This is a genomic window from Actinoplanes philippinensis, from assembly GCF_900113015.1.
Lineage (GTDB): Bacteria > Actinomycetota > Actinomycetes > Mycobacteriales > Micromonosporaceae > Actinoplanes > Actinoplanes philippinensis.
Map to the genome: position 1 here is coordinate 224969 of NZ_FONV01000006.1, position 114195 is coordinate 339163.

Here is a 114195-nt window from a genome sequence, read left to right on the forward strand (position 1 = left end):
CCAGCGGGCCCGCGACTACCGGCCGGCCGGCGGCACACCCCTCTACCAGGCCGTGGACCACGGCGTCGGCAGGCTGCGCGACGACCGGACAGCCGGCGACCGGCACCGGATCCTGCTGGTGCTCACCGACGGCCAGAACACCACCGGGCACCGGCTGCCCCGCCTCGACGACGACTCCATCCAGGTCGTCGTGGTCAACGTCGGCGTGCCCGGCTGCCCCGACCCCCGGCTGGCCGCCCTCACCAGCCGGCACGGCGACTGCGTCGGGGTGCCGTCCGGAACTGTCGACGTCGACGTCGCCGAACAGATCGAACGACTGTGGCAGAAGGAAACGACGTGATCAGTGAGGTGACCCGGCGACCGTGGGTGGTCCTCGTCATCGGGCTCGCGACCGGCCTGGCACTCGGCCTCACCGTGCCGATCCTGGTGCGCCCGTCCGGCGGCACGCCCGGCGAGCTGGTGATCGTCAGCGGTGACGAGGACGGCCGGGCCGGCTCCCGGCAGATCCTCATCGACCTGTGGAACCAGCAGCACCCCGACAAGCGGGCCCGGATCGAACCGGTCTCCGGCGGCGCCGACGAGGAGCACAGCGCCATGGAGCGCTACGCCAAGGGCGAGGAGGAGGTGAAAGCCGACATCCTCAACCTCGACATGACCTCGATCGCCGAGTTCGCGGCATTCGGATACATCGCCGAGTGGCCGGCCGACCGGACGCCCGGCCAGTTGCTCGGCGAACTGCTGGAGAAACCCCGCGCCAGCTGCTACTACCAGAACCGGCTGTGGGCGCTGCCGTTCAACACCGACGTCGGGGTGATGTTCGCCCGGCGGAGCCAGCTCAAGTCGGCGCCACCGACCCCACCCCTCGCCTTCACCTGGAACGACGTGCTCGACCACGAGCCCCCCGACAAATCGACCACCCCCGAGTGGGCGTACGCCGGACAGCTCGACGCCTACGAGGGACTCACCGTCAACGCGGTCGAGGCGCTCTGGGCGGTGCAGAAGGAGATCGGCGGGCCGGCCGCGTCCGCACCGTCCCCGCTGGGAGTGCCGACCGACCCGGCGATCTGGACCGCGGCGGTGAACCGTCTCTACGGGCCGCCCGGCAAGCCCCGCGTCGTCGACACCGACTCGACCTCCTACCGGGAGGAGACGACCACCGCACAGTTCCTCAACAGCCGCATCGTGTTCATGCGCAACTGGCCGACCGCGTTCCGGACCCTCGTCGAGGCCAGCGACCAGCAGGTCACCGTCGCCGCCGCCGACATCGTGATGACTCCGCTGCCCGGCCCGGCCGTCCTCGGCGGGCAGAACCTGGCCGTGGTGGCCGGCTCCCCGCGCGGCGACGACGCCCGCGAACTGATCGCGTTCCTGGCGAGCGAGGCGTCCCAGCGGCTGCTGATGCAGGTCGGCGGGTTCGCCGCGGCCACCGCCGCCACCTACGACCGGCCGGAGATCAAAGCCGCCCATCCGTACGCGCCGACGATCCGCTCCGCCCTCGAGGACAGCCGGCAGCGGCTGCAGACCCCCTACTACCCGCTGTTCAGCCAGGAGATCCGGACCGTCATCGGCGAGATCCGCGCCGGCGCCGTCCCGTCCGCCGCCGACCTGCAACAGCGGCTCACCGACGCGGCGGCCGGCAAACTGCGACGCCGATGACCCACCACGGAGGCCGGGATGGGACGTAGCTGCCGGCAGTGCGTGGCCCGGTACGCCGGATCACCCGGCACCGGCGGATGCCTCGGTCACGTCGACGGGATGCGCCTGTTCGACGCCCGTTGCGGGGTGCGGGGCGTCACCTACGGGCCGCCCGCCCACGAGACGGCACACCGGCTCGTGCTGCCCCGATCCGGCGCCTACCTGGTACGGATCAACGGGCGGGAGGTGTTCGTCGACAGCGCGACCGCGATCCTGACCCGGCCCGGTGACGAACTGCGCGTGGCGCACCCGCTGGGCTGCGGCGACACGTTCACCGCAGTGCACCTCGACGACGGCGACGGCGACCGGTGGCCGCGAGCCGCCTGCCACTTCCGGATCGACGACACCACCGACCTACACCACCGGATCCTGGTGTCGGCCTGCCGGCGTGGCACCGACGCGCTCACCGCCGGCGAATGGCTCGGCACACTCCTGCAACGGCTCAACCCCGACACCGGCGGGTACGGCCCACGCCGCCCGGCCACCGCGGTCGCCCACCGGCGGCTGGTCGCCGACACCCGCGAACTCCTCGCCGACGGCCGCCACACGGCCGGCCTGACCGCCCTGGCCGCGCAGGTCAACGCCTCCCCGCACCACCTGAGCCGGATCTTCCGGGCGGTCACCGGGCAGACGCTCACCGAATACCGCAACCGGATGCGGGTCCGCGCGGTCCTCGCCGACCTGCAGGACGGCGAGGACTGCCTGCGCACCCTGGCCGCCCGTTACGGCTTCGCCGACCAGTCCCATCTGACCCGGGTGGTGCGCCGCCATCTGGGCCGGCCGCCGAGCACCGTCCGGAGCCTGCTGCGCTGACCGGATCGAGCACGGATGTCCAACGCCGCGGCGGCCGGGCTGGTGTGCCATCGAGGGAGTCGTTCGCCCCATCTTCCGACGCCGTCGTTCGCTTTTGGAGTCGCCATGCGCGCGTTTGCCCGTACCACCCTTGTTGCGGCTTTGACGTTGACCTTGACCTTGAACGCCGCTGCCGCGCCGGGAGCCGCCGCCCGTGCGCCCCGGCTGACCGACGCCGCGCCATGCGCGGAGATCACCACCTTCACCTGCTCCTATCTGACCGTGCCGCTGGACCGCAACGGCGGGCGGCCGGGGAAACTGCGGTTGCGGGTCGCGGTCGCCGGCAACAGCGACGCGCCCCGGGGTGTGCTGCTGGTGCTCTCCGGCGGGCCGGGCCAACCCGGGCCGTCGCTGGTGCCGCGGATCTCCCAGCGGCTGTCCTACCTGCTCACCGACTACCGCATGGTCATGATCGACCAGCGGGGCACCGGCGAAGGCGCGATCGACTGCCCGCGGCTGCAGTCGGAGACCGGATCGTCCGATGTCACCCCGCCCACGGCGGACGCGGTCCGCGAGTGCGCCCAGGTGCTCGGCCGCGACCGTGACGACTACACCACCGCCGACACCGTCGCCGACCTCGACGACCTGCGCCGGGCGCTCGGCGTGAGCCGGTGGACGCTCGACGGTGTCTCCTACGGCAGTTTCGTGGCCGCCCACTACGGGCTGACCCACCCGCAGCGGGTGCACCGGATGGTCCTGGACTCGGTCGTACCGCAGAACGACCTCGACCCGCTGTACCGCAGCGGGCTGCGCCGCGCCGGTGACGTGCTGCGCAAGGCGTGCGAGGAGCAGCGGTGCGGCTACGATCCGGCCGCCGAACTCGCCGAGGTGGTACGCCGCCACGGCAACGCGGTCGGGGTGTTCGACCTGCTGGTGACGGCCAGCATCGTCGACCCGCGACTGACCGGCGCCGGGTTCTATCCGGTGCTGCCGCTGCTGCACCTGGCCGCCCAGGGTGATCCGGGCCCGCTCGACGCCGCCGTCAAAGACCTCCAGGACAGTGCCCCGCCGCCGGCCGACTACAGCTCCGGGCTGCACGTGGCGACCCTCTGCGCCGATGTGCGATCGATGCCGTGGGGTGACGCGAGCGCGCCGACGCGGGTCCGGGACGCGGCCGTCGCACGGGCCCTGGCCGGGATCACCGACGACGAGGTGTGGCCCTTCGAACCCCGGACAGCTGTCGAGCAGGGCATCGTCCAGGGTTGCCGGCACTGGCCGGTGACCAGGCCCAACCCGCGCCCGCCGTACGCCCGGCTGACGATGCCGGTCCTGATGATCAACGGCGACCGTGACCTGTCCACCCCGGTCGAGTGGGCCCGGCAGCAGGCGGCGATCACCCCACACGGGCGGCTGGTCGTGATCGAGGGCATGGGCCACTCCATCCAGGGCCGCAACCCCGAGGGCGACCGGGTTGTGGCGGAGTTCCTCATCGGTCCTTCGGCGGTCCCTTCCCGCTGATCGCCGCCGAACTGATCCCGCCGGCCGCCGACGCCCCCTCCTCGGACGGCGACAGCGGCCGGCCGGTGGCAGCGCGGCTCCAGCGGAAACGGCCTGGTCAGTCGGTTCTCTTCCCTGGAACTGAGTCGATACCGCCTCGGAGTTGGCCGGGGCGGCTGGCGAACTCGACAACGGTTCCTGCATGATTTCGGCCGGGACGGCCCTTCGCCCCATGTCTCACCGGGTCGCACGATCGGTTTCTCTCTGCGAAGTTGAGTGCGTCGTGCATCGGCGTCTAAATCACCGGCTCGGGATCGGAACTGCCCGCCTCGGACCGAAGCCGCCGGAGTCTCCACCGGGCGTGAACGTCGGTTACGGAGTACTCCGTCAGCTGCTGTAGGCGGCCAGATCTCGCAAGCAGATCGATGTGCCACAGGTGCGCGTTGTGCCGGTGAGGATCCTGGCTGTAGCACTCCGCATAAGCGCCCACCAGGGCAATCGCGGTAGACCATTCGCCGGCAGCCTCTGCCGCCTCAGCTGCCGCCTGGTCAAACAGGTCATTCACAGTCCCGAGTATGACTTGCAGTAGACCAACAGCACCCGACCGCCTGGTCGCAAGACGGCCGCCTCCGGCAGAGGACCTGCGATCGGCGACCCGTCGAACCGCCGAGATGGGTGCATCTGATTGTCTTCAGAATGCGTAGGATCGGGCAGACACGACCGAACGCAATAAAGAACCCCGAGTGGCGACCAATGCTCCATCTCAGCCCGACGCATCCCTTGAATCTACTTACCCGTCTCAGCTGAGTTGACCCTCGGCCCCTCCAGGGAAATCTTCTCTGCCAGTTCCACGGCAGGTTCGATGACAGCCTCGGGAGGGTTCTCCACAACTCGCTGAAATGTCAGCATCACCCAAGATGACATAATGAAGGTTGGCACTATCGCCACATAGGCCGGCCAGATCGGGACGGTTGCATTCTGTGCCAAAGCCGCGAGGATGCAAACCGCGAGAGATGGTGCGGAAGAAAAAGCAAGGCCGACAAGCGAGAGTGTCGAGTGCGACCATATTGAACTGGACTTCAAGCTATCACCAGACGCCTTCAGGTGAGGCGCAATTGATGCCACCGCAAGGGTGACCAAAACTACACAGAGGCCGAATACAGCGGCACCGTATCCATCAACCAGATAAAGCCCAAGAACTTGGTAACCCGTTATCAGAACCGGCACAAGGCTTCCGGCGACGATCCCGATCTCTCGCTCAATTCGCAAGCCGGAACACAGGACCAACTGATGGATGCCCAGTAGCCCCATAAGACCCGCAACGCCAAATCCCGTACCAGCAACAACATGACCCACATTCAGGGCAAGCGCAAAATCTTTCATCCCCGAAAGGACCGAGTAAGCCAAGGATGAGGTCGTCATCCCTATGAAGCAAGAAAAGAATAGCAGCAATGCACTCTGCATTCTTCGATCAAGGAGGGCACCTTTACTTGATGCGCCGAAACGATAAGCAAGAAGGCCCACAAGGCAGCTGAATGAGAATCCTGCAATGACGGCGGTTAGCTGGGAATAAGCGTCGGCCACCTGCGCATTATCAAATGCGGCCATGTCAGGAATCGAATCGCAACTGGAAAGGTTTTTCGAACCTCGCCGTCGGCCCTGACTCAATCAATTGAGACACAGGGGCCATCGTAGCTAATTGAAGCCTGCCAGTTAAGTCTGTAAAAATCGTGGAGAACAGTGCCGCAAGCCACGGCGAGGCGTCTATCGCCGAATTGCAGATGGTCGTCCAGACACCGGCTTCATAAAGATACCCTTTGAGATGGTCCGCCATGGAACAACCTTTCGCCGCAGTGGCTGCGAATACATGCCAGAGCGAGATCTTAGCAAGCAGTAATATCAACTCGCCGCAATCGATCTTTCGCCTGGAGTCGGAAATCTTACAGGTACGTATTTGAACTTTTAGAGTAAGCCTTCGGCCTGATCCCCTGAGGCTTTGCCTACCTGCCGCGGTCCGCTCGCAGTCCCGCGTCAGGCCCGGCGACGGCGGGCGGTGCCCGCTCAAGCCGAGAACAGTACGTCCAGCCGTCGGCCCATCGCCTTACCCCACGTTCATCACACAAGTGCGGCCAGGAGCGTCGTTCGATTTCGCCTGATAAGGGCGCCGTCATTCTCGGCCCAGGCGACGGCCTCGTCGGCGCTCCGTCCACGGACAGGATCCAACGCGAGATTCCGTGCGTTGGCAGCCTCGTTCGCGGCAATCCCGGCCTGCCTCGGCAGCATCATGTCGATCAGCAGCTCGGTCTCCCCCGAACCGTAGCCATCTCGCAGCTCCCGCAAGTGCTTCGCCTGGTGCTCGATGGGAACATTGCCCATTCGAGGTGCATACGCAAATTCCATCGATTCCAGAAACGTCAGCACGCATGCTCAAGGCCGCGCCACCGCGTCGCCAGCCGCGTCTGGCAGGCTGGTGCGGTGCAGCTTTGCGTCTGGATGGCCGCCTGGCAGATGGAGTGCTGCGGTACTTCGTTCCGAGAGGGCGACAAGGTGTCGTGGCGGTTGCGGCATCCTCACTCCGCCGAGTTGGCGTGGCTCGACACCGTACTCCACGACGGCGCCGCCGCGACCGTCAACGCGATTGAAGACCATCACGGGGATCCGGACGCTCCGCTGACTGAGGGAACCGTGATCTCGATCGCCACGTTGCATTGCCGCTTCGAGCCCGAGCCGGTTGCCGGATCCGGGCTCGTGACGGCCGTCGTCACGGCTGAGAAGTGGAACGACGACCTGGACGAGCGACACCTCGCCGGCTTCCTCATTCGCATCCTCGCCCTGGACTCGGCCGGGAGTCAGGACGGGTTCTCCATCAACGCGTTGTCCAGTGCCAGGGTGAGGTCGGCGATCCGCCATCCGCTGTCGGTCCGGCGCAGTCCGAACGTGTAGACGCCGGTCGAGATCACCTGGGCGTTCTCGCCGGTGTTCTTCGTCTGCGACAGATAGGCCCGCACCTCAGCACTGTTGGCATCCGCCGTCGTGACCACGATGTTGCTCAGGTGGTGCCGCACCGTTCCGGTCTGGGCCGCGTGCCCGTCACGGATGAAGGCGAGAACCGCCGGGCGTCCGGCGACGGGGCCGAGGACTCCCTGTCCCGGCACCGTGAAGGTCCATGTGGTGTCCTGGGCCAGGATCGCTTCCAGCGCGGGTACGTTCAGCTCGTCCAGAGCGTGAGCGAAGTTCGCCACCACCTGCTGCGGTTCGGTGGTCACGAGACCACCGTCAGCACGATCTTGCCCTGGATGTGGCCCTGCGCGGCCCGCGTGTGTGCGGTACGGGCCTCGGACAGCGGATACGTGCTGTCCACCCCGACCTGAAGTTTGCCCTCGTCGAACAGGCGCCCGATCTCGGCGAGCTGGGAGCCGCTGGACCGTACCTGGATGTTGGAGACCGAGATGCCCAGACGCGCCGTCTCGTCCGGGTCGTAGTGGGCGAAGAACACCGGAAGCATGGTGCCGCCATGCTTGAGCACGGTCAGGAAACGCGAGCTGTCCGGGCCGCCGACCGTGTCGATCACGAGGTCGACATCGCCGGCCACGTCCGCGGCCCGCGTTGTCGTGTAGTCGATGAACTCGTCGGCGCCGAGCTTGCGCAGGAACTGTTCGTGGCGGCCGGAGGCCACCGCGATCACGCGGGCGCCTTTCCATTTCGCCAGCTGCACCGCGAAGTGGCCCACTCCGCCGGCGGCCCCGTTGACCAGCAGCGTCATCCCCGGTGTGATCGGCACCGACTGATGCACCTGACCGGTGAACGGAGACGGCACGTCGTGGCCGAGATCAACCAGGTACTGCCAGGCCGTGAGTACGGCCATCGGCGCTCCGGCGGCCTGTACGTGGTCGATACCGGCGGGCTTGCGGGCCAGGTCCGACGCCGGCGCGGCCACATACTCGGCGTACGTCCGGCCGTCGAACCCGGGGAACCGCAGCATGCCGAAGACCTCGTCACCGGCGGCGAACTCCGTCACGTCCGCAGCGACCGCCTCGACCACGCCGGACATGTCCGTTCCGGGAGTCAGCGGGTACTCCAGCGCCGGCCGCATCTCGGCCGGCATGACCTTCAGCCCCTCCCGCAGGTACCAGTCCGGCGGGTTGATGCCCGCCGCGTACACCCGGACGAGGACCTCGCCCGGTCCGATCTCGGGCACCGGCACCTCGTCGTACCGCAAAACTTCCGGGCCACCGGCCTGGTGGAACTGGATCGCCTTCATCACGCCTGTGCTTTCTCCGGGGATCGTTGCTCCCTCAGTCAAGGCCGGGACGCGGCAGGCTGTCCAAGACCGGTTCGGCAACCCGGCCATTCCGAAAAGGCATGACGGGTACGCTTGGCCGGGTGAACGATCCCGGTCAGGACCTGGAACTGCGGCTGGTGCGCTACTTCACGGTGGTCGCGGCGCACCAGAACTTCGGGCGGGCCGCCGCCGACCTGCATGTCGCCCAGCCGGCGCTGAGCCGGCAGATCCAACGGCTGGAGAAACACCTCGGGGTACGGCTGCTGGACCGGGGACCTCACGGCACCCGGCTCACCGCGGCCGGCGAGGCGTTCCTGCCCCGGGCACACACCCTGCTGCACGCCGCCAGGCAGGCCGAACTGGCCGTACGCGCTCAGGCGGAGACCGAACGAATCACCCTCGGCTATGTCGAAGACCTGGTGATCACCGCAGCGGTCCGGGAACTGCGCCGCCGCCACCCGCACGCCGAGATCACCACCCGGCACCTGAGCTGCCGCGACGTGGGGGCGCTGGCCGACAAGCGCGTCGATGCCCTGATCGGGCGAGCCCCGCTGCCGCTGGCCGCCGACGAGGTCCTCATCACCCCGCTGTACGAGGAACCCCGGATGGTGGTGGTCCCGCGCGGTCATCCGTGGGCCGGCCGCGCGTCGGTGACCTCCCGGGAACTGGCCGGCGAAAGGGCGGCACCCTGCGCTTTCGAGACCGAGGGCTGGACCTCGTACCAGCTCCTCGGCTCCGGTGTGCCACCGATGGAGAGCTACGAGGACAAGCTGGAACTGGTCGCGAGCCGCCGGGCGATCGCCGTGCTGCCAGCCGGCGACCTGCGCAGCTCACTGCATCCCGACCTGGTCACCGTCCCGATCACCGATGCTCCTCCCAGCCGTGTCGTCGTGGTCAGCCGCAAGGGCGACCCGAATCCGATGATCAGAGGTTTCCGGCTGGCGGCCGAGGCCGTCGTGACCGCCCCGGCAGCCTGACCAGCTCGGCCCTCGACTGATTCGGGGGCCGCGTCAACGTACGTCCCGCAGTCTCGTCGCGGCATTCGGCGCCTTCTCGATGTGGCAGCCGATTTCGTAACGCCGGTGGAAATCATCTTTCACCGACAGACGGCCGGCGCCAGCCCATCGGAGAAGCCGCAATGATGATCAACATTCCCACCGGGCCCCATAGGCTGGGGACGAACCACGGCCGGTGATCAAGGCCTTTACGCCGAACGAGCCGCTGGTTGAGCGGGTAGAAGACCGCGACCGCCGCCAACCACATCAGCCAGGCGGTCGCGCGGTTGATCGCGCGGTCGACGACCGAACGTCCGCGGTTGCCGCGATCACGTCTGCCGGGAGCGGTGCGCGAGGGTTCAGCGGCGAGCCGGCGACGCATGACGGATGATCACCCCTCGCCAAGGTGCGACGTCCGATCAGGGAATCCATCCGCTACATGACGTCACGGCCGACGACGGGACACCCTCTCGTGCCTCGCGGACACGTGGCCGGATGGGGCAGGATCGGCCGGTGACCTTCGATGCCCAGCGGCCTCATCAAGCCTTCGACGCTGCGGAGTTGCACGGCGACATCGACGCCCTGCAGACCTTGCTGGCTGACGATTTCAAGTCCATCGGCGAGCAGGGGTACGTCCTCGACAAAACGCAGTGGATCGGCAAGTTCGCCGAGTTCTCGTATTCCGTCCTGGACAGCAGCGATGTCCAGGTGTCCTGTTACGACCGTGCCGCGATCGTCCGATGCGTTCAGAACACCCGCTCGACCTGGCGGGGGCAGGACATGGCCTTGACGGTACGTGTCAGCCAGACGTGGATCGAACAGGACGAGCGCTGGCAGCTCGCCGGGATCCAGTTCAGTTCGCTCCCCCAGACGTGACCGCACCCTCCCAGGCCGGCGGGGTTGGCCCCGCCCGGAACCGCGACGTCTCACCGGTCCGTGAGCAGCCGCCGCAATCCGTGTCCGGTGACCGTCGCCGTGGTGGCGGCCATCAGCAGCCCGCCGGCCATGCCGATCAGGGCGATCACCGGGGTGGACTGGCCGGGCTGCCACAGGGGTGTCGCGAACGCGAGGAAGACGCCGAGCCCGGCGATCCAGGCCAGCGCGGTGATCGGGATCCAGGCCGCCGCCCGGTCGATGAACGGTCTCAGCACCAGCCACTGCGCCACCCCGATCGACGACACCAGCGCCACCCCGCCGGCGATCACCAGCAGCGGCGGCAGCGGCCCGCCGACGCGGCTGGGTGTCAGCCCGATCAGGTACGCGATCGTCGCGGCGACGGCAGTGGCCACGATCCACCGCCACGGCCGTAGACCTGGGATCGCCCGGCGCAGCACGAGCGCCTGCGACGCGCCCAGCAGCGTGCCCTCGATCGCCCCGGCGGCCAGCAGCGCGGCGGCGTTGGCGGTCAGGGCGCCGGTCAGCGCAGGCACGCAGAAACCGGCGAACTCGCCCAGTGTCACCGCTGCTGTCCAGCGGCGCCGTAATCGCGTACCCCGCAGCAGGACCGGTCCCCGCGGCAGACCGCACCCGCGGATCGCGACCAGGACCTCGGTGCCGTCGAGGCGGTGGAACCGCCGGCGGTACGCCTGGGCGGCCGGTTCTGCGGTGGTCACCTCGGCGATCGCGGCGTGCCAGGAGCCGGCCCGCCACACCTGGACCGGGGCCGGGCGCCGGAAGTGGCGCCACCAGCGTTTGCGGCCGGGCTGGGCGGCGGCGACGACCAGGCCGTCGGCGGTGCGGGCCGCCTGGACCGGCAGGGTGATCTCGTGTCCGGCCGACGAGCGGTAGCGCAGCAGCACAAGACTGTCCGGCAGCAGGTCGCCGGCCGGGGACTGCAGCAGCCGGGCCAGCACACCCGGCGAGTGGACCACTGTGGTCATGTCCCGAGCTTCGCTCTCGCGAGCCGGGCCGTGCAGTGCCGTTGGACCTATGTCCCGGTGAACAGCAGGATGACCGCTACCACGACGGCGAACGCGACGATGGTCCAGCGCAGGATCGGTGCGGGCAGCCGGCGGGCGAGGCGGGCGCCGAGGAAACCGCCGGCTATCGTGCCCGGGGCCAGCACCGCGACGACCGCCCAGTTCACCGGCCCGAACACGCTGTAGACGAGCACCGTGGTCACGCCGACGACCGCGGAGAACACGTTCTTCAGAGCGTTGAGCCGTTGCAGGGTCTCGTCGAGGACCAGGGCCAGGGCGGCGACCAGCAGGACACCCATGGCGGCGTTGAAGTAGCCGCCGTAGACACCGCAGGCGAACACCGCCACCTGCACCAGCAGCGCGGTCTTACGTGGCGAGTTCACCTTCAGGCCGTCCGGCGACCGTTGGGGCATCTCGTTCCCGTGCGCGGCGGGGTTTCCGGTGAGGGCGCGCAGCCGGTCCTGGAAGGCCAGCATGCCGCCGGCGGCGAGCAGCAGGAACGGCACGACGAAGTCGAACACCGACCGTGGGGTGAGCAGCAGGATGGCGCTGCCGCACAGCGAGCCGACGATGATCGTCGGGATGATGGCGCGGATGCGGTGGCCCTGGCCGGCCAGTTCGGGGCGGCTGCCCAGCGCTCCGGCGGCGTAGCCCGGCGCCACCGACAGCGCGTTGCTGACGTTGGCGGCGACGCCGGGCAGGCCCAGCCACACCAGCAGTGGGAAGGTGATCAGTGAGCCGCCGCCCGCGATGGCGTTGATGGCGCCCGCCACCAGGCCGCCGCCCAGCAGGATCAGGCCCTCCCCGGGGGTCACCGAGCGTCCTGGTAGCGCTCCACCTTCTCGGCCGTCCAGCCGATGAACCCGGCGATCTCCTCGGTGTCCCCGGACAGCGCCCAGTCCTCGACCACGGCGGCGAGCCCGTCGGGCAGGTCGGTGTCGACCTCGGTCAGTTCGACGTCCTCGACGACCCGGTCGTAGTGGATCCACTTGTCGTCGGGGTCGAGCTCCTGCCCGGCGGCCACGAACCCGTCGAGACCGTCGTCGCCGGCCGCGAGGATCTCGTTGGTCCGCCAGTCGACGATGTCCCAGGCGGTCTCACCGATCTGGCCGCCGTCGACGATCCGGTGGCCCTCGCTCTCGAGCTGCTCGATCCGCTCGTCGATCCGCTCGTTGTCGGCGTGGTTGGCTTCCAGCACGTTCTGGATGTAGGTCTTGAGGTCGCTCACGACAGTCCCCTGATGATCACTCGGTCGGCGCCGTGGAGCATACGGTGAACCACCCGCCCGCACGGGAACGGGCGGCGGCCACCAGATGGCAGGATCGACAACGCGGTACGGCTCCTGGCCAGGTTACCCAGCCGCCGGCCGGTCTCCACCGGGGCCTGGCCGGGACTGCGGTCCGGCCGGTGCCCGGACCGTTCGGGCCGGTTCGGCGGGAGGTGGGGGTATGCGGTCGCGGATCGAACGGCTCAAGGCGTGTCTCAACGGCGGCCGGCGCAGCGACGAGCATCCGGCGGTGCCGATCACTGCCGGTGAGCTGGCCGCTGAGGCGGTCGCCGCCGTGGCCGCCGGGGCGGAGGCGTTGCACGTGCATCCACGGGACCGTGCCGGCGCCGAGTCGCTGGCAGCCGTGGAGGTGGCGGCGGCCGTCGGCGCCGTACGCCGAGCTTGCCGGGGTGTGCCGGTGGGGGTGACCACCGGTCTGTGGATCGCCGGCGGTGACCCGGGGCGGCGTCTCGCGGCGGTGGCCGCGTGGGCCGGGCTGCCCGCGACGGCGCGCCCCGACTTCGCCTCGGTCAACGTCGGCGAACCGGGTTTCGCCGCCCTCGCCGAGGTTCTGCAGGGGGTCGGCGTCGAGGTGGAGGCCGGGGTGTGGTCGGTCGCCGATGCCCGGGCCCTGGCCGCCGCCGGTCTTCCCGGCGGCGCGGCGACGCCGACCGGCCGTCCGGCGTGGGCACGCGTGCTGGTCGAGGTCATCGGTGCGCCCGCCGGTGCCGCCGTCGCGGTGGCCGACGCGATTCTCGCCGAGCTCGACGCGCTGGGCGTGGCCGGTCCGCGGCTGCTGCACGGTGAGGACGCGGGTTGCTGGCCGCTGGTGGCTCACGCGGCCCGGCGGGGGCTGCCGACGCGCATCGGTCTGGAGGACACGCTGACCGGCCCTCGCGGCGAGCCGGTCACCGGCAACGCCGACCTGGTCCGGCATGCCCTGACCGTCCGGGCCGCCGGGTGACCGCTCGACACCGGTGGTAAGCCTCGGCGTATCCCCGTACGCCGAGCACCTTGTCGACCAGCACATGCGGGCCGCCGGGCGATGGTTCGTCGGCGGTGCCGGTCATCTCGTCGGTGCGCCGGATCTCGATCCCGGCGCGGAAAAGGATCGCCGGGCGATGGTTCGTCGGCGGTGCCGGTCATCTCGTCGGTGCGCCGGATCTCGATCCCGGCGCGGAAAGGGGTCGCCGGGCGGCTGAGCGGCTTCGCGAGTCAGCGGCAGAGTCGTCATCGAGGCGCCGGCGGCGCGGGCCACGTGCTGTCGAGGCTAGGGGGACGGCAGGGGCCGCGTCTGCGCGCCGGCGACGTGGGCGCGCAGTTCGCGGACGACGGTGGGCCAGATCTCGCGGGGCAGGTCGTGGCCGACGCCGGGCAGGGCGAGGTATCGGGCGCCGGGCACGGCGGCGGCGATGCGGCGGCCGGCGGCGGGGCGCAGCAGCGGGTCGGCTTCGCCGTGCAGGACCAGGGTGGGTACGCGCAGGGTGCGCAGCCGTGGCCCGTGCCAGGTGGCGCCGGTCTGGCGGGCCTGGGCGCGGCTGTCGCGGACGCCGCTGGGCAGGCCGGCGTCGAGTTCGCGGGTCACGCGCCGGCGGGCGTCGTCCTCGTCGAAGGGGTAGGCGGGTGAGGCGACGGCACGGGCCAGGTCGAGGCCGGCCGCCACGTCGCCGGCGCGCCCGGCCGGGTGGCGCTTGCGGGCGAGCCGGGCCACGAACGGCAGCCGCACGTAGCGCAGGACGGCGGCGCCGCGGGCATCGCTGGGCACGGCGGCGTACGAGGTGAGGGTGTGCACCCGGCCGGGGTGGCGCAGGGCGGTGCGCTGGGCGACCAGGCCGCCCTGGGAGACGCCGAACAGGTGGGCACGTTGCCAGCCGAGGGCGTCGAGGACGGCGACGGTGTCGTCGGCCATGTCCTCGGCGGTGTAGGCGGGCGGCCGCCGGCGCAGCAGCCCGGTGAGGGCATTGCCGGGGGTGTCGTCGTCGAAGCGGGTGGAGCCGCCGGCGTCGCGGCCGTCGAAGCGGGCGACGCTGAAGCCGGCCTCGAGGAGGGCGGCGACGAAGCCGTCGGGCCACCAGAAGCGGGACACGCCGAGGCCCATGAGCAGCAGCAGCGGGTCGCCGCCGGCGCCGCCGAGGTCGTCGACGGCCAGGTGCACGTCGCCGTGGTGTGCGGTGTACGCCGTGGGGGTCATCGCCGCTCCCTCATTCGAGAACACTGTTCGCGAACACCGTATCGGGCGGTTAGGGTGGGCGCAACGAGAAAGGGGTGGCATGGACGCGGTGCCGGTGTGGCTGCGGGAGCGGCGTACGGGGGTGGGCCGTCCCGCCGAGCGGTCGCGGGCGGAGGTGACGGCGGCGGCGATCGCGCTGGCCGACCGGGAGGGCCTGGCCGCGGTCTCGATGCGCCGGGTCGCCGCCGAGCTGGGCACCGGCGCGGCGTCGCTGTACCGCTATGTCGACAGCCGCGACGATCTGCTCGATCTGATGACCGACGAGGTGGCGGCCGGGTATCGGCTGCCGGAGCCGGGCGGGCCGTGGCTGGCCGGGCTGCTGGAGGTGTGCCGGCAGGGCCGCGAGCTGATGCGCCGGCACGGCTGGCTGCCGGAGTTGGTGCTCACCCGGCCGGCCCTGGGACCGCACGGCGCGGACCTGCTGGAGCACGTGCTGGCGGTGCTGGCCGGGCATCCGGCGGGCGCGGGCCGCAAGCTGGAGGCGTTCGGGGTGATGACCACGCTCACCGCGGCGCTGGCTCTGCACGAGCGCGGGCCGGGCGCCGGGCAACGGCAGGGCGCCTACCTGGGGCATGTGGTCGCGGCGGGCCGGCACCCGCACCTGACGGCGGCGCTGGCCGGCGGCCCGCTCGCGCCGGCGCCGGATTTCGAGGACACCGTGGCGCGGGTGCTCACCGGCCTGCTGGGCAGCCGATGAGCGGGCCATGCGGCCGCGCGCCGTGGGGCCGGGGACGAGTGCGCCAGCCGGTGTCCGCCACTCAGGTCCGGTTCACCAGCCGGCCGTGCCCGGTCCGCCCTTGAACGGCCCGGCGATGTCCGCGGTGATCCAGCCGCCGTAGAAGTCGCCCTCCTGCGCCCGGACCAGTTCGCCGTCGACCCGGCACTCACCGGCCCGGCTCGGGTAGAAGGCGACCGCCCCGGCGAGATCGGTGTAGCCGGGGGCGGGCCGCTCGTAGGACCAGCCCGCCCGCGGCACCCGGACGTCGCCGACGACCAGGTCCCAATAGGTGGCGACGCCCTTGAACTCGCAGTACGACCGGCCGTCGCCGGGCTGCAGGACGCCGTCGGCGATGTCGTCGCGGGGCACGTAGTAGACCGGTGGGTGCGAGGTCTCCAGCACCCGCAGGCAGCGGTCGCTGTCGACGATCACCCGGCCGGCGTGCACGATGGTCACCCTTGCCGCGGCGCGCTCCACCCGAGGCGGGCGCGGGTAGTCCCAGACGGATTCCATCACCCCAGCTTGCCAGCATCCGTGCGGTTTCAGGCCTCACCCGCGTCGTCGCTGTCGCCGTCACCGTGGCCGCCGCCGAGAGCCAGGCCGATGACGACCACGACGATCACGGCCAGCACGAACACGCCGGCGACGATGATCCAGAACATCGGCGCACCTCATTGACCAGACAATGTGTACATCGATGCTGGCAGCTGCCCGGCACACCGTCAACGGGCAATGCTTAGATTGACCAGACATTGGCAGCGAGACGGCGGAGGCGGCCTGTGGAAGCTCACCCCCACCCCAGCACTCCCGCCTACCAGCGGATCGCCGCGACGTTCCGGGCCCTGATCACCTCCGGCGAGCTGCGCGCCGGCGACCAGCTGCCCACCGAGCACACGATCGCGGAGCAGTTCGGGGTGGCGCGCCAGACCGTGCGTACGGGGCTGAGCCTGCTGGTCACCGAGGGGCTGATCGTCGCGCGGCGTCCGCACGGCCATTTCGTGCGCCGGCGTGAGCACATGATCTACCGGCCGCAGGAGAGGTCACGGCCGCGGCCGGTGACCCCGGAGATGATGGATCGGTTCTCGCAGCAGATCGCCGCCGAGGGCCGGGTGCCCAGCCAGCGCATCGAGGTGGCGCTCGTGCAGGCCGGCGCCGATCTGGCCGACCGGCTGCGGGTCGAGCCGGGCGTCACGGTCGTGGCCCGGCGGCGGGTGCGGTTCATCAACGGCGAGCCGATCAACATCAACGACTCGCACTTCCCGCTGGAGCTGGTCAAGGAATCGGCGATCATGTCGCCGGCCTACATCCCGCGCGGCACCGATCAGGTGCTGGCCGACCTCGGTCACCGGCAGGACCGGGCGATCGACGAGATCCTGATCCGGATGCCCACCCCCGAGGAGATCCACCGGCTCAGCCTGGGCCCGGGCACACCGGTCGCGGTGCACTACGACACCGGCTACACCGCCGGCGGCCGCCCGGTGCGCTGCACGGTCAACATCCTGCCCGGCGACCGCCACAAGATCGTCTTCGAGCGCAGCTGGCTCAGTTGACCTGCCGGTCGCGGTCGCGCCAGAACGGCTCGCGCAGCTTGAACTTCTGGACCTTGCCGGTGGCGGTACGCGGCAGCGCGTCCAGGAACTCCACCCGCTTGGGGCACTTGTATCCGGCGAGATGCGCACGGCAGTGGGTGATCAGCTGCTCGGCGGTCACCGGGGTGCCGTCGGTGACGACCAGCGCGGTCACCAGCTCGCCCCATTTCTCGTCGGGGATGCCGATCACCGCCGCTTCCCGGACCGCGGGGTACGAGCTGAGCGCGTCCTCGACCTCGATGGAGGAGATGTTCTCGCCCCCGCTGATGATGACGTCCTTCTTCCGGTCGGAGATCGTCAGGTAGCCGTCGGTGAGGGTTCCGCCGTCTCCGGTGTGGAACCAGCCGCCCTCCTGTACGCGGGCCGTCTCGGCCGGGTTGTCCCAGTAGCCGTCGAGGTTGTGGTTGGAGCGGGCCAGCACCTCGCCACTGTCGTCGACCGACAGCCGTACCCCCAGCGCCGCGGTCCCGGCACGGCCCAGCAGCCGGGCCTGTTCGCGGGCGGGCGCGCCGGCCCATTCGGTGCGCATCCGGTTGACCGTGAGCAGTGGTGACGTCTCGGTGAGCCCGTAGATCTGGATGAACTCCCAGCCCAGTTCGGCGCGGACACGTTCGATGGTGCGCGTCGGCGGCGGCGCGCCGGCCACCACGATGCGCACCCGGTCGCGGCCGGGGATCTCGCCGTCCCACGTGCGGGCCGCGTCGAGGGCCGCGTTGACCACCGCCGGCGCCGCGCACAGCAGCGTCACGTGGTGCTGTGCGATGCGCCGCAGGATCTGCGTGCCGTCGATCTTGCGCAGCACGACGTGCCGGCCGCCGAGGCCGGTGACGATGTACGGCATGCCCCACCCGTTGGCATGGAACATCGGCAGCGTGTGCAGCAGCACGTCGTTGTCGGTAACCGTGGTGTGCAGCCCGAACACGGCCGCGTTCAGCCACAGGTTGCGGTGGGTGAGCTGCACCCCTTTGGGCCGGGCGGTGGTGCCCGACGTGTAGTTCAGCGTCGCGGTCGCCGCCTCGTCGCCGTCCCACGGCCGCGGTTGCTCACGGTTGCCGAAAACCGCCTGATCGTCTTCCCCGAGGACGAACACATGCTTGGTACGGACGGTGTCGAGCAGTCCCCGAAGCTCCGGGTCGACCAGCAGCACGTCGGCGCCGGAGTGCTCCACGATGTAGCCGACCTCGGCGGCGGCCAGCCGGAAGTTGACCGGCACCAGGATCCGCCCCCACCCGGACACCCCGAAGAACGAGGTCAGCATCCGCGCCGAGTTGTGCGACACGATCGCCACCCGCCCGCCGACCGGCACCCCGAGCGCGTCCAGGCCGGCGGCCTGTCCCCGGGCCTGCTGCGCGACCTGCCGGTAGGTGAGCTCGCCCCACGACGCGGCGGGCTGCTCCGGCTCGTCGACGACCGCGACCCGGTCGCCGTAGACGAGCTCCGCGCGGTCTAGGAAGTCACGAACACCGAGGTTGAAGAACATCCACAGCTCCTTCCGTCGCGGCCCGGCCCGTCACGGTCGGGTCCGGTTCACGCCACGGGCGTCGATCCGCTCGCGGCGCGGTCGATGACGAGTGGGAATCGCACGCTCATTGCGCCGACCCTAACCCGGTCATCGCCGCGAGCGGGTGCCCGGCCACAGCAGCCGGCCGCCCGTGAGCGTGCCGGCGACCTCCGGCACCCGGAGGTGGGCGCGCCCGGCTCTCGAGGTGCCCGGGCTCGTGGAACGACAGGGACGGATCTTGACATCCGTGATCCGAATGATCATTTGCGATCGTTTCTGCTCGTTCGAGCATTGACGTGTCTTGTTGTGAGCGGTTTACTCCCGTAACAGGTTCGTCACTGATCACCTCGGGAGTGGCAGCGTGGGCGCACAGCGCAGGAGACGGTGGATGGCAGGCTGCGCCGCGGTGGCGGTGGCCCTCGCCCCGGGATTCGCGGTGTCCCCGGCGGCGGCCGCCGCGGACACCGTCGACGTGCTCGTCGACGGCGACGACGTCCGGGCCGGCAACGTGCACGGCCTGCCCTACAAGGGCCTCGGCCTGATCAGCGCCAACAGCACCAGCAACCTGCTGATGGACTACAAGGCCGAGCAGCCCGCCCGCTACTGGCAGCTCATCGACGTGCTCTTCGGCGGCGGCCACCCGCTGATCAACCACGTCAAGATCGAGATGGGGTCGGACACCAACAACTCCACCGGCGCCGACGCCGCGACCATGCGCACCGCCACCGAGCTCGCCGACGCCTCCCGCTCCCCCGGCTTCCAGCTCGCCGCCGACGCCAAAACGGTCAATCCCGATCTGAAAGTGTCGATCCTGCGCTGGACCATGCCCTCCTGGGTCCAGACCGCCTGGAACGCCGGCACCGGCCGCGACGAGATGTACCGGTGGTACAAGGAGACGATCCTCGACGCGTACGAGAAGTACGGCTACCTCGTCGACTACGTCAACCCGGACACCAACGAGACGACCAGCCCGGACATCGCGTTCCTCAAGTACTACAAGAACGCCCTGGTCACCGACACCGACTTCGCCGATCCGCGGTACGCGATCCCCGCGTCGGAGCAGGCGGCGGTCGGTACGGCGTACCGCAGGATCAAGATTGTCGCCTCGGACGAGAACCAGACCAAGAACATCGGACCGGCGCTGCTCGACGACCAGTCGCTGTTCGAGATCGTCGACGCGGTCGGGTACCACTACAACACCGACGACCGTTACGACGGCGCTGCCACCAGCAACACCTACGAGCCCTACACCAAGCTGGCGACCGTCCGCGACAAGGAGGTCTGGTACAGCGAGGGCGTCGGCTCGTTCGGGTTCACCGACTACCGGGTCAACAACACCGAGGGCCCGGGCGGCGCGAGCACCGGCATCGGCGGCCTGCAGAGCGCTCTGGATCTCGCCAACCGCAGCGTCAAGGGCTACTACCGGTCCAAACGCACCCACTACCTGTTCCAGCCGGCGATCGGCTCGTTCTACGAGGGTGCCCAGTACAGCCACAAGGAGCTGCTCAGCGCCCGCGACCCCTGGTCGGGCAGCATCCACTACGACGCGGCGATCTACGTGATGCAGCACTTCACCCGGTTCGCCACCACCGGCTGGGAGAACGACACCAACACCGCCGGCATCTGGCGCACCGTGCCGGAGGCCAGCTACAGCGGGGTCAGCGGCACCGAGAACCTGGACGGCTCCAACGGCGCGCCCAGCTATCTGACCCTCGCCGATCCACAGCGACGGGACTTCTCCACGATCGCCGTCAACGACAGCGATCAGATCAAGATGTACAGAATCAATGTTGACAACATGGATCTCGGTGACGATCCGGTCGTCAACGTGTGGGAGACGCGGGCCGCTCACTACATGCGCCGCACCGCCACCCTGCGGCCCGACGGCGATGGTTACTACACCTACCCGGTGCAGCCGCGCTCGATCGTCACCTTCACCACCGTCGACACCAGCGCCGGCGAGCCGCTGCCGCCGCCGCTGCCGCGCACGGTCCTGGACACCGACGCGACCGGCAAGAACCACGACACCGGCGACACGATCCTGTACGCCGACGACTTCGCCTACGCCGAGGAAGGTGACGTCCGCGTCGGCGACACCACCCGGCCGTACCTGGCCTCACGCGGCGGTGAACCCCGCTACCTGGTCGACCAGACCGGCGCCTGGCAGGTCGGCGACCACATGCTGTACCAGCTGATGGACCAGTCGATGAAGGACACCGCCGCCTGGAACCGCACCACCCCCAACACGCTGGTCGGCGACTTCCGCTGGCACAACTACACCGCGAGCGTCGACGTGTCGTTCCCCGACCCGGCGGGCGGCTCCGCCGGGATCGGCGTGCGCCAGCAGACCGGCATGACCGCCGACAGCGCCGCCTACCAGCTGCGCATCACCCGCGCCGGCGCCTGGACCTTCGCCCGGCACGGCGCCACCATCGCCACCGGCGCCCGCCCCGCCGCCGGCGGCTACACCCTCGCGCTGCAGGCCAAGGGCGCCACCGTCACCGCCTTCGTCGACGGCGCCGCGGTCCACACCTTCACCGACCCCACCCCGGAACTGGCCGGGCGGGTCAACCTGTCCAGCGACTTCTACCGCACCGGCTTCGACAACCTCAAGATCGAGAAGATCAAGGGCTTCGCGCCGTACGCCGTATCGCTGGTCGACAACATGGACAGCGCCGTCGGCTACACGGGCACGTGGAGTCACCGGGCGGCCTCCGGTGACGCGATGGACTGGCACCGCACGACCTCAACCAGCAGCACCGCCGGGTCCACGGTCACCGTCGGGTTCAACGGCACCGGCCTCGACCTGATCGGCGGCAACACCGGCGCCGCCACCCTCGACGTCACCGTCGACGGGCTGCCTCTCGCCGCCGGCGCCCCCACCGGCAGCACCGGCAAACGCCAGTCGACGTACACCCTGCGCGGTCTCGCCGACGGCCCGCACACCGCAACCGTCACGCTCAGGTCGGGCACGCTGGTCCTCGACGCGGTCACCGCGATCTCCGGCGACGTCGACGGGCCGGTCGACACCACCCCGATCCGGCAGGCCCTGACGGCGGCCGGCAGCCCGGCGCCCGGCGACTGGTCACCAGCGACGTGGGCGGTGTTCGCCGCCACCCGCGACCAGGCCGACGCCGCCCTGGCCGGCCTGCCCGGCCTGGACACCATCGGTGTCGCGCAGATCGCGGCCCGCCTCACCGCCGCAGCGGACGGCCTGCGGCCGGCCGACGTCACCGACACCCGCCGCGACCTGGGCCTGGCCGGGGCCGTACGGACCAGCGGCGACCTGCCGGCCACAGTGGTCATCGACGGCCGCCCGCACGAGGTCACCTGGACCGCCGCCAGCCGCGCCACCGCCCGCACCGCCTACACCACGCTCACCGTCGAAGGGTGGACCAACGACGCCTACGCCGACGGCAAGCGGCAGGCGTTCACCGCCGCCTACGAGACCGTCCCGCCGTCGCTGATCTACTACATCGACGCGGGCCTCGCCGCCGGGCAGAGCTCCCCGCAGTACCAGGCCGTCGCCGGGCTCGTGGTCAACACCACCGCCGACCAGGTGTCGGCCGCCGCCGACCAGTGGGGCTACGTCAACGACGGGATCACCGTCAAGGGCGGCACCGACCCGGCCGACAAGTTCTCCACCGGGAACTGGGCCGGCAGCAACAAGACCATCCGCTACCGGCTGCCGCTGGATCCCGGACAGTACGTGCTGACCGCCGGGTTCACCGAGTGGTGGGGCCAGACCCGGCCGATGTCGCAGACCGTCACGGTCGGCGCGGCCACGGTCACCGGCACCCCGATCAGCCTCAACGCCACCACCACCCGCGCCACCGGCGCCGTGGCCTTCACCGTCACCACCCCCACGGTGATCACCTACACCGTCGCCAGGACCGGCTCGCAGGACCCGGTGATCAGCTGGCTCGCCGTGCACCGCACCACCCCCGACGCCCCGGCCCGGGTCACCGCGGTCGCCGGCGACACCACCGCCCAGGTGAGCTGGGACGCCCCGGGCTCCGACGGCGGCTCGCCGATCACCGGTTACACCGTGACCGCCACGCCGGACGGGCGCGGATGCACGGCCACGGGCGCCGGTGGTTGCCGCGTCACCGGACTCGACAACGGCACGGCGTACACCTTCACCGTCGTCGCCCACACCGCCGCCGGCACGTCGCCGGCCTCCGCACCGTCCGCACCGGTCACACCGTTCTGGCTGCCCACCGCCGCCACCGTTACCGGGCCCGCCGAGGTCACCCCCGGCCGGCAGGTCACCCTGAACGCCGCGATCACCCCCGGGCAGGCCGTCCAGGACGTCACCTGGCAGTCCTCCGACCCGTCGGTCGCCACCGTCTCGGCCGGCGGTGTCGTGACCGGCGCCGGTTACGGCACGGCGCTGATCACGGCCACGTCGGTCGCGGCGCCGCGAATCACGGCCACCCACCGGGTCACCGTCGTCCCGGCGGACTGGTCGGCGGCCACCGTCTACCCCACCGGCGCCCTCGTCCGCCACGACGGCCACACCTACCAGGCACAGTGGTGGTCTCTCGGGCAGACGCCCGGCGCCTCGACGTGGGGCGCGTGGGCACAGGCCGGCACACCGGTCAGCTGCGGCGACACCACCGCCCTCACGTGGACCCCGTCGTGGATCTACACCGGCGGCGAGGTCGCGCACCACGACGGCCACCGGTGGCGGGCCGCGTGGTGGACCCGCAACCAGGAGCCCGGCGACCCGTACGGCCCGTGGCGCGACCAGGGCGCCTGTTGAGACGGCTCCACCGGATCACCTGACAGCCGGTGATCGTACGACGACGGGTGCGTCACCACGACGGTGACGCACACCACCTCGCAGCGCCCCTTCACCGCGGCTTCACATCACACCCACCAGGATCGCGCGGTGCGTTACGCGAAGATTGTTCAGGTGATGACGGCCGCGGCGACGGTCGTGGCGCTGGCCGCCTGCACCGCGAACCCGGCCCCCGTGACCAGCGCGTCACCCGCGGCGCCGTCCGGGACGCCCGCGGCCTCACCGGCGCCGGCCGGCCCCGACCCCGCCGCCGCACTGTCCGCCCGGCGCGCCCGCTACGGCATCCCCGACTTCGCGCCCGCCCCGCCCCCGCAGCCGATCGCCCTGCCCGGCGGCGACGCTGTCGAATACCTGCACCGCATCCCCACCGACCAGAAGGTCGCGTTCCTCACCATCGACGACGGCTACCTCAAACTCCCCGAAGGCCAGGAGCTGGTCGCCGCCGCCGGCGTGCCGGTCACCCTGTTCCTCACCACCGACGCCGTCCGCGACGACCCCGGCTACTTCCGGCCGATGATCGACGCCGGCGCGGTCGTCGAGGCACACACCGTCACCCACACCGGCTTGCGCGGCAAGTCCTACGAATTCCAGAAACGCGAGATCTGCGACTCCGCCGACGAACTCGCCACCTGGTTCGTACGCCGCCCCACCCTGTTCCGGCCGCCCTACGGCGAGAAGGACGCCACCACCCTGCGCGCCGCCAAGGACTGCGGCATGACCGCCGCGTTCATGTGGACCGAGACCGTGCACAAGGGCAAGGTCCGCTACCAGGTCGGCAAGCCGGTCAAACCAGGCGACATCCTCCTGATGCACTTCCGTGAGGCGTTCCGCGACGACTTCGTCGGCGCCCTCAAGGCCATCCACAAAGCCGGCCTCACCCCCGCCCTGCTGGAGGACTACATGCCCGCGGCCGGGCAGCCGCCCGCCTCGGCCGGCCCGCCCAGCGCCGGCCCACGGCCGTAGCACGCCGGCCACCACCGCAAGCCGGACGACCCGGATGAGCAACTACGATGGAACCGTGTTCCGCGAAGACCACCGCACCGAACGCGAGCAGGAACTCGACGCCCGCGAGCAGGCGCTCGATGCCCGCGAGCAGGCACTCGACGACCGGGAGCGCCGACTCACCCGCCTCGAAGAGGAACTCACCATCCTGCGCGAAGCCGTGGAACAACGGGCCCGGCTGTTCGCCGAACGAGAGGTCGCCGCCGAACACCGCGAACGCCTCGCCGACGAACGCGACACCATCGCCAACATCCGCGAGGCCCACGCCACCGCACGCGAACACGACCTCGACGAACGCCACACCCGCAGCACCAACGGCACCGACCCGCGCCCGGACCCGATGAGACAGGTCCAAGGCGCCTTCGCCCGCGAGGTGTCGCGCCTCGACCGCAGCGACGCGTTCCTCGAACGCTCCCGGGCCGCCGTCCAGCGCGCCCAGGCACGCCTCGACGAACTGCGCGCCGGCCGCGAATCCCACAACGGCCCCGACACGCAATAACCCCGTCGACCTGGTTTCAGCCTCCCGCCCTCAGGGGGAAAGAGGGCACGGCACCCGGTGGAAGCGCTCCCACGAGCGTTCACCACCGCACCCCGGACCAGGAACCGACCGCAAGGAGCACCCCCATGACCGTCATCGCCGAGACCACCACCAGCGCGACCACCGACCAGGCCGGCGAGCTGATCACCACGATGGCGGCACTCCCCGCCGGCCACCCCTCACGCCCCGCCCTCCGCGACCGGACCATCGAAGCCTGGCTGCCACTGGCACGACACCTGTCGAACCGCTACGCCAACCGCGGCGAACCCCGCGACGACCTCTACCAGGTCGCCGTCATCGGCCTGATCAAAGCCATCGATCGCTACGACGCCAGCCGCGGCATCGACTTCCCCGGATTCGCCGTCCCCACCATCGTCGGCGAACTCAAACGACACTTCCGCGACCGGACCTGGTCGGTACGCGTACCCCGCCGCCTGCAAGAACTGCGACTCGCCATCACCGACGCCAACAGCACCCTCAGCCACCGCCTCGGCCGCTCCCCCACCGTCACCGACATCGCCGCCCACCTCGACATCACCGAGGACGAGGTGATCGAAGGCCTCGAAGGCGCCCGCGCCTACACCTCCACCAGCCTGTCCACCCCGGTCAGCGACACCGGCACCGAACTCGCCGAAACCCTCGGCAGCCCCGACGACGGCTACGAATTCGCCGAACTCCGCGCCGCCTTAGGCCCCGCCCTCGCCACCCTCGACGACCGCGAACGCACCATCGTCACCCTGCGCTTCCACGGCAACCTCACCCAGCAGCAGATCGCCGAACGCATCGGCGTCTCCCAGATGCACATCTCCCGGCTGCTCACCCGGGCCCTCACCAAACTGCGCCGCCACCTCGGCGCCCCCGACCTCTGAACGCCTCCGCACGAGTCAGACGCCGCCGGACGCGGAGGAGACTCCCAGCCTCACCCGCGCCGGACCATCCGCAACCGGATGATCGTGAAACCCCCATCGGTGAGCGACGTGACCTCATCACACAACCGCTCCACGATCGCCAGCCCACGCCCCCGCTCAGCGGTCGGCTCCGGCATGACCGCACCCAGCCGCCGCTGCGGACCACCGTCGATCACATCGCAATACAGCGACGACCCGTCCCCCCAGATACGCAACCGGCCACCCGCACGAGTGTGCTGCAGAGTATTGGTGACCAGCTCACTGACCGCGATGGTCAGCCCGTCCACCTGATCCGCGGCCAACCCATACGCCCTCGCCCTCGCCCGCGCCAGCGCCCGAACCCCCGGCAGATCCCCCGCATCGCCGTAGGCGACCGTCGCGACACCATCCGTCGCCTGCTCAGAAGGCCCGCTCATACCGCATCCGAGCACGGCGCCACAACCGAACCGACCGAAGCGGGCGGCTGCAACAACCGCAGAATGCCGGTCATCCGCAACACCGACGCCACCGAGCCCACCGCACCGACCACATACACGTTCCCCGACCGCCGCCGCGCCGCCCGATGAGCCGTCACCAGCGCGTGCAACCCACTGGAATCAAGAAACTCCACCGCCGCCAGATCCACCACCACCAGCGGCGACGCATCCGCCGCCCCGGTCAGCGCAACCGTCAGCTCCTCACGATGACGCAGATCGCAGACACCGGCCACATGAACCACCACCCGGCCCGGCTCCGGCGCGACACGTACCTGAAAGTCCGACATGACAGGCCGCGGAACCCTCCAGGAGACAGAGACCGGCACGACACAGCCCGATCCACGTGAGGCCCGCCGAGCGTACTACGGCCCCGGCCGAACCGCCGGACCCGGGACCGGCCCCACCCCACCGGCGGCATCCACCGGCACGAACCGGATACACATCACCGCCGTGTCATCGGTGAGCGCCCCCGCACCGACCATGTGCCCCATCAGACGATCACACAACCCCTGCGCGTCCGCCGGACCACACCGCCCCGCCTCCTCGGCCAGCCGCCGCATCGCATCACCGACAGCCTCACCCCGACGCTCCACCAGACCGTCGGTGTACCACACCAGAACAGCCGGCTCCGCCACCACCACCTCACCCTGACACCACCGGCTCTCACCCACCCCCAACGGCATCGACCGCCCCTCCCACAGGAAGCGGGCACCACCGGCGGTGACCAGCAACGGCGGCGGATGACCCGCACACGCATACCGCAACACACCCGTGGCCGGCTGATAGTCACCGAACCCGACAGTCGTCATCATCGAATCGGCGATCAACGCGCTCGCCCCGTCCAACCGCTCCAACACCCGCGCCGGCCCGTCGGCGTCCTGCGCCACGATCCGCAACGCCGACTGCAACCGTGCCATCGCCGCCGCGGCCGTCACCTGATGACCCACCACATCACCCACCGCGAACCCCGCACGACCACCCGGCAGCGCGAACATGTCATACCAGTCACCGCCCACCTGATGCCCCACATCAGCGGGCCGATAACCGGCGCCGAAACTCACCCCCGGCAACCCGTCCGCAACCGGCGGCAACAGCGCCCGCTGCAACTGCTGAGCCGCATCCCGCTCCTGCTCGTACGCCCGCGCCCGCCGCAACGCCTGCCCACACAACGTCGCCAGCGCCGCAGCCGTCGCCAGCACGTCATCCTCGACCCGGCCCGGCGACTCGAAACTGAACGCCAACGACCCCAGCGTCTCCCCACCGTCCCGGATCGGCATGCACACACTGCTGGAAATACCCGACAACCGATAATGCTCAGCCAACGCCGGGTATGCCCCCACCAGCTCCTCCTGCGACTGGAACACCACCGGCCGCCCCGACCGCACCGCATCCGTGTGCGGCGTCGCCGCCCCCAACGGCACCCGCCGATACCGCCGCACCAGATCCACCGGCAGATCCGACGACGCCCACACCAGAATCTCCGCACCGTCCGGCGACACCACAGCGGCACTGCCGTGATCGGCCAGCAACCCGATCCCGTCCCGCACCACCGCCTCGGCGATCGCCTCCGACGTCACCGCCCTCGACAGATCCCGCGTCAACACCTGCAACGCATGCAGCCGCAACCGCGCCCGCCGCTCCACCGTCGTGTCCGACCGCGCCCGATCCCGCTCGGCCACCCCCAGCGACAACCCCCACGCACCGAGGACCATCGTCGCCAGAAACGCCTGCAACGTCAGCGCCCGCCACTGATCCTGCGTGTCCAGCGCCGCCCACGGCCCATGCCCGGTATTGGTCATCAGGTTCGCCACCACGGTCGTCACCGCACCGGCGGTCAGCGTCACCGCGAACGGCTGCGTGAACGCCAACCCGAACAACACCACCAGCGGCAGATAGAACACCGGCCGCTCCTGAGGCCAGAACCCGGCCCCCGTCACGGCGACCGCCAGACCCACGACCGCCACCGACCGCCGCACCGGCGGGCGACCGTCACCCAGCCACCACGCCAGCACACACCCGCCGACCACCAGCACACCGGTCGCGTCCCCGGTCCAGAACGACACGAACGACGGCCACCACGACCTGCCCATGTTCACCGCGATCGAGGTGGCACCGACCACCGCGCCGGCCAGCGGGCCACCCACGACACAGCACAGCAGGAAAGCCAGCACATGACGACGCCGCAGCAGATCCACCCGGCCCGGCACGACCCGCCGCAACAACACCGCGCCCACCACCGGCTCCACCGTGTTGGCCAGCGCAAACCCGCACGCCCATCGCACCGGCATCCCGTGCGACACGTCCACCGCGAGCTCGGCCCCGGCCACCACCAGCAGAATCCACGGCCACCGCCGCAACGGATTGAGCACCAGAGCCGCCAGCGTGACACCCGCCGGCAGGAACAACACCACCATCGACGGCGCACCGAAACCCACGAAAGCCAGCGACGCGCCTGCCACATACGCGACCGCCACCGCGACAAGCACCGGCACCAACCGCCAGGACCGCACCGCAGCGGACACCGATACCCCACCTCGCCGACGCCGCCGGTAGACGAACACCCACGCTACACCCGGGTGAACCCCGCTTCGCGATCACCTCCGCGGGGTACGACAGCCGTACCCACCACCGCCAACGAGGAGAACACGTGCCCCGGACCGTCGTGCTGCTGACCGTCTACCGCCCCCAGCCCGAACTGATCGACCTGGCCGCACACCTACGCTCCGACATGCCCGCCGGCACCCGCCTCGTCGTGGTCGACGACGGCAACGACACCACCGGCCAGAAGACCTTCACCGCCGTACGCGACCTCGGCGCCACCGTCCTGCGGCACCCCGCCAACCTCGGCAAGGGCGCCGCCCTGAAAACCGGATTCGCCCACATCCGCGCCACCCACCCGGACGCCGACGTGGTCTGCGCCGACGCCGACGGCCAGCACCACACCACCGACATCCGCCGCGTCGCCGACCGCATCCGGCCCGGCCACATCGTCCTCGGCGTCCGAAAGCTCGACCGGATGCCCGCCGCCAGCCGCCTCGGCAACACCGTCACCGGCGCACTCTTCCGCGCCGCCACCGGCTACCCGGTCGACGACACCCAGACCGGACTGCGCGGCTTCTCCGCCGGACTGCTCGACTGGCTGTGCACCGTGCCCGGCGACGGCTTCGACTACGAGATGAACACCCTGCTCGACGCCGCCTCGACCGGCCGCCCCATCACCACCGTCGACATCGCCACCCGCTACCTCGACGGCAACAGCGCCTCCAACTTCAGCGGCGTCACCGACTCGATGCGCGTGTACCGCCCACTGCTGCGATACACCGCCGCGTCACTGACCGGCCAGATCCGCCGGCGGCGCACCCCCACGGCCGGGCCGGCCCCGCACTGACCCGGGCCGGTCAGCCGGCGAGCAGGACGTCGATCTGGCCGATCGCCGCCGACGCGCCCTCCACCACACCCATGTCCAGCACCTGCTGCAACGCCTCCGCCGACGCGTACGCGCTCACATACGTCGCCCGCGTGCCACCGTCGTGCTCGGCGAACGTGTAGACACAGCGCGACACCGGCAGACCCGGCAGCGGATTGAAGTCGGCATCGGCGAACCCGTCCTCGAACGTGAACGACCGCGGCTCGTCCACCTCGCCGACCACCCAGTAACCGGCGTGCTTCTCCCCCGTCGGGCTGGTCATGTAATACGTCATCCGCCCACCGGGCGTCAGGTCGTGATCGACGACGGTGGCGGGGTAGGTCGGCGGACCCCACACCTTCTCCAGCTGGCGCGGGTCCGCATACACCTGCCAGACCCGCTCCACCGGCGCCGCGAAGTCCGCGGTGATCGTCAAGGTCAGAGCGTCGAGGTCGTGCTGGACATCGGTCACAGGCATGGGTCAGTCCTCCTGGTCGGAGTCGGAGTCGGGATCGGAGGAGAGCAGCAGATCGATGCGGGCGATCCGGCCGCGCCAGATCTGTTCGAGCTCGGTGAGCATGGACGCCACCGACCGCACCGCCGCCACGTCGCCGCTGGCCAGCTGCTCGCGGCCACTGCGCCGCTTGATCAGCAGACCGGCCCTCTCCAGCACGGCGACGTGTTTCTGCACCGCCGCGAAGGACATGTCGTACTTCGCGGCGAGCGCCGAGACCGAGTGCTCCCCGGCCAGCACACGGCGCAGGATGTCGCGTCGGGTGCGGTCGGCGAGCGCGTGGAACAGGGCGTCCGCCCGGTCGGCATCCTCGGTCACCACCTCATCGTACAACCAATCGGTTGTAGGTTGTCAAGGAGGCGCGGACGGCGCGTGAAATCATGATCGGCATGACACCCGAGGAACACGCCGCCCGCGCTGCCGAACTCGTCGCCGAAGCCGAGCGCCTCTACCAGATCTGCCTGGTCGACTACGAGACCAACGTCAACGAGGACGACCACTCCGAGGAGCCGTACGTGCCGGCCGCCGACCTCGCGATGCTGACCGCGACCGCCCAGCTCGCCCAGGCCCACGCCGCGCTCGCTCAGCTGAAGCCGTAGCAGTCGTCTGCTGCTGGTGCAGCCGTCACACGCTCTATGGCATCCTAGGAGGCTGGGCTGACTTCCTCCCGCCGGATGTGGAATCATCCGAAGTCGATACGCCAAACGGGGAGATTTCATGACCAAGCTCAGCCGACGCAGCATGCTGGCCGCCGTGAGCGCAGCCGCGATTCCGCCGGTCGTCGCCGCCGGGGCCCGCCCGGCGCTCGCCGCCGACGACGTCTATCCGTCGAACACGGCGCTCTACGCCGACCCGGCCCGTACCGAGGGCGTCCACTACGCGCGTCGTTTCCGCCGGCACGCCGCGTTCGACGACAGTGATGCCCCCGGCGACAGCTTCCCCGACACCGCCGTCATCGCGCTGCACGGCGGCGGCATCGAGCCCGGCACGTCCGAGCTGTGCCTGGCCGTGGCGGGCTATCACCCGGCCGGCGGCGCCACCGGCGGCCCGGTCCACGACTACTGGATGTTCGAGGGCCTGCTGTCGGCGGGCAACGGCGACCTGCACGTCACCTCCTCGCACTGCGACGACCCGGTGGCGCTGGCGACGGTCGCGGGAAGCCGCCGTGCGGTGTCGCTGCACGGCTGCTCCACCGACGCCGCGGGGCTGCCCAGCGGCACGGCGGCAGTGCTGGTCGGCGGGCGCGACACCACCCTCAAGACGGCGCTGCTGCGGGCCTACGCGGCCGCCGGCGTCCCGGCGATCGACGCGGCCGGGGTGCCCGACCTCAACGGCGACGACCCGGCCAACATCGTCAACCGCACCCTGCGGGGCGCCGGCGCGCAGCTGGAGCTGACCACCCCGCTACGCACCCAGATGTTCGGGGTGAACACGCGGGCCGGCCGCAAGTCCTCGACACTGCCGCCGTTCTGGACGTTCACCGACGCCACCCGCCAGGCGCTGGCCGCCTGACCGCAGCCGCCGGGCCGGCCACCCGAGCCCTCTCAACGGGCGGCCGGCAAACACCGATGCAACCATCGGGCCGGTCGTCAGAGCCCTCCCACCGGGCGGCCGGCAAACACCGATGCGACCGTCGGGCCGGTCGTCAGGGCTGTCCCGGCGGGCGCGCGACAGCCCTGACGATCAGCCGGGCAGTGACCGCCGCCCCGGGCGCCGACTCCGCTTTCCGGAGATGGTTGTCGGCTGTTCGGCCAGCGAAAACGCGCCGTGTGCCTACCGGTGGCGGTGGCCGCACGAGAGGATGCTGAGCTGGTCCGCCCCGAATCCCCGTGCGGGGCGGACACCCCCTCCCCCGCCAGGCAGTGTCAGTTCCCGCCGTCCTGTGGTCGGGCGGTGAGCGTCAGAGACGAGAGTCACGCCGGGTCCGGACCTCCCCCGCGTACGTCGGGAACACCCGGCTCGACGTGCTCGCCGCCAACCCGCTGGGCCGGGCCCTGTTCGCGCAGCTCTTCGACGGCCCGCACCAGCCGGTCGACCAGGCCCGGTTCCGCGCCCCGGCGGCCCGCGAGTTCTTTCCCGAGTGGACGCGGACGGCGCACGACGCGGTCGCACCGACAAGGGCCACGAGCCCGGCGATGAGAATCTGTCCGCCCTGGCCGGTGAGCTTCTCACGGCGAGTGGGACGTTCCGCTCGCTCCGGCAGGCGTACGACCTACGCCATCGCGGGCCGTACCGCCATGTTGGTCATGGACGTCCAGCCCGCCGTCGTCGCCCGCTATCCGGACCCCGGCCATCAGTCGCGTCTGGCCGCCGTCGACGCCGCCCGCACCGCCGCGCTGCCGATGATCTTCGTCGGGTGGGGTTCCGCGCAGGCGCCCCCGAGGTCAACCCCGGCAACCGCATGTTCGGCGGCCTGGCCGGCGACCCGGCACCGAGTTGCGTCCCGCGGTGTCGCCGCTGCCCGGCGAGCCGGTCGTCGTCAAGCGCCGGGTGTCCGTGTTCGCCGGCAGCGACCTGGACATGCTGCTGCGCGCCCAGCGCATCGGCCACCCGGTCCTGACCGGCATCGCCACCGGCGGCGTGGTGCTGTCCACCGAGCGCCGGGCCGCCGACCTCGACCACCGCCTGACCGTCCTGTCCGCCGGCTGTCCGGACGACGATCCGGCGGTGCACGAGGTGCTCACCACCAAGGTCTTCCCCGCCCAGGCCGAGATCCGCACCGTCGCCGGCCGGCTCGCGGGGTGGCAGCGGGTCACGCGATGCTCGACACCCGCCGCGGCTGGCGGTCGGTGAGCGGCCAGGAGCGACGCGACGCCGGGGGCACGCCGAGCGTGTCGAGCCGGTGCAGGATCACCCCCTCCCGCAGCGCCCACGGGCAGATCTGCAGCTCACCGATCTCCAGAGCCCGCATCGCGGCCCCGGCCACCAGCGCGCCCGCCACCAGCTGATGGGCGCGGCCGGGGCTCACCCCGTCCAGCGCGGCCAGACCGGCCGACGGCATCCGGCTGATGAAGGCGAACACCTGGCGCAGCCCGGGCTCGGTGAGCACCCGCCGGACGCGCGGCCCGTCACCGGACGGGGCCGCGCCGGCGAGCCGGGCCAGGGAACGGAAGGTCTTGGAGGTGCCGACGGCGAGGTCGGACGGCCCCGCCTGCCGCAGCCGCGCGGCGATCGGGGCGAGCGTCGCGTCCAGGTCGGCGGCCAGGGCCTCGACGTCACGCCGGGCGGGCGGGTCGCCGGTCAGCCGCTGCCGGGTGAGCCGGCCGGCGCCCAGCGGCACCGACAGCGCCACGTCGGGGTCCTCGTCGCGGCCGGTCGCCAGCTCCAGCGATCCGCCGCCGATGTCGAGGACCAGCAGCCGGCCGGCGGACCAGCCGTACCAGCGGCGCACCGCGAGGAAGGTGTAGCGGGCCTCGTCCTGGCCGGACAACAGTTGCAGGTCCACACCGGTCTCGGCCCGCACCCGGGCCAGCACGGCCGGCGCGTTCTCCGCGTCGCGCAGCGCCGAGGTCGCGAAGGCGAGCAGCTCGTCACAGCCGGCGAGGGCCGCGGTCGCCTTCGCCCGGGCCACGGCACGCACCAGGCGGCTCGTCCCCGTATCGGTCAGCCGGCCCGCTTCGATCTGCTCGGCCAGTCGCAGCTGTGTCTTCTCCGAGCGCATCGGATCGGGGTGGCCTCCCCGGTGCGCGTCGACCACGAGGAGGTGCACGGTGTTCGATCCGACATCCAGCACGCCGAGCCGCATTACCAAACGGTAACTCAGGGAAAACGCGGGCGACCCGGTCGGCGGAGGGGTTCACCGAAAGTTCAACAGGGCGGAAAATCGGGTGCGCGGAGTCCACCGACGCGGAAAAGATTCACCGGTGACGGTGCTTGAGGACGGGTTGATCGCGCTCCGCCGGGAGATCCACCGGCATCCGGAGCTGGCCGGCGAGGAGCGGCGGACGGCCGGGCTGGTCGCCGAGCAGCTACGGGCGGCGGGTCTGGAGGTCACCACCGGGGTCGGCGGCCACGGGGTCCTCGCGGTGCTCGACGGCTCCGCGGACGGCCCGACGGTGATGTACCGGGCCGACATGGACGCCGTCGACGTGCGCTACAACTCGCTGGACTTCCCCCGGACGTCGCCGGTCTTCGACGAGGGGTTCGCCTCGCTCGTCCCCGACGTCGCGCACCTGTGCGGCCACGACCTGCACACCGCGATCGGGGTCGGCGTCGCCCGCGCCCTGGCACGCGACTCCGGGCGGGTACGAGGCCGGCTGGCGTTCGTCTTCCAGCCGGCCGAGGAGCCGCTGCAGGGCGCGCGGGCGATGCTGGCGACCGGGCTGGTGCAGAAGCTCGCGCCGCGGGAGAGCTATGCGCTGCACTGTGCGCCGTTCCCGGCCGGGACCGTCACGGTGTCGCCGGGCCACGGCCTGCCCGGCGTCGACAACATCCGGATCATGCTGCCCGGCGGCGACGCGGCGGCCGGCGCCGTCGTGTCCGAGGTGGCGCGGCTCGGCACCGTCGCCTTCCCGCAGAGCGTCGCCGATTACCACGCCCGCTTCCGCGCCGTGCTGGACCCGCGGGCCGCCGCCACGATCCAGGAGTCGGTGAGCGTCGCCCAGTGGACCGAGCAGACACCCGAAGGGCGCCCGGTCGTCAGCGTCATGCTGAAGGTCTGGCCGCAGGAGCGGTTCCCCGAGCTGCGCGCGCGAATCGAGGCGATCGCGGCGCGGGCGGGCGGCCACGTCGAGTACCCGTACGGTGACGCGTTCCCCGCCATGGTGAACTCGGTGGACCTCAGCACCGCGGCCGGGCGGCATCTGAGCGCGGAGTTCGGGCCGGAGTCCGTGCTCTGGGGCCGGGCGTCCTGGCCGCACAACTGCGAGGACTTCGCCCTGTTCCTCAGGGAGGCGCCGGGCGCGATGTTCTATCTGGGCGTCGCCGACGCGGAGACGGGGATGAACGGCGCACCGCACACTCGCGACTTCGCCGCCGACGAACGGGCGATCGGTCACGGCGTACGCGCCATGGCCGCCCTGCTGACCCACCGGCTCCACCAGGCCGGCGCGTCGCCCGCGACCTCGCCGTGAGCGACAGTGGCCGCCCGCCCGGGAGAGCGACACCCGCGTGTCGAAAAACGGACTAAAACTGACAGTAGCGCATCCTTCGGTACGTGTTGACAACGCAAGAGAATCCGGATCCGCCCACCAACGCGATCCAGAGGAACCAGCTGCGCGTCGCCCGATGGGCCACGCTCCTGGCCGTGCCCGGGGTGCTGATCGCCGGCATCACCTACTACGAGCAGCACTCCAAGGACCTCGAGCAGGACGCCGACCGGGTCGTCTACTGGGAGGACGGCCCCTATGTGGACAAGGCCGACCCGAACAAGCACGTGACCCGGATCACGGTACGCAACACGTCGTCGCAGCCGGTGACCGATGTGGTCCTGCAGGCGATCGGGGACGACACCGCGTACCGGCCGCAGGTCGTCGTCGCGACCGTCCCGCCGTGCCGGGAGATGGTTATCTGGGTGCAACGCGACACCCTCCAGGAGGCCTGGCGGCGGATGGGCAAGCCGATCGCCCTCGCCGACGTGCCGCTCTGGCGTACCGCCCGGATGGACTTCACCGTCGGCGGGGAGAGCTGGGAGCGCACCAGGGCCGGCCTGGCCCCGCGCCCGGCCCGCCCGTACGACACGTGGCCCCCGCAGGGACTCACCGCCGCCCGGATCGTCAAAAACCCGGAGGCGACGGCGATCCCGTGCGGCAACGCCTGACCCCGGGCGCCCGGCTACGATCTGCGCCGTGAGCAACCCGATCGGACCCCTGCGCTGGTACGCCGTCCTCGCCGTCCTGTTCTTCGGCATCCTGCCGGCCGTGCTGGTGGCCCTGCTGGTGGCCGGCGGCAACACGCCGTGGCAGGTCGGGCTGCTGCTGGTCGGCGGGGTCCCGCTGGTGCTGTGCGCGATCATCCTGGTGGTCCGCGGCTTCCGCGCCGCCGAGCCGGAGCTCGCCGAGGCCCTGCTCAAGCGGGGCATGGCGTTCGTCGCCGGCGCCGACGTGCTGATGCTCGGCGGCAACGCGCTGATCCGGATGGCCACCGGGGCCTGACCACCGAATAGCAACGCCACTGCCCTCACCAACCACTGCCGTCGGCGTGACGTACGCCGATCAGTAGGCCATTCCACTTTCGTGAGAAGGGCCTACACCGACAATGCGCAGCACTCGTTTGCGCGCTGCCGTCCTGGCGTGCGCGCTCTCCCTCGGCGTGGCCGTCCCGACGGCTCCGGCCACCGCCGACCAGGTGACCGGGGTGTCCTCCGCCGCCCTGCCGACCCTGGCCGCCCGGATGGCGTCGGTGCGCGCGGCGAAGAGCCTCAACTACTACCCGTCGAACGCCGCCTGGTCGTCGATGTGGACCGCCTTCGACGCCCCGCGCATCGAGGCGGATCTCGCCAAGGCCGCCGCGCTGGGCGCGGACAACGTGCGGGTCATCGTCTTCCCGCAGGCTTTCGGCTACCCCAAACCCCTCAGTGGGTACGCCGAGCGCCTGAGCACCTTCATCGGCATCGCCGCGAAGAACCGGATGACCGTCAAGCTCACCCTGTTCGACTGGTGGGACGGCTACACCGAGACCGGCCGCAGCATCAACTGGGCCAAGGGCATCCTCGCGCCGTACGCCAACGATCCCCGCGTGATCGCCGTCGAGCTGAAGAACGAGTTCCAGCCGGACAACGCCGCCGCCGTGGCCTGGGTGCGCAAGGTGATCCCGGCGGTCCGCGCGGTCGCCCCGGCGATGCCGCTGACCCTCTCGGTCGACGGCCAGACCGGCGCCCCCGGCCTCGCGAAGATCAAGAAGGCGCTGGCCGGCACCCCGCTCGACTACTACGACTTCCACTTCTACGGCAGCTCGGAACGGTCGCTCGCGGAGATCCGCAAGGCGCAGGCCGCGGTGGCGCCGTCCCCGATCGTCATCGGCGAGACCGGGCTGAGCAGCGTCTCCGACAGCGAGGGCGAGCAGGCCGCGTTCCTGGCCCGGGTGTTCCGGGCGGCCCGGGAGGCCGGGGTCGGCTCGGTGTCGCCGTGGACGTTCACCGACTTCCTGCCCGGCGCGATCCCCAACCACTCGGCGGTGTCGGAGAAGCCCGCCCAGTACCGGTTCGGCCTGCACCACACCGACGGCAGCCCGAAGGCGGCGGCCGCCGTGGTCAAGGACGCCTGGACCACCGGCGCCACCCCGAACAGCGTGCTCAACCTGAGCTTCGAGGCGACCGCGGAGGACTCGCCCTGGCGGTCCAACCTGCCGAAGGCCGGCATCGCCAAGGTCGCCACCGGCACCGCCCGCACCGGCCGGGCCGCGGCCCGGTTCAGCGGCACCACCCGCACCTCGGCGGGCCTGCCGTCGCTGGTCACCTCGCCGATCACCCCGGTGCAGCCGGGCCACCGCTGGCGGGCCGAGGCGTACGCCAAGGGCGCCGCCGCCACCGGCATCACCGAGATCACCCTCAGCTGGTTCGACGGCAACGGCCGATGGCTCAGCCAGCACAACTCCAACCGGCTGCCGCACGGCACCACGAACTGGACGAAACTGGCCGTCGAGGCGACCGCCCCGCCCGGCGCCGCCGGTGTCCAGCTGCACCTGAAGTCCGGCGACAACAGCGGCACCGTCTGGTTCGACGACGTCGCGATGTCCTGACTCACCACCCGGAAGGTCCGCAGGGCCGGATCGGCGGCCGGGCCGCGCCGGCGGCCGCGGGACCTGGCCGTCAGGTGGCGAGCGTCCGCAGCAGCGCGATCAGCGCCGGCACCGCCGGATGGGTCGGTGGCTCCCGCCACGCCACGTACAGGCGCAGCGGCGGGGCATCGGTCAGCGGGACGTAGGCGACGGCCGGATGCGGATACATGGCGGCGGTCGCGACGCTCGTCACCCCGACGGCCCGGCCCGCGCTGATCGCGGCCAGCCAGTCGTCGGTGTTCGCCACCTCGACCGTCACCGCCGGGGCGGCGTCGGACGGCCACAGATCCAGAGTGGTCGTGCCGGTCACCGTGTTGATCGCGATCGGACGGCCGGCCAGGTCGGCGAGGCTCAGCCGCGGACGGCGGGCCAGTTCACCGTCCGCCGGAACCGCCGCCAGCCTCGCCTCGGTCAGAAGACATTCCGTGCGTACCCTCGGAATCTCTCCCGGATCCCGCAACACGGCCGCATCGGTCCGGTCATCGGTGAGCCCCGCCGTGCGATCGTCGATGCGCAGCAGCCGCAACGGAACGTCCGGATACGCCTCGTCCCACGCCCGCAGCAGCGGGCCGGTGTGCTCGCCCAGCGCCGACCAGGCGTGGCCGAGCCGCAGCGGCCAGGTGCCCGCCCGCGCCGGATCCAGCACGTCGTCGACGGCGGCCACCGCGGCCGCCGCCCGCTCCCGCAACGCCGTCCCCGCCGCGGTCAGCTCCAGATGATGGGTGGACCGGTCGGCGAGGGTGACCCCGAGATGCGCCTCCAACTGTTGCAGGGTGCGCGACAGCGCGGGCTGGGTGACGTGCAGCCGAGCCGCCGCCCGGGTGACGCTGCCCTCCGCGGCGATCGCCAGGAACACCCGTAGGTGCCGCAGGTCCACGGTCATGACCCCAGAGCATAACCCCAGATCAAAACAGCATTTCCGGTACGGACGACGCGCTCGATAGCGTCCCGGTGTGAATCTCGCAGGAACCGGCCTCGTCCTCGGAGCGGCCCTGTCGGTGCAGTTCGGCTCGGCCGTCGCGACACTGCTGTTCCCCCGGGCCGGCGCCGCCGGAATCGTCGCCCTGCGCCTGGCCCTCGCCGCGATCGTGCTGCTGGCGGTGTGCCGCCCCCGGCTCCGGGGCCTCCGGCGCGGCGACTGGCTGGTGGCGGCCGGCTTCGGGGTGGCCATGGCCGGCATGAACGGCCTGTTCTACCAGGCCATCGACCGGATCCCGCTGGGCCCCGCGGTCACCCTGGAGGTGCTGGGCCCGCTCACCCTGGCCGTCGTCACCGCCCGCCGCCGCTCCGGCTGGCTGTGGGCCGGACTCGCCCTGACCGGCGTGCTCCTGCTCGGCTACCAGGGCTTCGACAGCCTCACCGCGGCCGGCACGGCCTTCGCCCTCGGCGCCGGCGCGATGTGGGCGGCGTACATCGTCTTCAGCGCCCGCGCAGGCCGCCGTTTCCCCAAGGCGGACGGGCTGGCCCTGGCCCTGGCGGCAGGCGCCCTGCTGACCCTCCCGTTCGGCATCGCCGACGCCGGAGCCGCCCTGCTGAACCCGGCAACCCTCGCCCTGGGCGCCGTGGTGGCCCTGCTGTCGTCGGTCCTGCCGTACACGATGGAGCTGCTGGCCCTCCGCCGCCTCCCCACATCGACGTTCGCCGTCCTGATGAGCCTGGGCCCGGCGATTGCGGCGCTCGCCGGTTTCCTGATCCTCGACCAGCGCCTCTCCCCACCGGAACTCCTCGCCGTAGCGTTGGTCGTCGCGGCCAGCGCCGGCGCCGTCCGTACCCCGCCCCCACCCGTCACCGCCTCGTCCGCGCCTCCACCCGTCACCGCGGCCACCCGCTTTCGCTGATTCGGGCGCGCCGATGCCTCGACCCGAAGGCAGCCACGCCCGAACCGCCTACCGATCGGTGGCCCAGAGTTCTGCCCGCGTGCCGCAGCCGAAGGCACGCTCCCGAAACAATGCCGAGCCGTCCGCGCCTCAGATGTGCCGTGCCCCAAAACGGCCGCGCCCCGACCGAGCCGCGCCCCAAACGGCCGCGCCCCCAAAGCGCCGCGTTTTAGACCGGCCGCGCCCCCGAACGCGCCGCGCCCCAAACGGCCGCTTCTCAAGACCGGCCGCGCCCCGACCTGGCCGCGCCTCGGACGGGCCACGTCGGCGGAGCCCGAAAGTGTCATACCCGCGAGGCATGATGGCGGCGTGACAGCTTCCGCCGGGGACCTCCTCGCCGCCGTGGTGGCGCGTGCCATGGCCGACTTCGCCGGCCGTAACGCCTATGTGCACGGCGGCAACGCGGTCCACGCGGTCGCTACCGTGCGCTGGCTGGGTGAGCTGGAGGTGCCGGCCCCGCTGTGTCACGTCGGCGTCAGCGGCGGCGAGCTGGCGGCGCTGCGGCCGACCACCCGCGCCGTCACCTGCCGCCGGTGCCTGCGACGACAGGGTGCCGACGAGCTGGCCGCCCTGCCGTCGACCGAGCAGCTCACCCTGTTCCCCGCCCGCCGTTGACAGCCCTACCGGAAAGGTCAGCCATGGTGCCGATAACCGAACCCTGCGATCCCGTCGACCTGCCACCATCCGGCGGCGTGGTGATCCCGCTCCGCGACCGCGAGCCGGCCAGATCCGCCGGCGCGCCCGCTGACACCGTTCTCCGGCCCGGCCACCCCACGGCGCCGACCGAAACAACCGGGTGACCGCCGCCTCGATCATCGGCACCGGGCACGGCGCGATCATCGTCCAGACGCTGCGGGTCACCGTGGCCGCAGGCGGTCACGCCCGCGACGCGCGGTCGACCCGGGGTTTCGGCTGCGCGTCAGCATCGCGGCGGAGCGCGGCCGGCGCAAGGGTGTTCGACCGGCGCAAGGGTGTTCGACCGGAGATTGGTTTCAACGGGCGCAAGGGTGTTCGACCGGCGCAAGGTGTTCGGCCGGCGCAAGGTGTTCGGCCGCGCGACAGCATCGCGGCAGAATGCGACCGGCTCGGCGGAGCGCGACAGGCTCGGCGGAGCGCGACAGGCTCGGCGGAGCGCGACAGGCTCGGCGGAATGCGACCGGGGCGGCGGCGGTCTCCGGGTGCATCCGTCTCGTCGAGAGCGGCGACACCGCGCCGACGCTGATCCTGACACCGGACGGGCCGACCGCCGCCCGGTGCCTGGACGGCTCGCCTCGCCGCGACCGCTGCAGGGCTGCCACGGGCCCGTGTTGACAACCCGAGGACCAGCCGGACGTGAACGATGACCTACCGGCCTTCGCGAGCGTCACCGTCCCGTGCGGAAGCCGTAGTCGTGTCCTTGACACATTGGCTGCCGCCGATCCCCGATGCGGGGACTCTGACAGCGTGCGGAGAATCCTGGTAGTGATCCTGTCGGCGCTGCTCGGCGCCGGCCTCGCATCCCCCGCGGCGCAAGCGACGGCCTCGGAGCCGGACCTTCACGTGGTGTCCGGCTGGAACGCGCTGGCCCTGGACGCGGCCCGGCTGACCCGGGCGTCCGACGCCGACGCCGCCCGCCTGTACGCGCTGGTCAACGTGGCCATCTACGACGCGGTCAACGGCATCGGGGGCACACACGCCCCGGCCCTGATCACCGAGCGCGGCCCCCGGCACGCCGACCCGCAGGCCGCCGCGGCTGCAGCCGCGCACGCCGTGCTGGTCCGTGCCGACGCTGTCCGCGTCCCGCTCTACGACACCCGCCTGGCCGCCGACCTCGCCGCGCTGCGCCGAGGCCCGGCAAGCGCCACCCGGGAGCGCGACACCGCCGGCACGGCCCAGCGCCTCGGGGCGTCCGACGAGCGCCTCGGGGCGTCCGACGCCGGACGGAGCCACGAGGCGTCCGACGCCGGACGGAACCACGAGACATCCAACGCCGGACGGAGCCACGAAGCGTCTGGCGCCGGATGGGGCCACGGGGTGGACAGCGGCGCGGCGTGGGGCGCCCGGGTCGGGGCCGCCGTGGTCGATGCGCGGGCCGACGACGGATCCACCCCCGGGGAACAGCAGCCGGCCGGTTCCGGGCCGGGGGTGTTCCGGGCCGCGTGGTCGGGCGTCCAGTACCGGAATGTCCGCCCGTTCGCGATCACCGACCCGGCCCGCTACGTCCCCGCACCTCAGCCCGCGCTGGACTCGGCCGTCTACGCCACCGCGTACGCCGAGGTCGCGGAGCTGGGTGACGCCACCGTGGACCGTCCCGATCTGCTGGCCACCTACCAGTTCTGGTCGTTGCCGGCCGGGTCGAGCCAGCCGCCCGGTGAGTGGCTGCGTATCGCCTTGACCGTGGCCGGGGAGCGGCATCTGCGACTGGCCGACGAGGCGCGGCTCGGCGCTCTGCTCACGATGGCGCTGGCCGACACGACGGTGGTGACGGTGGCGACGAAGTTCACGTACCGGCATTGGCGTCCGACGACGGCGATCCGCGAGACCACCGATCCGGCATGGACGGCGCGTGCCGGCAGTGTGGGCAGTTCACCGGAGTACGTTTCGGGGCACAGTTCGTACAGTGGCGCGGCCGCGACCGTGCTGGCCGGTTTTTTCCACTCCGACCGGATCGCGTTCACCCACGCCACCGATTCCGCGCCCGGTGGTGTCGCGCGGTCTTATCCCGGTTTCTGGGCGGCGGCGACCGAGGCGGGTCGTTCGCGGGTCTACGGCGGGCTGCATTTCGACTTCAGCAATCGCGCGGGCCTGTCGGCGGGCAGCGCGGTGGGCCGTGAGGTTCTGACCAGGAGCGCCAGGTCGGTGTCGACCACCTCGGCCACTTCGCGCTGACCGGGCCGCTGCTGCCCGCCCTGGAGGAGAGCGGCGCCGGCCGGGTCGTCACCGTCACCAGCGGGCAGCACCGGCGCGGCCGCATCGACTTCGGCGACCTGATGGGCGAGCGGCGCCACCGGCAGTTCGACGTGAGCGACGGGCTGTGGCAGAACCTCCAGCAGGTGGCGCCCGATACGACAACCCGGCTCCGCCGGCGTCGCGATGGTCCGCCGGCCGCCCGCACCGCCAGCCGATCCCGGCATCGTATCGCCGCCGACCCTCCGCTGCCGGCGCCCCCGGTTCCGGTTCCTCCCCCGCCGGCGCGGCCGGCAGCCCCGTCCCGCGAAGGGCAGCGGCCGCCCTGCTGGTAGGTGCGACGTTGGCCGCAGGCGCGGCAACCGGCCTCCGCTTCCTCCCCCGCCGGCGCGGCCGGCAGCCCCATCCCCGCGAAGGGCAGCGGCCGCCCTGCTGGCGGGTGCGACGTTGGCCGCAGGCTCGGCAACCGGCCTCCGCTTCCTCCCCCGCCGGCGCGCCCGGCAGCCCCATCCCCGCGAAGGGCAGCGGCCGCCCTGCTGGTAGGTGCGGTGTTGGCCGCAGGCGCGGCAACCGGCCTCCGCGGGGACGGCGTTGCCGGCCGCGCCGGCGGAGTACCGCACACCCTGGGATCGGACGCCCCGTTCGGACGGGAGGACGAGCGACCCGCGGCAGGGGGTCAGCCGTGAGCGGGAAGGGGAACGGGAAAACAGGCGGGGCATCGTCCACCGGGGAGCCGGCCGGCGCCACGGACCGGCTCCCGGAGTGGTGGTGACGAGCACCGGTCAGCGGGCGGCGCCGATCGTGGTCAGGTGGGCCTCGAAGGCGGCGACCATGTCGAAGCCGGGATCGAGCAGCCACTGGGTCTGCAGCCCGTCCATCACCGCGAGCAGATCGGCCGCGACCAGGTCCGCGGGTGGCCCCGGGGGCAGGACGCCCTGTTCGCGAGCGGTCTCGACGCCTTCGGTGGCGGCGCGGCGCACTGCGGCGTACCGCTCCCGGAAGAACCGATGGGCGGGATGACCGGAAGCGGTCGCCTCGGCGGCGAGGGTGCTGAAGAGATGGACCATGCCGCGGTCCGCCGCGTTGCGGCGGACCAGGTCGCGCAGGCCGGCGACGAAGCCGTCGGAGGTCGCCCGCAGCTCCCGGCTGTTGCCCAGGTCGCGCTCCTCGAGCAGCGCCACCAGCAGCCGCTCCTTGGAGCCGAAGTGGTGGATGATGTTGGCGGCGCTGACGCCGGCCCGGTCGGCGACGTCGCGGAGGACGCCGCCGCGGAAACCGTGCTCGGCGAAGACGTCGCGGGCGGCGTCGAGGATGGCCCGCTGGGCCTCGCGACCGGAGACGTACGGGCCACGCGGACCGCGTTTACGGGAGTCGGCGGCGTTCGTCACCCGTCGACCGTACTGGGTGCGTTGCGACGGTTCGTCCGGGGCCGGGCCGACGCGGGGACGCCGTGGCGCGGGCGGCCCGGCCGGGTTCGTCAGCGCAGCCCGGTGAGCGCCTGGCGGGTCAGGTCCGTGGCGGTGGTCAGGGCCTGACGTCCGTCGCCGGCATCCGCGTAGTCGAGCTGGACCAGGGCGTTGGCGCTGCGGGCGTAGACCCGGACGCCCATCTCGGGGACGACGCGGGCGAACGCGTGGTCCCCGAGGTCCTTGATCGGCTCGGTCTGGACGGGCGCCGACGGTGACGCGGACGGCGCCGGGGCGCTGGGGACGACGGTGTTCGCGGCCCGGTCCCGCTCCATGGTGGCGACGGCGAGCTGCTCGGCCGTGCTGCCCCCGCCGGCGGCACGGTAGACGGTCACGCTCAGCGCCACGTTCTGCTGTTTGACGCCGGTGGTCGTGTACTGGCACCGGAGGCTGAACAGTCTCGCCCCGTCGTAGGGGGCGGCGGTGCGCTTGCCGGGCCCGGCGCCGGTGAGAGCAGGGCAGTCCTTGCCGAATCCGGTCCAGCGGACGGCGGCGCTCGGCTCGCCGGCGGCGGACGGCGGGTCGCCGTCACAGGCGGCGACGGTCAGCAGGACGGTCCCGAGAAGTACCGGGACCAGGGGCCGTACGGCTATGTTCACCGGCGGAATGGTAGAGATCCGGACCTGGCGCCGCCGTCCCGGAAAGCGTGTGGATCACCACATGTGACGTTGCGCCTCCGTCAGCCGGCGATCCGCCCGGAACCTCCCGGTGACTGTTTTGACCGTTTGCTACCTCGACGCCCTGACCGTAGGCTGCCAAGTAATCAGACGTTTACTCGAGGAGACGGCATGCCGGATCAGGAGAACGTGCTCGATTACCCGTTCACACCCCCGACGGCGGTGGATCCGCCCGCGGAGTGGCAGGAGCTGCGCGCCACCTGCCCGGTGGCCCACGTGCGCACCGCCGCCGGCACCGACGCGCTGCTGCTCACCCGCTACGACGACGTCCGCACGACGATCACCGACCGCCGGTTCGTCCGCAACACCCCGGCCGGCGGCAACGCCATGGGCGCCGGGCCGGCGTTCCTCGACGACGAGGCCCGGCACCAGCGCTGGCGGCGGCTGCTGACCCGCTCGTTCACCGCCCGGCGGATGACCGCCCTGGAGCCGGGCATCACCCGCATCGCCCACCAGCTCGTCGACGACATGGTCGCCGGCGGGCCACCCGCCGATCTGCGGACCGCGCTCGGCTTCCCGCTGCCGGTCTACGTCATCTGCGACCTGCTCGGGGTGCCGGCCGCCGACCGGGAGCGGTTCGCCCACTGGTCCGACCGGTTCCTCAACATCACCCGGTTCACCGCCGAGGAGACGCAGGCGTCCGGGCGGGAGCTGTGGGCGTACATGCAGGCCCACGTCGAGGCCAAACGCGAGCGCCCCGGCGACGACCTGCTCTCCGAGCTGGTCACCGTGGTCGACGCCGAGGACGGCCGGCTCTCCGAGCCCGAGCTGGTCTTCACCGGGCAGGCGCTGCTCGTCGCGGGCCACGAGACCACCGCCAACATGATCGGCAAGATGGCCGCCATGCTGCTGGCCCGGCGCGAGCGCTGGGAACGGCTGCTCGCCGACCCCGGCCTGGTGCCGACCGCCGTCGAGGAGGTCCTGCGTTTCGACGCCAACCTCGGTTTCGGTACGCACCGGCTGGTCACCGAGCGCGTCGAGATCGCCGGCACGGTCGTCGAGGCGGGCACCACCGTGCTGTCGGCGATGCCGTCGGCCAATCGTGACGAACGGATCTTCGCCGACCCCGACGAGATGGACCTGGCCCGCTCCCCCAACCCGCACCTGACCTTCGGCGCCGGCCCGCACTCCTGCCTCGGCCAGTCGCTGGCCCGCGTCGAGCTGCGGACCGTGCTGAGCGTGCTGCTCGAACGGCTGCCGGCCCTGGAGCTGGCCGTGCCCGTCGAGGAGCTGCGCCGGCGCCAGGGCCTGCTCGTCGGCGGCCTGGAGGAGGTGCCGGTGCGCTGGTGACCGCCCCCTCACGATCCGGGCGAACCGGCCGATCGGGAACGTGTGCATGTCGGGATCCTCGAACGCGTCGACGGCCAGCCTCTCGAGCTGCTGGTGGGAGCGTTCACCGCCAGCCCGGTGCCGAAGGTGGTGCTCACCCTGGCCGAGGGCGAGGTCGGCCGGTTCGTCGCCACCAACCAGGCCTTCGGCGACCTGCTCGGCTACGACCGGCACGAGCTGATCGGGCAGTCGTCGCAGATCGTGGTCGCCCCCGAGGACCGGGACGTGGTCAGCGACCTGTTCGAGGGCATGATCGCCGGCCGGGTCCGGGAGGCCGTCGTCGAGCGGGTGCTGGTCCGCCGGGACGGCTCGCGGGTGTGGATCTCCAGCCGCAACTTCCTGGCCCACGACCGGTCCGGCGCGCCGTTCCTGATCGCCGAGGTGGTCGACAGCAGCAGCCGGGAGGCGCTCGCCGACAGCGAGGCCTGGTTCCGGTCGCTGGTCGAGGCGTCGCCGATCGGCATGGCGGTCCTCGACGAGGACGGCCGCTGGACGCGGGTCAACCCGGCCGTGCCGGCGCTGCTCGGCTACACCTCCGACGAGCTGGCCGGGCTCAGCCTGGCCGACGTCACGCACCCCGGCGACCGGGACGCCGACGGCCCCGACGACCTCGCCTCCGGGGCCGGCCGGCACACCCGGCGCCTGCTGCGCAAGGACGGGCAGGTGGTGCACTGCCTGGTCACGGTCACCGTGCTGACCGCCGAGTCCGGTGTGCCGGTGCGGTTCCTGGCGCAGATCGTCGACGTGACCGCGGGGCGGCGCAGCCAGGACCTGCTCGACGTGATGATCACCGCGAGCCCGGACCTGCTCGCCGTCACCACCCTCGACGGGACCGTGCTGCGCGTCAACCCGGCCTGGCGGGGGCTGCTCGGCTGGAGCGAGGAGGAGCTGACCGGCACCCGGCTGGCCGCGCTGCGTCACCCCGACGACCCCGACGGGGACGTGCCGTTCCGGGAGGGCACCGCCCGCTGCCGGGCCAAGGACGGCGGATACCGATGGGTGGACTGGTCCGCCCGGGTGGTCGCCGACCAGCAGGTGATCATGGCGACCGGGCGGGACGTCACCGACGCGATCGTGGCCGAGCAGTCCGCCGCCCGCGAAGCCGACCGCCTGCGCACCACGATCCGGGTGCAGCGGGAGATCACCGCGGTCGCCGCCGACCGGGAAGCGGTGATCCGGCTCATCGCCGACCGTACCCTCGAAGTGATCCCGACCGGCGAAGCCGCGTCGGTCCATCTGATCGACCCCGACGGCCGCAGCATGCGGATGGTCGCCGGCACCGGCGGCCTGGCCGGGCGGGACGTGCCCGCCGTCGCCCTCTCCGGAACGCTCGTCGGCGCCGCCGCGGCCAGCGGAACCACCGTGCGCTGCGACGACACCGCCGTCGACGAGCGAGCCAGCCACGCCCTCCACCGCACGATCGGCATGCGCTCGCTCGTGGTGGCGCCGCTGCACACCCCCGCCGGGGCGGTGTTCGGGGCGCTGCTGGTCGCCAGCACCCGTGCCGCCGCGTTCGACGACGGCGACGAACAGCTGCTCACCCTGCTCGCCGACGCCCTCACCGGCGCGTTGCGGCACGCCGAGGACACCGCGGCCCGCGCCGAGCTGACCGACGCGCAGGTGCGCCGGCTCAAGGACACGCTGCAGGTGCAGCGGGAGGTGACGGCAGCGGCCGCCGACCGGCAGACGGCCATGCACACCGTCGCGCGGCGTGCGGTCGACCTGTTCCCCGCCGCCGACGGCTCCGCCGTCGAACTTCTCGAGGACGACCATCTGTCGTACGTGGCAGCCTCCGGCACGCTCGCACAGTTCTCCGGAACGTCGATCCCGCTCGACGGATCGCTCAGCGGCACGGCCCTCACCGACGACTCGCCGGCACACTCCCGGGACACCGTCACCGACGCCCGGGTCGACCAGGAGGCCTGCCGGCGCCTCGGGATCGGCTCGATGATGGTGGCGCCGCTGCACGCCGAAGGCACCCCGATCGGCATCCTGAAGATCGCCGCGAGCCGCACCGGCGCCTTCGACGACAGCGACGAACAGCAGTTGCAGCTGCTCGCCGACAGTCTCAGCTCGGCGCTGCGGCACGCCGACGACGCCGCACACACCGCCCGGGCGCTGGCCGAGCTCGCCGACAGCGAGAACCGGTTCCGGCTCACCTTCGACAACAGCCCGGTCGGGCTCACCCTGTCCAGCCTGCGGCCCGGCGAACTGGGCCGTTACCTGCACGCCAACGCGGCCATGTCGGCGATCACCGGATACTCGGCCGACGAGCTGAGCCGCATGACGTACGCCGACCTGCAGCACCCCGACGACGTGGCCGCCACCGCCGAGCTGGTCCGCCGCCTGCGCGACGGCGAGATCGACACGGCCGCCGTGGAACGCCGCTACCGGCACCGGCAGGGCCACACCATCTGGGTCGCGATCCGCGTGGCCGTGGTCCGCGACGACGACGGCAACGCCCGGTACGTGGTCAACCAGGTCGAGGACATCACCGCCCGGCGCACCGCGGACGCCGAGCTGCGCCGCCAGGCCCGCCTGCTGGAGCTGATCCCGGCGGCGGTCATCGTCCGCGACCTGGACGGGACGATCCGCTGGTGGAACGCGCGCGCCACCGAGCTGTACGGCTGGCCGCTCACCGCCGCCACCGGCAAACCCGCCGACCGGCTGCTGGCCACCGCCTACCCGGCCCACGGCACCGCCGCCGGACAGCGTGAGCGCCTCGAACACGACGGCCGCTGGGAGGGCCGCCTGCAGCATGTCACGGCCGACGGCCGGCTGCTCACCGTGATGAGCCGGCAGGTGCTGCACCAGCCGGAGCCGGGCGCCGACGGCCACCACGAGCCGGTCCAGGTCCTGGAGATCAACACCGATGTGACAGCGGCCCGCGCCGCCGAGCTCGCCCTCGCCGACAGTGAGCAGCGGCTGCGCGCCCAGTTCGACAACTCGGCCGCCGGGCAGGTGATCCGCGCCCTCGACGGCACCCTCACCGCGGTGAACCGCGCCTACGCCCGGATGCTCGGGCACACCGTCGACGAGCTCACCGGCCGGTCCGAGGCCGACCTGCTCGACCCGGCCGAGGCCGCCGGCAACCGCCATCTGCTCGCCGGGTTGTTCGCGGGCGACGCCGAGTCGTACACCCGGGAGGGCCGGCTGCGGCACGCCGACGGGCGCTGGGTCGACGTCGAGGCCACCGTGTCGCTGGTCCGCGACGACACCGGCCGGCCCAAACACCTCATCGGCGTGGTCACCGACATCGGCAGCCGGCGCGCCGCCGAACGCGCCCGCGACAACGCGGCCGCCGCCCTCGCCGACCGCAACACCGAACTCGAAGCCGCCAACCAGCTCAAACTCGACATCATCGGGATGCTTGGGCACGAGATCGGCAACCCGCTCACCACCATCCAGGGCCAGGCCGAGATCCTCGCCGACGACTGGGCGCGCCTCGACGACAACCGCCGCGGCCGGGCCGTCGACGCCATCGCCCGCCAGGCGTCCCGGCTCGACGACATCGTCCGCGAGGTGCTCGCCATGGTCACCATCGACGCCGGCAGCATCCGCGCCGACCGGCGGGAGCTGTCGGTGCGGGCCCAGATCGACAGCGCGCTCGCCCAGATGGATCTGGCAACCCTTCCGGTGTACGGCGACGACGCCCGTGTCCTGTTCGCCCCCGGCCATCTGGCGCAGATCCTGGTGAACCTGCTGTCCAACGCGGGCAAGTACGGCGGGGGCGCGACCGCCGTCCGGATCACCGGTGGCGACGGCCGGGTGCACGTCACCGTCGAGGACAGCGGGCCGGGCGTGCCGGATCAGTTCCGCGACCGCCTCTTCGACCGTCTCACCCGCGCCGAACGCGACGCCGCCACCGTCAAGGGCACGGGTCTCGGCCTCTACATCGTGCGCGGCCTGGCCCGCGCCAACCACGGCGAGGTCCACCACGAGCCGAATCCGGGCGGCGGCTCCCGTTTCATCCTCGACCTGGAGCCCGCCGCCTAGCGTCCCGGGTGGTCAGCCGCGGACCACCACCGGACAGCGGGCACGCTGAACGCGCTGACTGCTGGCCGACCCGAGCAGCGCCCCGCGGAAGGCGCCGTTCCCCCGGACGCCGTTTCCCCGGACGCCGTTTCCCCCGGACGCCGTTCCCCCGGACGCCGTTCCCCCGGACGCCGACGACGAGCAGACCACCCCGGCTCGACAGGTCTGTCAGGACCAGCGCGGGGTGGCCCGGCACGACCGTCTCCACCAGCCTGGGTGGAGGACACACGGATGGCGCCGACGCCGGCGGGGACGACAGGAGAGGTGGCTTGACGAGCGGGACGGCCTGTCCGGCCTCTTGCGCGACCGGTGGACTTCCGGGGCGTACCTCAAAGGAGGTTTTCGACCTCGTCGGCGGCAGCGGCAGCCCCGGGAGCCGCCCTGATCTCGGCGCCCAGCCGGGCGGCCGCCGCCCGGTGCGGGCCGGGTGACAGCAGGGCGTCGATGGCGGCCCGGATGGTCGCCGGGCCGGCGTCGCGAGGCACGACACGGGCGGCGCCGGCCCGCTGGAGGGCCTCGCCGACCAGCGGCTGGTCGCTGCGGTCGAAGGCCGGCAGGATCACCAGGGGCAGGTCGTGGGCGAGCGCCTGCATCGATGTCCCGTGGCCGCCGTGGCCGACCAGCAGGGACATCTCCGGCATGAGCCGGGCGTGCGGGACGTGGCCGCGGACCTCGACGGCGGCGGGCGCCCGGATCTCGTCGGGGCGCACCGCGCCGCCGGTGGTGACGACCACCGGGACCGGCAGGCCCTCGACGGCGTCCATGATGGCCTGGAGCGCTTCCACCTGGCCGGGATAATAGAGCGAGCTGAGGCTCACCAGGACGCGGCCCGGAGAGCGGGCGGGGGCTGCGGCCGGCACGATCGGGCCGACGACGCGGGTGTTGGCGGGCAGGGCGGCGGGCGGCTCGAGCGACGGCGCGGTGGTGACGACGACCCGGTCGGCGCGGTCCCAGAGGCGCAGGGGGCGCAGGCCCGTCAGGGCGGCGGCCGCGCCGAACGGGCCGGTGGCCAGCTCCTGCCGCATGTAACGGTACAGCGTGTGGACCAGCGACACGTGCGGCACTCCGGCGCGGCGGACCGCGGCGAGAGCGCCGAGCAGCATGCAGTCGACGACGGCGACGTGGCACCGGTGGTCGCGCAGGACGGCGGTGACGTCGCGGCCGATGCCCCGGTCGAGGCAGGTGGCGAGGTAGGCGAGTCCGGCCCGGCCGGCGCCGCGCCGGGTGTGCGGCTGCCAGGGGCGGGCCTCGCGGTACGGGTGGGCGATCAGGCCGTGGGACTCGATCAGGTGACACATCGACGGGTGGCCGAGGACGTGGACGCGGTGGCCGCGGGCGCGCAGCTCGGTGGCGACGCCGAGGGCGGGGGCGACGGCGCCGCCACCGTCCCACGTGACGACCAGGATGTCGCTCATCGCAGGATCCGGTCGACGAGCTGCTCGACGCGTGACTCGGCGCGGCGCCGGCTGAGCCCGCGGTCGCGGCGCAACAGTTTCCACGTGTAGACGTCGGTGGCGACGACGAGCAGGTCGAGCAGCGCCTCCCGCTCCTCGGCGGGGTGGGCGCCGAGCGCCGGGGCGAAGGCCCGCTCGACCCAGTCACGGTGCCGGGCGCGGCCGTGGTCCATCAGGCGCCTGACGTGCGGGTCGGCGTCCTCACCGGCGAGCAGCCGCAGGTTGGCGTCGCCGCGCTGCTCATACTGCCCGTAGAGGGCCCGGATCGCGCGGGCCGGGTCGCCGGGCGGGACCTCCCGCTCGGCGGCGAGCGCGGTCGCCGCCTCGGCGATCAGCGCGGCCCGGGTGCCGAACCGGCGCAGCACCGTCTGCACGCTGACCTCGGCGCGAGCGGCGACGTCGGCGAGGGTCACCTCGGGCGACTCGCCGAGGGCGGCGATCGCCGCCGCGACGATCCGCTGCCGGGTGGCGGCGGCCGACTCGGCCCGGCCGGTCTGGGTGTACGCCCGCGTTTTCATGTCAGTCGACGTTAACACGAAATACGGAGGCCACCCCTAGGGATGGGTCGTCTAGTCTACGGACTATAGTCGTGCGCATGGTCCGGCGCTCTCTGTACCTCGTGGGCAACTACGAGATCCGCATGCTTCTCGGCGGCCTCAGCCGCCAACGCGCATACCTGATCACCCGCCGACCCGGCTTCCCGGAGCCGATCGCGGAGCTGGGTCAGGGCAAGGTGTGGCTCGGCGAGCAGGTCGAGGAGTGGATCAAGAAGCATCGACCGAGAGGGGTGGCACGCAAGCGACTCGAACCAGGTTCTCCGCCAGCAACCGGCCGGCCCGGTTCCCCGGATGACTGACCAGCACGCCCAGCAGGGCACTGGTGTCCTCCGGCCAGTCCGCGCCCGGCTTCAGCAGCTCCCGCACCGGGACCCGGTCCTCCTCGCCGCAGTCCCATCCGGCGAGGCGCCGCCAGTCCACACCGACCTCGACCAGCGCACGAACGCCCTCGTATCGTTCGTGCGCCGGGCCGGGCAGGTGGGGGTAAGCGCACACCACCTCGTAGGTCATCAGCATCGCCCGCAGCACGTCGTCGGTCCGTTTCGGGCCACCCCGTGCCTTCGCGATCAGATCGGCCTCGAGCGACGCCCACAGCACCGGCGTCTCGGCGTAGTTGACGCGGGCCCGCACGATCGCGGTCCGCAGATAGCCGCGCACACCCCGGCCGCGGTATCGGGTGCGCCCGATCAGCCGGTTCCGGACCGCCACCAGGTCCGCGGGCACCCGCTCCACCCGGACGGGTGTCCGCCCGGAGATCAGCGCCTCCCGCACCGCGTCCACGTCGGCTCCGCACTCCCGCAGCAGCTCCCCCGCATGCGACAGCGGGTCCTCCAGCAGCGTCACCAGCAGCTGCTCCGCGGTCGGCTCGCCGTGGGCGAGGCGCGCGCGGTCGATCGCGGCCGGCACGTCGTCCGGTGTCGCCCATCGCTCCGCCCGCGATCGAAGGACGGCGTGGACCACCACCGGCGTGACGTCGTGGGCGTCGAGGACCCGCCGGACCCGGCTGCCGGCTCTCAGTGTGCCGGCCAGCAGGTGTGCGGTGCCTGTCCGCTCACCGCCGAGGGCCTTCGCGACGGTCATCACCGCGGAAACCTTGTCAGTCATGTCCAGAGACTAGAAATCGACCGCCATAGTCCGCGTCGGCCCGCAGACCGATATCGACTACGACTCCGGTAGTACCGGCGGCCGGTATCGTGCGGTGCGTGAGCAGCAGCCCGCGGGTACTGGTCGCCGGTCTGGGCGGCACCATCGCGATGACCGGCGACGCCGCGGGTGGGGTCAGCCCGACGTTGTCGGCCCGCGATCTCGTCGACGCGGTTCCCGGCCTCGACGGCAGCGGCGCCGATCTGGAGGTCGTCACGTTCCGCAATCGGCCGGGCGCGGCGCTGACCCTCGGTGACCTGGTGGAGCTGTCCGGGCTGCTCGCCCGCGGCTTCGCCGACGGGGTGGTGGGCGCGGTGGTCACGCAGGGCACGGACACGATCGAGGAGACGGCGTACGTGCTGGGCCTGCTCCATCCCGGCGACGAGCCGATCGTCGTCACCGGCCGCGCCCTGCCGCTCCCACCGGTGGGGCTGTCACCGACAGTCGGCCTCTACACCGCGACGCTCGGTGACGACGGCGGTCTGCTGCCGGTGCTGGCCGGTTCTCTGGACGGTCTGGTGATCGCCGGCTTCGGGGTGGGTCACGTCCCCGAGTCGTGGGTGCCGCACCTGGCGGCGATCGCCCGCCGGATCCCCGTGGTCCTGACGTCACGCACCGGCGCGGGCTTCACGGCCACCAGCACGTACGGCTATCCCGGCGCGGAACGTGACCTGCTCGCCCGCGGGCTGATCACCGGCGGGGCGCTGGACCCGTACAAGTGCCGTCTGCTCCTGCAGTTGCTTCTCGCCACCACCCCGAGCGCCGGCGAGGCCCGGGAGGCGTTCATCGACATCACTCGGGCGGCGGATCGAAGGTGAGCGTCAGCGTGCTGCCACAGGCGCCGGAGCCACCTTCCCGGACGGTCCGGGCGGCCGGCTCGGTGTCGCCCGTCCACACCTTCACCGCGCGGAAGGCGTACCCGTCCTGCTCGGCCTCCTCGGCCCGGTAGGAGACCCGCTGCCCCGGGGTGAGCGCGCGGTACCCGTCGGCGGCGATGTCCGAGAAGTGCACCCAGCAGCCACCGGGCACGTCGGGTCCGTCGATCACGCCCCAGCCCTCGTCCTCGTAGTAGCTGCGGACCGTCCCGATGCTCGTCATGGACCCAGTCTGCCGCCCCCGAACCAGGACGCGACTTCTTCGGACGCTCCGGCATAACGTTTTTCCGCCGTCGAATCCGGAAACGCGGAAAGATGACGCGAAATAGATCGGAAACCTTGCGTACACGTACCGCGCTCGGTAAATCTCATCGACGGAATACCCCGTTGCCACCGAGGCGGACATGCGAGCTACCCGATTGGACGGCACCGGTCTGGTGCGGGCTGCTCAGACCGGTGACCGGTCCGCGCGGGACGAGCTCGTCGCGGCGCATCTGCCGATGGTCTACACGATCGTCCGGCAGGTGCTGGGCGCGCATCCGGACGCCGACGACGTCACGCAGGACGTCATGTTGCGGGCCCTGCGGCAGCTTCCGGCGCTGCGGTCGCCGGAGAGTTTCCGCCCGTGGCTGGCGTCGATCGCGCTGCGGCACGTCAGCACCCATCAGCACCGGATCAGCCGGGCGGCCGCGCACACGGCGCCGCTCGACGAGGCCGCGGGTCTCGCCGACGAGGCCGCGGCGTTCGAGGGCGTGACGGTCCTCGAGGTGGAGCTGTCGGCGCAGCGGCGTCAGGTGCAGCGGGCCGCGCGCTGGCTGAACCCGGAGGACCGGGCGCTGCTGTCGCTGTGGTGGCTGGAGGTGGCGGGACACCTGTCGCGGCCGGAGCTGGCCGAGGCGCTGGGCGTTTCGGTGATCCACGCGGGGGTCCGGGTCCAGCGGATGCGTGCCCAGCTGGACCTGAGCCGGACCATCGTGGCGGCTCTGGACGCGCGGCCGCTCTGCCCCGGGCTGGCCGCCGAGATCGCCGGCTGGGACGGCGTGCCCGGCCCGCTGTGGCGCAAACGCCTGGCCCGGCATCTGCGCGGCTGCCCGATGTGCGCGATGGCCGCCGTCGAACTGGTGGAGACCGACCGGCTGCTGCCGAACCTGGTGCTGGTGCCGGCACCGGCGGCGCTGGCCGCGGCGGTGCTGGCGCACGCGGACTCGGCCGGGGCGCCCGGCGCCGGGCCGATCGGGACGACGCCGGTGGCGCACCCGGTGGCGGCGACGGTGGCCGCGGTGGCCCTGGCCGGCGCGGTCACGGCCGCCGTGGTGACGGCGGCCCGGCCGGATCCCCCGGCCCCGCCGGCCGCCGCGCCCACGGCGGGGGCGGCCACCGGCACGCTGCGGACCGGGTCGTTCTCGCTGGAGTCGGCGAACGAGGCCGGCCGGTTCGTCACGGCGAGCGGTGATCTGGGCATGCTGACGCAGGTCGGCCCGGCCAACACCGTCACGGCGCGCCGGCAGGCGACGTTCCAGGTGGTCGCGGGGCTGGCCGACCCGACCTGCTTCTCGTTCCGGGTCGCAGACGGCCGCTATCTGCGGCACGCGTCGTGGCGGCTCCGGCTGGACCCGGACAACGGCACCAACCTCTTCCACGGCGACGCCACGTTCTGCCCGTGGCCCGGTGACCTCGCGGGCACGGTGACGCTGGAGGCGTCCAACTATCCGGGCTGGTTCCTGCGCCACCGCGGCGACGAGCTGTGGGTCGACCAGTCCAAGGGCGCCGCCGCCTTCGGCGCGGACGATTCCTTTCTGGTACGGCCACCGCTCGCCGGCTGACCACAGGCCCGCAAATCGCTCGGCGAAAAACGTTATAAGCGCCGGGCCGAGAAAGTCGGACGAGTATTCAATATCGACAACTTGATGCGCCGGAAATCGTCTGGCAATATCACTGCCACGAATGTTAGCGTTCTCAATCCGATTGCCGGGCCATTCCCCTAGTTCCGGTGATCACCCGTTCCCTTCACCACAAGTCCCCGGGAGAACCTCATGTCGATGGGTGAGCTCACACCCGTACGATCAACGAGTCGGCGACCCTGGCGCCATGCTCTCGCCGCGCTGGTCGTGCTCGCCGCGGGCGGCGCCGTCGCGATCACCGCGACCGCCGCGTCCGCCGCCACGATCGACACCAGCGCGTCGTATGTGCTGGTCAACCGCACCAGCGGCAAGGCCTTGGACGTCTACAACCTGGCCACCAACGACGGCGCCCGCATCACCCAGTGGACCCGTAACGACCAGGCCCAGCAGCAGTGGCAGTTCGTCGACTCCGGCGGCGGCTACTACCGCCTCAAATCGCGGCACTCCGGCAAGGTCCTCGACGTCTACAACCTCTCGACCGCCGACGGCGGCGCGATCGTGCAGTGGACCGACAACAACACCACCAATCAGCAATTCAGCATCCAGGACATCGACGGCTACATCCAGCTGATCAACCGCAACAGCGGCAAGGCCGTCGAGGTGCAGGGCGCGTCCACCGCGGACAACGCCAACATCGTGCAGTACTCCGACTGGAACGGCGCCAACCAGCAGTGGCAGCTGGTGCGGGTCGGCGGCGGCACCACGTCCCCGTCCCCGTCGAACCCGGGCGGCACCTGCACCCTGCCGTCGAGCTACCGCTGGTCGTCGACCGGCGCGCTGGCGCAGCCGAAGTCGGGCTGGGCGTCGCTGAAGGACTTCACCGTCGCGCCCTACAACGGCAAGCAGCTCGTCTACGCCACCACCCACGGCGTGGGCACCGGCAGCGACTGGGGCTCGATGAACTTCGGCCTCTTCACGAACTGGTCGGAGATGGGCTCGGCGTCGCAGAACGCGATGAGCCAGCGAGCGGTGGCGCCGTCGCTGTTCTACTTCGCGCCGAAGAACATCTGGGTGCTGACCTACCAGTGGGGCGCGGCGCCGTTCATGTACCGCACGACGAGCGACCCGACCAACCCGAACGGCTGGTCCGCGGGGCAGCCGCTGTTCACCGGTTCGATCACCGGCTCGGGCACCGGCCCGATCGACCAGACGGTGATCGGTGACGGCCAGAACATGTACCTGTTCTTCGCCGGCGACAACGGCAAGATCTACCGGGCGAGCATGCCGATCGGGAACTTCCCCGGCAACTTCGGCTCCTCGTACACCACGATCATGAGCGACACCCCGGAGAACATCTTCGAGGCGCCGCAGGTCTACAAGGTGCAGGGCCAGAACCAGTACCTGATGATCCTCGAGGCTCAGGGCTCCAACGGCCGCTTCTTCCGCTCGTTCACCGCCACCAGTCTGAACGGCTCGTGGACGCCGAACGCGGCCACTCAGAGCAACCCGTTCGCCGGCAAGGCCAACAGCGGGGCCACCTGGACCAACGACATCAGCCACGGTGAGCTGCTGCGCACCAGCGCCGACCAGACCATGACCGTCGACCCGTGCAACCTGCAGCTGCTGTACCAGGGCCGCGCGCCCGGCTCCGGTGGCGACTACGGGCAGTGGCCGTACCGGCCGGGCCTGCTGACCCGCCAGCGCTGATCACGCGACGAGCCGCCCCTCCCGGCCGGGAGGGGCGGTTCGTCCTGTGGTGCTAGCAGTCGAACAGCGACTCGCCGTCGGCGTTCTGGACACAGACGTCGTCGTAGTCGCCGCCGTCCAGGAAGTCGACTACTCCGTCCTGCTCGCCGTCCAGCTTGTCGTAGCCGCCCTCACCCTCCAGGCGGTCGGCGCCCGGGCCGCCGAAGAGCGTGTCGTCGCCCCAGTGGCCGTTGAGGTAGTCGTCACCGGCCAGGCCGTAGAGGTAGTCGTGGCCGTCGGTGCCGAGCAGGGTGTCGTTGCCCAGGCCGCCGACGATGCGCTCGATGCCGAGCACGGTGTCGCCCTCGCCCTTGCGGCCGTCGTCCTTCTTGCCGTTGTCGGAGTCGACGCTGACACCCTTCTTACGGCCGGAGTACGAGACCTGGTCCTTGCCGGCGCCACCGGAGATCAGGTCCGCGTCCGCCCAGGTGCCGTCGTAGCCCTGACCGTGACTGTCGTTGCCGGCGCCGCCGTACTCCCGGTCGTTGCCCTTGCCGCCGATCAGGTTGTCGTCGCCGTCGCCGCGCGCGAGAGCGTCGTTGCCGTCCTCCCCCGCGAGGAAGTCACGGCCGCCGTTGCCCCAGATGCGGTCGGCGCCGCTGCCGCCGAACAGCGAGTCCTCGGCGGACCCGCCGCTCAGGTCGTCGTTGCCCGAGCCGCCCTTGGCGAACAGCCGCAGGCCGGTCCGGTTGGTGACCTTGTCGTTGCCGGAGCCGAGATTGACGTCGAGCTGACCGAAGTCCGTCCCGATGGCGCAGCGCACCCGGGTCTTGTCACCCTTGACCTGCTTGCAGCCCTTGCCCGCGCGGAGCGTGACCCGGTCGTCGACCGTGACCGTGTTGCCCGAGCGGGTGATCACCACCGAGTTCCGCTTGCCGGAACCGGCCGTGAACACCAGGTCGACCGCCTCGTGCGGTTGAACCCGCAGGTAGGCGACCCCGGTGCTCGCCGCCTCGGCGGGCAGGGCCACCGCGCCGACCACGGCTGTCGCGCTGACCAGGGTTACCCCTAATCTGCGCAGCCACACGTATGTGGACATAGAAATTCCTCCCCCGTTCGCCGAACTGTTCACCGAACGTGCCCGGATGGTAGATCACCCCAGGCAAGCCCCACGTGCCGATTACATAGTTACAGCGTTGCACCGTCTATGGTGGACGTATGACGGTCGAGTACATCCGGTATCGCATCCCCGGCGACACGGCGGAGTTCGAAGCGGCGTACGGTCGCGCGGCCCGCTTCCTGACCCTGGCGCCGCAGTGCGTCGACTACGAGTTGAGCCGCTGCGCCGACGAGCCGGGCGTCTACATTCTGCGGATCACGTGGACCTCGGCCGAGGACCACCTGAAGGGCTTCCGGGGCGGTGACCTGTTCCCCGGCTTCCTGGCCGAGATCCGCCCCTACATCGAGGCCATCGAGGAGATGCGCCACTACGAGCGCACCGTGGTGGCCGGGGCCGGCGGGTCGGTGCCCAGCCTCTACGACTGGGCCGGCGGCGCCGACGCGCTGGAGCGGCTCACCGAGCGCTTCTACCAGCTGGTCACCGCCGACGACGTGGTCGGGCCGCTCTTCGCCCACATGGATCCGGGCCATCCCCGGCACGTCGCGATGTGGCTGGCCGAGGTGTTCGGCGGCCCGGCCCGCTACACCGGCGAGCGCGGCGGATACCCCGCGATGCTCAGCCACCACCTCGGCAAGGCGATCACCGAGCGGCAGCGGCGCCGCTGGGTCGACCTGCTCGCCGACGCCGCCGACGAGGTGGGACTGCCCGCCGACCCCGAGTTCCGGGCCGCGTTCATGGGCTACATCGAGTGGGGCACCCGCCTGGCGCTCGCCAACTCCCAGCCCGGCGCCACCCCGCCGCGGCAGGCCCCGGTGCCGCACTGGGGCTGGGGTGTCGCGCCGCCGTACCAGGGCTGACGGATTATCTGAATCTCCCTCACGTGGTCGTTCCGGGCGGGATAGTGAAGCTTCGTGCTCTGTTCTCCGCCGCTGTGAGGGGCCTGTCGTGGCGACATCGTTCTTCGACGACCTGAGCGTCAACGTCAAGATCCTCACGGCGGTCGTGGCCGGCGTGGTGGTCGCCGTGGTCGTCGGCGTGTTCGGCCTGGTCGAGCTGCGCACCAGCAGCCAGGCCGCGGAGCTGATCCTGACCAGCAACGTGGCCAGCATCAAGGCGGTCGGCGAGATCAAGACCGCCTTCTACCGGGCACGCCTGTCGACCGCCAACCAGGCGATCTCGCAGAACCAGGGCGAGGTCGACTCCTACACCAAGGAGTTCGACACCCGGATCGAGCAGTTCGACGCGGCGATGACCGCCTACCGGGCGAGCAACCCGGCCGCCCCGGCCGACCTCATCGACGCCGTGCAGGCGTCCTGGGACTCGTATGTGACCATCGCCCACGGCGAATTGCTCCCCGCCGGCGCGCGCAACGAGCTCGCCGATTGGGCGCGGATCCGCAACGACAGGGTAGCGCCGATCATGAAGACGGTCGACGGCCAGCTGGTCGAGTTGGACGCCGCCGAGACCGCCGACGCCGTCCGCAACGGCGACCGGGCGCACAGCGGCTACGAGAACGGCCGGCGCGCCTCGATCCTCATGATCGTCGCGGGCGCGCTGCTGGCCCTGGCCTTGGGCGTTGCCGTGGCCCGGCGCATCGTCCGGTCGCTGACCAGGGTCCGCGGGGTGTGCGAGGCGCTGGCCGACGGCGACCTGACCCGGACCAGCGGGGTGACCTCGCGCGACGAGCCGGGACAGATGGCCCGGGCGCTGGACCGCGCGGTGGAGAACCTGCGGCGTACCGTGCAGACCATCGACGGCTCGGCCACGGCGCTGGCCGGCGCCGCCGAGCAGATGTCCGGCACCGCGCTGCAGATGGCCGCCTCCGCCGAGCAGGCGTCGTCGCAGGCGCAGACGGTGTCGGCGGCGGCCGAGGAGGTGTCGCGCAGCGTCGAGACGGTGTCGGCCGGCAGCGAGGAGATGGGCGCGTCGATCCGCGAGATCTCGCAGAACGCCGCAGAGGCCGCCCGGGTCGCGTCCGAGGCCGTCGACATCACCACCGCCACGTCGGCGACGATGAGCAAGCTGGGCGAGTCGTCGGCGGAGATCGGCAACGTCATCAAGGTGATCACGATGATCGCCGAGCAGACCAACCTCCTGGCGCTGAACGCGACCATCGAGGCGGCCCGGGCCGGTGACGCGGGCAAGGGCTTCGCGGTCGTCGCCTCGGAGGTCAAGGACCTGGCCCAGGAGACGGCCCGGGCCACCGAGGACATCTCCCGCCGCATCGAGACCATCCAGGCCGACACCACCGGCGCGGTCTCCGCGATCGAGGAGGTCTCCCACGTGATCGCCCGGATCAGCGATTTCCAGACCACCATCGCCTCCGCGGTCGAGGAGCAGACCGCCACCACCGCGGAGATGAACCGCAGCGTCGCCGAGGCCGCGACCGGCACCACCGAGATCGCCCAGAACATCACCATGGTCGCCACTGCCGCCCAGAGCACCAGCCGGGGCGTCAGCGAGACCCGGCAGGCGACCGAGGACCTGGCCCGCATGTCCAGCGAGCTGAACGTCCTGGTCGGCGCCTTCCGCTACTGACGACCCGGCCGGGCCGGGCGGCGCTCAGAGTGTCGGGGTGACCGGCCGGATCGTGCCGTCGGTGTTGAACTCGAGACGGTCGACGGCGGTCTCCCGGTTGGTGCCGTCCCCGGCCGGCACGGCGAACCGGTGGTAGGCGATGTACCAGGTGTCGGTGCCGGGGGCCTGCACCACCGAATGGTGGCCGGTGCCCTTGATGCCCAGGTCGAGGCGCTTCTGCAGGATCACGCCGCGGTTGGTCCACGGGCCCAGGGGCGAGGTGCCGGTGGCGTACGCGACCCGGTAGTCCTCGCTGCGGGTGTCGTTCTCCGACCACATCAGGTAGTAGACGCCGTTGCGTTTGATGACGAACGGCGCCTCGTTGTAGCCGGCCGGCGTGATCGTGCGTACCTGCGTGGTGTCGAAGGACGTCATGTCGGCGTTGAGCCGCACCGCCCGGCACACGCCCTGCCCCCAGTAGAGGTAGGACTGGCCGTCGGTGTCGGTGAAGACCGCCGGGTCGATGGCCTGCCCGCCGGAGAACTGGCCACTGGTCACCAGCGGCCGGCCCAGCGCGTCCTTGAACGGCCCGGTCGGCGAGTCGGCCACCGCCACGCCCAGCTGCTTGGCCGTGTTGCCACTGGCCGGACCGCCGGAGAAGTACAGGTAGTACCGGCCGTTGCGGGTGGCGACGGCGGGCGCCCACGCCGAGTTGTCGGCCCACGACACGTCCGGCCCGTGGTCGAGGATCACTCCGTGGTCGGTCCAGTTCACCAGGTCGGTGGAGGAGAACGCCTTGTAGTACGTGCCGCCCCAGCCGGCGTACCCGTCGGTGGTCGGATAGAGGTAGTAGCGACCGTTGAAGTTGACGATCTGCGGGTCGGCGAAGAGGCCGGGCAGCACGGGGTTCCGGGCGGTCTTCGGCGCCCACGGGCTGACGAGCCGGAAGGAGCTGTCCGCCTTGAACGCCGCGGTGTCCTGGTAGGTGTCGAGCCACAGCTCGTGGTCGCGGTGCCGGATCCGCCGGTCCGGATAGTTGTACGACACGAGCGCGACCGACCCGCTGACCGAGCCGTCGACGGCACAGAAGGTGGCGTCGGAGCGGAACGTGGCGTCGCCGGTGTTGGTGTCCAGCCGCAGCCGGTAGTCACGGTGCCGCAGGAACTGGCCGTTCTTCGCCTGGAACGAGTAGCACGACGGCGCTGCGAGCCCGTTCACCACGGTGAAGCTGGCGTCGAGTTTGGCCTGCGCCGTGCTGCTCGCGGTGATCGGGTCGATCCGGCCGAGGCTGTCGAGGTGCCGGACGTACCGGCCCGGGTAGTTGACCGCCTCCAGCGACCGGGCGCCGGTGGCCAGGGCGGCCGCCTGCGCCGGGGCGCCGGAGAGCACCACGGCGAACCCCGTCGTCAGCAGGGACGCGGCGAGCAGCGAGCGGGCGGACATGGGCGTTCCTCCTGGTCTGGGAGCCGACACAGAGGACGTTAACGATCACAGATGCGGAGTCAACGATTCGAACATGTTCGATCACAGGCGTTCGCCGGTCATCGTGTGATCGATAACAACGACCACTCCGGAGGGCACCGGCGGCGGCCACTACGATCGATCGCGCCGCTGTTCAGACCGTCCGCTGCCGGAGAAGGGCCGCCCGGAGAGGTGCTGCACGATGACCGACTTCACGGAGGCGCTGATGGCGCCGGCCCGGCGGGAGCTGCTACGGATGCGTGCGTCCGAGGACGCGTGGGAGGAGCTGCGCCACGAGGGTGACGCCGCCGCCCGGTTGCGGGCCCGGGTGCTGTGGGCGCTGCAGTTCGACCGCCGGCCGGAGGATCGCGCGCTGGTGCGGTGCCTGGCCGGGCAGGAGGCGCGGACCGGTGACCTGACCGAGGAGGTCAAGCTGGCCGGGTTCCTGCTCGCCGAGTTCCGGCAGCCGGAGGACGTGTGGCTGCAGTGGCGGATCAAGCGGGCCGGTCAGGACACCTGGTGCGGCTACGACAGCGAATACCTGTTCGCCGCCGGGGTGGAGCGGACCGTCGCGCTCGTCCGGGCCGGTGACCACCCCGACCGGGACGAGATCCTCCGGCTGGCCCCGGAGTCGGAGCAGGATCTCGACGACTGGTGGGACGAGACGCGGTCGTGGTTTCCCGCCGACCCGGCCGACGAGGAGCTGGCCACCTGGCTGGAACGGGCCGAGCTGGTCGGCGACCCCGGCCTGGTCCGGGAGCTGCTCGACCGGTGGGCGGCGGACCGGCCGCGTGACCGGGACACGCTGGACATGCTCCTGCACCACCTTCCCGGGCTGGGGGCGTTCGCGGAGGCGGCGGCCGCGCAACGGGAGCGGCAGGCGTTCAGCCGCGGCCCGATCGAGCACGCCGCCGGGTTCCGGAGGCTGGCCGAGCTGGAGCGCCGGGCCGGCGATCACGTCGCGGCGGGGGCGGCGCTGCGCGACTGCGCGGTGGCGTTGCGGGCGGTGCCCGGCTGGACCGGCATCGGCCTGGGCCACTCGTATGTGGAGGAGCTGTTCCTGCTGGCCGGCGTGGCGGACCCCGAGGTGGCCGGTCCGGCGTTCGCCGAGGGCGACCGGCACGCACGGGCGATGCCGGGCCTGGCGCCGTCGGTGTCGGAGGCCGCCGTGGCCGCCGCCGAACGCCTGGGCGAGCGCAGCAGCGCCGAGCACTACCGCGCCCGCCTGGACGGGTGAGCACGGGCCGGCCGGGCTCAGAAGGTGAGCACGCGCCGGCCCGGGTCGTCCCGTTCCCAGGCGTCCTCGGTGGCGGTGACGGGGATCGCCTCGTGGGTCACGGTGAGGCGGCCCGCCGTGGCGTGGGCGGCGATCTCGGTGATCATGTCGGCCCGCCGTCGTGGTGACAGCGCGTTGTTGGTGTAACCGAGGATCTGCAGCGAGCCGCTGCGCAGCGTGGCCGAGTCGATCGGGGCGGTCGCGCCGGCCGCGGAACCGAGGTTGACCAGGCTTCCGCCCGGACGCAGCACGCGCAGCGCCGCCGCCGCGGGAGCGCCGAAGACCGGGTCGACGACCAGATCGACCGGCTCGTCGAGCGCCTCGATCGGGACGGCTGTCGCGCCGAGGCTCGCGGCGTGCCGCCGGGCGGCCTCGGAACGGGCCACGGCGATCACCCGGCGTGCTCCGGAGAGCAACGCCAGCTGGATCGCCGCCTGCCCGACCGTGCCACCGGCGCCGAGCACCAGCACGGTGCGTCCCTCCGGGCTGCCGGCGGCCCGCAGCGCGCCCAGCGCGGCGACCGCGGACAGCCCGAGCGCGGCCACCAGGATCAGGGGCGTGCCGCCGGGCAGCGGGACGAGGTCGTCCTCGGGCACCGCCACGACCGACGCCATGCTCCCGTCACCGGGGCGCATCCCGGCCGGCGTCGCGAACCACACGGCGGTGCCGTCGGCGAGATGCCCGACACCCTGCACACCGGGCACGTAGGGTGTCGCCGGCGCGCCGAAGTAGCTGGTGCCGGAGGCGCAGAGCAGGTCCAGCGGAGTGATCGGCGCCGCCACGACGTCGACCAGCACCGAGCCGTCACCGGGAACCGGAGCGGCCCGCCGTTCGAGGACCGGCGGCCGCCCGCACTCCCGCAGAACCACGGCGTCGATCATGTCGCGATGTCCGGGTACGGCAGCGAGAACCCGGCCAGCGCCGCCCCGTACGCCTTCTGGTATTCGAGGGGCCCGGTGTTGTCCCGCTCGAACATGGCGATGAACAGTGTCAAGGTCAGGAACGGGTGGGAGCCCATCGCGAACAGCCGCACATGGTCGTGGGCGATCAGCGCCTCCCGTTCCTCCGGGGTGAACCCCAGCCACGTGCTCGCCTCACCGGAATGGCAGTTGAGCAGCGAGTTGGCCATCGTCGACTCCCACCAGGTGACCAGCTCGCGCGGATCCTCGCGGTAGCGTTCGACGAGTTCCGGGTCGCGGTCGACGGTGAAGAGGAACTTGTTCAGCAGGTATTTGCTCATCGTGCCCCTCCCCGCGCGGACGGGTACCAGGTGAAGTAGGCCTCCATCGTGTGGAACAGGTCGAACGTGTCGACGTAGTCGGCTTTCACCCCGGCCCCGGCGACACCCATCATCAGCATGAAGTCCATGAATCCGTGGGTGGCGTTCCCGGGCGCGTGCAGGCTGTCCAGGGTCACCTCCCGCAGGCACCCGTCGAGGTCGCCGTCGGCGATCCAGCCGACGGCCTTCTCGTCGAACGCCGGGTCCGGCCCGTGCGGCCCGAACTGCCGCGGCCCGCCCAGCTCCAGCGAGAGGTGACCGGTTCCGATCACGGCGACCCGCAGGTGCGACGGCCACTGCTCGATGATCGTGCGGATGGCCGCGCCGAGCTGCACGAACCGGGTCGGCCGGGGCAGCGGCGGCGCGAAGATGTTGGTGTAGATCGGCACGATCGGCAGGTCCGCCTCCGGCCGCAGCGTGATGATCGGGCAGGTGATGCTGTGGTCGATCCGCAGCTCGTTGCTGAAGGCCAGGTCGAAGCCCTCGTCGAGGCCGGCCCGCAGGATGTGCGCCGACAGGTCCTCCTGCCCCTTCAGCGTCATCCGCGGCAGCCCGAACTCGCGCTCCTCGTTGTACCAGTTCGCGTCGTAGAAGGGCGCCTTGCCGACCAGGAACTGCGGCATGTTGTCGAGCCACAGCTGATGGAAGTGATCAGAGCCGACCATGACCAGGACGTCCGGGTCGGCACGGGTCAGCGTCTCCCGGAAGGCGAGGATCTTGCGGGTCCACTCGTCGGCGAACGGTGGACGGTCCTCACCGGTCGACGTGCTGGCCCGGTAGTAGAAGGGGTGATGCGTCGAGGCGATGACCGCGACGATGCTGGCCATGAATCGATCCTTCCTATGCCTCGTAGACGGCGTTGCGGTCGACGGTCAGATAGATGTCGTTGGCGATCGGGCGGCGGCGTTCCTCGGCGATCTGCCCGAGCAGGCCGGCGGCACGGGCCAGCAGCGCGAATCCGCGCAACATCTCCACCGGCAACCCCAGATCGGCGAGGGCGGCGCCGCAGACTCCGGCGCCGTTGAGCGGCAGCTTCCGGTTCAGGACCTGCGGGTGTACGCGGCCGATCGCCTCGAACAGACGCAGGTGCGGCCCGTAGATCCCCTCCTCGGTGGCGATCCGGATCAGCACCGGGGTCCGCGGGTCCTCGACCTTGTGCACGGGGTGACCGAGCCCCGGCACGAATCGTTTCTCCGCCTTGGCCGTGGTGACCGCGTCGAGGGCGATCGCGTCCACGTCGTCACCCTCGGCGGAGGCCAGAACCGTCGCCAGGAATCGGCCGCAGTCCTCGGTGACCCCGAGAAATCGTGAGCCGCCGCCGAGCAGCCCGGCCGCGAGGGCGCCCTGCAGGGAATCCGGCGCGGAGAGGTACGTGAGCCGTGCCGCGATGGCGGTCGGCGTGAACCCGTGATCGGCGAGCGCGACGAGCACCGCCTCGAACAGCCGCACCTCCCCCGCGCTCGGGCGGCGTCCGGCGACCAGCCAGAACGCCAGTTCCCCGAACCCCACCCGCCCCATCAGGTCGGCCGCGAGATCCTGCCCGAGCAGCGAGATGCTGTCCGCGTCGGAGGTGCCGAGGCCGGTGGGGAACCTCAGTTCGTCAGCCATGCGCGGATCTCCTCGCCGTGTTCGTCGAGTCCGGGCGGCGGAAGCTCGTACCGCGCCGGGGTCTGGGAGAACGTGATGGGATTGCGGACGCCGGGCACACCGCCCACGGTGACCACCGGATCCAGGCCGAGCTCCTCGGCCAGGGCGACGCCGCCGTCGATGGTGTTGATCGGCGCGCACGGCACCCCGGCCGCCATCAGGTCGCGGAACCACTCGTCGCGGGTCCTCGTGCGGAGGCGTTCCACCAGGATCGGGCGCAACTCTTCGCGATTGGCCGTACGGTCCTGGTTGCGGCCGAATCGTGGGTCCTCCGGGAGCCCGTCGAGCCCGAGGACCTGGCACAGCTTGCGGAACTGCCCGTCGTTGCCGGCGATGACGATCAGCTCGCCGTCGGCCACCGGCAGCGGCTCGTACGGAAAGAGGCTCGGGTGCGCGTTGCCCATCCGGTAGGGCACGGTGCCGCCGGCCACGTACCCGCTGGAGTGGTTGACCAGGCCGGAGAGCGCCGAGCTGAGCAGGTTGACCTCGATGTGCTGGCCGCGCCCGGTGTCGGCGCGCCGGTGCAGGGCGGCCAGGATGCCGATGTTCGCGTGCAGGCCCGCCATCACGTCGAAGACCGAGATCCCGGCGCGGTAGGGCGAGCCGTCCGGGTCGCCGGTGAGGCTCATCAGCCCGGAGATCGCCTGGACCATCAGGTCGTACCCGGGCAGGGCCGCGCCCGCGCCGGAGCCGAATCCGCTGATGCTGGCGTAGACGATCCGCTCGTTGGCCGCGGCGACGGTGTCGTAGTCGAGACCGAACCGGGCCAGGCCGCCGGGCCGCATGTTCTCGATCAGCACGTCCGCGCGGCGGGCCAGCTCCTGGGCGGCGGCCCGGTCCCCGGGGTCCTTGAGGTCCAGCACGATCGACCGCTTGTTGCGGTTGATGCCCAGATAGTAGGTGGAGACGCCGTCGCGGACCGGTGGCATCCAGGTGCGGGTGTCGTCCCCGCCCGGCCCCTCCACCTTGATCACCTGCGCGCCCAGGTCGGCCAGGAGCATCGTCGCGTACGGCCCGGCGAGGATCCGCGAGAAGTCGGCGACGAGCAGGCCGTCCAGTGGGCCCTTGGGTTGCTGAGCCATCAGTTACCGCCCGTTCTACGGACACCTGTCCGCTCGATCAGAGTGCTCGCCGTCACGCACCCTGTCAACCACCTCGTCATCGCGCCGAAACAAATCCTTGACAACGCAAGTGACCGGGAACACGCTGGCCTGACCAAGCTGACCGCCATGCGGACAGCAGTCCGAAAGGAGCGCAGATGAGCGTCGCAAGACCGGTGATCTTCCGCAACGGACTGGTCCTGACCATGGACGACACCCACACGGTGCTGCCCGGCGCCGACGTGCTCGCCGTCGACGGACGGATCGCCGCGATCGGCCACCACCTCACCGCCCCGGACGACGCCGACGAGATCGACGCCTCCGGCGGCATCGTCATGCCCGGCATGATCGACACCCACCGGCATCTGTGGCAGACCGCCATGCGCGGCTACGGCGCCGACTGGACCCTCACCCAGTACTTCGTCTGGTACTACCTCGAATCCGGAAAGCACTTCCGGCCCGAGGACATCCACGCCGGCAACCTGCTCGGCGCGATCGAGGCCCTCGACGCCGGCGTCACCACCACCGTCGACTGGTCCCACGGCCTGCAGACCCCGCAACACGCCGACGCCGCCGTCGACGCCCTCGAGTCGGTGCCCGGACGATTCGTCCTCGCCTACGGCAACATCCAGCAGGGCCCGTGGGAGTGGTCGGCCTCCGACGGCTTCCGCGACTTCCACCGCCGCCGCATCGACGGCGGCCGGCTCGAAGGCTTCCAGCTCGCCTTCGACGTCACCGGCGACCCCGCGTTCCCGGAGAAGGCGGCCTTCGAGGTGGCCCGCGAGCTCGGCGTCCCGGTCACCACCCACGCCGGCGTGTGGGGCGCCACCAACGACGACGGCATCCGGCTGATGTACGAGAACGGCTTCATGACCCCCGGCACCGTGTACGTCCACGCCGCCACGCTCAGCGCCGACTCGTACCACCGGATCGCCGCGACCGGCGGCTCGGTCAGCGTGTCCACCGAGAGCGAGCAGAGCGCCGGCCAGGGCTACCCACCCACCTGGGCGCTGCGCCGCTACGGCATCCCGGTGTCGCTGTCGATGGACACCAGCGTCTGGTGGAGCGGCGACCTGTTCACCGCCATGCGCACCACACTCAGCGCCGACCGGTCCCGCGAGCACCTGGAGGCCCACGCGAAACAGGAGACCGTCACCCACCACCACCTGCGCGCCGAGCAGGTCGTCGACTGGGCCACCCGCGGCGGCGCCAGGGCGCTCGGCCTGGACGCGCGGCTCGGCTCGCTCACCCCCGGGCGGCAGGCCGACATCGTGCTGCTCAAGAACGACGCCTCGCCCGCGATGTTCCCGATCCTGCACCCGTACGGCCACGTCGCCTTCCAGGCCCAGCGCGGCGACGTGCACACCGTCGTGGTCGGCGGGGCGGTCGTCAAACGTGACGGCAGGCTCGTCGGGATCGATCTGGCGGCCGCCCGCAACGGCGTCGACGCGACCGTGTCCCACCTGCGCGAGACGCTCGGCGAGGAGGCGTGGCTGCGCGGCCAGAACCCGGACCTGCCGCAGGCCGAGCTGTTCGACAACCCGTACCAGTACACCGACTACGGCTCGGGAACGTCCGAATGAAAGCATTGGCGGGATGACTGACACCGGAAGGGGCACGGGTCCCGACTTCATCGAGGCGCTCGCCCGCGGCCTCGACGTCCTGCGCACCTTCCGGCCCGGCACCCCGTCGATGACGCTCAGCGAGATCGCCGGGCTGACCGGGCTGGCCCGCCCGACGGTCCGGAGGATCCTGATCACCCTGGAGACCCTGGGGTACGTGCGGGGCGCCGGCCGCGGCTACGCCCTCACCCCGCGGGTGCTCGACCTCGGCATGGCCTATGTCCATTCGCTGAGCATGTGGGACGTGGCCCGGCCGCACATGGAGAAACTGGTCGCGCAGACCGGCGAGTCGACGTCGATGGCGCAGCTCGACGGGTCCGACATCGTGTATGTGGCGCGGGTGGCCGTACCGAAGATCGTGACCCTGGCGGTGAGCATCGGCACCCGTTTCCCCGCGGCAGCCACCTCGATGGGCAAGGTCCTGCTCGCGGCCCTGCCGCCGGCGGCGGTGCCCGGTGTCCTCGCCGAGCCGTCCCGGTCCGGGATCGCCGCCCGCTGGCAGCCCGCCGACAGCGAGCTGGAGACGGCGCTGCGCGAGGTCCGCGCGAAGGGGTGGGCGCTCGCCGACCAGGACCTGGCGCCCGGCATCCGGTCGGTGGCCACCGGTGTGCGCGACGGCGACGGCAACGTCATCGCCGCCCTCAACGTGACGGTGCACGCGGCGGAGACGTCGGTGGAGACACTTCTCGACGACCACCTGCCGAGACTGCTGCGCACCGCGGCCGACATCGGCCACGACTGGGCGCTGACGGCCACCATCCCGTCGGTCACGGCGTAGACTGCGGCGTCCCACCGGCTCGGAACACTCGAAAGTGGTTGCACATGCCCGTCTACGGCACCCAGCGTCTGCGCGGACTGCGCATGATCGTCACCGGTGGCGGCACCGGCGGACACACCTACCCCGCTCTGACCACTGTCAACGCGCTCCAGGCCCGGCTCGCCGAGACCGGCGCCGAGCCCGAGCTGCTGTGGGTCGGTGTCGCCGACGGCCTGGAGGCGAAGATCGCCGTCCGTAACCACATCCCGTTCAAGGCGGTCACCACCGGCAAGCTGCGCCGCTCGGTCAGCCCCCGCGACCTGCTGCGCAACGTCGTCGACGCGTTCCGGATCCCGCTCGGCATCCTGCAGGCCGCGTTCACCGTCGCCCGGACCCGTCCGGCGGTCGTGCTCAGCACCGGCGGGTTCGTGTCGGTGCCGATCGGGCTGGCCGCCGCCCTGTTCCGGGTGCCCTACCTGATGCACGAGCAGACCCTGAGTCTCGGGCTGGCCAACCGCATCCTGGCCCGGTTCGCCACCCGCATCCTGCTCAGCCACGAGGCGTCCCTGGAGCACCTGCCGGCCCGGTCGCGGTCGCGGGCGGTCGTCACCGGCAACCCGATCCGTCCCGCCGTCCTCGCCGGCGACCCCGAGAAGGGCCTCGCGGCGTACGGGCTGGACCCGGCCGTCCCCCTGGTGCTGGTGACCGGTGGCGCCGCCGGGGCGCAGCAGATCAACCGGATGCTCACCGGCGCGCTGCCCGAGCTGCTGGAGCACTGCCAGATCGTGCACCAGTGCGGCAGCCTCAGCCACGCCGAGATGCAGCAGGTCGCCGCCGGCCTGCCCGCCCACCTGGCACACCGTTACCACGTCCTCGACTTCATCCACGAGGAGCTGCCCGACCTGCTCGCCGCGGCCGCCGTCGTGGTGGCCCGCAGCGGCGCCGGCACGGTCGCCGAGCTGACCGCCCTGGGCAAGGCGTGCGTGCTCGTGCCGTACCCGCACGCGGCCGGCGACGAGCAGCGCATCACCGCCCGGCACCTGGCCCAGCAGGACGCGGCGGTCATGCTCGACGGCGCCGACGCCACCCCCGAGCGGCTCCGCGAGACCCTGACCACGCTGCTCGCCGACCCCCAGCGCCGGGCCGCGCTGGCTCACCACGCGGCCGGCCACGGCAAACCAGGCGCCGCCGACCAGGTCGTCACCGAGATCCTCACCGCCGCGGCCGGCGCCTTGTCCCGGTAGGGTGCACTGTCCTGATGGGATGGGGACGGGCACGCCGGATCGCGGGCCGGGCGCATCGGGGCCAGCTCTTCGGCGACGGGCTCTTCACCGGTCACCTGGAGCGGGTGGCCGGGCATGTCGCGGCGGCCGGGGGCAGCACCGCCCAGGTGCAGGCGGCCTGGCTGTATGCGACGCCGGATCGCGGTGTGACGTCGCTCGACCTCTATCGGGCCGGGGTGCCCGCGGCGGTGGTGCGGCTCGTCGAAGCCGTCCAGCAGGGCCCGTCGTTCCTGCTGGAGGCATTCACCGCACGCCTTCTCCGTGACCCGGAGGCGGCCCTGATCCGGTACGCCGTACTCACCGAGAACGGCACCCGCCACCCGCACCTGTACCGGGAGCAGCATCTGCGCCTGGCCAAGGCCCTTGGGCTGACCGTCGCGCCCGGCCCGGGCCCACGGGCGGCGCCGTCCATCACCGTGGCTCCCGGTGAGCATCTCGGCCCGTATGCGCGTGCCCTCAGCGAGATCGGGGATGCCGAGGCGGCGGCAGCGCTGCTGGCCGGCTATCAGGCGGAGATCGCAGGGGCGGAGCAGCAGTCGGCCGTCCATGGGGCGGAGACCGCGCGGCCGCCCCGGCAGTGCTGTCTCACGGCGATCCGGGGCGCGATCCACGCGCTCGCGTCGAAGCCGGACACCAGCGCTCTGGAGCCGATCCGGCGCATGTCCGCGCAGTGGTGGGAGGCGGCCGACGACTGGGAGCGGATGGTCGCGGTCGTGGCGCGGGCCGCGGCGCGGGACCCCGCCGACCGGACGCTGCTGCTCGGCCGGGTCGACCTCGACGATCCGGACGTGACGACGATGGCGATCCATGGCCTGGCCGGCCCGGGCGACGACGCGGAGATCGCTGTCCTCCGGCCGCTGGTCACCGGTACCGAGCCGCGGCTGCGGTGGGCACGTCTCGCGGCGGTGCGGCGTTTGCGAGCCATCGGTGGCCCGCTGGCCCGAGCAGCCCTGCTGGCCCGTCCCCTGGATTCGGTGGACCCGCCGTGGCGGGACGACCGCGGCTGGCTAGCCGAGCACGGCAGCGCCGTCCTCCCGGTCCTGCTCGACGAGGTCACCGAGCCACGGTGGTGGCACGACGGGCCGTTGGCGCTGGGTGAGCTGCGGTCCGTGGCCGCCGTGCCGGTGCTGTGCCGGCTGGCCCGGTTGGGGTCCGCGCCGATCCCGGCCGTCGACGCGCTCGGCAAGATCGGCTCCCGCGAGGCCGTGCCCACGCTGCTCGATCTGACCGCCCACCCGGCGCCGGACGTCCGCGACCACGCGCTCCGGGCGTTGCACCGGATCGGGGGCCCCGAGGTGACCGACGCCGCCGTCACCGCGTGCGACGATCCGGATCCGACGGTTCGTGACCGCGCGGCCCGGGTCCTGGCCCGGCACGGCGACGAGCGGGCGGTCACCGCGCTGATCCGGCTCTGCGACACCGGTCACGCCGGCCGGGCCGCGGCGGCGCTGGCCCGCATCGGCGACCCGCGGGCGCTGCCCGCCCTGTGGCACCTGTTCCGGACCGCGCCGGACCGCCGTGCCCGGCACGCCGCCGGCCGGGGGCTGGCCGCCATCGAGGGCCCGAGGCAGTACGTGTCCCTCGACTATTCCGGCTTGCACGTGGCGCGCGCGTATGTCTGGCTGCTGGGCCACAAGCCCGCCTGGGCATCGGGTGACGACCTCCTGAAGGCCCTCACCCATGCGGATCCCCTGGTACGGGCGAACGCGGCCACCGCCCTGGCGCGCCTCGGGAACCGTTCCGCCGCCGAACGGGTCCGCGCTCTCCTCGACGACCCGGACCCCCGGGTCCGCGCGGCGGCCGGGCCGGCGGCGCGGCGCCTCGGCACCCGGATCAGCGGCCCGTGACCCCGGCACGGCGGCGCTGGCATCCCGGCGACCGGATCAGCGGCCGGTGAGCCCGGCACGGCGGCTCGGCGTCCCGGCGACCGGATCAGCGGCCGGTGAGCCGGCGCGGGGCCGCCGGTGGGACAGGCCCCGGTACAGACGGGTCAGGGCGAGCACCGCGCAGAGGGCGGCCACCGCGAGGATCGCGTGCCCGACGTCCGGCGCCCACAGCCGGAGTTTCGCGAGGTCGGCGCCGTTCCAGAGGGAGGGGGTCAGCCACCCGGCGGCGCCGGCGAGGGCGGCGCACCCGGCGACCGGCGCCAGGACCCGGCGGACCGGGCGGATCCACGACCGGACCACGGCGGCGGCCAGCAGCGCGGCCGCCCCGAGCAGCCCGATGAGCGCCCACCGGTGCATCGGGTCCTCGGCGGCGTCGGCGGGCACGCCACCGAGCAGCAGGCGCGCGACATTGAACGCCCCGGAGCTGAGCGGCCCGTCCATCGGCAGGCCGTAGATGTTGGTCAGGACGACCACGGCCAGGCCCGCGTCGGGGGCCAGGACGATGTGGCTGAAGTAGTTCGGGGTCGCGCCGGCGTGCCAGACGATGCGGGCGCCGACGCCGTCGAGGGTGCTGTTCTGCCAGCCGAAGCCGTATGTGCCGTGGCCGGTGTCGGCGGTTCCGGTGTGCATCCGGGTCAGGGCGTCCGCGCCGAGGATCCGGGGGTCGCCGTTGAGCTGGAACATCGTGTACCGCGTCAGGTCGTCGAGTCCGGCGGCGAGGAACCCGTACGGCACTCCGGCGGTGTCGAAGGGTGTGGCGAAGCGCTGTGGCCGGCCCAGGTAGTAGCGGTGGCCGGCGGGCAGTCCCACGGCGGTGGCCTCGGCGGCGGTGGCCGCGGCGTGGGTCATGCCGAGCGGGTCGAGGACGTGACGGCGCAGGTAGCCGCCGAAACTGTCGCCGGTGACGTTCTCCACCAGCGCGCCGAGGATCATGTAGTTGGCATCGCTGTAGGCGTACCCCTGACCGAGGGGTTTGATCGGCCGTAGGCCGGCCAGGTCGCGCACCGATCTCGCCAGGCCGCCGGGATCGTTGTCGTAGCGGTCGGTCAGGTCGCTGCTCCAGACCTGCGGCAGTCCGCTGGTGTGCGTCAGCAGGTGACGGACGGTGACCGTCCGCGCGGTGGTCTCGTCACCGAGGCGCAGCCACGGCAGGTAGGTGACGGCCGCCGTGTCGAGGTCGATCCGGCCGCTGTCGGCGAGCTGGGTGACCGCGAGGGCGGTGAACGACTTGCTGGTCGACCCGAGCATGAACGGCGTCGTGGTGGTGATCGGCCGTCCGTCGCCGTCGACGCCCCAGGCGCCACGCTGGATCACCCGGTCGCCGCGGATCACCGCGAACGCCAGGCCGGGCGCCTTGATCCTCGCCATGTACTCGTGCAGGTATCTCTCGGTGGCCGGCTCACCGCCGGCCGCCGCGACCGGCGAGGCCGGCAGCAGCGAGGCCAGGCAGGCGATCATCGCGCCCGCCGTCCGGATCCAGGTTCTTCCCATCTCGTACGCCTCCCCCGCGTCCGGAACGTGTCAGCCGATCTGGGTCAGCAGTTTCTCCAGCGCGGCCAGGCGCTGACGGACCTCGCCGAGCTCGGTGCGCACACCGGTCAGGTCGTCGGCCACCCGGCCGGCCAGCTGCCGGTAGTTGTCCTCGCGGGCCGCGGCGAACCGGGCCCGGTAGACGCCGAACGCGATGAGCCCGATCGTGGCGGCCACCGCCACGACGATCACGGCGACGGCGATGACGGAGGTCTGGGCGATGTCCATGGCTCACTTCCCCTTGTCTGCGGCCGGGCCCGGAAGGGTCACCGTCGGGGCGGCCGCTGCGATCGCGTCGAGGTCGAGGGTCACCACGAACGGGACAGCCTCGACATACTTCACCGAGCTGCCGTCGGCGGCGGTCACCAGCTCGCCGGTGACCAGGCCGGCCGCCTCCAGCTTCTGCAGGTGCATGTAGAGCAGTGGCCGGTTCATCCGCAGCCGCCGGGCCAGCTCGCTGACGTAGGTGCGGCCGTCGGTGAGGGCGGCGAGGATCCGCAGCCGATGCGGGCTGGCGAGCGCGGCCAGCAGAGACACCAGCTCGTCCCCGGTCATCGGCTGCCCCTCTCCTCCGGCCGTCAGATTTCTCTGACACCCCCCTGTCGCAAAAGACTGACAGGGGTGGGCCGGAGGTGTCAAGTCCACTGCGGAGACAGCGTCAGGGCGGGATCAGCCCGGCTCACCACCCGCCGCCGTCCGCCGGTGGCACGGCGGCTCGCCCGGAGGGCCGGGACGGCGGGCCGGCTCGGCCGGGCACGGCGCGCGATGGGCTGCCGAGCCGAGCCTGTCCGCTCGCCTAGGCCGGCCGGCGCCACATCAGGTAGGCGACGCCGGCCCAGCCCGACAGCACCGCCACCACCCCGATCATCAGGGCGTCCCGGCCGACGGTGTCCACCAGGTGCAGCACCGCCCAGGTCAGGGCCCAGGTGATCAGTATCGCCGGGGTGAGCAGGACACTGGCTCCCACGGTCGCGGCGGCCACCTTGCGCAGCGGCTTCTCCAGCCAGCCCGCGACGGCGATCCCGGCGCCCCACGGCAGCGACCAGACCAGCGCGGCCTGCCCCAGGAACGTCACCTCCTCGCCGAGCAGCACGAGCGGGACGGGCAGCACCACCGCGACCAGCAGTCCCGCCACGACCCAGCGCACCCGCTCCGGCCGCCACCGCAACCCTCGATGCCAGAGCACCGCGGCCGCCACACAGCAGGCGACCGTCATCGCGGCGACCAGCACGGCGGTCAAGGGCATCAACACCACCAGGAGGTACGTCGGAAACCCGCTCCCACCGCGAATGTTGAACCAGTCCCGCGACGCCGCGATCCCGCCACCGACCAGTTGCAGCGAACAGACGAACGTCACCACCGCCGCGACCCGCGCGTGCCGGGGGCTGAGGAGCAGCACCACCGAACAGACCAGGACGGCGCTGAGCAGCGGCCACAGCGCCGGAATCGTCGACCACCCGAACAGCTCGGTGCCCCGCGCCACCCGGCGCGCCGCCCACAGAGCCGCCAGCAGGGCCACCAGCCCAGATCCCATGATCACAACCCCGGCCGCGAACGCCGGTCTGCGAGCGAGCTGTCGTTCCACACCCTCCCCAACGCCCGCACCCCGCGGCCGACATCGGTCCGATACCGGATACCCCGCCGACGGACACCGACCCGGAGATTCAGTCCACCGAGCGATGGCCGACGCATTTCCGCGGCATTAGTATCGGCCCCGTGGAACCAGCCTGGAGAAAGAGTTCGTATTCTGTCGCGAACAGCGCATGTGTGGAGATCGCCGTTTCCGGCGACCGGGAATCAATCATGGTGCGGGACTCGAAGAACCCGGACGCCGGCATCCTGACCTACCCGGCGGAGTCCTGGCGCTCCTTCCTGACCGGCCTTCGCACCGGCGCAATCCGTCGTCCGCAGAGATAGCCGAGACCGATAGCAGCTACGCCAACCAGCACATACCCCTGCATTGAGGCACCGATGGCCGGCACGGGCGGCCGCGGTTGCACCCGGCGGACGGATTCCGCACTCTCGAATTCACTGTTGACGATCGCGAGAAACCGACGCCGTCGCGGCCTCGCGTGAGTGCCGATCCATTCCTCGCGCACCCGGGCCCACCATTGCAATGAAATAGGGCTCTCGAACATGCTCGACGTCATGGACCGCAGTTCCTCGTCATCAATTTCGCCGAGTTCCCAGATGGTGAGCCAATACATCATCGTCAGGTTGGCATAGGTCTCCTGCTTCCAGTGCGGACTGTCGGCCGCCTTCACATCAAGAACCTCCATCAGGCCGGGGTTCTCGATCGCCATTCTCATCAGCTCCATGTGGTGCTGACGCTCGATGTCGGCCAGCTCCTGCCGCGTCTGCCGCTGCTGATAGAGCAACGAAGCGCCGACACCGCAGAGTGCGACCGCGGACAGCACGGCCGAGATCCCGCCGAAGGCTTCTCCGATGTCGGCCAGCCGGTCCCATGGCAGAGCCGTGCCCACCAGTCCGGCCATCACCAACGGACCGGCCAGCACGAGAACAGCCAGCACCAGCAGACCTGCGCACAGAACGATGCGGGCTTCACGGAATCCACGGGTCTCCGTGACCCTGCGCCAGCGAACCACCATGGCAACCCTCCACGACAATCCATCCCAGGGTGAATGCACAGCGCAATCGCATCATCACTAAGGGCAACTATCGCTGGGGTTTTGACTCTCCCACCGTGTCAGAGGGGAGCTTCGAGGCATGCATCCATTTGTCGGCTCGGGGCCCTACTGTTATGCCAACTCGCTGGTCATGGTTCTCGGGGCGGGCGCTCCGCCGCCGTCCGTGGTGGAGGTTCTGACCGGGTCGCCGTTCGGGTTCGAGTTGCTCGGGGGGCGGCTGCCGCTTTTCGACCCGTACGGCTGGGACCCCCGATCAAGGGCTCGACCTGGCGATCGGGCTGCTGGGGTGGGAGTGCCGGCGGGACTGGGCCGAGGACGAGCAGACCGCTCTCGGGAGACTTCGGGACGCGGACGGGCCGGTGCTCGTCGGGCCGGTGGAGTTCGGGCTGCTGCGCCACATTCCGGGGATGACCGGGCCGATCAGGTCGGATCACTTCGTGGTCGTGCTCGGTGTCGACGGAGATCTGGTCCGATTCCACGATCCGCACGGATTCCCCTACGCGACGCTGCCCGTTTCCCACTTCCTCGCCGCCTGGCGCGCCGACACGATCGGGTACCGGGCCCACCCGTACACGATGCGCAGTGGTTTTGTGAACGTCGATGCGGTGACCGGCGATGACGCGCTACGCGCCGCACTGCCGGGAGCCGCCGCCTGGCTTCGCGGTCGTGATCTCCCGGTGCCGCCCGGCACGATCGGTGGCGCGGACGGGCTGCACCGGCTGGCCGAGCAGGTCACCGACGGGCTGGAACCGGAGGCACGCGATCATCTGATCCATTTCGCGGTACGGGTCGGCGCACGGCGGCTGGCCGACGCGGCCACCGCACTGGCCGGGCTGGGCCTCGGCCGCGCGGCGGCGATCGCGACCCGGCAGGCGCGGTTCGTCGGCAGTCTCCAGTACGACCTGGTCAGCGGAGACGACAAGGCCGTCGCCGGAACGTTGCGCCGGCTGGCGCCTACCTACCCGGAACTGGCGGACACGCTGGGCTGACCTGGGGCGCGTCCGGGACCGCGGCCTCGTCGGCGGTCCCGGACGTCCTCATGAGGTTCCGGACTCGCTCATGAGCCGAAGGCCTTCACCTCCAGGAGGCAGAATCTTTCACCCGATAGACCCGCGGTCTATGGCAGGTCACCCTGACGTACGAAAACGTTATCGGCAAGGTTCCAGGAACATGAACTGTGAACGGAGGGCAACCCCCGAACCCGTCAGGACACCCGGGCGACCTTGATCGACGAGGTCGTCGCCCCCGCCGCCGGATAGGCGGCGCTGCCGTCGGCGTACGCCTTGAAGGCCTGGTAGGAGTGGTCCTTGACGGCGATGCTCAACCGGCCGCCGACCGCCTTGCCGGTGCCCGAGTCGTACAGCTGCGCCGCGATCCCGGATCCCGACTGCCAGGACAGCAGCATCCGCCCCGTCCCGTACGACACCAGGTGCGGATGGGCCGACGCGATCCCGGTGTCGATCGTGGACGTCGACTTGCCGGTGGTGAACCTCTCCAGCCGGATCTTGCCGCCCTGGCTCCACGCGGTCCAGTAGCCGCTCGATCTCGCCAGCACCAGGTCGCCGCCGAACAGCGTGCCGTCACAGGTCCCGGCCGCGACCGTCCGGTACGGGTTGGGCTGCGCGATCCGGCACGAGTTGTCGGTGGCGCACACCGCCACGAACCGTTTCGTCCGTGGATCCCACACCACCCGCGAGGTCCACGCGTGGCTGCAGCCGACCTCGAACGCGTCCCTGTGCCCGGTCAGCAGTTTGCCGCTCGCGTCGACCACCTGCAGCCGGTCGCCCTCGTGGACGTCGACGCAGTTGCCGTTCTGCACGGTGATCGCCACACCGAAGTAGGCGGCCCAGTCCGACCCGTTGGTCGCCAGCCGGCCGTGGTGCTGGTACCACCAGATGAACCGGGCGCCGTCGTCGTAACCGGTACGGCTTCCGGTCAGGTTGGTGACCTGCCGCTCCCAGACCGGTTTGCCGTTCAGGTCGAACCGGATCATGTGCATCGTGTTGCACGGGCTGGACGTGCCCCCGCAGAGCGCCCCGCCACCGCAGTTGCCCTTACGCGTCAGCAGGACGACCCCGCCCTCGGCGTCGGCCTGGACATCCTGCAGATCGATGCCGGTGAAGCTGGTGGGGGTGCCGACGAGCTTGTCGTCGCAGCCCAGCCTGCCGAGGTAGACCTTCCCGTTCGTGCCGAGCCACGCCAGCCACGACCCGCCGTCGGGCCGGGCCGCGATCGCCATCGGCAGGTTCTCGGTGTCGCCTTCCTGCCCGTAGCCGGCGACCTTCGCCGGCAGCGACACCTGCGTCACCTTGGCCGACGGCGTGGCCGACACCGTGCGGGCGCAGCCACCGGCGGTGGTGGCGGCCGCCGGCGGGGCGCTGGGCGCGGCGGCGCCCGGCGCGGAGGATCCGGCGGACGGCACGGCGCCCGACGGCGGCACGACTCCGGTGGACGGGCCGGCCGCCGATGCCGGGGCCGCGGCCTGCTGACCGGGCACCGGACCGGCCGCCTCTTCCTGCGCCGGATCCGTGCCCGTGCCGGTCGAGCAGGCGGCCAGGGCGACGACCGTGAAGGCCCCCGCCCACAGAGCCCGCCACCGTCCCGCGAATGGTTTCATCGTGTACTCCCAGATCCGAACGTCCTGACACCGGATATGGCGAGCCCCGCACCGGCGGCATAACAAGAAATCCGGAGAGAGATCTCCGGGCGGAACCGGCGGCCGTGCGGTAACAGGATTTCGGGGAGACATTCGTCAACCTCGCGGGCCGGCCGTCCGGCGGTACCCTGCCTGACGCCATGACCATCACTGATCAGATCCAGACCGACGTCGTCGTCGCCGCGCGCTCCGGGGACCGGCGGGCGATCGGCGCGCTCGTCACCGACCACCTGCCGCTGGTCTACAACTTCGTGGGCCGCATGCTGGGCCGTCACCCCGATGTCGACGACGTGGTGCAGGAGACGATGCTGCGCGCGGTGCGGGACCTGCCGGCGTTGCGGGAGCCGTCCCGGTTCCGGCCGTGGCTGATGGCGATCGCCCGCCACCAGGTCACCGAACGCCACCGCACCCGGCACGCGCTCGTCAGCCGGACCGCGCCGTTCGACGAGGAGTCGCACGAGCCGGACCCGGCGACCGACTTCGCGGGCGTGACCGTGCTGCGGCTGGACATGTCGGTGCAGCGGCGGCAGACCGCCGAGGCCACCCTCTGGCTCGACGACGATCACCGCGAGACGCTCGCGCTGTGGTGGCTGGAGGCGGCCGGTGTCCTCACCCGCGCGGAGGTCGCCGAGTCGATGGGGCTGTCGGTGGCGCACGCGGGTGTCCGGATCCAGCGCATGCGGGAACAGCTCGATGTGGCCCGTACCATCGTGGCCGCTCTCGCCGCCCCCGCCCGCTGCCCGGGCCTGACCGCGGCGCTGGCCGGATGGGACGATGTGCCGGGCGCGCTGTGGCGCAAACGCATCGCCCGCCACCTGCGTGAGTGCGACGTGTGCGGCGCGGCCGGGAAGTCGCTGGTGCCCACCGAGCGGCTGCTCGCGGGCGCGGCCCTGATCGCCGTCCCGATCGATCTGCAGTCCCGGATCGCGGTGCTGGGCAAGGCGCCGTCGGCCGGGTTGCCGGTGGCCAAGCTCGCCGCGGCCGGCGCCGCTGTCGTCACGGCGGCGGCCGCGCTCCTGTTCCTTCTCGACAGTGATCCGGAACAGCCATCGGCCGTGGTGGCCGCGCCGCCGTCGCCGGTGGTGGCGCCGAGCGCGACATCGCCGCCGTCGCCGTCACCGTCCGTGGCGGCGAAGGGCATCACCACGACGACGATCACGCTGCCGGTGCCGTTCGCCTACCGGATCCCGGGCTACAGCGGCAAGCAGCACAGCCGCCGTACGCCGTTCGCCGTCGCGCCGAACGGCACCGCCTGGCTCGCCTGGCTGGCCGCCGATGGCGCGAACGTGCACGTCACACCGCTGGGCAAGGACTTCGAGCGCAGCGGCGACGACATCGTGGTGCCCGGCCGGGAGGCGAGCGGCCTGATCGCGCACGACGACGGGTTCGCCCTGCTGACCCGGCGCGCCGACCCGAACGGCAACACGTTCGGTGACAGCGGCGCCTATCTGATCCGTTACCGCGACGGCAAGCAGGCGTGGACGTCGCTGCTGACCGACGCCGGCACGTCGACGCCGATGCTCGTCGGTGACCTGGCGTGGAACGGCACGGTCTACGGCGCGTACTTCGCCGTCCGCGACGAGTCCGGCCACTTCGGCGACCGGCTCGCCTACCGCAGCGCCGCCGGGAAACCGGTACCCGGCGGCTGGGACTGGGGCTGCAGCCACAACACCGGCATCGCGCTGGCCGCCGAGAAGAAGACGCCGTTCGCGTCGGTCTGCGCCAACGACTGGAAGGACGGCCTGTTCCTCAACACCGGCATCGGCTTCCCCCGGCCGGGCGCGGCGCGTCTCGACCACGAGGAATGCGTGGCCGGTTACTGCGGCGAGCCGTTCGGCGGCGACGGCGGCGGCTACAGCAACCTGGTCCGCTTCCCCGATGGCCGGTACCTGCTGGCCTGGCAGTCCCGCGGCTGGTCCAGGGCCTCCCCCGACCCGGCCGACGACTACGGGTATCTGGTCACCGCCCGCTGGGAGAACCACAACGTCGCGGTCACCTCCCTCGCCGGCAAGGACTCTCCGGCCGTACCCCTGACGACCGATCCGTCGACGCGGGCGATCCGCTACCTGACCAGCACCGCGGCGACAGATCACGTCAACGTCCGGATCGGCCGTCTCGGCACGGCGGCGTTCGTGGTGTGGGACCAGGTCGCGGTCAGCGGCTGCAGCGCCGGGGTCTGCGACGGCCGCTACACCGGCACCTACGGCCAGGTCCTGACCGCCGCGGGCGCCCCCGGCGGCAAGGCCCGCAAACTGGATGTCCAGGTGGGCGGCGATCTGGCGCCGCTGGCCGACGGCTCGCTGGCCTGGCCGTTCGTCGACAAGGCCCCCGATTACCGCAGCCGCGGCAAGGCCTCACCGACGACGAGAACGATCACCATCGCGATCATGAAGAGCTGAACCGCTATTCGGTGCAGGTGGTCGTAGAGGGCGGCGATCCGACACCGCGGCCGGGATTTCGTGCCGCCGATCGCGGGTACGCCTTCCTCCGTGACCCAGCTGGATGAGAAGACGATCGCGTTCGCCCACCGTATGTTCGATCTCGCGCGTTTCGGGGACGCCCCGGAGCTGATCGCCAACGTGGCGGCCGGTCTGCCGCCGAACCTGACCAACGACAAGGGCGACACCCTGCTGATCCTCGCCGCCTACCACGACCACCCGGAGACGGTGGCGGCGCTGCTGGAGCACGGGGCCGACCCGAACCGGGTCAACGACCGGGGCCAGACCGCCCTGTCCGCGGCGGTGTTCCGGCAGAACCCGATCACGGTGCGGACGCTGCTGGCCGCCGGCGCCGACCCGGACGGCGGCGCCCCGTCGGCGCTGGCCATCGCCGACTACTTCCGGCTCCCGGAGATGGCCGCCCTGCTGCGGTAGGACAGGGGCTAGCTGTTGCGCGGGCGGCGGGCCACCACGAGCAGGTGGGTGTCCGGCCAGTCGAGCGGTGTGCCGTCCGGTGCGGTCAGGGTGGCGACCGGCGCGATCCGGTTGTCGATGATCCACTCGTTGCGGATCGGCGTGGACGCGGCGTCCAGCTCGAACCCGGCCTCGGCCAGCAGTTGCGCCCACTCGCTGAACGACAGTCCGCAGAACTGCTCCTTGGTCTCGGAGAGCCAGTTGTCGACGTAGTCCTTGCGGGTCAGGAAGTCCATGGCCGCGCCCAGTTCGAGACGGACCGTGTCGTCGCCGACGGCCTCGAAGGTGAACGGGAACGCGAAGTCGGCGGCGAACTGGTCCAGCCGCGCCCGGGTGGACAGGCTCGACACGTACCCCTTGATCTCGCCGGAATCGAGAGTCGCCAGATCACGCCGCGGCCCGGCGGGGTTGTCGCCGTCGTCGGCGGCCAGGCGCAGCAGCACCGGCCGGCGGCGGTCGGCGGGCCCGCACACGTCGCTGTTGATCCAGACGCCGCCGGGCGCGGTGTGGTCGAAGATGCGCCGGGCGAACTGGAGGAGCGAGTCGCGCTGCCGGCCGTACGACCAGATCTCGTGGGTCAGCGCGAAGGTGAGCGTGGTGTCCACCGATCGGTCGGCGAAGATCGCGCCGCCGAGGACGTTGCGCTGGTAGAAGTACACGTTGGCGTTGCGGAAGACGCCCTGCGCCTTCTTGTGCACGCATTCGGAGTACAGGTGACGGGCCACCTCGACGCCGATCAGGTCGCTCTCGTGCAGGCCGGGCTCGCGGTCGGCGAGTTCGAGGACCGCGCCGGCGCCACAGCCGATGTCGACGATCCGGCCGGGCCGCACATGCTGCCGGACCGCGGCCCACTTGCGGTCGGCGGCGTCGGCGAAGGCCTCCACGTACGTCCGGTAGTCGCGGGTGGCGGTGAGCCCGCCCTCGTCGCCGACGAGCGGGTCGTTGACCACGGTGCGGACCGTGTCGACCAGCCGGTACCGCTCGAAGACGTCGATGGTGGCGGGGTGTGCCAGTTTGCGCCACGTCTCGTCGCCGGCGGCCAGGCGCAGCAGCACGTCCCAGGGGCGCTCGGGTGTGATGCGCAGATCGGGGTCGGCCTCGACCGGGGCGATCGGGAAGCCGAGCCGCTCGTAGAGTTTCGCCACCTCGGGCGTGGAGCAGGCGACCACGGTGTCGGCCGGGGTGAGGTCGAGGCCGGTGGCCACCGCGATGCTCTTGAGCGTCACCTCGGCGAAGGTGTCGGTCGGCGCCGTGTCGAAGACCGGCACGACGAGTGAACGCAGCCCGCTGACCAGGCTGAACCGTTCGATCGCCGCCTCGCGGCGGTGGTACGGGACGGGGTTGCGCCGGGTGTTGTCGTGGTTGGCCGACGTCACCGCCCACACGATCGTGGCCCCGCTGCCGGCCGCGAGCCGGTGCAGGTACTCGGCCTGGAAGGCGGTCAGCAGGTGGTGGCGGCCGGGGAACAGCACGAACTCGATGTGGATCACCCCATGTCTCGGACGACCTAGGAGCATACCCGCCCACGGGTTCGGGACGGCAGAAATGAGCAACGGATCGTAACTTCCGATAATTATCGGTAGCCGTACGTCATCACCCTCGTGCCACTTCTCCCCGCGCCCACGTCTTGACATCCACGTTTGCCGCTCCATATTTTGGGCGACATCTTCCGGAAACACTCCGAAACTTTCGATAGTGATGAGGTGGGCTTCGTGGCACCTAAAAAGACCCTCGCGATGGCCGTCGCGGTGGCGTTGAGCGCCCTGGGCATGGCCGCATGCACAGGCGGGGACGACGAGGGCGGCAGCGGCGGCGGCAACGTCGAGATGCAGCTGTGGCACAACGCCACCACCGGCCCGGGCAAGGCCTTCTGGGACAAGACGGTCGCCGACTTCCAGACCGCCCACCCGAACGTCAAGATCAAGATCCAGCAGGTGCAGAACGAGGACCTCGACGGCAAGCTGCAGACGGCGCTCAACTCGGGCTCCGCGCCGGACATCTTCCTGCAGCGCGGCGGCGGCAAGATGGCCGCGATGGTCGAGGCCGGCCAGCTCAAGGACATCACCGCGGACATCACCGACGCCACCAAGCAGGCGGTCGGCGAGGCGGCGCTGAAGACCGGGCAGGTCGACGGCAAGGCGTACTCCGTACCCGTCTCGATCCTGCCCGGTGGTCTCTGGTACTCCAAGGATCTCTTCAGCAAGGCCGGCGTCACCGCCCCGCCGACCACCCTCGAGGAGCTCAACACCGCGGTGACCAAGCTCAAGGCCAACGGCACGCCGATCGCCCTCGGCGCCAAGGACGCGTGGCCCGCCGCCCACTGGTACTACTTCTTCGCCCTCCGCGCGTGCAGCCCGGCCGCCCTCGACGCGGCGGCCAAGGACAAGACGTTCACCGACGCCTGCTGGACCAAGGCGGGCGAGGACCTCAAGGCGTTCGCCGACACCAAGCCGTTCAACGAGGGCTTCCTGACCACCTCGGCGCAGCAGGGCGCGGGCAGCTCGGCCGGCCTGGTGGCCAACTACAAGGCCAGCATGGAGCTGATGGGCGCCTGGGACCCGGGTGTCATCGCCTCGCTCACCAAGGACACCAAGCCGCTGCCCGACCTGGGCTACTTCCCGTTCCCGGCGGTGCCGGGCGGCCAGGGCGACCCGGCCGCGATCATGGGCGGCGCGGACGGCTACTCGTGCTCGGCGCAGGCGCCGAAGGAGTGCGCCGACTTCCTGAACTACATCCTCACCAAGGACGTGCAGGAGGGCTACTACAAGGCGTTCAACGCGCTGCCGGTCAGCAAGGAGGCGCAGGGCGCGGTCACCGAGGACTACCTGAAGGCGGTTCTCGAGGCCTACAACAAGGCGCCGTACGTGTCGCAGTGGCTGGACACGATCTACGGCCAGAACGTCGGCAACGCGCTCAACGTCGGCGTGGTGAACCTGCTCGCCGGCAAGGGTGACGTCGCCGGGATCCTGCAGGCCGTCAACGACGCGGCCAAGAAGGGCTGAGTGTCTCGGTGTCCCTGACAACCGACAGTCGAGTCCGGGACGGGGGTGGCGTCACGGCGCCGCCTCCGGCCCGGCCCCGCCGGCGTGGCATCGGCTGGGCCCAGCGCCTCGAGATCGCGGTGCTGTCCGGCCCGGCCGTCCTGATGTTCGTCGGCTTCGTGATCACCCCGGTCCTGCTGGCCGGCTACTACGGGTTCTACCGGTGGAAGGGCTTCGGCCCGCCGACGAACTTCGTGGGGTTCGACAACTACGTCACCATCCTGCAGGACAAGCTGTTCCACGAGGCGCTGTGGCACAACGCCCAGATCGTGGTGCTGTCGCTGGTGCTGCAGGGGCCGATCGCGCTGGTCTTCGCGCTGCTGCTCAACCAGAAGCTGCGCGGCCAGTCGATCATCCGGGTGCTGATCTTCGTTCCGTACGTGATCTCCGAGGTGATCGTCGGCACGGCGTGGGCCCTGCTGCTGCAGACCGAGGGCGCGGTCAACGGCATCCTGCGGTCGATCGGCCTGGACGGGCTGGCCAAGGACTGGCTGGCGAACCCGTCCATCGCCATCTGGACGCTGATGCTCATCCTGACCTGGAAGTACGTCGGGTTCGCGGTGATCCTGTTCCTGGCCGGCATGCAGAACATCCCGGAGGAGCTGTCCGAGGCCGCCGCGATGGACGGCGCCTCCTACTGGCAGACCCAGTGGCGGATCACCCTGCCGCTGCTCGGGCCGACCATCCGGATCTGGGGCTTCCTGTCGATCATCGGCGCGCTGCAGCTGTTCGACCTGGTCTACATCATCTGGGGCCAGTACGTCGCGTCGACCGCCGGCACCTCGACCATGGCGACGTACATGGTCTCCGAGGGCCGCAACGCCGGCAACTACGGGTACGGCAACGCGGTGGCGGTCGTGCTCTTCTTCATCTCGATGATCATCGCGCTCGTGTACCAGCGTTTCGTGCTGCGCCGGGACACCCAGGGCGCGCTCACCGGAGGACGGTAGACATGGCCACGGCCACCCACGCCCGGCGCGGCAACCCGGTCGTCTACGCCGCCGCGCTCGCCCTCATCGGTGTCATGCTCGGCCCGGTCGTCTACATCATCATCGGGGGCTTCCGGACCAACTCGCAGATCACCACCGACCCCGCCGGCCTGCCCGACCCGTGGCAGTTCGGCAACTACGCCGACGTCCTGACCGGTGACACGTTCTGGCTCCAGGTCACCAACTCGACGATCGTCGCCGTGATCACCACGGCCGGGGTGGTCGCCCTGGGAGTGATGGCGAGCTACGTGCTGGCCCGCTATCACTTCCGGGGGCGGGGTGCGATGTACGCGCTGTTCGCCGCCGGCCTGATGTTCCCGCCGACGGTCGCGATCACCCCGCTGTACGTCCTGATCAAGAACCTGGGACTGGTGAACACGCTGCCCGGCATCATCCTGCCGCAGATCGCCTTCACCCTCCCGACCACGGTGATCATCCTGGTGCCGTTCCTGCAGGCGATCCCGAAGGAGCTGGAGGAGGCCGCCGCGATCGACCGCTGCAGCCGGCTCGGCTTCTTCTGGCGGATGGTGCTGCCACTGTCGGTGCCGGGCCTGATCACGGTCGGCATCCTGGCGTTCGTCAACAGCTGGAACAGCTACCTGCTGCCGCTGTTCATCCTCAACGACCAGGAGGCGTTCACGCTGCCGCTGGGCGTGCAGGCGTTCGCCTCGCAGTACTCGGTGGACACCGCGAAGGTGCTCGCCTTCACGTCGCTGTCGATGATCCCGGCGCTGGTGTTCTTCAGCCTCTTCGAGCGCCGCATCGTCGGCGGCCTCACCGGAGCGGTGAAGGGCTGAGGAGGACGGACTCACCGCGGGAGTCACCCCCACGACGCCCCGCGCTCGCCCGGATGCCCCGCGTCAGGCACGCATCCGGGCGAGCGCGCGAGACACCTCGTCGCGGTTCTTCGCCGCCCCCATCCGGGCCGGCAGCCGGGCGATCATCCCGCTGTCCGCCCGCGTCATCGCCCAGCCTGGGCCGACGGTCCATCAGCGGGCATCACCTGCGGTCCGTCGGGAGCATCCCTGAAGATCAGCCTGCCCTCGCGTTCGATGATGGCCGCCCACTCGCGAACCAGGGCGTCGGCGGCTCTGCGGCCCTTCACCTTCTGGCGGATCTCCGGGCGTTCGAGCGGGTCGCCGAGTTCGTAGGCGATTACCGTCCAGCGGTCGCGGAGGTAGCGGAACGGCAGGACGAGCATCGTCACCAGAAGGCAGCTGAGGAAGGTGACCAGGATCCAGGCCAGGCCCAGCAGCGCCAGGGGCAACAGGAAGGAGATCTCCAAACCGATCTCGAGCAGCACCAGCCCTGGAGTGATGGTGCCGAACCACACCATGCGCCGCCGGCCGACGCGCCATTTGATCCACTGGCCGGACTGCGAGCGGCACAGAACCTTCATGCCTCGAGCGTGATCCACTGTGTCAACCGGAGACCTCGACGGTCGGAGGCACGTCGATTTCGATGTGGACCCGATTGGTGTGCAGGTTACGCCCGGTGACGGCCGGGTGCGCCTTTCCGGCCACGCACGGTGACCGGACCGTGGCGGCGCCGTCCTGCAGCAAGGGTCGTTGCCGGGCATCCGGCGGATTCACCTCTCGGGGGTCAGGGGGATCCAGACGCGCATGGTGGACGGGCCGCGGCGCGCCCACCGGTGGTAGGGGTGCAGGGCGACCTGGACCGGCTCCGCGTCACCGGACGGCGCCGGCGGCCGGTACGGCCAGTCGTGGTCGGCGTTCACCGACGGGCGGCAGGTGACCAGGACGGTGCCGTCGGCGTCCACCGGCACGGCGTCGCGCTCCAGGTGCAGGGCGTCGAAGGCCACGTGCGGCGGCACGTCCACCGACTCCAGGCAGTAGACGACCGGCCCGCGTTCGACGGCGGCGGCGCCGCGTACCGCATCGATCCGCTCGTCTGCGGTGACCAGCCGCGGCTGGACCGGGAGCCGCAGCCGCAGGGTCTGGCCCGCGGTGAAGGCGCGGCGCAGCTGCACGAGGCCGCGGCTGATCGGCAGCCCGTCGAGGGTGGCGCCGGACGCCCAGTCCGGGACGCGCAGGCTCAGCGTCCAGGGGGTGTCCGGGCCGGCGACGATCCGGATCGTGATCAGGCCGTCGGCCGGGTACGCGGTGTCGATCTCCAGGTGGTGGTCGCCGGTCCGGATGGTCGCCGGCGTGTACTGGTGGATCTGCAGGCCGTCGTCGTCGACGGTCGCCACGTAGGCGGCCAGGCTGGCGAAGGTGCGGGCCAGGTTCGTCGGGCAGCACGACACGTCGAACCACGGGGCGCGCAGGTTGGACGCGGCCCGCGGTACCTGCACGTCGGCGGGCGGCTCGGCGCCGAGGGTCCGCTGGTGCAGCGTGTTGGTGTAGAAGAACCGGTCGCCGCCGTCGCCGGGCGAGGTGGCGATGACGTTGAACAGGGTCCGCTCGATCAGGTCGGCGTACCGGGGATCGCCGTGCGCCAGCAGCAGCCGCCAGGACAGCAGCACCGAGCCGACACCGGCACAGGTCTCGCTGTACGACCGGTCCGGCGGCAGCACGAAGTCGTCACCGAACGCCTCGTCCTGGTGGCGGGAGCCCATACCCCCCGTGAGGTACGTACGACGGGCGACCGTGTTGCGCCACTGCCGGGTGACCGCGTCGAGCAGCCCGCTGTCACCGGTCTCCACCGCCACGTCGACCGCCCCGGCCGCCAGATAGGTGGCGCGCACCGCGTGCCCGCGGAACACGTCGGCGTCACGGACCGGGATGTCGTCCTGGAAGTAGGACCGGCCGAACTCGATGTCGGCCAGCGTCCCGTGCCCGTGCCGCTCCACGAACAGCCGGGCCTGGTCGAGGTAACGGCGTACCCCGGTCAGCCGGTAAAGCTCGACCAGCGCGATCTCGATCTCGGCGTGCCCGCAGATCCCGTTGCGTCCCTCCGGGCCGAACTCGGCGCACACGTGGTCGGCGGCCCGGAGCGCCGCGTCCAGCAGCTCGTCCGGCCCGTAGGTGCGGGCCCGGGCCACGGCGGCCTGGATCAGGTAACCGAACGAGTAGAGCTCGTGACCCCACTCCAGGTCGCTGTAGCGCGGTGCCTGGCCGGGGCGGCCGTAGTTGGTGTTGAGGTAGCCGTCCGGCTCCTGCGCGGCGACCACCCGGCGCACGATCGCCCGGTAACGGTCGTCGATCCCCGGGTCACGGGTCCGGCCGTACTCCCAGGCCAGCGCCTCCAGATACTTGTAGACCTCGGTGTCGGCGAACTCCCGCCCCCGCCGCTCCGCCGGGTTCCCGGTCAGCCCGAAATTCGCGAGCCAGCCGGCTTTCTCCAGCCAGTGCTCGATGTGCGCCAGCGTCCGCGCCGCGTTGGTGTCCTGCCGCTGCTGCCAGAAACCGGGCCGCAGCGTCACCTCGCCCACGCCCAGCGGCCGCAGCCGGCCCCGGGTGGGCGCCACCGGCATGCCGGACACGGTGGTGGCCAGCGTTTCGTCGATCGTCATGAAAATCATCAGCCCTTGAGTGCGCCGGACATGAAACCGCGGACGTAGTGCCGTTGCAGTGCGAGGAACAGGACGACGCAGGGCAGCGCGAGCACCACCACGCCGGCCTCGGTCGCGCCGTAGTCGACGATCCCCATCACCTGCTGGCGCATGTTCGCCACGGCCAGCGGGAGCGGCATCTTCGCCGAGTCGCTGATCAGCACGAGCGGGGTGATGAAGTCGTTCCAGGCGGCGAGGAACGCGAACAGGCCGACCGTGATCAGGCCCGGTCTGACCGCCGGGACCAGCACGTGGCCCAGGGTGCGCAGGCTGCCGCAGCCGTCGACCTGCGCCGACTCGGCCAGATCCTTCGGCACCGCCTCGAACGAGATGCGCATCATGAACGTGGCGAACGGCAGCTGGAACATGGTGAGCACCAGTGCCAGGCCGAGCAGCGAGTCCTGCAGGCCGAGCCGGTTGAGCAGCACGTAGAGCGGGATGAGCAGGGTCGCGTAGGGCACCATCAGGATCGCCAGCGTGACCAGGAAGAGCACGTCCCGGCCGGGGAACCGGAACTGGGCGAACGCATACCCGCCGAGCAGCGACACGATCAGCGTGAACAGCACCGTCATCAGCGACACCGCTGTCGAGTTGAGCAGGTACTGACCGATGCCGGCCTGGTAGTTCGCGAGGGTCCGGTAGTTGCCGAACCCCCAGCCGCCGATCTGGGCCGAGCCGGCCTGCGGGCTCACCGAGGCGACGCTCGCCCAGACGAGCGGGAACAGGAACAGCAGGGCGAGACCGCCGGTGAAAACCTTCTGAGGGGTACGGAACACGCGTCACCCTTCCTTCCCGCGCAGTCCCCGGAACTGCAGGACGTTGGCGATGAGCAGGGCGGCCAGCACCATGATCGACAGCGCGGCGGCACGGCCGAGGTGGTTGCCGCCGAAGAACGCGAAGTTGTAGATCAGCTGGACGATGGTCAGCGTGCTGTTGTCCGGGCCGCCCTTGGTGAGCAGGTAGAACTGGTCGAAGGCGAGCATCGACCCGGTGACGCAGAGGATCGTGCACAGCGCGATCGACGACCGCAGCAGCGGCAGCGTCACGTAACGGAACGTCTGCCGGCGGCCGGCGCCGTCGAGCCGGGCCGCCTCGTACACGTCGGCCGAGATGCCCTGCAGACCGACCAGGAGCAGCAACATGTAGAAGCCGGCGAACCGCCACACGATCAGCGCCACCGTCGACCACAGGGCCGCGGTCGGCGTGCCGAGAAAGGACACGCCGAGGAACCCGAACGGGCTGCTCTGCGGCGAGTAGAGCGCGTAGAACAGCAGCGACGCCGACGCCAGGCCCAGCGCGCTCGGCACCAGGAACGACGTGCGCAGGAAGCCGGTCCAGCGGCTCGACTCCTGCACGATCAGCGCCATCAGCAGGGCCAGGCCGAGCAGGATGACCGTGGTGACCACCGTGTACTTGACGGTGAACCAGACCGCCGGCCAGAACAGCCGGTACTCGACGACGTCGGTGAAGTTCTCCGGCGCGTTCAGGCCGCGGTCACCGGTGAACAGGCCCCAGTCGGACACCGACATCCGGCCCACCAGCAGGATCGGCGTCACGAAGAAGATCGCCACGAACAGGGCGGTGGGTGCGGCGTACGCCCAGCCGGTCAACGCCGGTCTGCGGCGCCGGGCACGGGAGCCGGCGGCCGGCCCGGAGTCCAGGCCGGACCGCTCGGGAACGGTTGTCAGCGTCACTGGCCGAGAACCTGGGTGACGGCCTCGTTGTCCTTCTCCAGGCTGGACGCGTCGCCGTACACCTGATTGCGCAGGAGGGTGACCCACGGGCTGCCCGGCGCGTTGAACGCCTGCTGGAAGTTGACAGCGACCGGGGTCTTGCTCTGCGGCACGCCGGCGACCTTGTTGATGGTGGCCACGCGCGGATCCTTCTGCGAATACCGGTTGTCGGCCAGGTCGGTGCGGGCCACCGTGCTGTTGCCGGCGGCGAGCACGTCGACCTGGGCTTTCTCGGACATCAGCCAGGACAGGAAGTTCCACGCCTGCTGGGTCTTCTTCGCGTCCTTGGAGATGCCGATGCCGTCGCCGCCGACGAACGTCGACTGGCCGCCGGTGGCCCCGGGGATGCCGGTGACCCCGACGTCCACGCTCTGCGAGGCGGTCGGCAACAGCGTCGCGGGGTACGGCATCACGCCGATCCTGCCCTCCTGGAACGCGGCGACCCAGGTGGCGCCGGTCTCGTCCTTCGACCCGGGCGCGACGGCGCCGGCCGTCTGCAGCTCACGCCAGGTGCTGTAGACCTTCTGCGAGGCGGGGCCGTTGAGCAGCGACTTCGTGCCCTCGGGGTCCATCACCTCCGCGCCGCTGGCCCACACCATCGGGAACCAGGTGAAGACGTTGCAGCCGCCGCAGTTGCCGCCGAAGTAGGTGCCGTAGGTGTCCTTCTTGTTCAGCTTCTGCACGGCCAGGGCCTGCTGCTTGAACTCGTCGAGGGTGGTCGGGCCCTTCTCCGGATCGAGGCCGGCCTCCTTGTAGAGCCCCTTGTTCCAGAAGATCACCGACAGGTCCAGGACGAACGGGAGCACGTACTTCCTGCCCTCGTGCGTGCCGGCGGCCAGGTGCCCTTGGTTGATCTTGTCGGCGTACGGCAGCTTGCCGATGCTCGCGGTCAGATCGCTGAACAGCCCCGCCTCGGTCCAGTTCGGCACGTAGACGATGTCGGCGGCGAACAGGTCGGGCAGGTCGCCGCTGCCGGCCGCCGCGCCGACCTTCGCCACGTAGTCGTCGTTCGGGACGATGGTGAGCTTGACCTGGTTCTTGTGGGACCTGTTGTAGGCGGCGACCAGAGCGTTGGCCTGCAGCTCCAGCGGCGCCCGGGTCCACAGGGTCAGCTCGGAGCCGTCGTCGACGCCCTCGACGCCCGCGCCCACCGGGTCTTTCGCCTCGCCCTGACCGCTATCGGACGAGCAGGCCGCCAGTGGGCCGGCCATCAGGGCCGCCACCGCGGTCCACACCAGCAATCTCCGCACGGATCACCTCCATGAAGCGCTTTCAGAAAGTTTCGGAAGATTTCAGCAGCCGCTACACAAACTGGCGGCTCACCTGGAATATCTGGCGTCCACGCTGGACCGAAAAGGTTTTCAGGAACGTAATACTCCAGCAAACGCCCTGTCAAGGCTTCGCGGCGCGGCGCGGGCTCACATGGATCTATTTCGTAACGCGCGGGACATCTTGCCGAAAACGGTTTCGTAAGGCAGCGTGACCCGGACATCGAACCGCTTCGATGCTATGTCCTCGAAGGAGGGACCCATGCGACGGAAACTGATCGCCATCCTCCTGGCGATCTTCCTGACTCCGGCCTCCGCGGCCCTGGCCGCACCGGCCACCTGGAACCCGCCCGCCAACCTGGTCACCCCGCTCAACCAGGTCTGGCAACACCAGGAACAGACCTACAACAACGGCAACCTGTACGGGTTCCGCAACTACGGCTGGGACCAGATCATGGCCAACCGCGGGTACATCAACTACTGCGTCCGCTGGGACTCGACGGCGACCGTGACCGCCGCCCAGCGCGACCAGATCCACGCCGCCGTGACCCGGCAGTACAAGAAGTGGACCGACGAGCTCGTCGGGCACAACGCCTGGCCGTACGGCGACGTCCCGGTCAAGGTCGTCGGCTGGGCCGTGCGCAACCGCTCGCAACTGCAGTGGACCGACACGTCCGTCGACATCTACGTCAACGACATCCGCGAGAACGCCCCGCAGTGCTCCGCGCCGTGCGGGCGGTTCTTCCAGCAGAACGGGCAGTACCCCAGCTGCCCCGGCGGCTACGCCCGCCACTACGACCAGTCACTGTGGCTGACCGACGGTTTCGGCGGCGGCGCGGGCGGCGACTGGGGCCAGCGGATGGGCCGCGAGTACTTCATGAACAACATCAACGCGGCCGACATGACGATCCTGCTGCACGAGATCGGCCACACGTGGGGTCTCGACGACTTCTACGACTGGACCCCGTCCGGCGTCAGCAGCTTCATCATGAAGGCCGGCAGCTCGGCGTCCATCACCGAGTTCGACGCCTGGATGTTCCGCGACTGGTGGCGTCACCTGAAGAGCCGCTACGGGTACTGACAGCGCCGTCCCCCCTCTCGTCCCGGCCGGCTTCCCCGCCGGCCGGGCGTCATGATGGACCCATGCCGTACGCGATCGAACTCTTCCTCGACGAGCGGGCCGACCGCCGGGTCCGGCAGATGTGGGCCGCTCTCGACGCCGCCGGGGTCGTGTCGCTCGGCGGCCGGCCCGGGGCCGATCACCACCCGCACGTGACCCTGTCGGTCTACCAGCACGGCGACCCGGATCAGGTCGCCGACGTGCTGCGGCCCGTCCTCGCCACCGCCACCGGGCTGCCGCTGCCGCTGGCCGGTCTCGGCTTCTTCCTCACCGACGAGGCGGTCGCCTTCCTCGCCGTCATCCCGTCCGGCCGTCTGCTGGCCCTGCACCGGCAGGTCCACGAAGCCGTCGCGCCCATCGCCGAAGGCATCTGGCCCTACTACCGGCCCGACGCCCTGCTGCCGCACTGCACACTGGCGACCGGGGTGACCGACCGCGCGACGGTCGTCGACGTGGTGGCGGGCTTCCCGATCCCGATCCCCGCTCTCGCCTCCGCCGCCCACCTCGTCGAGGTGCCGGGCGGCCACAGGCGGATCGCGCTCACCCCGATCACGCGGATCGGTCCACGATGATCCGCTGCATCCGCGTCGCTGCCCTCGGTCCGCGGTAGGCGCCGGGCGGCGTCAGGGGAGTTCGCGCGATTCCCGGTCCCAGACGTGGACGGCGTTGCCGGCGCAGGAGGCCACCATGACCCGGCCGTCGACGGCGAGGGCCGCCGTCCGGATCGGGTCGGCGAACCCGTGGCCGGTGTACGTCTCCCCGATCTTCGCGCCGGTCCGCAGATCGATCACGTGGACGCCCCGCTCGATGCTGTCCGTCACCGAGAGCAGAGCGACCGCGCCGGTTGCCGACACGTGCGCGTTCCAGGCGGAGACGGCGTCGAACCGGGCCAGAACGGTACGCGTCGCGGCGTCGTACACGGTGAGGTGCCCGCCGTTCTCCGGCCAGTAGCTCTCACCCTCGCCGTTGTCGTTCTCGGCGTCGATGCCCTGCACGATCACCGGCCGGCCGTCGACCGTGCCGAACGCGCCGACCGCGGCGGAGAACTCCGGCACCAGGACGGCATCGTGCAACGGCTTGCCCGCCGACACGTCCCACACCGTCACCGCGCCCATGAACCCCTCGGGATGAGGACTCACCGCCAGCGCCACCAGCCGTCCGCCGAGCGTGGTCAGGTCGAGGTGATGCAGCGGGCCGGTGTCCAGGGTGGCGTACGGCCTGGTGGCCTCCACCTCCCAGAACTCGGCGCCGTGCGCGGCAGCGATCCCGAGGATGCCCCGGCCGTCGACGACCGTCGCGGCCAGGCACGCGACCGGCCCGGCCGTCCGGGTCAGCACCCGTGACCGCGGCTCGTCATGGTCCGGCGACCAGCACAGCACCACGCCGTCGGCGCCGGCGGTCACGAGCACGTCCCGGCCGTGCCCGGCGAACACCGCCCCCGTCACCGCCGCCTCGTGCCCGGCCAGGGCGGCCCCCACCGGCGCACCGGTGACGGCGTCCCACAGTCGTACGCTGCGGTCCGCGGAAGCCGACGCGAAGACCGGCACGCCCGCCCAGAATCCGGCGCACACCGCGTTCACCGTGTCGGTGTGCCCGGAGGCGGCGGCCGGGCTGCGCAGCATCCACATCCGCGGGGCGCCCCGGCGCGAGGTGGAGACCACCACCGGCACATCGTCGACCTCGGTGAGCTGCACCGAGGTGATCTCGGTCCGGTGACCGTCGAACGGATGCCCGACCGGCTCGCCGGTGGTCGCGTCCCACACCCGCACTGTCGAGTCGGCGCCGCCGGTCACCAGCACGGCACGCCCGTCCACCCGCCCGTACACGAGTGCGGTCACGCCTTCGCCGTACCGGGTGATCGGGGGTTTCGCCTCCTCGCCGGTGGCCGGGTCGATCGCCAGGATCCCGGTGGAGCCGGCGGCGAACACCACCGGCCGCTCCCCCAGACGGCCGGCGGCCATCCGGCGCACGAAGGTGTCGGCGGGGTACGGCCGGCCGGCCGGCTCACCGGTCCGGGCGTCCCACGACCGGGGCGTCCGCCCGGAGATCCCGTCGCTCTCGGCCCGGGCGGTCACCACGGCACGCCCGTCGATCTCGGTGAAGACGACACCGCTGCCCGGTTCGAAGGACGCGCGCACCTCGGCGATCAGATCGGTGGTGGCGAGATCCCGGATCTTCAGCGTGTCCGCGCGCAGCAGGGCGATCACCGGGCGGCCGTCGAGCCGGCTGATCGCCGACTTCTGCGGCTGCAGGGCGAACCGGCCCTGGTCGGCCAGCGGGACGCCGGTCCGCAGGTCCACGAGTTTGGACGGCCGGCGCCGGAGGAGCACGACCCGGTCCCCGTCGAGTCTCACGAACTCCGCGTCGTGTTCCTCGTCGGAGAACGACGGAACCCCGGCACGACCGGCCCGGAGGGTCGCGCGCAGCAACCGGTGCGGCGCGAATTCGGTGTCTTCGACCCAGCTGAACGAGGATTCCATGTGCGGCAGGGTACGGCCAGGCGAACGTCCGCACCGTCGACCTGGCCATTTCTCGCATGTGGGAACGCCCCCGTCCGGCACCAGGACTCCGGCGTTTCCCTGGTCATCCGAACCGACTTCGCGCATCCGCGGGCACGGGAGGAGTTCGCCGACGGCGTCTTCCGCGGCTTCGAACAGCACCGGGCGGGAGCCGGGCTGACACGCGGCCCCGGGATGGTTCATGATCAGCTGCCATGGGGTTCTGGGGAAGTATCGTCGTTCATCGGGGCCGGGCGCTCGCCAGAGAGCTGCTGCCGGAGATCCCCGAGCTGCGGGACGCCGAGCTGGAGCATGACCAGGTGTCCGGCGGATGGCAGGTGACCCGGATCCGGGCGACGATCGACGACCTGCCGGACACCTTTCTCACCGGCCTGCGTGACGCGACGAAGGCTCCGGTGCTGGCGGCGAGTGTGCTCGACAGCTCCGCCGCCTACCTGGCCGCTGTCGGTGTGGAGACGCCGTTCTGGGACACCTGGCTCAACATCGACAGCGCGGTCGGCTACACCGTCCTGCCGTCGTCACCCTTCGACGAGGACGGCAACTACCTCGGTGCCGGCTGGGTCGACCCGGAGTACGAAGCCGAGGTGGCCGCGACCAGGCAGAGCATGCTGAACGAGACGCTGCACGGCACGCCGGCCGCGAGCGCCGCGGTGGCGTGGGCGCGCGAGGCAGGCCTGGACCCGGCACCGATCCCGGAGGTCGAGGCGGCACTGGCCACGACCGAGACCTTCGTCGAGGAGCAGCTTTTCGCGCTGATCGGCCTGCTCGGCATCGACACCCGCTCCGGGCCGGTCCCGCCGACCGCCGCCGAGCCGACCGTCGCCGAGCTGCTGACCACGCTGATCGGCCACCGGCTGGAGGGCATCGACGTCGTCGGCCACCAGCCCGTCCGGGGTGAGCCCCTGGACTTCACCCGGGCGTCCGACCTGCTCTGGCGCTTCGCCGACCGGCCGCCCCTGATCTCCTGCGGCTGCCACGACGAGGTGCTGGTACGGGCGGCGTCCGTCTCGCCGGAACAGTCCTTTGCGTACCACCCGGCGGTTCCGTTCGCCGGCGCCGCGCTGACCGGCGCCGTACTCCTGCTGGGGATCTACGCTCAAATCGAGGGCATGGTGCTGCGTTTCGGCGAACGCGACCTGATCGTCCGCGCCGGGGAGGGCGGCTGGATCACGACGCTGGACGACAGCGTCCGGCTCGGTCTCCGGCTGCCGTGACGAGGGGTGGCGCTTCCGGACAGGTGGGCTGGAGGTATGTCCCCGATGGCCCGCATCGGGGTTTCGACGGCGCGCCGTCCCGCTGCGACGGGCGGATCTACCACCACACCTACCGGATACATCCGGTACGGGACAGCGGCTACGAGCGGTGCATGTCCACGTCGTGGTGTGCGCTGTGCGGCGAATGCACGGACAGCATCGTGTTCGTCAGCCGGGACACGGTCCTCCCGGACCCTCTCGCGGACTTGCCGGAACACGAACGCGAACAGGTGGAACGCAGCGCCCGGAAGATCCGCACCCACCTCAACGCCCTCATCCAGCGCGATCTCTGGCCTCCGCCGTCACCGGACCCGCCGGCCGAACCGGCACGCAAGACACGGCCCGCCCGCAAAACGCGCCGCCGTCACCCGCCACCGCCGTCACCCGCCGAGTGGGACTGACCCCGGCGCCGGGCCCGAACGACGTCCCACGCTCGGTCCCGGCGAGCGGGAGCGCAGCACCGCGCGGTCCTGGTCGACGGCGCGGCGCCGCACGACTGGCTCGACGACGCGAGGGCGGTCCGTATCCGGACGATGTTCGAACGGACGGCCTGGCTGCTGCCGCTGCTGCGCCCCACCGGCCCGGCGCCCCGCCTGAACGCCGACGAGCAGGCCGCCGTGCAGCCACGCCCGCCTGAGGCGGACGACAGAGGACGGACCTCCTGCCGGCTGTCAGCCGAAAGATCACGCCCTGCCCAAACCGGGCGTTGAGGGGTGCCGGCCCGCCCGGGCGGTAAGGGGGCCACCCGCCCGGGCCGTAAGGATGCCACCCACCCGGGCGTTGAGGAGGCCACCCGCCCGGACGGTAAGGGGCCGGCCCACCCAGGCGGCAAGGAGCCGACCCGCCCAAGCGGCAAGGAGCCGACCCGCCCAGGCGGCAAGGAGCCGACCCGCCCAGGCGGCAAGGAGCCGACCCGCCCAGGCGGCAAGGAGCCGACCCGCCCAGGCGGCAAGGAGCCGACCCGCCCAGGCGGCAAGGGGCCGGCCCGCCTGGCCGGCCCCTTACGCGTCTTTTCAGCTGCACTGCCAGCGGACCGAGCGGCGCGCGGCGGAGGCGTCGACGATCGAACCGGTGATGTTACGGCCGTCGGCGCTGATCGTGAACGTGGAGCCGGCCATCGTCATGCTGCCCGCGGGCAGCGGAAGCCGCAGGGTGGTGGCGCCCGCGACGAGCACCGGGCCGCCGTCGGCGTCGACGCCGGCCAGCCATCCGTCCGCGCTCACCGCGGCCGGCTCGGCCCGGGCCGGCTCGATGACACGCATGGTCCCGGTGCGCACATTCCACAGCACCGACACGGACTGCACGACGGAGGGCACCAGGTCGCCGACCGGTGGGCGCTCGGTGGTGTGCGCCGACCCGGCCACCCAGCCGTTGCGGATGCCGAACGCCATGGTCATCGTGGCGGTGACGCCGCCGATCTCGGGGCTGGGCAGCTCGAGCGTCGTGCCGTCGGGCAGCCAGGCGAACGCCTTGCCGTCGATGGAGCCGACGATCGTGCCGTCGTCGTCGATGCCGATCGCGGAGCCCTGCCTCGTCCCGGGCGGCACCGGCAACCGCACCGCGTCCTGGGTCGCCGACGGCCATCGCACCGGAAAACCACCGGACGTGCCGACGATCGTCCCGGCGTCGTTGATCCCCTGCGGAGTGCCATACGCCACCCCGGGCAGCGCCGACGCGGTGCCCTGCCGATACACGAACGGCACCGGCGCGGCGTCGCCGTCCGTCGCGAACCGCCAGCCGACCGCCGTCCCGTCGGCGGCGACCGCGGTCAACGCCGATCTCCCGGCGCCGGGCAGCTCCACAGCGGTGCTGCGGCCGTCGTGCACGAGCACCGCCCCGGCGCCCGGGTCGGTGCTCCCGGCCAGATGACGGCCGGTCGCGTCGGCGCCCCGCACCAGCGACGACGGCACCCCGGTCAGGTCGCGCACCACACACGAGGCCGGCACTGCGGCCGGGCCGGCGGCGTCGGTCGGGGCCGGGCTCGGGGCGAACAGGGTGCCGTTGACAGTGGCCACGGCGGCGACGGCCAGCGCGATCGTGGCGGCGCCGGCCCAACCGGCGCGGTGCACCGTCCGCCGGCGGCGGCCGGCGGCGATGGCGCCCCGGACGTCGACGGCGGACGGGGTGGGTGGCTCGTCGTCGAGCAGCTGGATCAGATCGTGATCGGTACGCATCGTCGCTCCTAGGGTCAGCTCGCGAACTGGAAAGCGGCGGCGTCGGAGTCACCGAGCAGGCGCCGGAGCGTGGCCAGGCCACGTGAGGTGTGTGTCTTGACCGTGCCGGAGGTGCAGCCGAGCATCGCGGCGACCTCGTCGACCGGCAGGTCGTAGTAGAAACGCAGCACCAGAACGGCCTGCTGGCGCCGGGGCAGGCGGCTCAGCGCACCCCGTACCACATGGCGGTCCTCTGCCCCCGCATCGCTGATCGGGGCCGGCTCGGGCGCCTCCCGGAACAGGCCCACCCGGGCCCAGGCCAGGCGTTTCTCGTCGACATAGGTGCGCACGAGCATCTTGCGCACATAGGCGTCCAGATGGTCGGCGGAGCGTGCGCGCTGCCATTTCACATACAGCGTGGTGATCGTCTGCTGGACCAGATCGTCGGCCCGGTGACCGTCACCGGTCAGGAGATACGCCAGGCGCCGCAACGCGGGAATCCGCGCCGAGACATATTCGGTGTACTCAGCATCCGTGCCGGACTCCATCGTCGTGCCCTCCCCGTCATGACTTTCGCGACTGAGACGGGCCCGGCGGATCAGCCGGTTGACACGTCCGGCGAGAAATTCTCGGCGAGCGACTCGGCGATCATCCGGTGGCCCTGAGCCTCGAAAGCCTCCTCACCGTGCGCAAACGCCCAGCAGACGGTGCCGATCGCCTCACGCAGGCGGCCACGCTGCCATCCGGCGGCCGTGCGCGGGTCCGAACCGTACCCCTCGAAGAACGCCTTCTCCAAGGTGGGATCGTCGCGGAAGTCCTGCGCCTGCAGCCGGGAGAGGTCGGTGTAGGCGGGGCGCAGCGCCGCGCGGCCGAAGTCGATGATGCTGACCACGCCCTCGTGGACGAGCCAGTTGCGGGGCTGCCAGTCACCGTGCGTCGGCACGACCGGCTCCGCGGCGGCCGGCCATCCGGCGAGGAGGGTACGCAACCGGCGCTCGGTGGCCGGGTCGACACGGTGCGGGCCGTCGAGCAGGGTGAGACATTTCGCGTTCTCGCGGCGCTCGTAGTCGTCGGCGCCGCACGGCCGGCTGTGCAGCAGGGCCAGCAGCTCGCCCGCCTGGCGGAAGACTCCGGGGCTCGGTGCCGTCACCAGCTCGCCCGGCAGGTAGGTGGTGACCAGCAGTTTCGCCTCGGCGTCGCCGTGCACGAGGGAAGGTGCCCGGCCGCGGTCGGTCCACGGGGTCAGCCATTCGCGGTGGGCGCGTAGCTCGCGGGCGATGTGGTGATCGGTGGCGCCGCCCGCCTTCAGGATCAGCCGCCGGCCGTCGTGCACCAGCTCCAGAACGGTGGTCTCGACGATGCCCCAGCTGTGGTCCTTGATCACCGTGGCGCCGGGGAGCCAGGTGTCCAGCAGGACGCGTTGCGCGGGCGCGAGCTTACCGAGCGGATCGGGCACAGCTGCGAATTCTAGATTGGACTGTGCGGTATTTGTAGCAATGTGCAGGGTTGCTTGATTCGCCGTCGCGCCGGCACGGAGGATCCATAGGTCAATTTCGATCTGACCACGGGGGTTCCGATGCGAAATCGAACGATGCTGCGCGCCCCTGTCCGTCGCCGCGGTCGCCACCGGCGGCCTGATGGTTCCGGCAGCCGCGCAGGCCGCTCCCTCCAACTGCTGGAGCAGGTACTGGGAGGGCACCTCCATCCAGACCGGATGGCAGGCCGGCTGCAACACGACGACCCGGCCGGGCAACGACCAGTGGCGTGCGATCGCCTACTGCGTACGGGAGAACAACCCGAGCGTCCGGGTCACCGTCTACGGCGGCTGGGTCGGCGGGGCGGGCGGCGTGACGTCGATCGCCCGGTGCGCCCTCAATTATTCGCCGAGCAGCGGCACCTACCAGACCCGGATCATCTGACCGGAGAGTCCCCGCCGGGACGGGTGTCCCGTCCCGGCGGAACCGGCAACCGGGACGCGGTCCATATCGGAACTCCTCGGCTCCCGAGTCGTATCACTCGTTGAACGATGCGGTCTGGTCGTGGCGACAGCATGACCGAAAGCAGGACAGGTGGCTCCCTGGTGCGTTGATACGGTCGGTCGGCCGCTCGACCACTGAGGAATGACCCGTGGCCTACCGATTCAGCACCCCTCCGAATTGGCCCGCTCCGCCTGCCGGATGGATTCCCCCGAACGGATGGAAGCCGGATCCGGCATGGGGTCCCGCTCCCGCCGGATGGCAATTCTGGGTGCCGGACGTTCCCGTCGCCCCGGCACCCCCGCCGGCGATCACCAATGCGCCGGCCGATCCGGGAAGAGGTTTCTTCGGCGCACGCGGCAAGGCCCGCGAACTGGCCGGTGAGGTCGAGCAACGCAATGCGGAGCTGCACGCGTTACGGGCGGACATGCAGCGCCTGGGCATCCTGTCCGCGGTAGAGCTGGAGCAGCATCGGGAACGGGTGCGCCGGGAGACCGCCGAACAGGTCGCCGAGGGACAGCGCCTCCTGAGTGAGCTGGCCCGTCAGCAGTCGGAGGCGGCCGTCAGGCTGGCGCAGACCCGCCAGCAGATCGTCGTCACCGAGGAGACCGCCCTGTTGCAGGAGGCGGGTGTCTATCAGTACCAGCATCCGCTCTCCGACGCCGTGGCATATCAGGCGGCGCTGGCCGTGCTTCAGGAGCGGATCAAGGCGATGGCGCGGGCCGACGGCGGCGCGGTGCAGGCGGCGCAGGGCTGGACGGTCAACGGATCCGAGGCACAGGGCCGGACGAACGAGGCGTACCACCGGGTGCGGATCCAGGAGCTGCAACTGACCGCCGACTATGTGCAGAAGGTGGCGGAGGAGAAGGAACGGGAACGCGAGGAGAAGGCGCGCCTTCGGGAGGAACGCAAGGTTCAGCAGGAGATCGAACGGGAACGCGCCCGCCTCGACAAAGAGCGTGCTCATTACCTGAACGCGCTGGCGGCGTTACAAGCCAAAGGTGATGCCGACGGCGCCGCGCAGTTGCAGGAGCGGCTGGCCCAGATCGACACGGCGATCCAGGACGTCGATTATCGGGCGGCGAACATCCGGGCCGGTTACGTGTATGTCATCTCGAACATCGGCGCGTTCGGCGAATCGATGATCAAGGTGGGCCTGACCCGGCGGCTCGACCCGATGGACCGGGTCCGGGAACTGAGTGACGCGTCGGTGCCGTTCAACTTCGACGTGCACGCCCTGTTCTTCTCCGAGAACGCCGTCGGCATCGAGGCCGCCATGCACGCCCGTCTGGCTGATCGACGGGTCAACCGTGTCAACCATCGGCGGGAGTTCTTCCACGCGACCCCGGCCGAGGCGAAGACGTTGCTCGCCGACCTGGCCGGGAACCTGCTGCAGTACGAGGAGGTTCCACAGGCCCTCGAATTCCGGCAATCCCTGACGCAGGCGCAGCAGTGATCGCGACGTAGAGCCCTGTCCGGCCGGCCTGCTCGGCGAGGGATCTCAGTCGGTGGTGGCTTTCAGGAAGTAGGCACGAGCCGGCCAGCGGTCCGGGGCGTCCTCCTCGGCGAACAGGACCCGGCCCTCGGCCAGGGCGGCCAACTGGACCCGCCACCCGTAACCCTGGACGGCGGCCACCTGGTGGACCGGCTCGGGCCACAGGCACACCCAGTCGCCCCGGCCGGGGCGGACCCACAGGCCGCTGTCGGCGGCGACCGCCAGCAGCAGGCCGGTCCGCAGGCACAGGCCCGCCACGCCGCGGATGCCGGGGCGGCCGGGGATCGGGCGGCGGCTCGCGCGGTGGTCGGCGCCGGGGTCGGTGATCTCGGTCAGTTCGGACGAGCCGGCCTGGGCGGCGATCAGCACCGGCTCGTCGTGGTTGTTGACGCAGAGCGCGGCCGTGTCGACGTCGGCCAGGCCGGCCGGGCGCAGGTCGCCGGGCGGGCCGCAGAGCACCTGTCCGGTGTGGTCCTCGACGGCCAGGTGCGGGTCGCCGGCCGGGCCGGGCGCCACCGCGAGGACCCGCCGGACACCGTCGGTGAGCGGGTTCACGGTGGGTTCGCCGTCGAGGGGAACGGTGATCCCGGTCAGTCCGGCGTCCCCGGCCAGGTAGGCGCTGACGCTGCCGTCCGCCCCGGTGGCGGCCAGGATCGGGCCGTGGCCGGTCACGCCGGTCAGGGGGCGCCAGCGGCCGTCGACACGTACCGTCACGGATCGGTCGGCGCCTCGGGCGAAGAGCGCCACGTCGCCGTTGCCGCGGCGGGCGAGGGCGACCGCGCGTACCCCCTGGGGCGCCGGAAACGGCAACGGATCGAGCAGCGGCTGGTGGCGGCTCCCGGCCCGGGCCACCGCGATGCCGCGGCCACCGGCGGCGGCGATGCGCGCGGTTCCGGCGGCGTCGACGGCCAGGGCCAGATCTTCGAGACCATCGGAGTGGTACGCCCCACCGAGGAGCCGTCCCAGGTCGGCCGCCCACTCGCCGAGCCGGGGACGCTGCCGCGGCTCGGGGTGCAGCAGGGCGGCGACGTGCTGGGCGAGCGCCTCCGGACACCCGTAGCGGGGCAGTTGCCGCCGGACCGTGGACGCGGCGTCGTGCTGGGGCGGGTCGACCCCGGTGAGCAGGAAGCAGGCGACGGCTCCGACGGCGTACCGGTCGACGGCGGGATCGACACGCACACCGGGACGGCTCAGCTCGGGGGCCATGTAGCCACGGGTGCCTCCGGGCAGCACGGGGGTCGCGTCGGTGTGGGTGAGCCGGGTGAAGTCGATCAGGCGTACCTCGTCGTGCTCGATCATGATGTTGCCCGGGGTGAGGTCGCCGTGCACCATCCCCTCGTCGCCGAGACTCTCGACCAGGGCGCAGATCTGTTCGAGGACACGCCGGCAGCCGGCCGGGTCGAAATGCCGGGTCCGCCAGCGGTCGAGGTCGCGGCCACCGTCGACCCAGCGGCTGATCATGTACAGGGCACGGCCGGCGGTGTCGTCGGGGCCGCCGCCGGTGTAGGGGCGCGGGCCGGTGAAGACGCCGGCCGGGAAGACGATCCCGGGCAGGTGCAGCGCGCCGACCCGCATCATCGTCTGCTGCCAGCGGCGCATCCACTCGTTGAGGACGCGGCGGGGGTTGCGGTCCGGCGCGATCCGTTCCGGCAGCAGGATCTTGACCGCCCACCGGGCCGTGACGTCGTTGTCGGTGCGCTCGGCCTGCCACACCTCACCCTCGCCGCCGTTGCGGACGAGCCGGACCAGCCGGAACTCCCGGCGGCCCAGCGGCCCGTCGACCCAGCCGCTCACGACAGGAACGCCCGGCTGCCGGTGCGCTCCAGGGCCCGCACCGCGCCGCCCGGGCGAGCCGGACCGCGGGCGGCCGGCGCCCCGGCCGGCCGGGTGGGCAGTTTCCGCAGGCCACGGTCGACGTCCCGGAGCTGCTCGCACAGGGCGCCGAACACGGCGACGGCGACGTCCGGGATCTCCCGGGACGCGCACCGGCAGACGCGGGACAGCTCGCTGAGGTCCCGTTCGGCGACGAGCGCCTGGTTGAGCCGCTTCATCAGGGCGGTCCACTCGCGGACGCACTCGTGGCCGGCCGCGCCGGGCGGCAGCGGGCTGAGCCGTCGCAGGTGGGCGGTGAGCTGCCGGCCGAACTCCGCGGTGTCCTGCGGCACCTCGCGCAGCAGCAGGTACTCGACCTGGGGCAGCACTCCCCGCTGGAACAGGGCCCCGCCGAGCGCCCGTTCGCTGCGCTCGTTGACCGAGCGGACCAGGCCGGCGAACTCGTCGGCGAGCTTGTCGCGGTCCGGGCCGGCCGGGCGGCGTACGGTCAGCTTCTGCAGTGTCCGGCGGTCCAGGCGCAGCTCGGGCCGGGCGGTCAGCCGGCCGGTCACCGGGTAGCGCAGGCCGGTGCCGACCTCGGAGAAGTAGTCGCCGACGTCGTCGACGCCACCGATCGTGGGCCGCCCGCCACCCGCCACGGCCAGCAGTTTCTGCAGCAGGCGATGGTCGGGGACGAGGCGTGGATGGGGTTCGCAGCGGCGGAGGAACCACTCCTCGGTGCTGATCCCGACGGCGTGCAGCCGGACCTTCATGTCGCGGTGCAGGTGCTCCATCAGGCTGACCGGCTCCTCCAGCGCCCCGAAGACCCGGCCGGTGTCCTCCGGCCGTCGCGGCGGGCAGTCGGCACCGTCGCTGACCAGCACGATCACACGTTCGTTGGCGGGCCGGCCGTGCCGGTTGAGCAGCTCGGCGGCGGCGTGCAGGGCCCGCTGGATGTCGGTGTGGCTGCCGGGACGCGGCGCGAGCTGGTCGACCGCCTTGCGGAAACTCTCGGTGACCGCCTTCGGGGACGCGGCGTCGAGGGTCGCCATGCCACCGGCGGCCGGGAACCTGGCCCGCGCGCGGGAGTCGAAGGCGAGCAGCGCCACCTGCGACGCCGGCCCGAGCGCCGCGGCACGCACCGTGAGCAGCGCCCGCAGCGAGCGTTTCAGCACGTCGATGCGTTTCAGGTAGCCACCGGACGGCTTCGGGACGTCGGCGACGTCCATCGACTCGCTGACGTCGGCGAGGATCACCATGTCGACGCCGGCGCGGGCGCCGGGCGCGAAGATCTCCACCCGGGTCTCCGGGCCGATGCGGACGACGGCGTCCCGGCCCGCGCCCCGGACCTCCTTGATCTCGTACGTGGAACCGCCGACCACCAGCGGCTCCCAGCCCCCGCGAACGGGCGTGAGCAGCGCGCCGGCCAGTCCACCGGCGGCGATCTCCCGGGTCATCCGGTCGGGTTCCCGCACCGTGGCGGGCTCCAGCACCAGGCCATGCGCCTGAACCGCGGGCCGCTGCCGCAGCGTCCACCGGGCGTCGCCGAGGCCCAGCTCGTCGTACAGGTCCTGCGGCACGACCAGCGCCGAGTCCGGGACCCCGTCGACACGCTGCACGTCGACGGCCACCGCCGTGCGTCGCCCGCCGTCCTCGACCTCCAGCAGGGCGGGCCCGTGCGGTCCTCGCAAAGACACCGCCAGTTGTACGGACACGCCGGTCCCCAGTCCCGGCACGGCGACCGTGCGGTGGGTGGTGGAGTCGACAGTCATCGGGTGCCCCCGCTCCCCCGGTCCGGCAGGACCACGATCTCGCTGCCGTTGCGCCGGGTCAGGTCGCGGCTCATCGCGGCCTGCCACGTGCGGAACAGGTCCCGGCGCGCGCGGGGCACGAGCACGTAGAGCTGGCCCGGCCGGTCCTCGCCGCCGATCCGGCGGGGCGCGATGTACCCGCCGAGGCTCAGCTCGCCGGCCATCCGCGCGCCGTCCCGGCCGCCCTGTGCCCGCAGCACCGCCCGTGCCTGGTCGAGCAGCTTCTCGCCGCTGCCCCGGTCACCGTCGAGCTCCTCGATCTCGCGCTGCCACGGCCGCGCGGTTCCGGTGTCCCGCAGCCGCACGAAGTCGCGTACCTTCGCCGCGGCCGGGCCGAACGCGTCGCCGGACGCGGTCAGGGTTTTGCGGATCCAGTGCGGGTCGTTGGCCTGCGTGAAGTGTTTGAAGTTGCGCAGCGTGTAGCCGAACGCGCGCAGGCTGGGCAGCGGGTCGGCGCGCCGGTCGCTCTGGTGCCGGGCCCAGGTGCCGCCGACGATCCGGCGGATCAGCTCGGCCGCCGGGACCGTCCCGAGCGCGGTCTCGTGGCGGGCGCACAGGGCCAGGCCGAGACGTTCCGGACCGTACACCTGCCAGCGCCGCAGATGCTCCGGGCACAGCCGCTGCCCGCAGCCGCGCAGCCGGTCGTCGGTGAACTCGCAGCCCGCCGAGCCGACGTTGCCGCACTTGGCGATCGCGCAGTCCGGGAAGAGCGTGCCGTGACAGCCCGGGCAGTACGCCCAGCCGGTGGCCCCGGCCCGGCTGCGCCGATGCCTGTCGCAGTGCGCGGACCGGCCCCGGCAGCCGGGCCCGGTGCAGCGGTAGGTGGCGGTCGCGCCGCACTCGGCGCAGGCCGGCCGGTGCCGGCGGCAGGTGCCGATCAGCGCGCCGTCGAGCACCTGGGCGTGGCCCGCGCACAGCCGGCCGCCGTCGTCGCAGCCGGGGCAGCGGAAGACGCCCTCGCTCTCCCGGCCGGGCGTGACGCAGGCCCGGCACGGGTGGCGCAGGCGGGGCTTCTCCAGCACGTTCACCACGCGGACCGCGGTGTCCCGGCGGATCACGGCGGCCGCCTCGGCGCGGGCCAGGCGCACGGCCACCACCCCGCGGGCCAGGGTGACCCGGTTCTCCGGGCGGCGCCGCAGATCGGTGCCGTCCAGGGCCCGTTCCACCTGGTCCCACAGGGCGGTCAGACCGGCCGGGTCACGCACCCGGTCCGGCCACTGCCGCAGGTCGAGGATCACGTCCACGGCTGTCATCGGCGCGCTCCGGTCGTACCCCTCGATGGTGGTGCGCCTCCGCCGCGGGCCGCGATGACGCCCGCCCACCTCTCCACCAGCAACCAGGTGCGGTCCTCGGCCGCGCGCCGCGCGGCGGCGAGGCAGGGGCCGCCCGCTGCCGTGTCGACGAGCGCGCGGGCCGCGGTGTCCGGGTTGCCGGTGAGCAGGCTGTCGTCGTCGGCGAGCCGTTCGATCGGCGCGAGGATCGGGAACAGCTCCTCCGGCTGGGTCTCCAGATTGTCCAGCTCGATCGCGAGCTGGTCGGTGAGCAGGTGACGGGTGCGGTGGCGCAGCGTCGAGCGGGCGTCGTCGGCGGGGCGGGCGCGCAGGCCGGTGGCGACGGCGCGGGCCCGGTTCTCGTCGACGACCCGCTGCGCCACCGGCTCCACCGCGGCGCCCTCCTGAACCAGGCGGCGGGCGCGCAACGCGAACGCCGCCAGCAGCAGCGCGTGCGCGCGGACCGCCGCGAGGGTGGCCGCGGCGTCGATGCACTGCACGACCACGGTCGGGGTACCGTCCGGTTCGGCCGACGGATGCACGTCGGTACGGTCGATCGCCTCGAACCCCTCGACCCGGCGCAGGTGGGCCTCCAGCAGCGTGCGGAACTCGGCGTCGGCGGCGTCCAGATGACGCGCGGCCACCTGGCCCCGGGCCGCGCCGAGCCGCCGGGCGCCCGCCGACGGCCGGCCGGTCAGCGCGATGAGCAGCGGCGAGTGCCGGCGTACCAGATTGCACAGCACCGTCTGCTCGGCCGCCGACCCGACCTCCAGGACGTGCCGGTCGACCGCCGGGGCGACCCCGGCGGTGCCCGGCGGCAGCGGGCGGCCGGCCGCCGTCAGGGTCGCCGCCATCGCCGACACCCAGTCCTGCCGGGCGGCCGGGCTGCCCAGCCAGGTCAGCGGCGGCCGCAGCACCGACATCCCGGCGCCGGCCGCGGCCAGCTCGACCGGGCCGCGGCTCGTGGCCGGGCGGGCGCCGTGCCAGCCGACGGCCTTCTCCACCCGCTGGCGCAGGGCGCCGACCAGGATCACACCGTCCAGCATGTCGTCACCGCCTCAGGCGTTCCGGGTGACCCGGTCGTCGGCGGACGGGCCCAGGCTGCCCCGGGCCGTCGGCACGAACCGGCGGGCCGACCGGACCAGGCACACCGCGCCGGCCAGCACGATCCAGCCCCGCTCCCGGACCGGACGCGACTCGTCGGGCGCCAGAACCGCCGACTGGCGGGTGCTGTCGTGGACGATCGTGCGCTGCTTCCAGCTCAGGTCGGTGGCGGTCAGTTCGCCGGAGTCGTCGAGGCTCAGCAGGACATGCTGGCGGCTCACCGCCCGCAGCCGCTCCGGGTCGGCGGTCACGTCGGCGAGCAGGTCGAGGCTGATGCCGTCGGCGGTCAGGCCGCGGCCCACCACCACCGGGTCGCCGCTCTCGACCAGGAATCGGTGCCAGACGACCGTACGGCTGAGGTCGGTGACCTTGATCTCGGCCCATGCCAGCCGAGGCTGTCCGTCGTGCAGCGGCCCGCCGCACTCCCAGCACGCCGGGCGGCCGTCACGGCCCGGCACCGGGATCATCTGCCGCTCCCGGTCCGGGTTGCGCGCCGTCCAGCAGCGGGGGTTGCGACACTGCCAGCGGAACCGGAACCACGCCAGCCGATGATCGTGGCGATCCGACGAGAAGCCGAACCCGCGCAGCAGGTCGGCCTCCTCGCTGTGCGTCTTGACGTGGTCGTCCTCCGGCTTCACCCCGGACGGCACGAACCGCATCGCGTCGCCGGTCAGGCGCGGCTTCAGGAATCGTTGCGGGTCGTCCTCGATCCAGCGGGCGCTGCGCCGGTGGCCCCGGAAAAGATCGCCGCTCAGCACGAAACGGCGTTCGGCGGCGGCGAGATCAAGAATCCACGGATCGGCGTACGACTCGACGATGAAATCGAATTCACGATTGAGGGAATCCCATTCGCCGGAGGCGTCACAATCGTCGAAACGGTGCCGCAGACTGCGGTCGGCGACCAGCACGAGATCGGCGGCCTTACCGTGCTGACGGCGCCACTCCGCGATCACCCGCCGCAGCCGGGACGCCGCCGGACGGCCACCGGACCGGCCTTCCACCGGCAGGTCCGCCATCCGGCAGACATTCGACGCATCGATCACCACCCGGCCGCGGACCGCGCTCCGCACCGTGTCGTCCCCGTTCTCCACGGAGTCGTCCCCGTTCTCCACGGACGAGAACAATAGTTGAGGAACACCGCCGGACGCGGTCACTCAATCGGGTCATACATTTCCATTCGACGAAACGGCATCATTAGGCTCCGTCGTCGTGAAAACCGCTTCCACCGGCGCGGCCGGCTGCCTGTCGCTGGTCGCCTTCTGCCTGTCGCCGGTGGCGGGGTCCACGCTGGCCATGCCGGCCACCGCCCTGTACGTGTCCCGCCACTACCCGGCCGAGCTGGACAAATCGGATCACTGGTTGTTGTTCGCGTGCCTGTCGCTGCCGCTCGCCGGGCTGATCGCGTGGTGGACCGCTCGCCGCCGGGAACGGGTGGCGCTGACCGTCACCGTGCGAGCCGTCACCCTCCTGGTCGCCGCCTTCGCCGTCACGATGTGGACGCTGGAGCACTACGCCGTCCCCGTCGAACTGCTCAGCTTCGTGCCGATCCTCACCGGCTGGGCCGCGATCCTGCTCCTGCTCGTGCTGCTGCCACTGCTCAACAGGATGTTCCCCGCGCCCCTGCGACCGTCGGCGGCCGGCGCGCCGGTCTCGTACCGCCGTCCGTCCCCGGGCTCCCGCTCCTCGTCCGGTCACCGACCCGGTTCGCGATCCCGCTCCGCTTCCCGTTCGGCCTCCGGCTCCGGCGGCGGGCAACAGCGCGGGCCACGCCACACCGACTCCCCGCGCCGCTCCCAGGACGGCCAGCCTCAGTACCGCTCCCGCGACGGCCAGCCTCAGTACCGTTCCCGCGACGGCCAGCCGGACCATCGGAAGGCTCGTCCCACACCCCCGCGCAGCGACGGCACACCGCGATACCGCAGCGCCCCCACCGACCGGCCCGGTCACCAGGCGGCCCGGCCCCGGCAGGGCGACGGCAGACCCCAGTACCGCGCCGAGCCACCGGCACCGCCACCGCGCCGCCCCTCCGGCGACGGAAAGCCCGTCTACCGCGACGACTGACCACACCGGTCACCGGCCGGCGCCGTCCCGGGGCGGGGTCGACGGCGCCGGCCACCGAGGAGCCGGACTGCCGCCTCCGGAAGGCACACTGGACGGCATGCCGACGACCACGATTGCCGCGCTCGCCGCCGACCCGTCACCGCTGGCCCGGGCGATCACCGTGGACGGGGTGCGGCTCACCGTCCGGGGGCTGCTGCCCGGGGACGAGGCGGCGCTGGTCGCGTTCCTGGGCGGGCTGTCGGCGACGAGCCGGCGGTTCTGGCACGGGGACACCGGCCATGCGGCCGCCGCGGCCGACTGGATCGAGGCGATCGGCCGCTACGACAAGCTGCGGCTGGTCGCGGTGGACGGCGACGGCCTGGCCGGGGTCGTCGATCTTAGTCTGTCACTGCCGGAGGGGCACGAGATCACGCGGTACGCCGAGCACGGCATCCGACTCGACGAGGAGCGGACCGCCCGCTGGGGCCCGTGTGTGGCCGACGCGTGGCAGGGCCGTGGCCTGGCCGACGCCCTGATCGCGCCGGCGTGGGAGGCGGTCCGCCTGCTCGGCCGGGACGTGGTGGTGCTGTTCGGCGGGGTGCACGAGGACAATGTCCGGGCCCGGCGCTTCTATCGGCGTCACGGCTTCACCGAGGTCGGCGCCGTGGACATGTGGCGGCGGCTATGACGGCCCGGTGCTCTCCCGCCGCAGGACGCGGATCGGCGGGCCCGGGTATTCGGCGGGTTCGGCGCCGTCGAGGGCGGCGATCACGGCCCGTCCGACGGTGAGCCCGTGCTCGTGCACGTCGATGCTGAGCGCCGACAGTGGCGGCACGGCCAGTTCGCACAGCGGCGAGTCGTCGTGGACGAGCAGGCTGACACCACCGGGCACGCTGACCCCGGAGCGGATCAGCTCGTGCTCGGCGGCGACGGCCATCACGTCGTTGTCGAACACCACGGCGGTGGGTGGCGGGTCCCGGTCGAGCAGGGCGCGCACTCCGCGTACCCCCGACTCGGGTCCGTAGTCTCCCTCGACGATGTGGACGAGCACGTCGTGGCGGGTGGCGGCGGCGTGCATGCCGGCGGTCCGGTCGGCGGTGTGCACCAGGTCGGCCGGGCCGCTGACCCGGCCGATGACCCGGTGGCCGAGTCCGGCGAGCATCTCGACGGCGATGGTGGCGGCGCCCGCGTCGTCGGTGACGACGCGGGGGAACGACGGGGCGTCGGCCCGGCCGGCGAGCACCGCGGGCAGCCCGAGCCCGGCCAGGCAGGCGGGCCGGGTGTCGCCGTGGACGAGGTTGACGACGACGACCGCCTGCACGGTCCGGTCGCCGGCCCACCGCCGGTAGGTGTCGAGCTCGGCGTCGAGGTCGGGCACGACCAGGAGCAGGACGGTGGCGCCGTGCGGGGACAGAGCCTCCTCCATCCCGGCGATGAGCTCCATGATGAACGGCTCGACGCCGATCCGGGCGGCGCTGCCGGTGAGGACGAGCCCGATCAGGCCACCCGGTGCGGGCATCAGCCGACCTCGGCCGGCAGGGTGAGAGCGTTCGCCGAGCGCAGCACCTCGGGCGCGCTGAACGCCTCGCCGTCGACGGTGGCCGTGGTGCGGACGGTGAACGTGTGGGTCTCGCCGGGCAGCAGGTCGATCAGCATGTCGTCGACGAGGGCGTCGGGGGCGACCCGGTCGGCGAGGACCGCGATGTCGCGGGCGAACGATGCGGCGG

105 protein-coding genes and 2 pseudogenes (2 of these 107 only partly in view) are annotated in these 114195 nt (G+C 71.7%); 52 read left to right on the top strand and 55 right to left on the bottom strand.

What is annotated here, in order from left to right; translation table 11 throughout:
* The 4 genes from BM290_RS17295 to BM290_RS17310 form a co-directional block, all read left to right on the top strand.
* Nucleotides 1–340, top strand: the end of a protein-coding gene (locus tag BM290_RS17295) for a caspase, EACC1-associated type (protein WP_093615172.1). The gene continues 2171 nt to the left of window position 1, outside the view; the window shows 340 of its 2511 coding nt (coding positions 2172–2511); its start codon lies off the left edge, out of view; its stop codon occupies nt 338–340.
* Nucleotides 337–1656 carry an extracellular solute-binding protein gene (locus tag BM290_RS17300; RefSeq protein ID WP_177319760.1) on the top strand — a complete coding sequence of 440 codons (1320 nt, stop codon included), beginning with the start codon at nt 337–339 and terminating at the stop codon, nt 1654–1656. The genes BM290_RS17295 and BM290_RS17300 overlap by 4 nt, the downstream gene beginning before the upstream one ends.
* Before the next feature lie 18 nt (nt 1657–1674).
* Nucleotides 1675–2508 carry a helix-turn-helix transcriptional regulator gene (locus tag BM290_RS17305; RefSeq protein WP_093615176.1) on the top strand — a complete coding sequence of 278 codons (834 nt, stop codon included), beginning with the start codon at nt 1675–1677 and terminating at the stop codon, nt 2506–2508.
* Nucleotides 2509–2655: 147 nt separating this feature from the next.
* A complete protein-coding gene (locus tag BM290_RS17310; RefSeq protein WP_177319761.1) occupies nt 2656–4005 on the top strand; it encodes an alpha/beta hydrolase in 1350 nt (449 codons plus the stop codon).
* Nucleotides 4006–4770: 765 nt separating this feature from the next.
* On the opposite strand, the gene BM290_RS47315 is transcribed toward BM290_RS17310, so the two are convergent.
* The 3 genes from BM290_RS47315 to BM290_RS17320 all read right to left on the bottom strand — a co-directional run bounded on the left by BM290_RS47315 (nt 4771) and on the right by BM290_RS17320 (nt 6405).
* Entirely contained in the window at nt 4771–5592 is an 822-nt protein-coding gene (locus tag BM290_RS47315; RefSeq protein ID WP_143133797.1) for a hypothetical protein, read from the bottom strand.
* Between the two features lies 1 nt (nt 5593).
* Nucleotides 5594–5818, bottom strand: coding sequence for a hypothetical protein (locus BM290_RS47320; protein ID WP_143133798.1), 225 nt, complete (start codon nt 5816–5818; stop codon nt 5594–5596).
* 281 nt (nt 5819–6099) lie between these two features.
* Nucleotides 6100–6405 carry a hypothetical protein gene (locus BM290_RS17320; protein WP_143133799.1) on the bottom strand — a complete coding sequence of 102 codons (306 nt, stop codon included), beginning with the start codon at nt 6403–6405 and terminating at the stop codon, nt 6100–6102.
* Nucleotides 6406–6459: 54 nt separating this feature from the next.
* On the opposite strand from BM290_RS17320, the gene BM290_RS17325 reads away from it, so the two are divergent.
* A complete protein-coding gene (locus BM290_RS17325) occupies nt 6460–6927 on the top strand; it encodes a DUF6578 domain-containing protein (protein ID WP_093615184.1) in 468 nt (155 codons plus the stop codon).
* Here BM290_RS17325 and BM290_RS17330 read toward each other — a convergent pair.
* Together BM290_RS17330 and BM290_RS17335 are read right to left on the bottom strand one after the other, a co-directional pair.
* A complete protein-coding gene (locus BM290_RS17330; RefSeq protein WP_093615186.1) occupies nt 6834–7250 on the bottom strand; it encodes a nuclear transport factor 2 family protein in 417 nt (138 codons plus the stop codon). The genes BM290_RS17325 and BM290_RS17330 overlap by 94 nt on opposite strands.
* Complete coding sequence (locus tag BM290_RS17335) at nt 7247–8245, bottom strand: NADP-dependent oxidoreductase (protein WP_093615188.1); 999 nt, start codon at nt 8243–8245, stop codon at nt 7247–7249. The genes BM290_RS17330 and BM290_RS17335 overlap by 4 nt, the downstream gene beginning before the upstream one ends.
* A 122-nt stretch (nt 8246–8367) precedes the next feature.
* Between BM290_RS17335 and BM290_RS17340 the strand changes: the two genes are divergently transcribed.
* Nucleotides 8368–9243, top strand: coding sequence for a LysR family transcriptional regulator (locus BM290_RS17340; protein ID WP_093615190.1), 876 nt, complete (start codon nt 8368–8370; stop codon nt 9241–9243).
* Between the two features lie 112 nt (nt 9244–9355).
* On the opposite strand, the gene BM290_RS47325 is transcribed toward BM290_RS17340, so the two are convergent.
* Complete coding sequence (locus BM290_RS47325; RefSeq protein ID WP_143133800.1) at nt 9356–9643, bottom strand: hypothetical protein; 288 nt, start codon at nt 9641–9643, stop codon at nt 9356–9358.
* A gap of 131 nt (nt 9644–9774) precedes the next feature.
* Here BM290_RS47325 and BM290_RS17345 point away from each other — a divergent pair, with 131 nt between their 5' ends.
* The gene (locus tag BM290_RS17345; protein WP_239143448.1) at nt 9775–10137 is read left to right on the top strand and encodes a nuclear transport factor 2 family protein; all 363 of its coding nucleotides are present in this window, start codon (nt 9775–9777) and stop codon (nt 10135–10137) included.
* A gap of 50 nt (nt 10138–10187) precedes the next feature.
* Here BM290_RS17345 and BM290_RS49150 read toward each other — a convergent pair whose 3' ends face one another.
* From BM290_RS49150 to BM290_RS17360, 3 genes are read right to left on the bottom strand one after another with little or no spacing between them, the layout of a single operon-like run.
* Entirely contained in the window at nt 10188–11141 is a 954-nt protein-coding gene (locus BM290_RS49150; protein ID WP_203779210.1) for a hypothetical protein, read from the bottom strand.
* Nucleotides 11142–11188: 47 nt separating this feature from the next.
* A complete protein-coding gene (locus BM290_RS17355) occupies nt 11189–11995 on the bottom strand; it encodes a sulfite exporter TauE/SafE family protein (protein WP_093615194.1) in 807 nt (268 codons plus the stop codon).
* The gene (locus tag BM290_RS17360; protein WP_093615196.1) at nt 11992–12408 is read right to left on the bottom strand and encodes a hypothetical protein; all 417 of its coding nucleotides are present in this window, start codon (nt 12406–12408) and stop codon (nt 11992–11994) included. Before BM290_RS17360 ends, BM290_RS17355 begins: the two co-directional genes overlap by 4 nt.
* 220 nt (nt 12409–12628) lie before the next feature.
* On the opposite strand from BM290_RS17360, the gene BM290_RS17365 reads away from it, so the two are divergent.
* Entirely contained in the window at nt 12629–13411 is a 783-nt protein-coding gene (locus BM290_RS17365; protein WP_093615198.1) for a 3-keto-5-aminohexanoate cleavage protein, read from the top strand.
* Between the two features lie 306 nt (nt 13412–13717).
* On the opposite strand, the gene BM290_RS17370 is transcribed toward BM290_RS17365, so the two are convergent.
* Nucleotides 13718–14638 carry an alpha/beta fold hydrolase gene (locus BM290_RS17370; RefSeq protein ID WP_093615200.1) on the bottom strand — a complete coding sequence of 307 codons (921 nt, stop codon included), beginning with the start codon at nt 14636–14638 and terminating at the stop codon, nt 13718–13720.
* 79 nt (nt 14639–14717) lie between these two features.
* Between BM290_RS17370 and BM290_RS17375 the strand changes: the two genes are divergently transcribed.
* Nucleotides 14718–15374, top strand: coding sequence for a TetR/AcrR family transcriptional regulator (locus tag BM290_RS17375; protein ID WP_093615202.1), 657 nt, complete (start codon nt 14718–14720; stop codon nt 15372–15374).
* A 72-nt stretch (nt 15375–15446) separates the two neighbouring features.
* On the opposite strand, the gene BM290_RS17380 is transcribed toward BM290_RS17375, so the two are convergent.
* A complete protein-coding gene (locus tag BM290_RS17380; protein ID WP_093615204.1) occupies nt 15447–15908 on the bottom strand; it encodes a DUF427 domain-containing protein in 462 nt (153 codons plus the stop codon).
* 266 nt (nt 15909–16174) lie between these two features.
* Between BM290_RS17380 and BM290_RS17385 the strand changes: the two genes are divergently transcribed.
* Nucleotides 16175–16945 carry a GntR family transcriptional regulator gene (locus BM290_RS17385; protein ID WP_177319763.1) on the top strand — a complete coding sequence of 257 codons (771 nt, stop codon included), beginning with the start codon at nt 16175–16177 and terminating at the stop codon, nt 16943–16945.
* Here BM290_RS17385 and BM290_RS17390 read toward each other — a convergent pair.
* Complete coding sequence (locus BM290_RS17390) at nt 16938–18464, bottom strand: AMP-binding protein (protein ID WP_093615208.1); 1527 nt, start codon at nt 18462–18464, stop codon at nt 16938–16940. The genes BM290_RS17385 and BM290_RS17390 overlap by 8 nt on opposite strands.
* A 409-nt stretch (nt 18465–18873) precedes the next feature.
* Between BM290_RS17390 and BM290_RS17395 the strand changes: the two genes are divergently transcribed.
* From BM290_RS17395 to BM290_RS17410, 4 genes are all read left to right on the top strand, one after another.
* The gene (locus BM290_RS17395; RefSeq protein ID WP_093615210.1) at nt 18874–23250 is read left to right on the top strand and encodes a fibronectin type III domain-containing protein; all 4377 of its coding nucleotides are present in this window, start codon (nt 18874–18876) and stop codon (nt 23248–23250) included.
* Nucleotides 23251–23379: 129 nt separating this feature from the next.
* Nucleotides 23380–24252 (top strand): polysaccharide deacetylase family protein, encoded by an 873-nt coding sequence (locus BM290_RS17400; RefSeq protein ID WP_239143449.1) that lies wholly within the window; start codon nt 23380–23382, stop codon nt 24250–24252.
* 55 nt (nt 24253–24307) lie between these two features.
* Nucleotides 24308–24790, top strand: coding sequence for a hypothetical protein (locus tag BM290_RS17405; RefSeq protein WP_143133801.1), 483 nt, complete (start codon nt 24308–24310; stop codon nt 24788–24790).
* Between the two features lie 125 nt (nt 24791–24915).
* Entirely contained in the window at nt 24916–25698 is a 783-nt protein-coding gene (locus tag BM290_RS17410; RefSeq protein ID WP_093615216.1) for an RNA polymerase sigma factor SigF, read from the top strand.
* Nucleotides 25699–25748: 50 nt separating this feature from the next.
* Here BM290_RS17410 and BM290_RS17415 read toward each other — a convergent pair whose 3' ends face one another.
* From BM290_RS17415 to BM290_RS17425, 3 genes are all read right to left on the bottom strand, one after another.
* Entirely contained in the window at nt 25749–26153 is a 405-nt protein-coding gene (locus BM290_RS17415) for an ATP-binding protein (protein ID WP_093615218.1), read from the bottom strand.
* Nucleotides 26150–26500 carry an STAS domain-containing protein gene (locus tag BM290_RS17420; protein WP_093615220.1) on the bottom strand — a complete coding sequence of 117 codons (351 nt, stop codon included), beginning with the start codon at nt 26498–26500 and terminating at the stop codon, nt 26150–26152. Before BM290_RS17420 ends, BM290_RS17415 begins: the two co-directional genes overlap by 4 nt.
* 75 nt (nt 26501–26575) lie before the next feature.
* Complete coding sequence (locus BM290_RS17425; protein ID WP_177319764.1) at nt 26576–28735, bottom strand: SpoIIE family protein phosphatase; 2160 nt, start codon at nt 28733–28735, stop codon at nt 26576–26578.
* A 125-nt stretch (nt 28736–28860) separates the two neighbouring features.
* Here BM290_RS17425 and BM290_RS17430 point away from each other — a divergent pair, with 125 nt between their 5' ends.
* Nucleotides 28861–29601, top strand: coding sequence for a glycosyltransferase family 2 protein (locus tag BM290_RS17430; protein ID WP_093615224.1), 741 nt, complete (start codon nt 28861–28863; stop codon nt 29599–29601).
* A 10-nt stretch (nt 29602–29611) separates the two neighbouring features.
* Here BM290_RS17430 and BM290_RS17435 read toward each other — a convergent pair whose 3' ends face one another.
* A complete protein-coding gene (locus BM290_RS17435; protein ID WP_093615226.1) occupies nt 29612–30097 on the bottom strand; it encodes an SRPBCC family protein in 486 nt (161 codons plus the stop codon).
* Between the two features lie 3 nt (nt 30098–30100).
* Nucleotides 30101–30451: an ArsR/SmtB family transcription factor gene (locus tag BM290_RS17440; protein WP_239143450.1), complete on the bottom strand. Its 351-nt coding sequence runs from the start codon at nt 30449–30451 to the stop codon at nt 30101–30103.
* Nucleotides 30452–30522: 71 nt separating this feature from the next.
* Between BM290_RS17440 and BM290_RS17445 the strand changes: the two genes are divergently transcribed.
* The 4 genes and pseudogenes from BM290_RS17445 to BM290_RS49155 form a co-directional block, all read left to right on the top strand.
* Complete coding sequence (locus BM290_RS17445; protein WP_239143451.1) at nt 30523–30732, top strand: hypothetical protein; 210 nt, start codon at nt 30523–30525, stop codon at nt 30730–30732.
* A gap of 118 nt (nt 30733–30850) precedes the next feature.
* Nucleotides 30851–31645 carry a poly-gamma-glutamate hydrolase family protein gene (locus BM290_RS17450; RefSeq protein WP_203779211.1) on the top strand — a complete coding sequence of 265 codons (795 nt, stop codon included), beginning with the start codon at nt 30851–30853 and terminating at the stop codon, nt 31643–31645.
* A 350-nt stretch (nt 31646–31995) separates the two neighbouring features.
* Nucleotides 31996–32250: pseudogene (locus BM290_RS51070) on the top strand (MmyB family transcriptional regulator); the annotation flags it as partial.
* 313 nt (nt 32251–32563) lie between these two features.
* Nucleotides 32564–32926, top strand: a pseudogene (locus BM290_RS49155) (cysteine hydrolase family protein); the annotation flags it as partial.
* Here BM290_RS49155 and BM290_RS17460 read toward each other — a convergent pair.
* A complete protein-coding gene (locus BM290_RS17460; RefSeq protein ID WP_093615230.1) occupies nt 32886–33878 on the bottom strand; it encodes a Ppx/GppA family phosphatase in 993 nt (330 codons plus the stop codon). The pseudogene BM290_RS49155 and the gene BM290_RS17460 sit on opposite strands and share 41 nt — an antisense overlap.
* A 118-nt stretch (nt 33879–33996) precedes the next feature.
* On the opposite strand from BM290_RS17460, the gene BM290_RS17465 reads away from it, so the two are divergent.
* From BM290_RS17465 to BM290_RS17480, 4 genes are all read left to right on the top strand, one after another.
* A complete protein-coding gene (locus BM290_RS17465; protein ID WP_093615232.1) occupies nt 33997–35205 on the top strand; it encodes a M20 metallopeptidase family protein in 1209 nt (402 codons plus the stop codon).
* A gap of 83 nt (nt 35206–35288) precedes the next feature.
* Entirely contained in the window at nt 35289–35891 is a 603-nt protein-coding gene (locus BM290_RS17470) for a hypothetical protein (protein WP_143133803.1), read from the top strand.
* A gap of 28 nt (nt 35892–35919) precedes the next feature.
* Nucleotides 35920–36225 (top strand): hypothetical protein, encoded by a 306-nt coding sequence (locus BM290_RS17475; RefSeq protein ID WP_093615236.1) that lies wholly within the window; start codon nt 35920–35922, stop codon nt 36223–36225.
* Nucleotides 36226–36328: 103 nt separating this feature from the next.
* Nucleotides 36329–37810 carry a glycoside hydrolase 5 family protein gene (locus BM290_RS17480; RefSeq protein WP_093615238.1) on the top strand — a complete coding sequence of 494 codons (1482 nt, stop codon included), beginning with the start codon at nt 36329–36331 and terminating at the stop codon, nt 37808–37810.
* A gap of 70 nt (nt 37811–37880) precedes the next feature.
* Here the strand turns inward: BM290_RS17480 and BM290_RS17485 are convergent, their stop codons facing one another.
* Nucleotides 37881–38732 carry a LysR family transcriptional regulator gene (locus BM290_RS17485; protein ID WP_093615240.1) on the bottom strand — a complete coding sequence of 284 codons (852 nt, stop codon included), beginning with the start codon at nt 38730–38732 and terminating at the stop codon, nt 37881–37883.
* A gap of 70 nt (nt 38733–38802) precedes the next feature.
* Here BM290_RS17485 and BM290_RS17490 point away from each other — a divergent pair, with 70 nt between their 5' ends.
* The 3 genes from BM290_RS17490 (at nt 38803) to BM290_RS17500 (ending at nt 42594) form a co-directional block, all read left to right on the top strand.
* The gene (locus tag BM290_RS17490; protein WP_093615242.1) at nt 38803–39687 is read left to right on the top strand and encodes an EamA family transporter; all 885 of its coding nucleotides are present in this window, start codon (nt 38803–38805) and stop codon (nt 39685–39687) included.
* A 348-nt stretch (nt 39688–40035) separates the two neighbouring features.
* Complete coding sequence (locus tag BM290_RS17495; protein WP_093615244.1) at nt 40036–40341, top strand: hypothetical protein; 306 nt, start codon at nt 40036–40038, stop codon at nt 40339–40341.
* A gap of 828 nt (nt 40342–41169) precedes the next feature.
* Nucleotides 41170–42594: a vanadium-dependent haloperoxidase gene (locus tag BM290_RS17500; protein WP_239143453.1), complete on the top strand. Its 1425-nt coding sequence runs from the start codon at nt 41170–41172 to the stop codon at nt 42592–42594.
* 800 nt (nt 42595–43394) lie between these two features.
* Here the strand turns inward: BM290_RS17500 and BM290_RS50670 are convergent.
* Together BM290_RS50670 and BM290_RS47335 are read right to left on the bottom strand one after the other, a co-directional pair.
* The gene (locus tag BM290_RS50670; protein WP_143133804.1) at nt 43395–44000 is read right to left on the bottom strand and encodes a TetR/AcrR family transcriptional regulator; all 606 of its coding nucleotides are present in this window, start codon (nt 43998–44000) and stop codon (nt 43395–43397) included.
* Between the two features lie 89 nt (nt 44001–44089).
* Nucleotides 44090–44677, bottom strand: a complete 588-nt coding sequence (locus BM290_RS47335; protein WP_143133805.1) for a hypothetical protein — start codon at nt 44675–44677, stop codon at nt 44090–44092.
* A gap of 189 nt (nt 44678–44866) precedes the next feature.
* Between BM290_RS47335 and BM290_RS17510 the strand changes: the two genes are divergently transcribed.
* Complete coding sequence (locus tag BM290_RS17510; protein ID WP_093615248.1) at nt 44867–46045, top strand: cytochrome P450; 1179 nt, start codon at nt 44867–44869, stop codon at nt 46043–46045.
* Between the two features lie 42 nt (nt 46046–46087).
* A complete protein-coding gene (locus BM290_RS17515; RefSeq protein ID WP_093615250.1) occupies nt 46088–50080 on the top strand; it encodes a PAS domain S-box protein in 3993 nt (1330 codons plus the stop codon).
* A 368-nt stretch (nt 50081–50448) separates the two neighbouring features.
* On the opposite strand, the gene BM290_RS17520 is transcribed toward BM290_RS17515, so the two are convergent.
* The 3 genes from BM290_RS17520 to BM290_RS17535 form a co-directional block, all read right to left on the bottom strand.
* Complete coding sequence (locus BM290_RS17520; RefSeq protein WP_093615252.1) at nt 50449–51534, bottom strand: glycosyltransferase; 1086 nt, start codon at nt 51532–51534, stop codon at nt 50449–50451.
* Nucleotides 51531–52091, bottom strand: coding sequence for a TetR/AcrR family transcriptional regulator (locus BM290_RS17525; RefSeq protein ID WP_093615254.1), 561 nt, complete (start codon nt 52089–52091; stop codon nt 51531–51533). The genes BM290_RS17520 and BM290_RS17525 overlap by 4 nt, the downstream gene beginning before the upstream one ends.
* Before the next feature lie 246 nt (nt 52092–52337).
* Complete coding sequence (locus BM290_RS17535) at nt 52338–53234, bottom strand: Clp protease N-terminal domain-containing protein (protein ID WP_093615256.1); 897 nt, start codon at nt 53232–53234, stop codon at nt 52338–52340.
* Nucleotides 53235–53332: 98 nt separating this feature from the next.
* Between BM290_RS17535 and BM290_RS17540 the strand changes: the two genes are divergently transcribed.
* The gene (locus BM290_RS17540) at nt 53333–54091 is read left to right on the top strand and encodes an asparaginase (RefSeq protein WP_373871042.1); all 759 of its coding nucleotides are present in this window, start codon (nt 53333–53335) and stop codon (nt 54089–54091) included.
* Here the strand turns inward: BM290_RS17540 and BM290_RS50675 are convergent.
* The gene (locus BM290_RS50675; RefSeq protein WP_093615258.1) at nt 54066–54371 is read right to left on the bottom strand and encodes a cold-shock protein; all 306 of its coding nucleotides are present in this window, start codon (nt 54369–54371) and stop codon (nt 54066–54068) included. The two genes, BM290_RS17540 and BM290_RS50675, sit on opposite strands and share 26 nt — an antisense overlap.
* A 181-nt stretch (nt 54372–54552) precedes the next feature.
* Here BM290_RS50675 and BM290_RS17550 point away from each other — a divergent pair, with 181 nt between their 5' ends.
* Together BM290_RS17550 and BM290_RS17555 are read left to right on the top strand one after the other, a co-directional pair.
* Nucleotides 54553–55971, top strand: a complete 1419-nt coding sequence (locus BM290_RS17550) for a sigma-70 family RNA polymerase sigma factor (RefSeq protein ID WP_093615260.1) — start codon at nt 54553–54555, stop codon at nt 55969–55971.
* A 210-nt stretch (nt 55972–56181) separates the two neighbouring features.
* Nucleotides 56182–57696 (top strand): non-reducing end alpha-L-arabinofuranosidase family hydrolase, encoded by a 1515-nt coding sequence (locus tag BM290_RS17555; protein WP_177319765.1) that lies wholly within the window; start codon nt 56182–56184, stop codon nt 57694–57696.
* A 52-nt stretch (nt 57697–57748) separates the two neighbouring features.
* Here the strand turns inward: BM290_RS17555 and BM290_RS50680 are convergent, their stop codons facing one another.
* Complete coding sequence (locus BM290_RS50680) at nt 57749–58774, bottom strand: calcium-binding protein (protein WP_143133807.1); 1026 nt, start codon at nt 58772–58774, stop codon at nt 57749–57751.
* Between the two features lie 119 nt (nt 58775–58893).
* Between BM290_RS50680 and BM290_RS17565 the strand changes: the two genes are divergently transcribed.
* Nucleotides 58894–59652: a group II truncated hemoglobin gene (locus BM290_RS17565; RefSeq protein WP_093615263.1), complete on the top strand. Its 759-nt coding sequence runs from the start codon at nt 58894–58896 to the stop codon at nt 59650–59652.
* Between the two features lie 88 nt (nt 59653–59740).
* Nucleotides 59741–61333 (top strand): methyl-accepting chemotaxis protein, encoded by a 1593-nt coding sequence (locus BM290_RS17570; RefSeq protein WP_093615265.1) that lies wholly within the window; start codon nt 59741–59743, stop codon nt 61331–61333.
* A 24-nt stretch (nt 61334–61357) separates the two neighbouring features.
* Here the strand turns inward: BM290_RS17570 and BM290_RS17575 are convergent, their stop codons facing one another.
* A complete protein-coding gene (locus tag BM290_RS17575) occupies nt 61358–62755 on the bottom strand; it encodes a family 43 glycosylhydrolase (RefSeq protein WP_093615266.1) in 1398 nt (465 codons plus the stop codon).
* A 220-nt stretch (nt 62756–62975) separates the two neighbouring features.
* Here BM290_RS17575 and BM290_RS17580 point away from each other — a divergent pair, with 220 nt between their 5' ends.
* Nucleotides 62976–64010: a hypothetical protein gene (locus tag BM290_RS17580; protein WP_093615268.1), complete on the top strand. Its 1035-nt coding sequence runs from the start codon at nt 62976–62978 to the stop codon at nt 64008–64010.
* A 17-nt stretch (nt 64011–64027) separates the two neighbouring features.
* Here the strand turns inward: BM290_RS17580 and BM290_RS17585 are convergent, their stop codons facing one another.
* Genes BM290_RS17585 through BM290_RS17605 form a run of 5 tightly spaced genes read right to left on the bottom strand, consistent with a single transcriptional unit; the run spans nt 64028 to nt 68057 of the window.
* Nucleotides 64028–64930 (bottom strand): quinone oxidoreductase family protein, encoded by a 903-nt coding sequence (locus BM290_RS17585; protein WP_093615270.1) that lies wholly within the window; start codon nt 64928–64930, stop codon nt 64028–64030.
* On the bottom strand, nt 64927–65289 hold the full coding sequence (locus BM290_RS17590) for a hypothetical protein (RefSeq protein WP_093615272.1): 363 nt from the start codon (nt 65287–65289) through the stop codon (nt 64927–64929). The genes BM290_RS17585 and BM290_RS17590 overlap by 4 nt, the downstream gene beginning before the upstream one ends.
* Nucleotides 65286–66155, bottom strand: coding sequence for a DODA-type extradiol aromatic ring-opening family dioxygenase (locus BM290_RS17595; RefSeq protein WP_093615274.1), 870 nt, complete (start codon nt 66153–66155; stop codon nt 65286–65288). Before BM290_RS17595 ends, BM290_RS17590 begins: the two co-directional genes overlap by 4 nt.
* Before the next feature lie 13 nt (nt 66156–66168).
* Nucleotides 66169–66936: a citryl-CoA lyase gene (locus tag BM290_RS17600; protein ID WP_093615276.1), complete on the bottom strand. Its 768-nt coding sequence runs from the start codon at nt 66934–66936 to the stop codon at nt 66169–66171.
* Nucleotides 66921–68057 (bottom strand): CaiB/BaiF CoA transferase family protein, encoded by a 1137-nt coding sequence (locus BM290_RS17605; RefSeq protein WP_093615278.1) that lies wholly within the window; start codon nt 68055–68057, stop codon nt 66921–66923. Before BM290_RS17605 ends, BM290_RS17600 begins: the two co-directional genes overlap by 16 nt.
* 176 nt (nt 68058–68233) lie before the next feature.
* Between BM290_RS17605 and BM290_RS17610 the strand changes: the two genes are divergently transcribed.
* The 4 genes from BM290_RS17610 to BM290_RS17625 are packed head-to-tail and all read left to right on the top strand — an operon-like array spanning nt 68234 to nt 73584.
* A complete protein-coding gene (locus BM290_RS17610; RefSeq protein ID WP_093615280.1) occupies nt 68234–69658 on the top strand; it encodes an amidohydrolase family protein in 1425 nt (474 codons plus the stop codon).
* Between the two features lie 13 nt (nt 69659–69671).
* Nucleotides 69672–70475: an IclR family transcriptional regulator domain-containing protein gene (locus BM290_RS17615; protein WP_093615282.1), complete on the top strand. Its 804-nt coding sequence runs from the start codon at nt 69672–69674 to the stop codon at nt 70473–70475.
* 44 nt (nt 70476–70519) lie between these two features.
* Nucleotides 70520–71698 carry a UDP-N-acetylglucosamine--N-acetylmuramyl-(pentapeptide) pyrophosphoryl-undecaprenol N-acetylglucosamine transferase gene (locus tag BM290_RS17620; protein ID WP_093615284.1) on the top strand — a complete coding sequence of 393 codons (1179 nt, stop codon included), beginning with the start codon at nt 70520–70522 and terminating at the stop codon, nt 71696–71698.
* A gap of 14 nt (nt 71699–71712) precedes the next feature.
* Complete coding sequence (locus BM290_RS17625; RefSeq protein WP_093615286.1) at nt 71713–73584, top strand: HEAT repeat domain-containing protein; 1872 nt, start codon at nt 71713–71715, stop codon at nt 73582–73584.
* A 36-nt stretch (nt 73585–73620) separates the two neighbouring features.
* Here the strand turns inward: BM290_RS17625 and BM290_RS17630 are convergent, their stop codons facing one another.
* The 4 genes from BM290_RS17630 to BM290_RS17645 form a co-directional block, all read right to left on the bottom strand.
* Complete coding sequence (locus tag BM290_RS17630; protein WP_093615288.1) at nt 73621–75114, bottom strand: serine hydrolase domain-containing protein; 1494 nt, start codon at nt 75112–75114, stop codon at nt 73621–73623.
* 30 nt (nt 75115–75144) lie between these two features.
* Complete coding sequence (locus tag BM290_RS17635) at nt 75145–75381, bottom strand: hypothetical protein (protein ID WP_093615290.1); 237 nt, start codon at nt 75379–75381, stop codon at nt 75145–75147.
* A 3-nt stretch (nt 75382–75384) separates the two neighbouring features.
* The gene (locus BM290_RS17640; RefSeq protein ID WP_093615292.1) at nt 75385–75708 is read right to left on the bottom strand and encodes an ArsR/SmtB family transcription factor; all 324 of its coding nucleotides are present in this window, start codon (nt 75706–75708) and stop codon (nt 75385–75387) included.
* 241 nt (nt 75709–75949) lie between these two features.
* Nucleotides 75950–76687, bottom strand: a complete 738-nt coding sequence (locus tag BM290_RS17645; protein ID WP_143133808.1) for a hypothetical protein — start codon at nt 76685–76687, stop codon at nt 75950–75952.
* Between the two features lie 182 nt (nt 76688–76869).
* On the opposite strand from BM290_RS17645, the gene BM290_RS50940 reads away from it, so the two are divergent.
* Nucleotides 76870–77070, top strand: coding sequence for a DUF397 domain-containing protein (locus BM290_RS50940; protein ID WP_203779212.1), 201 nt, complete (start codon nt 76870–76872; stop codon nt 77068–77070).
* Here the strand turns inward: BM290_RS50940 and BM290_RS17655 are convergent.
* Nucleotides 76998–77762 carry a DUF6082 family protein gene (locus tag BM290_RS17655; protein WP_143133809.1) on the bottom strand — a complete coding sequence of 255 codons (765 nt, stop codon included), beginning with the start codon at nt 77760–77762 and terminating at the stop codon, nt 76998–77000. The genes BM290_RS50940 and BM290_RS17655 overlap by 73 nt on opposite strands.
* 398 nt (nt 77763–78160) lie before the next feature.
* Here BM290_RS17655 and BM290_RS17660 point away from each other — a divergent pair, with 398 nt between their 5' ends.
* The gene (locus BM290_RS17660; RefSeq protein WP_239143456.1) at nt 78161–78790 is read left to right on the top strand and encodes a hypothetical protein; all 630 of its coding nucleotides are present in this window, start codon (nt 78161–78163) and stop codon (nt 78788–78790) included.
* A gap of 215 nt (nt 78791–79005) precedes the next feature.
* Here BM290_RS17660 and BM290_RS17665 read toward each other — a convergent pair whose 3' ends face one another.
* Nucleotides 79006–80418, bottom strand: coding sequence for a hypothetical protein (locus tag BM290_RS17665; RefSeq protein WP_093615300.1), 1413 nt, complete (start codon nt 80416–80418; stop codon nt 79006–79008).
* Between the two features lie 179 nt (nt 80419–80597).
* Between BM290_RS17665 and BM290_RS17670 the strand changes: the two genes are divergently transcribed.
* Together BM290_RS17670 and BM290_RS17675 are read left to right on the top strand one after the other, a co-directional pair.
* Nucleotides 80598–82856: an RNA polymerase sigma factor gene (locus tag BM290_RS17670; RefSeq protein WP_093615302.1), complete on the top strand. Its 2259-nt coding sequence runs from the start codon at nt 80598–80600 to the stop codon at nt 82854–82856.
* Nucleotides 82857–82946: 90 nt separating this feature from the next.
* Nucleotides 82947–83330, top strand: coding sequence for an ankyrin repeat domain-containing protein (locus tag BM290_RS17675; RefSeq protein WP_239143457.1), 384 nt, complete (start codon nt 82947–82949; stop codon nt 83328–83330).
* 8 nt (nt 83331–83338) lie between these two features.
* Here BM290_RS17675 and BM290_RS17680 read toward each other — a convergent pair whose 3' ends face one another.
* Nucleotides 83339–84859 (bottom strand): class I SAM-dependent methyltransferase, encoded by a 1521-nt coding sequence (locus BM290_RS17680; RefSeq protein WP_239143458.1) that lies wholly within the window; start codon nt 84857–84859, stop codon nt 83339–83341.
* 222 nt (nt 84860–85081) lie between these two features.
* On the opposite strand from BM290_RS17680, the gene BM290_RS17685 reads away from it, so the two are divergent.
* The 3 genes from BM290_RS17685 to BM290_RS17695 are packed head-to-tail and all read left to right on the top strand — an operon-like array spanning nt 85082 to nt 88196.
* Nucleotides 85082–86371, top strand: coding sequence for an ABC transporter substrate-binding protein (locus tag BM290_RS17685; protein ID WP_203779220.1), 1290 nt, complete (start codon nt 85082–85084; stop codon nt 86369–86371).
* Between the two features lie 14 nt (nt 86372–86385).
* Nucleotides 86386–87360, top strand: a complete 975-nt coding sequence (locus BM290_RS17690; RefSeq protein WP_203779229.1) for a carbohydrate ABC transporter permease — start codon at nt 86386–86388, stop codon at nt 87358–87360.
* A gap of 2 nt (nt 87361–87362) precedes the next feature.
* Nucleotides 87363–88196, top strand: a complete 834-nt coding sequence (locus tag BM290_RS17695) for a carbohydrate ABC transporter permease (protein ID WP_093615310.1) — start codon at nt 87363–87365, stop codon at nt 88194–88196.
* A 164-nt stretch (nt 88197–88360) separates the two neighbouring features.
* Here BM290_RS17695 and BM290_RS17700 read toward each other — a convergent pair whose 3' ends face one another.
* The 5 genes from BM290_RS17700 to BM290_RS17720 all read right to left on the bottom strand — a co-directional run bounded on the left by BM290_RS17700 (nt 88361) and on the right by BM290_RS17720 (nt 93896).
* Entirely contained in the window at nt 88361–88798 is a 438-nt protein-coding gene (locus BM290_RS17700; RefSeq protein WP_093615312.1) for a hypothetical protein, read from the bottom strand.
* Nucleotides 88799–88987: 189 nt separating this feature from the next.
* Nucleotides 88988–90874, bottom strand: a complete 1887-nt coding sequence (locus BM290_RS17705; protein ID WP_203779222.1) for a glycoside hydrolase family 127 protein — start codon at nt 90872–90874, stop codon at nt 88988–88990.
* A gap of 8 nt (nt 90875–90882) precedes the next feature.
* Nucleotides 90883–91689 carry a carbohydrate ABC transporter permease gene (locus tag BM290_RS17710; protein WP_093615314.1) on the bottom strand — a complete coding sequence of 269 codons (807 nt, stop codon included), beginning with the start codon at nt 91687–91689 and terminating at the stop codon, nt 90883–90885.
* Nucleotides 91690–91692: 3 nt separating this feature from the next.
* A complete protein-coding gene (locus BM290_RS17715) occupies nt 91693–92607 on the bottom strand; it encodes a carbohydrate ABC transporter permease (RefSeq protein ID WP_093615316.1) in 915 nt (304 codons plus the stop codon).
* A complete protein-coding gene (locus tag BM290_RS17720; protein ID WP_239143459.1) occupies nt 92604–93896 on the bottom strand; it encodes an ABC transporter substrate-binding protein in 1293 nt (430 codons plus the stop codon). Before BM290_RS17720 ends, BM290_RS17715 begins: the two co-directional genes overlap by 4 nt.
* Before the next feature lie 280 nt (nt 93897–94176).
* On the opposite strand from BM290_RS17720, the gene BM290_RS17725 reads away from it, so the two are divergent.
* Together BM290_RS17725 and BM290_RS17730 are read left to right on the top strand one after the other, a co-directional pair.
* Nucleotides 94177–94995: a hypothetical protein gene (locus tag BM290_RS17725; RefSeq protein ID WP_093615318.1), complete on the top strand. Its 819-nt coding sequence runs from the start codon at nt 94177–94179 to the stop codon at nt 94993–94995.
* Between the two features lie 62 nt (nt 94996–95057).
* Nucleotides 95058–95606: a 2'-5' RNA ligase family protein gene (locus BM290_RS17730; protein WP_093615320.1), complete on the top strand. Its 549-nt coding sequence runs from the start codon at nt 95058–95060 to the stop codon at nt 95604–95606.
* 51 nt (nt 95607–95657) lie between these two features.
* On the opposite strand, the gene BM290_RS17735 is transcribed toward BM290_RS17730, so the two are convergent.
* On the bottom strand, nt 95658–97514 hold the full coding sequence (locus BM290_RS17735) for a WD40 repeat domain-containing protein (RefSeq protein ID WP_093615322.1): 1857 nt from the start codon (nt 97512–97514) through the stop codon (nt 95658–95660).
* A 233-nt stretch (nt 97515–97747) separates the two neighbouring features.
* Between BM290_RS17735 and BM290_RS17740 the strand changes: the two genes are divergently transcribed.
* Nucleotides 97748–98767, top strand: coding sequence for a hypothetical protein (locus BM290_RS17740; protein WP_093615324.1), 1020 nt, complete (start codon nt 97748–97750; stop codon nt 98765–98767).
* Between the two features lie 1052 nt (nt 98768–99819).
* Here BM290_RS17740 and BM290_RS17750 read toward each other — a convergent pair.
* From BM290_RS17750 to BM290_RS17760, 3 genes are read right to left on the bottom strand one after another with little or no spacing between them, the layout of a single operon-like run.
* Complete coding sequence (locus BM290_RS17750; protein ID WP_093615328.1) at nt 99820–100980, bottom strand: hypothetical protein; 1161 nt, start codon at nt 100978–100980, stop codon at nt 99820–99822.
* Between the two features lie 14 nt (nt 100981–100994).
* Nucleotides 100995–101507, bottom strand: coding sequence for a SigE family RNA polymerase sigma factor (locus BM290_RS17755; protein ID WP_093615330.1), 513 nt, complete (start codon nt 101505–101507; stop codon nt 100995–100997).
* A gap of 50 nt (nt 101508–101557) precedes the next feature.
* Nucleotides 101558–102415 carry an aminoglycoside phosphotransferase family protein gene (locus tag BM290_RS17760; protein ID WP_203779233.1) on the bottom strand — a complete coding sequence of 286 codons (858 nt, stop codon included), beginning with the start codon at nt 102413–102415 and terminating at the stop codon, nt 101558–101560.
* Between the two features lie 181 nt (nt 102416–102596).
* On the opposite strand from BM290_RS17760, the gene BM290_RS17765 reads away from it, so the two are divergent.
* Both BM290_RS17765 and BM290_RS17770 read left to right on the top strand, forming a co-directional pair.
* Nucleotides 102597–102878, top strand: coding sequence for a hypothetical protein (locus BM290_RS17765; protein WP_093615334.1), 282 nt, complete (start codon nt 102597–102599; stop codon nt 102876–102878).
* A gap of 328 nt (nt 102879–103206) precedes the next feature.
* Complete coding sequence (locus BM290_RS17770; RefSeq protein WP_239143462.1) at nt 103207–104391, top strand: GIY-YIG nuclease family protein; 1185 nt, start codon at nt 103207–103209, stop codon at nt 104389–104391.
* A gap of 45 nt (nt 104392–104436) precedes the next feature.
* On the opposite strand, the gene BM290_RS48360 is transcribed toward BM290_RS17770, so the two are convergent.
* Genes BM290_RS48360 through BM290_RS17795 form a run of 5 tightly spaced genes read right to left on the bottom strand, consistent with a single transcriptional unit; the run spans nt 104437 to nt 111540 of the window.
* Entirely contained in the window at nt 104437–106224 is a 1788-nt protein-coding gene (locus BM290_RS48360) for a serine/threonine protein kinase (protein WP_177319766.1), read from the bottom strand.
* Nucleotides 106221–108014: a vWA domain-containing protein gene (locus BM290_RS17780; RefSeq protein ID WP_093615336.1), complete on the bottom strand. Its 1794-nt coding sequence runs from the start codon at nt 108012–108014 to the stop codon at nt 106221–106223. The genes BM290_RS48360 and BM290_RS17780 overlap by 4 nt, the downstream gene beginning before the upstream one ends.
* Nucleotides 108011–109306, bottom strand: a complete 1296-nt coding sequence (locus BM290_RS17785) for a hypothetical protein (protein WP_143133810.1) — start codon at nt 109304–109306, stop codon at nt 108011–108013. The genes BM290_RS17780 and BM290_RS17785 overlap by 4 nt, the downstream gene beginning before the upstream one ends.
* A complete protein-coding gene (locus BM290_RS17790; RefSeq protein ID WP_093615340.1) occupies nt 109303–110370 on the bottom strand; it encodes a hypothetical protein in 1068 nt (355 codons plus the stop codon). The genes BM290_RS17785 and BM290_RS17790 overlap by 4 nt, the downstream gene beginning before the upstream one ends.
* A 12-nt stretch (nt 110371–110382) precedes the next feature.
* Entirely contained in the window at nt 110383–111540 is a 1158-nt protein-coding gene (locus tag BM290_RS17795; RefSeq protein ID WP_143133811.1) for a hypothetical protein, read from the bottom strand.
* A gap of 97 nt (nt 111541–111637) precedes the next feature.
* On the opposite strand from BM290_RS17795, the gene BM290_RS17800 reads away from it, so the two are divergent.
* A complete protein-coding gene (locus BM290_RS17800) occupies nt 111638–112489 on the top strand; it encodes a hypothetical protein (protein ID WP_093615344.1) in 852 nt (283 codons plus the stop codon).
* A gap of 97 nt (nt 112490–112586) precedes the next feature.
* Nucleotides 112587–113156 (top strand): GNAT family N-acetyltransferase, encoded by a 570-nt coding sequence (locus BM290_RS17805; protein ID WP_093615346.1) that lies wholly within the window; start codon nt 112587–112589, stop codon nt 113154–113156.
* Here BM290_RS17805 and BM290_RS17810 read toward each other — a convergent pair.
* On the bottom strand, nt 113151–113987 hold the full coding sequence (locus BM290_RS17810) for a substrate-binding domain-containing protein (protein ID WP_093615348.1): 837 nt from the start codon (nt 113985–113987) through the stop codon (nt 113151–113153). The two genes, BM290_RS17805 and BM290_RS17810, sit on opposite strands and share 6 nt — an antisense overlap.
* Nucleotides 113987–114195: the final stretch of a glycoside hydrolase family 2 protein gene (locus BM290_RS17815; RefSeq protein ID WP_093615350.1), read on the bottom strand. Its footprint extends 2260 nt past the window's final position; 209 of the gene's 2469 nt are visible here — the last part of the coding sequence; its start codon lies beyond the right edge, outside the window; the stop codon is at nt 113987–113989. Before BM290_RS17815 ends, BM290_RS17810 begins: the two co-directional genes overlap by 1 nt.

Bases quoted from the DNA above. Each gene is read 5' to 3' on its own strand.
- BM290_RS17550 (WP_093615260.1), top strand. From the start codon at position 54,553: ATGCGAGCTACCCGATTGGACGGCACCGGTCTGGTGCGGGCTGCTCAG.
- BM290_RS50675 (WP_093615258.1), bottom strand. From the start codon at position 54,371: ATGACGAGCATCGGGACGGTCCGCAGCTACTACGAGGACGAGGGCTGG.
- BM290_RS17510 (WP_093615248.1), top strand. From the start codon at position 44,867: ATGCCGGATCAGGAGAACGTGCTCGATTACCCGTTCACACCCCCGACG.
- BM290_RS17445 (WP_239143451.1), top strand. From the start codon at position 30,523: ATGACACCCGAGGAACACGCCGCCCGCGCTGCCGAACTCGTCGCCGAA.
- BM290_RS17695 (WP_093615310.1), top strand. From the start codon at position 87,363: ATGGCCACGGCCACCCACGCCCGGCGCGGCAACCCGGTCGTCTACGCC.
- BM290_RS17555 (WP_177319765.1), top strand. From the start codon at position 56,182: ATGTCGATGGGTGAGCTCACACCCGTACGATCAACGAGTCGGCGACCC.
- BM290_RS17765 (WP_093615334.1), top strand. From the start codon at position 102,597: ATGGTTCCGGCAGCCGCGCAGGCCGCTCCCTCCAACTGCTGGAGCAGG.
- BM290_RS17575 (WP_093615266.1), bottom strand. From the start codon at position 62,755: ATGTCCGCCCGCTCGCTGCTCGCCGCGTCCCTGCTGACGACGGGGTTC.
- BM290_RS17520 (WP_093615252.1), bottom strand. From the start codon at position 51,534: ATGAGCGACATCCTGGTCGTCACGTGGGACGGTGGCGGCGCCGTCGCC.
- BM290_RS17670 (WP_093615302.1), top strand. From the start codon at position 80,598: ATGACCATCACTGATCAGATCCAGACCGACGTCGTCGTCGCCGCGCGC.
- BM290_RS49150 (WP_203779210.1), bottom strand. From the start codon at position 11,141: ATGACCACAGTGGTCCACTCGCCGGGTGTGCTGGCCCGGCTGCTGCAG.
- BM290_RS17420 (WP_093615220.1), bottom strand. From the start codon at position 26,500: ATGTCGGACTTTCAGGTACGTGTCGCGCCGGAGCCGGGCCGGGTGGTG.
- BM290_RS17390 (WP_093615208.1), bottom strand. From the start codon at position 18,464: ATGTTCTTCAACCTCGGTGTTCGTGACTTCCTAGACCGCGCGGAGCTC.
- BM290_RS17525 (WP_093615254.1), bottom strand. From the start codon at position 52,091: ATGAAAACGCGGGCGTACACCCAGACCGGCCGGGCCGAGTCGGCCGCC.
- BM290_RS17380 (WP_093615204.1), bottom strand. From the start codon at position 15,908: ATGGAATCCGTCTGGGACTACCCGCGCCCGCCTCGGGTGGAGCGCGCC.
- BM290_RS17630 (WP_093615288.1), bottom strand. From the start codon at position 75,114: ATGGGAAGAACCTGGATCCGGACGGCGGGCGCGATGATCGCCTGCCTG.
- BM290_RS17450 (WP_203779211.1), top strand. From the start codon at position 30,851: ATGACCAAGCTCAGCCGACGCAGCATGCTGGCCGCCGTGAGCGCAGCC.
- BM290_RS47325 (WP_143133800.1), bottom strand. From the start codon at position 9,643: ATGCGTCGCCGGCTCGCCGCTGAACCCTCGCGCACCGCTCCCGGCAGA.
- BM290_RS17410 (WP_093615216.1), top strand. From the start codon at position 24,916: ATGACCGTCATCGCCGAGACCACCACCAGCGCGACCACCGACCAGGCC.
- BM290_RS17480 (WP_093615238.1), top strand. From the start codon at position 36,329: ATGCGCAGCACTCGTTTGCGCGCTGCCGTCCTGGCGTGCGCGCTCTCC.
- BM290_RS17635 (WP_093615290.1), bottom strand. From the start codon at position 75,381: ATGGACATCGCCCAGACCTCCGTCATCGCCGTCGCCGTGATCGTCGTG.
- BM290_RS17665 (WP_093615300.1), bottom strand. From the start codon at position 80,418: ATGAAACCATTCGCGGGACGGTGGCGGGCTCTGTGGGCGGGGGCCTTC.
- BM290_RS17460 (WP_093615230.1), bottom strand. From the start codon at position 33,878: ATGCGGCTCGGCGTGCTGGATGTCGGATCGAACACCGTGCACCTCCTC.
- BM290_RS17725 (WP_093615318.1), top strand. From the start codon at position 94,177: ATGCGACGGAAACTGATCGCCATCCTCCTGGCGATCTTCCTGACTCCG.
- BM290_RS17640 (WP_093615292.1), bottom strand. From the start codon at position 75,708: ATGACCGGGGACGAGCTGGTGTCTCTGCTGGCCGCGCTCGCCAGCCCG.
- BM290_RS17305 (WP_093615176.1), top strand. From the start codon at position 1,675: ATGGGACGTAGCTGCCGGCAGTGCGTGGCCCGGTACGCCGGATCACCC.
- BM290_RS17655 (WP_143133809.1), bottom strand. From the start codon at position 77,762: ATGGTGGTTCGCTGGCGCAGGGTCACGGAGACCCGTGGATTCCGTGAA.
- BM290_RS17610 (WP_093615280.1), top strand. From the start codon at position 68,234: ATGAGCGTCGCAAGACCGGTGATCTTCCGCAACGGACTGGTCCTGACC.
- BM290_RS17785 (WP_143133810.1), bottom strand. From the start codon at position 109,306: ATGACAGCCGTGGACGTGATCCTCGACCTGCGGCAGTGGCCGGACCGG.
- BM290_RS17335 (WP_093615188.1), bottom strand. From the start codon at position 8,245: ATGAAGGCGATCCAGTTCCACCAGGCCGGTGGCCCGGAAGTTTTGCGG.
- BM290_RS17740 (WP_093615324.1), top strand. From the start codon at position 97,748: ATGGGGTTCTGGGGAAGTATCGTCGTTCATCGGGGCCGGGCGCTCGCC.
- BM290_RS17625 (WP_093615286.1), top strand. From the start codon at position 71,713: ATGGGATGGGGACGGGCACGCCGGATCGCGGGCCGGGCGCATCGGGGC.
- BM290_RS17590 (WP_093615272.1), bottom strand. From the start codon at position 65,289: ATGAGCAAATACCTGCTGAACAAGTTCCTCTTCACCGTCGACCGCGAC.
- BM290_RS17580 (WP_093615268.1), top strand. From the start codon at position 62,976: ATGACCGACTTCACGGAGGCGCTGATGGCGCCGGCCCGGCGGGAGCTG.
- BM290_RS17600 (WP_093615276.1), bottom strand. From the start codon at position 66,936: ATGGCTGACGAACTGAGGTTCCCCACCGGCCTCGGCACCTCCGACGCG.
- BM290_RS17755 (WP_093615330.1), bottom strand. From the start codon at position 101,507: ATGGAGTCCGGCACGGATGCTGAGTACACCGAATATGTCTCGGCGCGG.
- BM290_RS17810 (WP_093615348.1), bottom strand. From the start codon at position 113,987: ATGCCCGCACCGGGTGGCCTGATCGGGCTCGTCCTCACCGGCAGCGCC.
- BM290_RS50680 (WP_143133807.1), bottom strand. From the start codon at position 58,774: ATGTCCACATACGTGTGGCTGCGCAGATTAGGGGTAACCCTGGTCAGC.
- BM290_RS17700 (WP_093615312.1), bottom strand. From the start codon at position 88,798: ATGAAGGTTCTGTGCCGCTCGCAGTCCGGCCAGTGGATCAAATGGCGC.
- BM290_RS17370 (WP_093615200.1), bottom strand. From the start codon at position 14,638: ATGACCCCCACGGCGTACACCGCACACCACGGCGACGTGCACCTGGCC.
- BM290_RS17645 (WP_143133808.1), bottom strand. From the start codon at position 76,687: ATGGGATCTGGGCTGGTGGCCCTGCTGGCGGCTCTGTGGGCGGCGCGC.
- BM290_RS47315 (WP_143133797.1), bottom strand. From the start codon at position 5,592: ATGGCCGCATTTGATAATGCGCAGGTGGCCGACGCTTATTCCCAGCTA.
- BM290_RS17535 (WP_093615256.1), bottom strand. From the start codon at position 53,234: ATGACTGACAAGGTTTCCGCGGTGATGACCGTCGCGAAGGCCCTCGGC.
- BM290_RS17780 (WP_093615336.1), bottom strand. From the start codon at position 108,014: ATGACTGTCGACTCCACCACCCACCGCACGGTCGCCGTGCCGGGACTG.
- BM290_RS17585 (WP_093615270.1), bottom strand. From the start codon at position 64,930: ATGATCGACGCCGTGGTTCTGCGGGAGTGCGGGCGGCCGCCGGTCCTC.
- BM290_RS17485 (WP_093615240.1), bottom strand. From the start codon at position 38,732: ATGACCGTGGACCTGCGGCACCTACGGGTGTTCCTGGCGATCGCCGCG.
- BM290_RS17805 (WP_093615346.1), top strand. From the start codon at position 112,587: ATGCCGACGACCACGATTGCCGCGCTCGCCGCCGACCCGTCACCGCTG.
- BM290_RS17750 (WP_093615328.1), bottom strand. From the start codon at position 100,980: ATGCGTACCGATCACGATCTGATCCAGCTGCTCGACGACGAGCCACCC.
- BM290_RS17565 (WP_093615263.1), top strand. From the start codon at position 58,894: ATGACGGTCGAGTACATCCGGTATCGCATCCCCGGCGACACGGCGGAG.
- BM290_RS17705 (WP_203779222.1), bottom strand. From the start codon at position 90,874: ATGACGATCGACGAAACGCTGGCCACCACCGTGTCCGGCATGCCGGTG.
- BM290_RS47320 (WP_143133798.1), bottom strand. From the start codon at position 5,818: ATGGCGGACCATCTCAAAGGGTATCTTTATGAAGCCGGTGTCTGGACG.
- BM290_RS17435 (WP_093615226.1), bottom strand. From the start codon at position 30,097: ATGCCTGTGACCGATGTCCAGCACGACCTCGACGCTCTGACCTTGACG.
- BM290_RS17615 (WP_093615282.1), top strand. From the start codon at position 69,672: ATGACTGACACCGGAAGGGGCACGGGTCCCGACTTCATCGAGGCGCTC.
- BM290_RS17605 (WP_093615278.1), bottom strand. From the start codon at position 68,057: ATGGCTCAGCAACCCAAGGGCCCACTGGACGGCCTGCTCGTCGCCGAC.
- BM290_RS17375 (WP_093615202.1), top strand. From the start codon at position 14,718: ATGGACGCGGTGCCGGTGTGGCTGCGGGAGCGGCGTACGGGGGTGGGC.
- BM290_RS17595 (WP_093615274.1), bottom strand. From the start codon at position 66,155: ATGGCCAGCATCGTCGCGGTCATCGCCTCGACGCATCACCCCTTCTAC.
- BM290_RS17415 (WP_093615218.1), bottom strand. From the start codon at position 26,153: ATGAGCGGGCCTTCTGAGCAGGCGACGGATGGTGTCGCGACGGTCGCC.
- BM290_RS17735 (WP_093615322.1), bottom strand. From the start codon at position 97,514: ATGGAATCCTCGTTCAGCTGGGTCGAAGACACCGAATTCGCGCCGCAC.
- BM290_RS17620 (WP_093615284.1), top strand. From the start codon at position 70,520: ATGCCCGTCTACGGCACCCAGCGTCTGCGCGGACTGCGCATGATCGTC.
- BM290_RS17730 (WP_093615320.1), top strand. From the start codon at position 95,058: ATGCCGTACGCGATCGAACTCTTCCTCGACGAGCGGGCCGACCGCCGG.
- BM290_RS17365 (WP_093615198.1), top strand. From the start codon at position 12,629: ATGCGGTCGCGGATCGAACGGCTCAAGGCGTGTCTCAACGGCGGCCGG.
- BM290_RS17790 (WP_093615340.1), bottom strand. From the start codon at position 110,370: ATGCTGGACGGTGTGATCCTGGTCGGCGCCCTGCGCCAGCGGGTGGAG.
- BM290_RS17395 (WP_093615210.1), top strand. From the start codon at position 18,874: ATGGCAGGCTGCGCCGCGGTGGCGGTGGCCCTCGCCCCGGGATTCGCG.